Below are 115,343 nucleotides of genomic sequence, written 5' to 3'. Positions count from 1 at the left end.
CGCGCTCTCCACGGTCACCGCGAGCGGCATCCCGCCGGCCGTGCCCGTACGGGCCCACACCGAGAAGTCGTACGACGCTCCCGCGCGGACCGCGATGCCGCTGTTGTAGCCGGCGTTGCGCACGCCGGCGCCGGGGCCGCTCGCCTGGAGCGACAGGTGGTTGAGGTTGTTGTCGTTGAGCGGCTCGGCCCCGGTGACCGCGACCGCGGCGCTCGCCCCGTCACGCTCCACCGTGGACCATCCGGTGAGGGCGGTGTAGCTGGGGTTGTCGACCGTGTTGAACTCGAACGAGCGGTTGCGGACCAGCTCGGCGTACAGGCCGCCGTCGGCCGCCTGGTTGATGTCTTCGTAGAAGATGCCGTAGAGGCGGTCGCTCACCGGCGTTGTCGGGCCGTCGCCGTCGACGGACAGCTTGCCGCCGAGCGAGTACGGCCGGACGACGAACTTGGCGCCGGCCGCCGCGACGCGGAGGTGGTCGTCCAGGTAGCCACCGGCCACCGCGACGCGGACCTTCCCGCCCCCGGCGTCCACGAGCGTGAACGCCGCGGGCGTACCGCCCAGCACCACCCGCCCGTCGCGCAGGCCCAGCGTGCGGCCGCTCACCACGTCGGTGAGCGTCCCGCCATCGCCCGCCCGCAACGCGAGCTGCGTGGCCGAGCGCCGGGACGACGTGACGACGGCGCCGCCGCGCCCCGCGGTCAGGTACGGCCCGTTGTCGGCGCCCTCCAGCGCGAACGGTCCCTCGGGCACGACCGGCTGGCCGTCCGGGGCGACGATGGCGACGTAGTCGAAGTCCGCGGTGATCGGCGTGCCGTTCTGGGCGGACAGCGCGTACACGCCGACCTTCTGGACGTTCAGCGCGGCGGTAACCTGAGCGGCCTGCACCCAGGCCGCACCGTCCCAGTAGGACGTCGTGAAGACGTTGCCGACCCGGGCGACCTTCAGGGTCTCCGATGTGGACCCCGGGCGCGGCGTGAACGTGGACGCGAATCCGGCGTTGACCTCGAGCGCGTTCTCGATGATCACGCCGCCAGCGAAGCCGACGTGGGCCAGCGCCGCGCGTACGTAGTTGTCGGCGTCCTGCCATGCCAGGATGCCGGCGCCCTGGTAGTTGAGCGTGACGGGCGCCTCGAACTTCGCCACGATCTCGAAGTCACCGGCGGGGATGTCCTGGAAGAAGAGGTTCCGCGCGTTGTTCGTGGCCTGGTGGGTGTCGCCGGTCAGCGAGTGCACCCGCAGATACCCGGGCCGCTCGGTCAGCGACCACTGCGCGGGTTCGGAGTTGAGCACCTCCCAGTCCACCCCCAGCGTCGCCCCGTCAAACGAGTCGACGACCGCCCCGCTGGGGATGGGCGCCTCCGCGGCCGAGGCTGGCACCGCAGGGACAACGATGAGTGTTAGCGCTAACACGCCGACGAGGACTCGCTTCACGACGACTCCTAAGAGATCAGCCCTTACGCGGAGAGATGAGGCGTTGCAGCAGGATGAAGACGAAGAGCAGGGCGCCGATGAAGATCTTGGTCCACCAGGAGCTCAGCCGGCCGTCGAAGGAGATCAGCGTCTGGATCAGACCGAGCACCAGCACGCCGAGCACGGTGCCCAGCACGTAGCCTGAGCCGCCGGTCAGTAGCGTGCCGCCGATCACGACCGCGGCGATCGCGTCGAGCTCCATGCCCACCGCGTGCTGGCCGTACCCGGAAAGCATGTAGAAGCTGAGCAGCACGCCGCCGAGGGCGGAGCAGAACCCGCTGATGGTGTAAACCGCGATCTTGGTGCGGGCCACCGGGAGGCCCATCAGCAGCGCCGAGCGGGGGTTGCCGCCGATCGCGTACGTGTTGCGGCCGAGCCGGGTGTACGCCAGCACGAACGCGGCGATGAGCACCACGACAAGCGCGACGACGACGCTCGGCGAGATGCGGTACTCGCCGAAGCGAATCTTCGACTCGGCCATCTTGACCCAGAACGGGTCGGTGATCGGGATCGAGGAGGTGCCGATCGTGTAGCACAGGCCCCGGGCGAGGAACATCCCGGCGAGCGTCACGATGAACGGCTGGATGTCGAAGTAGTGGATGATGCAGCCCATCCCGAAGCCGAGCAACGAGCCCATGAAGAGCACCAGCGGCAGCACCAGGAACGCCGGCCAGTTCTGATTCTGAAGCAGCGAGGCGGACACCATCGTGGTGAGCGCGACGACCGCGCCCACCGAGAGGTCGATGCCGCCGGTCAGAATCACGAACGTCATGCCGACCGCGACGACGAGCAGGAACCCGTTGTCGATGAACACGTTGAGGACGACCTGGGCGTCGCCGAACGCCTCGTACTGGGCGGCGCCGAGGCCGTACATCAGGGCGAAGAGGGCGAGGGTCGCGAGGACCGGCACATACTTGCGCTGGGGTCCCCGGTAGAGCCGGGCCCGTACGTCGCTGAAGGTGGTCATGCCGGCACCTCGATCTTCTGCTGCGGCTCGCTGGACGGGCTGGCGGGCGCGGGTGGTCGGGGCCGCCGGGCGTGGAACACCTTGTCCCGGAACGCGGGCGACTGGACCAGGCAGACGATCGTGACGACGACCGCCTTGAACAGCAGGGTCGTCTCCGGCGGGATGCCGATCGTGTAGATGGAAGTGGTGAGCGTCTGGATGAGCAGCGCGCCGATGACCGTACCGGCGATGGAGAACCGGCCACCGGTCAGCAGCGTGCCGCCGATGACCACGGCGAGAATCGCGTCCAGCTCGTACCAGAGGCCGGCGTAGTTGGCGTCGGCGCTGGTGATGTTGGAGCTGACTATCAGGCCCGCGATGCCGGCGCAGAGGCCGGCGAAGATGTAGACCATCAGGATGATCCGGCGGGACCGGATGCCGGCCAGCCGGCTCGCCTCGGCGTTGCCGCCGACCGACTCGACGAGCAGGCCGAGCGCGGTCCGCCGGGTCAGCACCACGGCCAGGACGGTCACGGCCGCCGCGATAATGACCGGGACCGGGATCGTCAGCGCGTAGCCGGCGCCGATCACCTTGAACTTGGTGCTGCTGTTGACGTTGATGATCTGGCCCTCGGTGATGAGCTGGGCGATGCCCCGCCCGGCCACCATGAGGATCAGCGTGGCGATGATCGGTTGGATGCCGACGACGCCGACCAGGAAGCCGTTCCACAACCCGCAGATCAGTGCCAGCCCGAGCGCGAGCCCGACGGCGCTCAGCACGGTGGCGAGGGCGTTCTGCTGACTCGCCTCGCTGATCCACCAGCAGGCGAGGGCGCCGCTGATGGCCATGACCGAGCCCACCGACAGGTCGATTCCCCCGGTCGCGATGACCAGGGTCAGGCCGACCGCCACCAGCACCAGCGGGGCGCCGAACCGCAGGATGTCGATCAGGCTGCCGTACAGGTGGCCGTCCCGGACCGTGATGGAGAAGAAGTTCGGCGTGAAGATCAGGTTGCTGAGCAGGAGTACGACCAGCATGGCGACCGGCCAGAAGAGCCGGTGTTTGATCACGTTAGTCATGAGGTCGCTCCACTTGCGATGGTCTCCATGATGCGGTCGGCATCCAGCTCGTCGTCGTTGGCTAATTGGCTGATCATGTGGCGGTCGCGCAGCACGGCGATTTTGTGGCTGAGCCGCATCACCTCTTCCAGCTCGGCCGAGACGAAGAGCACGGCCATGCCACCGTCGGAGAGCGTCGCCACGAGCCGCTGGATCTCGGCCTTCGCGCCGACGTCGATGCCCCGGGTGGGCTCGTCCAGGATGAGCAGGCGCGGTTCGGTGATGAGCCAGCGGGCGAGCAGCACCTTCTGCTGGTTGCCGCCGGACAGGTTGCGGATCAGCGCCTCCGGGTTGGCGGGCCGGATGTCCAATGCCTTGATGTACTTGTCGACCAGCTCGTCCTGGCGGCGGCGGGGGATCGGGCGGGTCCACCCGCGTACCGCCTGCATCGCCAGAATGATGTTTTCGCGGACGGTGAGGTCCTCGACGAGCCCTTCGGTGCGCCGGTTCTCCGAGCAGAACGCGATGTCGTGTCCCATCGCGGCGCGCGGCGACCGGAGCGACACCTCCTTACCGTCCACTTTGATCTGTCCGTGGTCGGCCCGGTCGGCCCCGTACAGCAGGCGGGCCACCTCGGTGCGGCCGGAGCCCAGCAGGCCGGCGAGCCCGACCACCTCACCGCGGTGGATGGTGAGGCTGAACGGTGCCACCGACCCCTTTCGGCCCAGCTCGTGCGCCTCGATCAGCGGCTGGCTGCTCTCCAGCGCGGCCAGGGACCGCTTCGGCTGCTCCTCGAGCTGCTCCAGGACCTCCAGCTCCTTGCCGATCATCTTGCCGATCAGGTCGATCTGGGTGAGCTCGCGGGTGGCGTATTCGCCGACCCGGCGGCCGTTGCGAAGCACCGTGACGCGGTCCGAGATCTCGTACACCTGGTCCAGGAAGTGGGTGACGAACAGGATCGCGATGCCCTCGTCCTTGAGCTGGCGGATGACCCGGAAGAGCTGGTCGACCTCGCTGGCGTCGAGGCTGGAGGTGGGCTCGTCGAGGACGAGCACCCGCGCGGAGATGTCGATGGCTCGGGCGATCGCGACCATCTGCTGGACGGCGATGGAGTATGTGCTGAGCATCGCGGACACGTCGATGTCGAGCTGGAGCCGCTCCAGCAGCTCGTCCGCGCGCTTTTCCACTTTGGACCATTGGATCCGGCCGAACTGCCGGGGCTCGCGGCCGATGAAGATGTTTTCGGCCACCGACAGGTTGGGGCAGAGGTTGATCTCCTGGTAGACCGTGCTGATGCCGGCGTGCTGCGCCTGCAACGGTCCGGTGAAGCGCACCGGCGTGCCGTCCAGCACGATGTCGCCCTGGTCGATGTCGTAGACCCCGGTCAACACCTTGATGAGGGTCGACTTGCCGGCGCCGTTCTCGCCCATGAGGGCGTGCACCTCGCCCGGCAGCAGCCGGAAGTCCACCTCGCTGAGCGCCTTGACGCCGGGGAACTCCTTGCTGATCCCCGTCATCGTCAGGATCGCTGCCGGCTCTGCCATCCGCGTGACTCCTTGCTCGTCTTTCATCATGCTGGCCGCGTGCCGATCGGCCAATGCCCATGTTTCGCGCCGTCCGCCGCTCGCCCTCCGCCGTGGGGCGGCGCCGTCCGTTTATCGGGTACGCCGTCCACCTGCTACGCCGTGCGCCGGATCTTTCTCCGCCGGCCCTCGCCGATCAAGGGATTGCCCGCCGATCAAGGGCAAATGGTTGCGGATCGGAGATCCAACCACGACCGTTTGCCCTTGATCGACGGGTGAGGGGGGTGCGGGTTCGTACCGGGAGAGCTAGTACTGGCGGGTCGGGAGGGCGGCCTTGGCCTGCTCCTGGGTGAAGGTGGTCTCGTTGGTCAGGATCCGAGCCTCCACGGCCTCGCCGGCCTTCACCTTCTTGACCAGCTCCATGAGCTGTGGGCCAAGCAGCGGGCTGCACTCGACGATGAAGTTGATCTTGCCGTCGGCGAGCGCCTGCATGCCGTCCTTGACCGCGTCGACAGTGATGATCTTGATGTCGACGCCCGGCTTCTTGCCGGCGCCCTCGATGGCCTCGATCGCGCCCAGGCCCATGTCGTCGTTGTGGGCGTAGAGCACGTCGATGTCGCTGTGCGCCTTCAGGAACGCCTCCATGACCTCCTTGCCCTTGGCCCGGGTGAAGTCACCGGTCTGCGAGGCAATGATCTTGAGGTTCGGCGCGGCGGCGATCTTGTCGGCGAAGCCCTTCTTGCGGTCGTTCGCCGGGGCCGAACCGGTGGTGCCCTGCAGCTCGACGATGTTCACCGGCTCGGTCTTGCCGGCGTACTCCTTGACCAGCCAGTCGCCGGCCCGCTCGCCCTCGACCACGAAGTCCGAACCGATGAACGACTTGTAGAGCGACGTGTCCGGCGAGTCGACCGCGCGGTCGGTCAGGATGACCGGGATGCCCGCGTCCTTGGCCTCCTTGAGGACGGTGTCCCAGCCCGACTCGACGACCGGCGAGAACGCGATGACGTCGACCTTCTGCTGGATGAACGACCGGATCGCCTTGATCTGGTTCTCCTGCTTCTGCTGCGCGTCGGAGAACTTCAGCTCGATGCCGGCCTCCTTCGCCGAGTCCTGAATGGACTTGGTGTTGGCCGTACGCCAGCCGCTCTCCGCGCCGACCTGAGAGAAGCCAAGAACGATCTTGTCGTCGCCGCTGTTGCCTGAACCTGAACTGGCGGAGTCGCCGTCGCCGCCGCACGCCGCCAGTGGGGCGGCCAGCACGCCAGCGATGAGGATCATCGATATCTTCCTGAGCACAGTGCACTCTCCTCGAATCGGGGTGAGAGGGGGGTTACTGGTCGTCACTGTTAGCGCTAACATCCACTCGAAGATATGTCCTCCTCGCCTGGATGGTTTGGGCACCTACACGCACGCGGATTTCGTCGAGCCATGGGCCGAAGCTGCGGGGGTTTTGTGGCCCTGGCTTCGTCTCCGTGACGCCCTGTTTGCGAGAGTGTTAACGCTCACGTAGCCCGTCGTCAAGGACTTCATCCAATTGTGATGTCTGGGTGACCTTTCGATGCGGATCGATTTCGAGAGGGCTCTTGACAGCGTGGGTGTGAGCGTTAACACTGCCACCACATGTCCGTAACCTGCCCGTGAAAGGGGGCTCCGCGCATGTCCGAGACCCCGAGCGGGGCGCGCAAGCTGCGCGGCAAGCCGGTGATGATGGACGTCGCGCGGCTCGCCGGCGTCTCGCACCAGACCGTCTCCCGCGTCCTCAACGAACACCCGAGCGTGCGGAGTGAGACCCGCGAGCGGGTCCTGCGCGCCATGCAGGAGCTCGACTACCGGCGCAACTCGGCCGCCCGGGCGCTCGTCACCAATCGCTCCCACACGCTGGGTCTGGTCACGTTCGACACCACGCTGGTGGGTCCATCCTCGACGGTGTACGCCATCGAGCGGGCCGCCCGCGACGCCGGATACTTCGTCAGCGTGGCGAGCGCGCGCTCGCTCGACGAGGGCTCGGTGTCCAACGCCATCAACCGGCTGCGGGAGCAGGCGGTCGAGGGCATCGTGACCGTCGCGCCCATGGACTCGGCGCTCGCGGCGCTCGCCCGGGTGCCGTCGGACATCCCGCTCGTCGGCATCGGCGTGGGCGACGCGGTCGGCGTGCCCATGGTGAGCGTCGACAACATCGCGGGCGCGGCGCTGGCCACCCAGCACCTGGTCGACCTCGGCCACGCCACCGTCCACCACATCTCCGGCCCGGCCGAGTGGCCGGAGACCCGCGAGCGCGTCACCGGCTGGCGCACCACCCTGCGGCAGGTTGGCGCGCCCGAGGCGCCGGTGCTTTCCGGAGACTGGAGCGTCCGGTCCGGCTACGAGGCGGGCCGGCTGCTCGCCGTGGATCCCGGTGTGACGGCGATTTTCTGCGGCAACGACCAGATGGCGCTGGGCGCGCTGCGCGCGTTGCACCAGGCCGGCCGGTCGGTGCCGGACGAAGTGAGCATTGTCGGGTTCGACGACATCGAGGAGGCCGCCTACCTGCTGCCGCCGTTGACCACGGTGCAGCAGGACTTCGCCGCACTCGGCCGGGCCAGCCTGGAAATGCTGGTCGGGCAGATAGCCGCTGGCGTGCGGACCCAACAGCACATGCGGTTCCCACCGGAACTCGTGGTGCGGGAAAGCTCGTCAGGTCCGCATCGGGTCTAAAATACGGCTATCTATGTGAACGCTAACAGATACGGGGGCCGATCCCACGAAAGGACCTCGCCCATGCCCCGTCCTCGTGCTTGGCTCATCGCCGTGACGGCGCTGCTCACGGTGTTCGTCACCGGCATCGCGCAACCGGCCTCCGCGGCTCCCGGCCGGCCGTACACCAACCCGGTCAAGTCGCAGAAGGGCGCCGATCCCTGGCTCCAGTACTACAGCGGCAACTACTACCTGATCACCACGTCGTTCACGAACACGCTCACCATGCGCAAGTCGGCGACGCTCGCCGGCCTGGCCACCGCGCCCAGCGTCCAGGTCTGGCAGGACACCACGCCGTCGCGCGGGGCCAACTTCTGGGCCCCGGAGCTGCACTTCCTCAATGGACGGTGGTACATCTACTACTCCGGTGCGCAGGTCGGCGCCGCGTGCTGCGACACCCAGCGCACGCACGTGCTGGAGAGCGCGGGCACCGACCCGCTCGGGCCGTACACGTACCGGAACATCCTCACCGGATCCAACCTCACGCCGGGCGGCTGGCTCATCGACGCCAGCGTGCTACCGGTCAACGGCGCGCTCTACCTGCTGGGTAGCGGGTTCATCAACGGCAGCGCGCAGAGCCTCGTCATCGCGCCGATGAGCAACCCGTACACGGTCAGCGGCTCGTTCAGTGTCATCTCCTCGCCGGCGCTCTCCTGGGAGACCCAGGGCGGCACGGTCAACGAGGGCCCGGTCGCCTTGCAGCGCAACGGCCAGACGTTCATCGTGTACTCGGCGAGCGCCTGCTGGGGCCCCGACTACAAGCTGGGCCGGCTCACCCTGACCGGCTCGAACCCGCTCAGCGCCGGGTCCTGGACCAAGGCCGCCAACCCGGTCTTCGCGCGCAGCGACGCCAACAGCGTGTACGGCCCCGGCCACAACGGCTTCTTCACCTCGCCCGACGGCACCGAGAACTGGATCGTCTACCACGCCAACAGTTCCACCAGCGGCGGGTGCGACAACAACCGGACGACCCGGGCGCAGAGGTTCACCTGGAACGCCGACGGCACGCCGAACTTCGGCACCCCGATGCGGCTCGGCACCACGGCCGACGGCCCGGCGGGGGAGACGGCGACCACGCCGACGGCGTACCGGATCGTCAACCGCAACAGCGGCAAGTGCCTGGAGGTGGCGGGTCAGTCCACGGCGGACGGCGCCAACATCCAGCAGTGGACGTGTAACAGCGGCAACAACCAACGGTGGCGGATCGAGGACATGGCCGACGACACCAGCCGGCTGGTCAACGTGGGCAGCGGCAAGGTGGCGGACGTGGCCAACTGCGGCACCGCGGACGGCGTCGACATCCGCCAGTGGTCCTGGCTCAACAACACGTGCCAGCGGTTCCGCCTCGTGCTGTCGGCGGCCGGTGGCTGGGTGCGGCTGGTCAACGCGAGCACCGGCAAGGTAGCCGACGTCGCCAACTGCGGCACCGCCGACGGCGCCGACGTACGCCAGTGGACCTGGCTCAACAACAACTGCCAGCAGTGGCAGCTACAACCCGTCTGAGAGAAGAGGAGAGCATGAATCGGAATTCAGGTCGAGCGCCGTCGTGGCCGGCCCCGGCTCCTGCCACATCCCGAGGGCGGACCATGAGAAGGACCGCGATCGTCGTTTTGGTGGTACTGGCAAGCATGCTCATCGCAAATCCCGCGCCGGCCTCGCCCGGCGTCCTCTACACGAACTCGCTGATCGCTCAGCGGGCCGATCCGCACATCGTCAAGCACACCGACGGCTACTACTACTTCACCGCGACCGCGCCGGAGTACGACCGCATCGTCATGCGCCGGGCCACGAGCCTGCAGGGCCTGGCGACCGCGGCCGAAACCGTCATCTGGCGCAAGCACTCCAGCGGCGAGATGGGCGCGCACATCTGGGCGCCGGAGATCCACTACATCGACGGCAGGTGGTACATCTACTTCGCCGCCGGGCGTACCGACGACGTCTGGGCCATCCGGCCGTACGTCCTGGAAACCACGAGCGCCAACCCCCTCACCGGCACGTGGACGGAGCGGGGCCGCATCGCGCTGCCGCTGAACACCTTCTCCCTGGACGCCACCACGTTCGTCCACAATGGCACCCGCTATCTCGCCTGGGCACAGAACGATCCTGCCGTGGGCAGCGGCACGAACCTCTACCTGGCGCCGATGTCCAACCCGTGGACCATCTCCGGCACCCCGGCCCGGATCAGCGTCCCCACGTACTCCTGGGAGACCATCGGGCACCGGGTGAACGAGGGCCCGGCGGTGATCCAGCGCAACGGGCGGGTCTTCATGGCGTTTTCGGCCAGCGCGACCGACGCCAACTACTGCGTCGGGCTGCTCACCGCCTCGGCGTCGAGCAACCTGATGAACCCGGCCTCCTGGTCCAAGACCTCGACCCCGGTGTTCACCAGCAACGCGAACACCAGCCAGTACGGCCCGGGACACAACTCGTTCACGGTCTCCGAGGATGGCCAGAGCGACATCCTCGTCTACCACGACCGCAGTTACCGGGACATCTCCGGTGACCCGCTGAACGACCCGAACCGGCGTACCCGGATCCAGAAGCTCTACTGGAACGCGGACGGCACGCCGAACTTCGGCATCCCGGTGCCGGACGGCGCCACGCCGTACCGGCTCAAGTCGTACAACTACCCGGACCGGTTCGTCCGGCACTGGGAGTTCCGGGCCCGGCTCGAAGCCAACGTCACCAACCTCGCCGACTCGCAGTTCCGGATCGTCACCGGGCTCGCCGGCAGTGGGACCGTGTCGCTGGAGTCGACCAACTACCCCGGCTACTACCTGCGCCACAAGAACTACGAGATGTGGGTGGAGCGCAGCGACGGCTCCACGCTCTTCCGCAACGACGCCAGCTTCTACCGGCGGGCCGGGCTCGCCGACTCGGCCGCGGCGTCGTTCGAGTCGTACAACTTCGCCGGCCGCTACCTGCGGCACGCCAACAACCTGCTCTACATCCAGCCGGTGAGCACCGCGACGGAGCGCGCGGACGCCACGTACTACCTGGAGTAACGTACAAGATCGTGATCAGCAATCCAGTACTGCCCGGCTTCTACCCCGACCCGTCGATCCTGCGGGTCGGGGTGGACTACTACCTCGCGTCGAGCACCTTCGAGTGGTTTCCGGGCGTGCCGATCCACCACTCCACCGACCTGGCGAACTGGCGGCTGATCGGGCACGCGCTCACCGATCCGTCCGAAGTGGACCTGCGCGGCGTGCCCGACTCGGCCGGCGTGTGGGCGCCTTCGCTGAGCCACCACGACGGGCTCTTCTGGCTGATCTACAGCGTGGTGCACACCCGTACGCCGGCGTTCAAGGACGTCGACAACTACCTCATCACCGCGCCGGACATCACCGGGCCGTGGTCGAAGCCGGTCTTTCTCAACGCGACCGGCTTCGACCCGTCGCTCTTCCACGACGAGGACGGCCGCCGCTGGCTGGTGCAGATGCGCTGGGACCACCGCCCCGCGCACCCGTCGTTCGCCGGGATCATCCTGCAGGAGTACGACCACGACAAGCGCGCGCTCGTGGGTCCGGTCCGCACGATCCTGCGCCAGGAGACGCTGATCGAGGGCCCGAACCTCTACCGCCGCGACGGCTGGTACTACCTGATGCTCGCCGAGGGTGGCACCGGCTGGAACCACGGCGTCCTCATGACCCGGTCCCGGTCCATCGAAGGACCGTACGAAGTGGACCCGCGGGGCTCGCTGCTCACCACCCGGGACGACGAGTCCGTACCGCTGCAGAAGGCCGGCCACGGCGAGCTGGTGGAGTCGCCGGAGGGGGAGTGGTTCCTCGCCCACCTGGCGAGCCGCCCGGTCGTCACGCCGGCCGGCCGGTACTGCGTACTCGGTCGGGAAACCTGCATCCAGCGCGTGGAGTGGGCGTCCGACGGCTGGCTGCGGCTGGCCGGCGGCGGAAACCGTCCCGCGCTGGCGGTGCCCGGCCCGGTCGGGGCTGGGGCCATGGCGGGCGCGGCGGAGCCGGAGCGGGACGACTTCGACGGCCCGGCACTCGATCCGGCGTGGGTCGCGCCGCGCGGGCCGATCGACGAGTCCTGGGCCAGCCTCACCGAACACCCCGGCTGGCTGCGGCTGCGCGGGCGGCAGAGCCCGCACTCGCTCTTCGCGCACAGCCTGGTGGCCCGGCGCCTGCGGGCGCTGCCCATGCAGGCCACGACCTGCCTGCGGTTCGCGCCCACCGACGGCACGCAGGCGGCCGGGCTCATCCTCTGGTACGACGCGAGCACGCACTTCTACCTGCGGGTGACCCGGGACGAGCGGCTCGGCCCGGTGGTCGGCGTCGCGCTGACCGACGACGGGCGGTACGCCGAGCCGGTCGGCGCCCAGCTCGGCGTGGCCGATTGGGACGTCATCCACCTGCGCGCCCGGATCGAGCCCACGGAGGTGCGGTTCGCCGCGTCCCCGGACGGCGTCACCTGGCACGAGGTGGGCCCGCCGCTGGAGACGGTCAAGCTGTCCGACGACTACGGCTCCGGGCTGCGCTTCACCGGCACGCTCGTCGGCCTCTGCGCCCACGACCTGACCGGCACCCGCGTGGCGGCCGACTTCGACTACTTCTCTCTCGCACCATCCACTTCGTGATCAAGGCGTCCTTCAAGTCGCTATAACGACTTGAAGGACGCCTTGATCACTACAGGCCCTGGGCCAGCTTCTGGTACGCGGCGGTCCAGCGCAGTTCCTTCGCCAGCCCGCGCCGCGTCGTGGCGGCGTCGATGACGACCAGGTCGATGCCGAGGTGGTCGGCGATGACGGTGAGCTCGTCCGCGCCCAGCGCAGTCGAGAGGACTGTGTGGTGCGGGCCGCCGGCGGTCAGCCAGCCCTCGGTCGCCGTCGAGAAGTCCGGCCGCGGCTGCCAGATCGCCCGGGCCACGGGCAGGTTCGGCAGCGGCTCGTCCGGCTCCACCAGGTCGATCTCGTTCGCCACCCAGCGGAACCGGTCGCCGAGGTCCGCCCAGCCCACCACGATGCCCGGTCCGGTGGCAGCGGTGAAGACGAGGCGGGCCGGGTCTTCCCGGTCGCCGATGCCCAGCGGGTGCACCTCCACCCGGGGCGCTCCGCCGCGATCGTCGGGCAGACCTCGAGCATGTGCGCACCGAGCACCTTCGGCGTGCCCGGCCCCAGGTGGTACGTGTAGTCCTCCATGAACGACGTGCCGCCCGGACGGCCGGCGCCCACCACCTTGAGGATCCGCAGCAGCGCGGACGTCTTCCAGTCGCCCTCGCCGCCGAAGCCGTACCCGTCGGCCATGAGCCGTTGCACGGCGAGGCCGGGCAGTTGGCGGAGGCCGCCGAGGTCCTGGAAGTTCGTGGTGAACGCCTTGAACGAGCCCTCGTCCAGGAACTGCCGCAGCGCGGCCTCGATGCGGGCCTGGTAGCGGACGGACTCGTGCCGGGCGCCGCCGGGCCGCAGGTCGTCGTCCATGTCGTACGCGCCGACGTACTCGTCGATGAGCTCGTCGACAGTGGACTCCTTGACGTTGTCGACGACCTGGACGAGGTCGTTGATGCCCCAGGTGTTGACCGAGACCCCGACCCGGAGCTCCGCCTCGACCTTGTCGCCCTCGGTGACCGCGACGTCCCGCATGTTGTCGCCGAACCGGGCCAGCCGGAGCGTGCGCGCCTCCGCCACCCCGGTCGCCGCGCGGGCCCAGGAGCCGATGCGGGCCGCCACCGCCGGGTCAGTCGCGTGGCCGGCGACGGTGGTGCGGGGCACCCGCAGCCGGGTCAGGGCGAAGGCGAACTCCCGGTCGCCGTGCGCGGCCTGGTTGAGGTTCATGAAGTCCATGTCGATCGTCGCCCACGGCAGGGCGGCGTCGGCCTGGGTGTGCAGGTGCAGCAGCGGCAGGCGCAGGGCGTCGAGGCCCGAGATCCACATCTTCGCGGGCGAGAACGTGTGCATCCAGGTGATGACGCCGACGCAGGCCGGGTCCTCGTTCGCCTGGCCCATCACCTGCCGGATGGCCTCCGAGCTGGTCAGGACCGGCTTCCACACGACCGGCATGGGGATCTCGCCGGAGTTGTCCAGTGCCGCTGCCACCCGTTGGGACTGCTCCGCCACCTGCCGCAGCGTCGCCTCGCCGTACAAGCCCTGGCTGCCGGTCAGGAACCATATTTCCCTGCCGGTGTATGGGTTCTCTGCCACTGCGGTCCCTTCTGAAAGAACGTTGCCCCGTAGACGGCCGTCAGCGGGTGGCGCCGGCGCGCCGCTTGTTGTAGATGTCGAACGCGACGGCGGCGAGCAGCACGAGGCCCTTCACGACGGACTGGGTCGACTGGTCGACGCCCATGAGCTGCATGCCGTTGCTCATCACCGCCATGATCAGACCGCCGACCACGGCACCCATCACGGTGCCGACGCCGCCGGCCACGGCCGCGCCGCCGATGAACGCCGCGGCGATCGCGTCCAGCTCGAACATGTTGCCGGCGCCGGGCTGCGCGCCGCTCGTCCGCGAGGAGTAGATGACGCCGGCCACGCCCGCCAGGAAGCCCATGTTGACGAAGATCCAGAAGTTCACCTTCTTGACCTTCACGCCGGACAGCGTCGCCGCGGACAGGTTGCCGCCGATCGCGTACACCTGGCGGCCGAACACCGTGCGCCGGGTGATGACGCCGTACACGAGCACGAGCGCCGCCAGGATGATCAGCACGATCGGTAGGCCGCGGGCGTGGGCCAGCTGCCACGCGAAGTACATGACGACGGCGCCGACCACCAGGACCTTGGCGACGAACAGCGGGAACGACTCGACCGGCTGCTGGTAGCGGATGCGCGCCAACCGGGTACGGAAGCCGCTCACCGCGTACCCCCCTACGGCGATGGCAGCGATGACCAGCGTGAACGCGTCGTAGCCCTGCCCGCCGAGCAGTCCGTTGAGGAACCCGGTCGCCACCCGCGTGTACTCCTCCGGGAACGGCGAGAGCGAGATGTTGTTCAGCACCTGGAGCGTGAGCCCGCGGAACAGGAGCATGCCGGCCAGGGTCACGATGAACGCCGGGATACCGACGTAGGCCACCCAGAAGCCTTGCCAGGCGCCGACCGCCATGCCGACCACCACCGCGGCCAGGATGCCGACCCACCACGGGTAGTCCTGCTGGATGACGAGCACCGCGGAGACCGCGCCGGTGAGCGCGACCACCGACCCGACGGACAGGTCGATGTGGCCCGCGATGATCACGATCACCATGCCGATCGCGAGCACCAGGATGTACGAGTACTGCAGGACGATGTTGGTGAGGTTGTCGGGGCTCAGCAGTACGCCGTCCGTCAGGATCGCGAACAGGCCGATGATGAGGACGAAGGCGACGTAGATGCCGCTCTGCCGCAGGTTGCGCGTGATCAGCGTGCGTGGGTCGCTGATGCCGGTGTGCAATGCCGCTGCCTGTGCGCTCTCAGACGACGCGCGGTCCTGCGCCGCGGCGGGCTCGGTGGTGGTCATCCGGCGTGCTCCTTTTCCTTCGTCATGAGCGCCATGAGGCTTTCTTGGGTGGCTTCGGCGACCGGCAGCTCGCCGGTGATGCGACCGGCCGAGAGGGTGTAGATGCGGTCGCAGATGCCGAGCAGCTCGGGCAGCTCGGACGAGATGACGATCACGGCCTTGCCGTCCGCCACCAGCTTGTTGATGATCGTGTAGATCTCGTACTTCGCGCCGACGTCGATGCCCCGGGTGGGCTCGTCCAGGATCAGCACGTCGGGCTCGGTGAGCAGCCACTTCGACAGGACGACCTTTTGCTGGTTGCCACCGGAGAGCTGGCCCACGACCGACATGACGGTCGGCGTCTTGATGTTCAGGTCGCGGCGTTTCTCCTCGGCGACCTTGATCTCCTCGTTGCCGTTCACCCACCCGGCACGGGATAGCTTGTCGAGCGCGGCAGCGGAGATGTTGCGGGCCACGTCCGCGATGAGGTTCAGGCCGTACCGCTTGCGGTCCTCCGTGGCGTACGCGATGCCGTTGCCGATCGCCTCCGCGACGGTGCGCGCCTTGATCTCCTTGCCGTGCATGTAGAGGCGGCCGCTGATGTCCCGGCCGTACGAGCGGCCGAACACGCTCATCGCCAGCTCGGTGCGGCCGGCACCCATGAGCCCGGCGATGCCGACCACCTCGCCGGCCCGCACGTTGAGGTTGGCGCCGTCGACCACCTTGCGGTCCTGCACGGCGTGCCGGACGGTCCAGTTCTCGATCCGGAGCACCTCCGCGCCCGGCGACGAGACCCGGTCGGGGTAGAAGCTTTCGATGTCGCGGCCCACCATGCCGCGGATGATCCGCTCCTGGGTCACCTCACCGGCGCGCATGTCCAGCGTCTCGACCGTGCGTCCATCGCGGATGACCGTGGTGGAGTCGGCGATCGCGGTGATCTCGTTGAGCTTGTGCGAGATCATGATGCAGGTGATGCCGCGCTCCTTCAGCTTGCGCAGCAGGTCGAGCAGGTGCGCCGAGTCGATGTCGTTGAGAGCGGCGGTGGGCTCGTCGAGGATCAGCAGGCGCACGTCCTTGGACAGCGCCTTGGCGATCTCGACCAACTGCTGCTTGCCGACACCGAGCTGGATCACCGGCGTGACCGGGTTTTCGGCCAGCCCGACCGAGGCGAGCAGCTTGGCGGCCTCGGCGTTGGTGCGGTTCCAGTCGATGAGCCGGCTGGCGCCGCGCTGCTCGTTGCCGAGATAGATGTTTTCCGCGATCGACAGGTACGGCACCAGGGCCAGTTCCTGGTGGATGATCACGATGCCGACGTGCTCGCTGTCCCTGATCCCGTTGAAGTGGACAGGCTGGCCGTCGAAGATGATCTCGCCGTCGTAGCTGCCGGTCGGATAGACCCCGGACAGCACCTTCATGAGCGTGGACTTGCCGGCGCCGTTCTCGCCACAGATGGCGTGGATCTCACCCCGCCGGACGGTGATGGAGACGTCTTGCAGTGCCATCACGCCGGGAAACTTCTTGGTGATGCCGCGCATCTCGAGAATGGCGTCATCCATGGCGGTTCTCCTCTTGCATGGAAGGGGATCGGGCCCGGCGGCGGACATCACCACCGAGCCCGATCCCGCGCCTTACTTGGCCTGACCGGCCGCGACTTCCTCGGCCGTCCAGTAGCCGGAGTCGATGAGCTCCTTCTGGATGTTGGCCTTGTAGACCGTCACGACGGGCAGCAGGTACGACGGGACGACCTTGACGCCGTTGTCGTACGTCTTGCTGTCGTTGGCGGTCGGCGTCTTGTCCTGCAGGAACGCCTCGGACGCGATCACGGCCTGCTCGGCCAGCAGACGGGTGTCCTTGAAGATCGTCGAGCTCTGGACACCGTCGTTGATGAGCTTGACGGACGCGATCTCGGCGTCCTGGCCGGTCACCGGCGGCATCGCGGAGCCCTTGCCGTACCCGGCGTTCTGCAGCGCGGTGATGATGCCGCGGGACAGACCGTCGTACGGCGAGAGCACGCCCTGGACCTTGGTGCCGTCGTTGTAGCTCTTGGTCAGCAGGTCTTCCATGCGCTTCTGCGCGGTCTCCTGCTGCCAGCGCAGCGTCGCGACCTGCTCGATCTTCGTCTGGCCCGACTTGACCACGAGCGTCTTGCTGTCCAGGTACGGCTTGAGGGTGTCCATCGCGCCGCTGAAGAAGAAGTGCGCGTTGTTGTCGTCCAGCGACCCGGCGAACAGCTCGACGTTGAACGGCCCGGTGGCCGTGCCCTTCGAGCCGTCCTCCTTCAGCAGGCCGAGGCCGACCAGCAGCGCGTTGGCCTGGGCGACGCCGACCTTGTAGTTGTCGAAGCTGACGTAGAAGTCGACGTTCTTGCTGTCGCGGATCAGCCGGTCGTAGGCGATGACCGGGATCTTCTTGTCGGCCGCTGCCTGCAGCTGGCTGCTCAGCGCCGTACCGTCGATGGCGGCGATGATCAGGACGTCCGCGCCCTGGGTGATCATCTGGTCCACCTGCTGCGACTGGGTCGGGATGTCGTCACCCGCGTACTGCAGGTCGACCTTGTAGCCCTTCGCCTCCAGCTTCTCCTTCACCGACTTGCCGTCGGCGATCCACCGCTCCGACGTCTGCGTCGGCATCGACACGCCAATGGTCAGGTCAGCGGGCTTTTCCCCGCTGCTGCCACTGTCGCCGCTGCCGGCGCCCTCGCCGCCGCACGCTGCCAGGCTCAGCGCCAGCGCGACGCCGCCAAGAGCGACCAAAAACCTCTTGCTCACAGGCTCTCCCCTTCCAGGAACCGGTGCCATTGCCTGACGCCGCAGGTAACACCGAGGCACAGTGTTAGCGCTAACAAATCTCCCGTCAAGACCCTCACTGGACATCGCGGTGTCACGGTCTTGTAACGAGCGGCGCTCCGATCTCTGGCCCGGAATCCCGGCAATAACTTTGGTAACAGACGCGCAACGACGGTGTTCAGCGCGATGTGATCGCTCACATTTAACGCTGTCCGTATACGTTCTGGTACCGGTCGTACAGCTTGTCCACATCGGACTGTTCGATCGGGATGAGCGGGCCCAGCGACCGCGCAATGTGTACGGTGCGCGCCACGTCCTCACACATGACCGCGGCCTTGACCGCGGCGCGGGCGCTCTTGCCGATGGTGAAGACCCCGTGATTGCGCATCAGCACGGCCGGAGAGCGGTGCCCGGAAAGGGTCGCCACGATGCCCTGGCCGATGTCGTCGTTGCCGATCAACGCGAACGGGCCGACCGGGATCTCCCCGCCGAACTCGTCGGCCATCGCGGTGAGCACGCACGGGATCGCCTCGCCCCGCGCCGACCACGCCGTCGCGTACGTCGAGTGGGTGTGCACGACGCCACCCACCTCCGGCATGGCCCGGTAGACGTACGCGTGCGCCGCCGTGTCGCTCGACGGGGACAGGTCGCCCTCGACGAGATTGCCGTCCAGGTCACACACGACCATCGACTCGGGCGTCAGATCGTCGTACGAGACCCCGCTGGGCTTGATCACGAAGAGGTCTTCGCCCGGGACGCGGGCCGAGACATTTCCGGCCGTCCAGACGACCAGGCCCCACCTGATCAGCTGGTCGTGCAGCCCGACCAGGTCTTCCCGCAGTTGCTTCACGCTGATGCTCACTTGGTTGCCTCGTTCCGGATCTTGCGCAGGCGGTGCAGGACGTCGTTCGTCCCGCGCCCGAAGTAGTCGTGCAGGAGGCGGTATTCCTCGTACAGCGCGTCGTACGCCTTGGCCCGTTCGGGATCGGGCTCGTAGACGCGGCGCTGCACGCGGCCCATCGCCGCCGCCGCGGCCGGCACGTCCGGGTACGCCCCGGCGGCCACCGCCGCGTGGATCGCCGAGCCGAGCGCGGGCCCCTGCTCCGAGCCGAGGATCGACAGCGGCCGGCCGGTGACGTCCGCGTACAACTGCATGAGGAAGGCGTTCTTCAGCAGGCCGCCGGCCGCGACCAGCTCGCGGACCGGCAGGCCCGAGCCCTCGAACGCGTCGACGATCGTCCGCGTGCCGAACGCGGTGGCCTCGACCAGTGCCCGGTACGTGTCCTCCGGCTTGGTGGCCAGCGTCTGGCCCACGATGACGCCGGACAGCTCGTGGTCGACCAGCACCGACCGGTTGCCGTTGTGCCAGTCGAGCGCGACGAGCCCGTGCTGCCCGACCCGCTGCGCCGCGGCCAGCCCGCTCAGGTACTCGTGCGGGGAGACGCCGAGCCGCTCGGCCTCGGCACCGTACTCGGCCGGCAGCGACGAGTCGACGAACCAGGCGAAGATGTCACCGACGCCGCTCTGGCCCGCCTCGTAGCCGTACCCGCCGGCGACGATGCCGCCCTCGACCACGCCGCACATGCCGGGGACCTCGGCCAGCGTCTCGCCGTTCATCACGTGGCACGTCGACGTACCCATGATCATGACCATCTGGCCCGGGTCGATGGCCTGCGCCGCGGGCGCGGTGACGTGCGCGTCGACGTTGCCGACGGCCACCGCGATGCCCTCGGTCAGGCCGGTCCAGGCGGCGGCCTCCGCGGTGAGCCCGCCGGCGCGGGCGCCGAGCGGCAGCAGCGGGTGCTCGATCTTCGCCACGAAGCCGGCGAAGTCCGGGTTGAGCGCGGCCAGGTACTCGGCGCTCGGGTACTGCCCGTCCTGGAAGATGCCCTTGTAACCGGCGGTGCAGACGTTGCGGGTCTCGGCGCCGCACAGCTGCCAGATGATCCAGTCGGCCGCCTCGATCCACCGCTCGGCGCGGGCGTAGACCTCCGGGTCCTCCTCCAGCAGCTGCAGGCCCTTGGCGAACTGCCACTCCGAGGAGATCTTGCCGCCGTACCGGTTGATCCAGGGCTCGCCGCGCTCGTGCGCCAGCGCGTTGATCCGGTCCGCCTGGCCCTGGGCCGCGTGATGCTTCCAGAGCTTCGGGTACGCGTGCGGGCGCCCCACCAGGTCGGGCAGCGTGCACAGCGGGGTGCCGTCGGCGAGCGCGGGCAGCACCGTACAGGCGGTGAAGTCGGTGGCGATGCCGATCACGCTGGCCGGGTGGATGCCGGCGGCGGCGATCGCGGCGGGCACCGCGGTACGCAGCACCTCGAGGTAGTCCTCGGGATCCTGCAGGGCCCAGTCCGGCGGGAGCGCCTCGCCGGTCGCGGGCAAGGTGCGGTCGATGACGCCGTGCCGGTACTCGTGCACGGCCGTACCCACCTCGGCACCGTCATCGACGCGGACGACGAGGGCCCGCCCGGACAGGGTCCCGTAGTCCACGCCGATGACGTACCGATCGGTGTTGTTAGCGCTAACAGCTGAGCTCATCAAATGTCCTTCGCGGGGGATCGTCACTCGGGCGCTTGGGTGCTATCGCGGATCACGAACTCGGGCGGGATCACGACGCGGCGGCGGGTGCGGGGTGCCCCGTCGACCTGCTCCATGAGAAGGTCGAGGCTCTGCCTGCCCACCTCGCCGAACTCCTGCCGGAGCGTGGTCAGCGGGGGCGAGAAGAACTCCGCCTCCGGGATGTCGTCGAAGCCCACCACGCTGACCTGGCGGGGCACGTCGACGCCGGCCTCGCCGAACGCCCGGAGCGCGCCGATCGCCATCTGGTCGTTGGCGACAAAGACGGCGGTCAGGTCCGGCCGGTCGAGCAGGCTGCGCGCGGCCACGTACCCGGAACGCGGGCTCCAGTCTCCTCGTACGACGTCAGGCACCTCCCGTTCCTCGGCGAGGAGCACGTCGCGCCAGCCGCGCTCGCGCTCCTGGGCCTCGTGCCAGTCGATGGGTCCGGCGATGTGCGCCACGGTGCGGTGGCCGAGCGACAGCAGATGAGCGGTGGCCAGGCGGGCGCCGTGCTGCTGGTCGACGGCCACCGTCGGCAGCGGGCCTTTGCCACCCTCGACCGCCACGACGGGCACGTCCTTGGGCACGTGCCGCAGGGCCGCCGTGGTCGCCACATGCGGGGTGATCGCGATGATCCCCTCGACCGCCTGCGCCATCAGCGCCTCGAACGCGTCGCCGAACGACCGCCGGTCGACGCTGGGCAGGCTGGCGATGCTGATGGCGTACCCGATGTCGCGGGCGGCGCGCTCGATGGCGAGCAGCATCGACGCGGGCCCGTAGAGCGTGGTGTCAATGGAGATCACGCCGAGCGTGCGGGTCCGGCCGGTCACCAGCGCGCGGGCCGCGATGTTGGGCCGGTAGCCCAGCTCGTTCATCGCGGCGAGCACCCGCTGGCGGGTCACCTGGCTGACGGTCGGTTGATCGTTGATGACCCGGGACACCGTCATGTGAGACACTCCGGCGAGGCGGGCGACATCGACCATCCCGACCGCTCGCCGTACGCCGCGAGACGTGGACGGCTTGCCGTTGTCGGAGCGTCGCTCGGGCATATGTCTAGGGCCTGTTCTGTGGGTGTTCACGTTAACAGGCATGTTCACGGTTACCCACGGGTGTGTCAAGTCCGCTACGGAAACATTTCGGTAAGCCGATCGAAACCCCTGATTGGTCCACTGTGGATCGGCGCAGCGCTGGTGCCATGCGCCCGTGTTCGGGCCCGATCAAAGGCTCTTCCCGCGTCGATCAAGGCCCGTCCCGCGTCGATCAAGGACTTTCCCGTCGATCAAGGGCATATGGCCGCGCTTGGATCTCTTTTCCACGACCATTTGCCCTTGATCGACGCGCAGATCCTTGATCGACGCGAGCCGCGGGGCGCGAGCCGCGAGCCGCGAGGCCCACCCCGCGCGGTGATCATGAAGCTAGCGTCGCGGAGAGCGCTCTCTCCAACGCTAACTTCATGATCACCGCGGCGGGGGAAGGAAGGCGTTAGGCGGAGGTGGCGGTGGCTAGCTTGATGCCGAAGCCGACGAACAAGGCGCCCACCGCGCTGGTGGCACCCGCGGCCAGCCGGCGGCGACGGCGGAACTGGGTGGCCAGGTAGGTGCCCATGAAGATCAGCAGCGTCAGGTAGAGGACGCTCACCACCTGCGCGATCAGGCCCAGTAGCAGGAACGACAGGGCCGGGTACGCGTACTGCGGGTCGACGAACTGGATGAAGAAGGAGATGAAGAACAGGATCGCCTTCGGGTTGAGCAGGCTGATCACGGCGGCCCGCCGGAACGCGTGCGGGACGGGAGGCGGGGCGGGTGCCGCTGCGGCTGGCGAGGGCGGCGCCAGGCGCGCCACAGCATCGACAGGCCCACGTAGCCCAGGTACGCCGCGCCCGCGTACTTGATCACGAGGAAGAGCGGCGGGTACGCCTTCAGGAGCGAGGCGACCCCGCCCGCCGAGAGCACCATGAGCACCGTGTCGCCGAGGAAGACGCCCGCCGCGGCCCGGTAGCCGGACGGCACGCCGCGCCGGGCCGCCGTGGAGAGCACGAAGAGCGAGTTGGGCCCGGGCAGCAGGATGATCGCGATGGTGCCCAGTACGTACGTCCAGATGTCGGTGATCCCCAGCACCACGCCATCCTCACCCCACGACCGCTGGAGCGCGAAGCTTTTTCCGCAGGGTGGCACCGACCTGGGGCCATTCCGTGGCGGTCACCGAGTAGAGGACGGAGTCGCGCCAGGAGCCGTCGCCGCGGCGCCGGTTGGACCGCAGGACGCCCTCGCGGACCGCGCCGAGCCGGGCGATGGCCGCCTGCGAGCGCTCGTTGCGGATGTCGGTCTGCCAGGTGACCCGCACGGCGCCCAGCTCCTCGAACGCCCGGGTGAGCAGCAGCAGCTTGGCCTCGGTGTTGACGCCGGTGCGCCACCACCGCCGGCCGAGGAAGGTGCCGCCGATCTCCAGGGTGCGACCGGCCTCGTCGGGATAGACGTACTGCGTCACGCCGGCAACCTCGAGGGAGCGGGCGTCGCGCTGCACCCAGGCCACCCGCTCGGGAGTCTGGAGCACGCCGGCCACGAACGCCCGCATCTCGGCGAGGTCGCGCGGCTGCGGGCTGGTCAGGTGGGTCCACACCATGGCGTCGCGGGTCGCGGCGAACAGATCGTCCACATGGGACAGATCCAGGGGCTCCAGCAGGACGTGGTCGCCGCGCATGGGGGCCGGAGTGAGCCAGGGGGAGCGGGGCGCGCGCAGGTAGCCCGGGACCGGCACGGTCACGCCGGCGTCGGGCTCGGGCAGGCCGGGGGTGAGGCGCAGCGGCAGCACGCCCGCCCAGTACGGCAGCGCGAGGTCCTCTTCGTCGTCGATCACGCCGCCCACCCGCGCCTTGACCGAGACCTCGCGCAGCGTCAGCGCCAGCACGGCGGTCTCGGCGAGCTCCTTGCGGTTCGGCGGGCGGGTCTGCGCGGCCCGGCCGCGGCCGACCTTTTCGATCAGGGCGGTCATGGCGAGCCGCTTCTCCGCCTCGGTGGTGACGAGCCGGGCGGTGCCGTGCGCGACGACGGAGCGGTAGTTGGCGCTGTGGTGCATCTGGGAGCGGGCGTACACCAGGCCGTCGAGGTGGGTCACGGTCAGGCAGACGCGCAGGCCGTCCTCGCCGCGGGCGGCGAGCAGGGGGCGGCTGCCGGTGGAGCCGTGCAGGTACACCGTCTCGCCCACGCGCACGTGCAGCGTCGGCAGCACCCGCGGCTCACCGTCCACGGTGAATCCCATCGCGCAGTGGTACGCCTCGTCGATGATCGCGTGCGCGGTGGCGCGCTCGTAGGCGACCCGGCCACGGTCGCGGTTGGCGGTCGTGCGGTGCGTCTGCTCGTACACCCGCGCCCCCTTTGTTATAGTACAAAACTGTGACTGTGTCGGTACATTATCAGATCGCCGGGAGCACGTCCGCCGAGATTTCGGCCAGCGTGGAGTCGGGCGTGCGCACCGGCGGGCTGCCGGCCGGGGCCCCGCTGCCGGCCGTCCGGGCGCTCGCCGACCTGCTCGGCGTCAGCCCGGGGACGGTCGCGAAGGCGTACCAGACGCTGCGGCAGCGCGGGGTGATCGAGACCGCGGGCCGCAACGGCACGCGGGTCCGCCCGCGCCCGCCGGTCGTTTCCAGCCGCGGCATGCTCCGCCCGGCGGTCCCGGCCGGCGTGCTCGACCTCTCCTCCGGAGAGCCCGACGCCAGGCTGCTGCCGCCGCTCGGTCCGCACCTCGCGGCCATCGCCACCCAATCGCAGACCCCCATCGGGTACGGCGACGCCGGCGTCCTGCCCGACCTGGCGGAGCTGGTCCGGTCCCGCCTGACGGCTGACGGGGTGGACGCGCCGGCCGTCACGGTCACCAGCGGGGCGCTCGACGGCATCGACCGGCTGCTGGCGGCGCACCTGCGCCCCGGCGACCCGGTCGCGGTCGAGGATCCCGGCTGGGCCAACCTCCTCGACCTGGTCGCCGCGCTCGGGCTGCGCGCCGTACCCGTACCCGTGGATGGGGATGGGCCCACGCCCGCCGGCCTGCGGACCGCGCTCGCCGCGGGCGCCCGGGCCGTCGTGGTCACCACCCGCGCGCAGAACCCGACCGGCGCCGCGGTCACCGTGCCCCGGGCGGCCGCCCTGCGCGAGGTGCTGGGCGGGCACCCGGACGTGCTGCTCATCGAGGACGACCACGCGGCCGAGCTGGCCGACGTACCCCTGTGTCCGCTGGCTGGGGCGACGCGGACCTGGGCGTTCGTGCGGTCGGCCTCGAAGCCTTACGGCCCGGACCTGCGCGTCGCCGCGCTCGCGGGCGACGAGGCCACGGTCGCGCGCGTGGCCGGCCGGATGCGGATCGGCGCCGGCTGGGTCTCCACGCTGCTGCAGCGGCTGGTGATGCGGGTGTGGACCGACCGGTCCGTCGCGGCCGGGGTGGCCGCGGCCGGCGCGAGCTACGACCGGCGGCGGGACGCGCTGCACGCGGCGCTCACCGCCCACGGCCTGGTCGCGCACGCGCGGACCGGCATCAACGTCTGGGTCGAGGTCCCCGACGAGACGCGCGCTGTCACGGCACTGCGCGACAGCGGGTACGCGGTGGCGCCCGGCGCCCTGTACCGGCAGCGCACCGCGCAGGGCATCCGGATCACGGTGAGCCCGCTGTCCGAGGCGGACATCGCGGCGGTGGCCGACGCGGTCGCGGCCGCCGCATCTTCCGCGCCGGAATGGGGTAGAACATTCAGGTGACTGCCCAGGATTTCGTCCCCGACGGCGCGCGGACGCTCGACGAGCTGAAGGCCGCCGCGGCGTCGTGCAAGGGCTGCGAGCTGCACGAGGGCGCCACGCAGACGGTCTTCGGGCGGGGTGACACGCACGCCCGGGTGGTGTTCGTCGGCGAGCAGCCGGGTGACGTGGAGGACCAGAAGGGCCTGCCGTTCGTCGGGCCGGCCGGGCACCTGCTGCGGCGCGCGGTCGACGCCGCCGGCATGGACCCGCGCCAGCTGTACATCACGAACTCTGTCAAGCACTTCCGGTTCGAGCTGCGGGGCAGGCGGCGCATCCACCAGACGCCCGACCGCACCCACATCGAGGCGTGCCGGCCCTGGCTGGTCGCCGAGTTTTCGCTGCTGCGGCCGCAGGTCGTGGTGGTGCTCGGCGCGACCGCGGCCAAGGCGCTGCTCGGGCCGTCGTTCCGGGTCACCCAGTCGCGCGGCCGGGTGCTGCCCTGGCCCGACTCGGCCCAGCGCCCGCAGGACTTCGCTGCGCCGGCCAAGCTGGTCGCCACCATCCACCCGTCGGCGGTGCTGCGCGCCGACAACCAGGAGATCGCGTACAACGGTTTGGTCGCGGACTTGACCGTGGCGGCTCGCGTGCTGAACTGAGAGGCATGGAGCAGCAGCTGTACGACCCGATCCACGAGGAGTTCCGCGCGCTGTGCCGGGAGTTCCTGGCCCGGGAGGCGGTGCCACACCACGCCGCGTGGGAAGACGCCGGCATCGTGGACCGCGAGGTCTGGCGCAAGGCGGGCGCCACCGGGCTGCTCGGCATGGACGTCGCCGAGGAGTACGGCGGCGGCGGTCAGCGCGACTTCCGCTTCAACGCGGTGCTGGTCGAGGAGATCGTCGGCTCGGGCTGCTCCGGGCTCGGGTTCGGGCTGCACAACGACGTCGTGGCGCCGTACCTGACCGACCTGAGCACCGAGGAGCAGCGCAAGCGGTGGCTGCCCGGGTTCTGCTCCGGCGACATCGTCACCGCCATCGCGATGAGCGAGCCGGGCGCGGGTTCCGACCTCGCCGGCGTGCGTACGTCGGCGGTGCGCGACGGCTCCTCGTACGTCCTCAATGGACAGAAGACGTTCATCACCAACGGCGACATGGCCGACCTGGTCGTGATCGTCGCCAAGACCGCGCCCGACGAGGGTGCCCACGGCGTGAGCCTGATCGCGGTCGAGCGCGGCACGCCCGGCTTCAGCCGCGGCCGCCGGCTGGAGAAGGTGGGCCAGAAAGCGAACGACACCGCCGAGCTCTTCTTCGACGACTGCCGGGTGCCCACCGACAACCTCATCGGCACCGAGAACCACGGCTTCTACCACCTGATGGGCAACCTGCCCCGGGAGCGGCTCAGCATCGCGGTGGCCGCCGTCGCCGCCTGCGAGCGGCTGCTGGCCATCACCCTGGAGTACGCGGGGACCCGCGAGGCGTTCGGGCGGCCGATCGGGAGGTTCCAGCACAACCGGTTCCTGCTGGCCGAGCTGGACACCGAGGTGACGATCGCGCGGACGTTCCTCAACCACTGCATCCGGGAGTTCAACGAGGGCCGGCTGACCGTGGTGGACGCCGCGAAGGCCAAGTGGTGGACCACCGAGCTGCAGAACAAGGTGGCCGACCGGTGCGTCCAGCTGCATGGCGGGTACGGCTACATGCTGGAGTACCCGGTGGCCAAGGCGTGGCTGAACAGCCGGGTGCAGACCATCTACGGCGGCACCACCGAGATCATGAAAGAGATCATCGGCCGTAGTCTCGGGCTGTGACCCTGGTTTTGGAGGACGTCCAGCGGCGCACCTTACGGGTGCTCTTCTGCACGCAGATCATCGGCGGGATGGGTGTCGCCATCGGCTTCTCCGTCGGCGCGCTGCTCGCCGCCCGGCTCGGCGGCACCGGTATCTCCGGCCTCGCCGCGAGCGCCGCCGTCGTCGGGGCGGCGTTGCTGGCGGTGCCGGTCACCCGGATCACCAACGCCCGCGGCCGGCGCTGGGGCCTGGCCACCGCGTACACCGTCGGGGCCGTGGGCGGCGCGCTGGTCGTGACCGCCGCGGTGACCCGGTGGGTGCCGCTGCTCTTCGTGGGCATGCTGCTCTTCGGCGGCGGGACCGCGGCCAACCTGCAGGCCCGGTACGCGGCCGTGGACCTGGCGTCGCCGTCCTCGCGGGGCCGGGACCTGTCGCTGGTCGTCTGGGCGACCACCATCGGCGCGGTGGCCGCGCCCAACTTCGCCTCGCTCGCCGATGACGCCGTGCACGGGCTGGCCGTGCCGGCGCTGGCGGGGCCGTTCGTGTTCAGCGCCGTCGCATTCGGTCTGGCGGCCGGCGTACTCGTGCTGCTGTTGCGGCCCGACCCACTGCTGGCCGCGCGGCGCGCCGCGGAGGCCGTGCGGGCACCTGCGCGCGGCTCTTTTGGGCTTGCGCTGCGGGCGGTGGCCGAGCGGCCCGCGGCCCGGCTCGGCGTGGCGGCCGTTGCCGTCGGTCACCTGGTCATGGTCGGGGTCATGACGATGACGCCGGTGCACATCGGGGAGTCGCACGGCGAAGCGGACGTGCTGCGCGTGGTCGGCATCGTGCTGAGCCTGCACATCGCCGGGATGTACGCGCTGTCGCCGGTGGTCGGGCTGCTCACCGACCGGCTCGGCCGCCGGCCGGTCATCCTCTGCGGCGTCGCGGTGCTGCTCGTCGCGTGCGCGGTGGCCGGGACGGCGGGGCACGACACGGTACGGCTTTCGGCCGGTCTCGTCCTCGTTGGACTTGGTTGGTCCTGCACGATGGTGGCCGGCTCGACGCTGCTGTCCGAGTCGGTGCCGATCGAGGTGCGCCCGGCCGCGCAGGGCCTGTCCGACCTGGTGACGGGGCTGGCGGGGGCGTCGGCGGGTGCGCTCAGCGGGCTCGTGGTGGAGCTGAGCGGGTACGCCGCGCTGACCCTGCTCGCGGCGATCGCGACCGTGCCGCTGACCGCCCTCGCGCTGCGGCCCGCGCCGGCCCGCAATTGAACGGGCGCCTCGGGCGTCTATCTGGTTGTGAATGACTTCGAAGCCTTCTACCGGAGCCGGTACGGTCCGCTCGCGGCGCAGCTGTACGCCTACCTCGGCGACGCGGCGGAGGCCGAGGACGTGGTTCAAGAGGCGTTCCTGCGGGCCTGGCAGCGCTGGGACGCGGTGAGCGGGTACGAGGACCCGATCGCCTGGGTGCGCAAGGTCGCCTGGAACCTGGCGGCCAGCCGGTGGCGCCACCTGCTGATGGCGGCGCGCGTGCGGTTGCGCCTGCTCGGGCGGGCCGACGCGGAGCCTGTACGCCCGGATCACGTCGCGCTCGTGGCCGGGCTGCAGCGGATCCCCGACAGACACCGGCGGGCGCTGGTCCTGCACTACATCGCCGACCTGCCCGTGGCCGAGGTCGCCGCACAGCTCGACGTGCCGAAGGGCACGGTCCTGTCGTGGCTGCACCGCGGGCGCCAGGAGTTGGCGGCGCACCTCGGGCCGGCTCATCAATCCTCCGTAGAAAGTGGTGCAGCATGACCGACCGGATCGAGTCGCTGATGACCGAGTTTCGGACGACGGCGCCCGCGGGGTTCACCGCACCGCCCGTCGAGCAGATCACCGGGGCGGCCCGGCACCGCTCGGGCCGGCGCACCGTCGTGGCGGTCGCCGCGCTCGGTGCCGGCGTGATCGCGATCGCGGCCGCACCCGTCGTGTTGTTCGGCGGCGGCGACGGCAAGGAGCGTGCGCCGATGCCCCCGGCGGCCAACCGCCGGCGACCACGCAACCGGGCCTGCCGGGGCGCATCGACCTGGAGACGTTCCGCACCCGGTTGCCGACCATCGCGCAGCCTGGCACGGCCGGGGCGCCCGCGTGTCCGGGCGGCGAGGTGGTCTTCCACAGCGACGGCATGAACCCCGCGACCGCGACCGTGGGCACCACGACGTACCAGATCGGCGGCCACCCCACCATGCCGGACCACAGCCTCTCCGCGGCCATGGGCGACCTCGACGGCGACGGGGTGAACGAGATCATCACCACCATCGCCTGCGCGCCCGAGGGCGGGCGGCGGACCGTCAACCTGTACGTGTTCAAGCGCGTCGACGACGGCTACCAGGTGCTCGACGTGCCCGTCTCGGACAACCGCCGGTTCGACTCGCCGCGGCCGATCCTGGACAGCTTCGGCGTGACCGGCGACACCCTCGCCGTGACGCTCGACGACCTCGACGCGCAGCCCGAGATCCCGCCGTCGGCGATCCCGGACGGGCAGCCGGACAACCCGCGCGAGGTGGTCATGCGCTGGAACGGCGAGACGTTCCAGCCGCGGGTGGGCTCTTATACATGGTGAGCTAGTTTTGCCGGGTGCGGTTGACGGACTTCTGGGCGCGCTTGGAGCAGGCATTCGGGCCCGGGTACGCGGCGAGCCTCGCCTCCGACCAGGTGTTGCCCCAGCTCGACGGCCGCACCATCCGGCAGGCCCTCGACGCCGGCACCCCCACCGTGGTGGTTTGGCGGGCCGTGGTCGCCGCGTACCCCGAGCGGGTGCCCCGCCAGCTGCATTGATGTCTCTTCGGCGGGTCGTTGCTTGCGTCGTACAGGTGTTCGGCTATTGTCCACAGCTGGGGCGCTTGTCCACAGGTCACGGCCCGTCGGCTGTTTTCTGTCAGACCCAGCGCCTAGCGTGTCCGCGTGACGAGAAGCTCTTCGGCGAAGACGCCCGCTAAGACGGCGAATGTAGGGGTGGCGGCAATGGCGGCAATACCTGACCGGGAGAAGGCACTCGACCTCGCTCTTGCGCAGATCGACAAGCAGTTCGGCAAGGGTTCGGTCATGCGGCTGGGGGAGCGCCCGGTCGTGCAGACCGCGATCATCCCGACCGGCTCGATCGCGCTCGACGTGGCGCTCGGCGTCGGCGGCCTGCCGCGCGGCCGGGTGGTGGAGATCTACGGACCGGAGTCGTCGGGTAAGACGACCGTGGCGCTGCACGCGGTGGCCAACGCGCAGCGGGCCGGCGGCATCGCGGCGTTCATCGACGCCGAGCACGCGCTCGACCCGGAGTACGCCAAGGCGCTCGGCGTCGACACCGACCAGCTGCTGGTCTCCCAGCCCGACACGGGTGAGCAGGCCCTGGAGATCGCGGACATGCTGATCCGCTCCGGCTCGCTCGACGTCATCGTGATCGACTCGGTGGCGGCGCTGGTGCCGCGCGCCGAGATCGAGGGCGAGATGGGCGACAGCCACGTGGGTCTGCAGGCGCGGCTGATGAGCCAGGCGCTGCGCAAGATCACCGGCATCCTCAACAACACCGGCACGACGGCGATCTTCATCAACCAGCTCCGCGAGAAGATCGGCGTGATGTTCGGCTCGCCCGAGACGACGACGGGTGGCCGCGCGCTGAAGTTCTACGCGTCGGTCCGCCTCGACGTACGGCGGATCGAGAGCCTCAAGGACGGCACCGACGTGGTCGGCAACCGGACCCGCGTCAAGGTGGTCAAGAACAAGGTGGCCGCCCCGTTCAAGCAGGCCGAGTTCGACATCATGTACGGCAAGGGCATCTCCCGCGAGGGCTCGCTCATCGACGTCGGCGTCGAGCAGAGCATCATCCGCAAGTCCGGCGCCTGGTACACGTACGACGGGGACCAGCTGGGCCAGGGCAAGGAAAAGGCGCGCGAGTTCCTGAAGGAAAACCCTGACGTGGCCGCCGAGATCGAGAAGAAGATCCTGGAAAAGCTCGGCGTCGGGCAGGGTGCGGGCGACGAGGCCGGCGGCCCTGAGCTGCCGCCGGTCGACTTCTGACGACGGTCACGATGGCCGGACGACGGCGGGGAGCGCGCTCGGGGCGGGGTTGGGATGCCGCCCCACCTCGGGCGCGCGCGACCCCGGCCCAGGCGCGTCCAGCGGCCCAGCCCGAGGAGCGAGACGAGGCCGAGCAGGCCCGGGAGATCTGCCTCAAGCAGCTCGCGGTGCGTCCGCGTACCCGGGCCGAGCTGGCCGCCGCGCTCGCCAAGCGGGGGATCTCGGCGGAGGTGGCCGGCGAGGTGCTCGACCGGTACGACGAGGTCGGCCTGATCGACGACGCCGCGTTCGCGCGGGCCTGGGTGTCCAGCCGCCACCACGGGCGCGGGTTGGCGCGCCGGGCGCTGGCCAGCGAGCTGCGCCAGCACGGCGTCGACGCGGAGACCGCCGGAGCCGCCCTGGAGGATCTCGACCCGGACACCGAGGCGGCCACCGCGCGGGCGCTGGTCGACCGCAAGCTGCGTACCGCCACGGGGGCGCCCGACGCGGTCTTCCGGCGGCTGGTGGGCATGCTGGCCCGCAAGGGCTACCCGCCCGGGGTGGCGATCCGGGCGGTCAAGGACGCCATGGCCGACCTCCCCGACGACATCGACGAGGACGCGTTCATCGGGGAGTAGTGGACAGTGTTCATTGTCGCCCTCAACGGGGGAGTGCGGCGCGACGAGCATCCCGCGGTGCCGATCACCCCGGCGGAGCTGGCCGCCGACGCGGTGCGCTGCGAGAGCGTGCTGGCCGGCGCCGTGCACATCCACCCGCGTGACGTGGACGGCCGGGAGTCGCTGGCCGCGGAGGCCACCGGGGCAGCCGTCACGGCGCTGCGGCGAGCGTGTCCGGCGCTCCCGGTCGGGGTGAGCACCGGCGCCTGGATCGAGCCGGATCCCGACGCGCGCGTGGCGGCCGTACTGAGTTGGATGAATGTGCCGGACTTCGCCTCGGTCAACGCCCATGAAGAGGGGGCCGAGCGGGTCGCGGCCGCCCTGCACGCCCGCGGGATCGGCGTCGAGGCGGGGCTGTGGACCCCGGCGGCGGTCGAGGCATACCGGGGCTGGCGCGTCCCGTGCGTCCGGCTCCTGCTGGAGTGCATGGAGCCGGACGAGGACGCGGCCCTGGCGAACGCGGCGGCGATGCTGGCCGCGCTTCCGTCCACCGGGGTGCCGCCGGTGCTGCTGCACGCGGAGGGCCCGGCGGTCTGGGCGGTCATCCGGGAGGCGGTGCGGCTCGGGCTCGACACCCGCACAGGGCTGGAGGACACCCGGACGATGCCGGATGGCACGATGGCAGCCGGCAACATCACTCTGGTGGAAGCGGCGGTAACCTTTGGGGTGACTTAGATCAAGCCCTTCGGGTGGGCCTTGATCGGCCATTTGCTGCTCGGCGTGGGCCGAAAAATGTGCCGCGTTCGTGACTCGTCCCGGATTGCCCGTACCGGTCATGACCTGCGCGTGAGCGGTCCAATGCCGTACGTCCCGGCTTCGGTCGGATCATGGGTCCTTGACCGAACCGCCACTCGCGACCTAGCCTCGCGTTACAGACGAGAAGGCCCGACCAATCGCAGGCTAATCGCACAACATAGATCGCGTAACAGTACGGCATCACTTTAGATCCGTCGTCGACCGGGCCGCGTCGGCGACGGCGTGACATAACTGGCCAGTGGCGAGGCCCCGAGGGGCGTCGCCGGTGGTCCGTATCCGCGGCCCGCTGCCTCGGTCGGGCGTTCGACAGCCGTATGGCGCGTCAACAGGAGGGCACAACTCTCCGGCGTCACGGCGGCGAAGGGAGGCGGCATGGGCGGGGTAGAGGCAGTACTGCTGATCGCGGTGCTGGCGCTGGCCGTACTCGTGCTCGGCGGTCTTGTTTTTGGGGCGCGGGCGTTGCGCGGACTCACCGCGTTCCAGCCGGCGACGGCGCGGGTCGACGACCCGGCGTACACGGCGGAGCTGGACCGGCAGGAGCAGTCCCTGGCCGCGCTGCGCAGCGCGGCGGGCGAGGCGTCGTCGGCGGTGGAGCAGGCCAAGACGGCCGCGACCACCGCCCGCACGGACGCCGCGGAGGCCAAGGCCGAGGCGCGCGCGGCCCGGGCGGAGGCCCGCCGCGTGCTCGACACGGCGCGGGCCGAAGCGGACACCATCCTCGAACGGGCCCACCGGCAGGCCGAAACGGACGCCGAGCAGGTGCGGACGGCGGCGCGGCGCAGCGGCGAGCGGGAGATCGCCATGCTGACCGAGGCCGCCAAGGAGCAGGCCGCCGAGCTGGAACGCCGGACCTCGCGGATCGACGACCGGGAGCGGCTGCACAGAGAGGAGGCCGACCGGCTGGCCGAGCGCGACCGCCGGACCGCGGCGGCGGAGGCCGAGCTCACCGACCGGGAGGCGGCGCTCCTCGCGCGCGAGTCGACGCTGGCCGAGGCCGAGGTGGTACGCCGGCGCGAGCTGGAACGGATCGCCGGGCTGACCGTGGACGCGGCGCGCGCCGAGCTGGTCGAGGCCATCGAGGGCCAGGCCAAGCGGGAGGCGGCGCTGCTCGTCCGGGACATCGAGAGCGACGCCCGCAACACCGCCGAGCAGCGCGCCCGGCACATCGTGGTGGACGCGATCCAGCGGGTGGCCAGCGAGCAGACCGCGGAGAGCGTGGTCAGCGTCCTGCACCTGCCCGGCGACGAGATGAAGGGCCGGATCATCGGGCGCGAGGGGCGCAACATCCGCGCGTTCGAGTCGGTGACCGGCGTGAACCTGATCATCGATGACACGCCCGAGGCGGTGCTGCTGTCCTGCTTCGACCCGGTACGCCGGGAAATCGGCCGGCTCACCCTGGAAAAGCTGGTGCTCGACGGGCGGATCCACCCGCACCGCATCGAGGAGGTCTTCGAGACCGCCAAGCACGAGGTGGAACGGCTATGCGAGCGCGCGGCGGAGGACGCGCTGGTGGAGGTCGGGATCACGGACATGCACCCCGAGCTGATGACGCTGCTGGGGCGGCTGCGCTACCGGACCTCGTACGGGCAGAACGTGCTCAAGCACCTCGTCGAGACCGCCCACATCGCCGGCATCATGGCCGCCGAGCTGCGGCTGGACGCCCAGATCATCAAGCGGTGCGCGTTCCTGCACGACATCGGCAAGGCGCTCACCCACGAGGTGGAGGGCAGCCACGCGCTGATCGGCGCCGACCTGGCCCGCAAGTTCGGCGAGTCCGAAGAGGTGGTCCACGCGATCGAAGCGCACCACAACGAGGTCACGCCGCAAACCATCGAAGCGGTTCTCACGCAGGCGTCCGACGCCTGCTCCGGCGGGCGGCCGGGGGCGCGGCGGGAGAGCCTGGAGGCGTACGTCAACCGGCTGGAGCGGATCGAGGAGATCGCCGGCGGAAAGTCGGGCGTGGAGAAGGTCTTCGCGATGCAGGCCGGGCGCGAGATCCGGGTGATGGTCAAGCCGGACGACGTCGACGACATCGGCGCGGCGGTGCTGGCCCGGGACGTGGCCAAGCAGATCGAGGAGGAACTGACGTACCCCGGCCAGATCCGGGTGACGGTGGTCCGCGAGTCCCGGGTAACCGAGATCGCCCGCTAACACGGCCCACTCCCCGCCCCGCGCACTCTCCCCGCCGTGCACTCTCCCCGCCGTGCACTCTCCCCGCCGTGCACTCTCCCCGCCCCGCGCTGCGCCGGCCCACCGCGTCCATCAAGGCCCGCCGCGTGCTGCGCTGGCCCGCGTCGATCAAGGCCCGCCGCGTCGATCAAGGGCAAACGGCCGTGCTTTGATCTCCGATCCACGACCGTTTGCCCTTGATCGACGGGCTTTTCCTTGATCGACGAAGGTCGCGGAGGGGTGTGCGAGGGCCCTCGGGGTCGCCCGTGGCGGCGTTCGTGCAGCGCATGTGTGGCGTTCGCGGGCGGCGCCCACCCCAGTGGGGTGCCCCGGTTGGGTGTTGTCGCGTGAGAAGGGTGCCCTTGTCGTCGACTTTGATGCCGGTCGTGGGCGAGAGGGGGGCGGCTCGTCGCCCGGCTCTCCATCCGTACGGCGATCAAGGACTTTGACGCCGATCAAGGGCAAACGGCCGTGCTTTGATCTCCGATCCACGGCCGTTTGCCCTTGATCGGCGTCAAAGTCCTTGATCGACGCGGCGGGCCTTGAACGGCGGGGGCTGCGCGGACAGCGGCTAGCCCTGGGGCTCTACCGCCGTGGCGGCCTTGGCGGCCTCCTCGATCGCTCGGGGAGCCTTGCCGCGGCGCTTGGTACGTCGTTCGAGCCATTGGGCCAGGGTGGTCAGCAGCCAGTTGATGATGATGTAGATGATGGCCACCACGATGGCTGCCGGCACGATGTTGACCTTGAGGGCCCCCACCTCGTTGACGCCCTTCTGGAGCAGCTCGGGGTACGCCACGATGTAGCCGAGGGCGGTGTCCTTGAGCAGGACGACGAGCTGGCTCACGATGACCGGGAGCATCGCTCGGGCGGCCTGTGGCACGAGGATGTTCTGCATGACCTGGCTCTTGCGCATGCCGACCGCGTACGCCGCCTCGGATTGCCCGCCCGGCACGGCGCGGATGCCCGCGCGGAACGCCTCGGCCAGCACCGATCCGTTGTAGAGCGTCAGGCCGATCACCACGGCCCAGAACGCCGGCACCGGGCCCTCGATGAGGAACGGCACGCCGTAGAAGATGAAGAAGATCATCAGCAGCAGCGGTACGGCGCGGAAGAACTCCACGACCATGCCGGCCGGGATGCTGATCCACCGGTGCTCGGAGAGCCGGCCGACGGCGAAGATGATGCCGAAGGCGAGCGACAGCACCATGCCCGTGACCGCGGCGGTCAGCGTCGCCTGCAGACCTTTCCAGATGAAGTTGACCCAGATGTTCTGTTCGGTGAAGGGCTTCCAGAGCCGCGACTCGAACTGGCCCTTCTCGTCGAACTTGAGGTAGATCCACCACAACAGCGCGAGGAGGGCCACGCCGAAGACGGCGGTCAGGAGGCGGTTGCGCAGCCGCGCCCGCGGGCCCGGGTGGTCGTAGAGGACCGTGGTGTCGCTCATTTACCGCCTCACCGCGAGTCGATTGGCCAACCAGCCGAAGAAGTAACCCGTCGGCACGAGGAAGAGGACGAACGTTCCGGCGAAGACGAGGAAGATTTCGATGACCGCGTCGCCGTTGGCGTTGATCAGTTCCTTCATCGCGTTGGAGGACTCCATGACGCCGATGGTCCCGGCGATGGTGCTGTTCTTCGCGAGGGCGATGAAGACGCTGCCCAGCGGGCCGATGACCGCACGGCCGGCCTGGGGCAGGATGATGATCCGCAGGATCTGGATGAAGGTCAGCCCGACCGCTCGCGCCGCTTCGGCCTGGCCGGGCGGCACGGTGTTGATGCCGGAGCGAAGCGCCTCGCAGACGAACGCCGCGGTGTACACGGACAGTCCGACGACGGAGAGCCAGTAGTTGTTGAGGTTCAGGTCGTCCGAGAGGCTCAGGCCGAGCGTCGAGAAGAGACCGAAGTAGCAGAAGAAGATGATCAGAGTAAGCGGCGTGTTGCGGAAGATGTTGACCCACGCCGTGCCGAAGCCGCGCAGCACCGGGATCGGCGACACCCGCATCGCCGCAAGCAGTACGCCCAGCACGAGCGCGATCACCGCGGACGCGGCGGTCAGCTTGAGGATCCAGAGGAACCCGGTCAGGTAGAGGTCGAGGTTGGCCTCGTCCTGGAAGACGTGCATGGAGTCACTCCTGTCGCCAGCAAGCGGGTGGGGCCGACGCGCGGCCGGCCCCACCTCGCTCCGTGCTCAGCTGCAGTTGGTCAGCTTGCTGGTGTCCAGCGTGGGAGCGGCCTTACCGCTCTTGCCGAGGGTGGAATCCCAGGCGGCCTTGTACGAGCCGTCCGCGGCGGCCGCGGTGAGGATCTCGTTGATCTTCTTGCAGCCATCGCTGTCGTCCTTCTTCAGGCCGATGCCGTACGGCTCGGTGGAGAAGGTCTTGCCGACGACCTTGAACTTGCCGGCGTACTCAGCCTGCGACGCGTAACCGGCGAGGATGATGTCGTCGGTGGTCACCGCGTCGACCTGGCCACCCGCGAGCGCGGTCACGCACTTCGAGTACGCGTCGAACTGCTGGAGTTGCGCCTTCGGGTACTCGGTCTGGATCCGCTTGGCCGGCGTCGACCCGGACACCGAGCAGACCTTCTTGCCGTCGAGCGACTCCGGGCCGGTGATGGTCGAGTCGGTCGGCACCAGCAGGTCCTGGCCGGCGATGTAGTACGGGCCGCCGAAGTTCACCTTGGTCTTGCGCTCGTCGTTGATCGTGTACGTCGCGACGACCAGGTCGACGGTGCCCTGCTGGATGAACGGCTCCCGGTTGGCCGACACGGTGGTCTTCCACTCGATGCCGGACTCCGGCACGCCGAGCCCCTTGGCAAGGATCTTGCCGATCTCGATGTCGAATCCCTCGTACGTGGTGCCGGTCTGCAGCCCGAGGCCGGGCTGGTCGCCCTTGACGCCGATGACGAGCTTCTTCTGGCCCTGCGCCTTGCCGATGATGCCGCTGGCCGTGGTGCCGCCGGTGCCGGTGTCGTCACCGTCGTCGCCACCGCAAGCCGCGACGCCCAGCGAAAGCACCGCAGCCGCGGCGATCGCCGTCATCCGCGAAATACGCATTGTCATTCTCCTCCTTACGAGGGAGCCCCCGATACGAGGGAGCACCCGATCGGTGCGCTCCACAGTGGACGCTTAGTGCGTCAGGATCTTCGAGAGGAAGTCCTTGGCCCGCTCGCTCTTCGGGCTGCCGAAGAACTCGTCGGGCGGTGCCTGCTCCACGAGCTGGCCGTCGGCCATGAAGACGACCCGGTTGGCGGCGTGCCGCGCGAAGCCCATCTCGTGCGTGACAACCACCATCGTCATGCCCTCGCGGGCCAGCGACGTCATCACGTCGAGCACCTCACCGACCATCTCCGGGTCGAGTGCGCTCGTCGGCTCGTCGAAGAGCATGGCCTTGGGCTGCATCGCCAACGCACGGGCGATGGCGGCCCGCTGCTGCTGGCCGCCGGACAGCTGGGCCGGGTACTTTTCGGCCTGGCTGGCGATGCCCACCCGGTCGAGCAGCGACATGGCGCGCTCGCGCACCACGGCCGCCTTTTCCTTGCGTACCTTGATCGGCCCGAGCGTGACGTTTTGCAGGATCGTCTTGTGCGCGAACAGATTGAACGACTGGAACACCATGCCCACCTCGCTGCGCAGCCGGGCCAGGGCCCGGCCTTCAGCGGGGAGCGGCTTTCCGTCGAACACGATGCTGCCCGAGTTGATCGGTTCCAGGCGGTTGATCGCGCGGCATAGCGTGGACTTGCCCGAGCCCGAGGGCCCGATCACCACGACGACCTCGCCCCGATCCACCGACAGGCTGACGTCCTGCAGCACATGCAACGGACCGAACCATTTGTTGACCGCCTCGAGCACGATGAGCGGTTCGCCCGCTGTCACCTTCGTCCACCGTCCTGTAGGTCTCGATTGCCCTCGGTGCAGTCACTTTAAGCGGGTCGAAGTGTCGGAATGCCACTTAGATGGTCACGGAGGAGTAACAGCGGCCACGCGTGCCGTGCTGGACCGCCACCATCGTCGTATGAACCCCTCGGCCCGTATGTGGAGTTGGTCGGTGGACGCCGAGATACCTCCGGTGACGTTCTGCATGTCGCTGGGGGAGGTATTGGCACGCCCGGTCGTTCCGCTCGGTGCCGCCGATCCGCGCCGGTTGCCGCGTGATGTCATACTTTGCGATGTCTGGCACACTTCAGGCGATTTTCCGACGATGGTGGAGTGCTACGGGGTGCTGGACGACTTCGCCGAGGCGGTGGTCGTGGCGGCCGTGGCCCGGCTCATCGGCCACCGCTGCCTGGTGCCGGACGACACCCTCAACCCGGGCCGCCACCTGCTCGCCCTGCCGGACGGCACGCTGCGCCCGGCGCACGTCGACGTCGCCGACACCGAAGACGGTTCGGCCCACTCCAACGCGCGCCCGTGCACGATCGCGACGCAGCGCTGCCGCGAGTCGGTCGAGTGCCGCCAGTCGCGCTGGCTGCCCGATCAGGTGGTGGCGCTGGCCGACCTGGCCCTGGCCTGACGCTTCGCCTCGGTCCGCTCGGCCGGCGTGAGGGCGGTCGGGCTGGGGCGCACCACGAGGTCGGCGAGCAGCGTCCGCGTGGCGTCGGCCACCGCGGCGACCGCGGCGTGAAACGCCTCGGCGTTATGAGCGGCGGGGGTACGGAATCCCGAGACCTTGCGGATGTACTGCAGCGCGGCCGCCTCGATATCCGCGTCGGTCACATCTTCCGTGTACGGCTCCCGCAGCGTGACGATGCTCCGGCACATGGCAGTCCTCCCTCGCCCGATACTCTGGTCACTGTCATGAGTACCGCAACTGAGGGCAGCCCGCGTACCTACCAGGTGCGGACGTACGGCTGCCAGATGAACGTCCACGACTCCGAGCGGATATCCGGCCTGATGGAACAGGCCGGCTACGTGCGCGCCGCCGAGTCGGACAATCCGGACGTCGTGGTGTTCAACACCTGCGCGGTACGGGAGAACGCCGACAACCGGCTCTACGGCAACCTCGGTCACCTGCGTCCCGTGAAGGACCAGCACCCCGGGATGCAGATCGCGGTCGGCGGCTGCCTCGCGCAGAAGGACCGCGGCGAGATCGTCGCCAAGGCGCCCTGGGTCGACGTGGTCTTCGGCACCCACAACATCGGCTCGCTGCCGGCGCTGCTGGAGCGCGCCCGGCACAACGCCGAGGCCGAGGTGGAGATCCTGGAGTCGCTGGAGGTCTTCCCCTCGACGCTGCCGGCGCGCCGCGAGTCGACGTACGCGGGCTGGGTCTCGATCTCGGTCGGGTGCAACAACACCTGCACCTTCTGCATCGTGCCCGCGCTGCGCGGCAAGGAGAAGGACCGGCGGCCGGGCGAGGTTCTCGCGGAGGTCGAGGCGCTGGTCGCCGAGGGCGTGCTCGAGGTGACGCTGCTCGGCCAGAACGTCAACTCGTACGGCGTGGAGTTCGGCGACCGCCTCGCGTTCGGCAAGCTGCTGCGGGCGTGCGGCGGGGTGGACGGCCTGGAGCGGGTGCGCTTCACCAGCCCGCACCCGAAGGACTTCACCGACGACGTGATCGCGGCCATGGCCGATACGCCGAACGTGTGCCACCAGTTGCACATGCCGCTGCAGTCCGGCTCCGACGCGGTGCTCAAGGCGATGCGCCGCTCGTACCGGGCGGACAAGTACCTCGGCATCATCGAGAACGTCCGCGCCGCCATGCCGGACGCGGCCATCACCACCGACATCATCGTGGGCTTCCCCGGCGAGACCGAAGAGGACTTCCAGCGCACGCTCGACGTGGTGCGGGCGGCCCGCTTCGCCAGCGCGTTCACGTTCCAGTACTCCAAGCGCCCGGGTACGCCGGCCGCGTCGATGCCCGACCAGCTGCCGAAGCAGGTGGTGCAGGAGCGGTACGAGCGGCTGATGGCGGTCGTCGAAGACGTCACCTGGGCGGAAAACAAGGCGCTCGTGGGTGAGACGGTCGAGCTGCTGGTGGCCGTGGGGGAGGGCCGCAAGGACAGCCGCACCGGGCGGATGTCCGGGCGGGCCCGCGACGGCCGGCTCGTTCATTTCGCGACGGCGCCAGCCGGAGCGAACGGCCAGCACGGCGCGACCGGTGGGGCGGCGCAGATCCGGCCCGGCGATGTCGTGTCCACTGTGGTTACGTACGCGGCGCCGCATCACCTCAACGCCGACGGTGCACCGCTGAGTCACCGCCGCACCCGGGCCGGCGACGCGTGGGAGAGCGGGCGGGCACCCCGTACCCCTGGAGTCCTTTTGGGACTGCCGACGGTGGGTGCGCCGCCGGCGCAGGCCGCCGCTCCCGCGACAGCCTGCGCCCACGACTGAGATCGCTAGCTGGTGCAGGCGGCGCCGTTCAGGCGGACGCTCGCCGGTGCGGACGCCGTGCCGTTCGCGGTGAAGCCGATCGTCACCGACGCGCCGGCGGCGAGCGACGGTGCCCACGTCGGCGCGGCGGCCGTCACGGTCGTGCCGCTCTGCGTCACGGTGGCGTTCCAGCCGCTGCCCAGCGTCACGCCGGACGGCCAGGTCCAGGTGACGCTCCACGGGTTGAGCGCGCCGCCGGTGTTGCGCACCGTCAGGTTGCCCTGGAAGCCGCCCTGCCACGCGTTCGTCTGCGTGTACGTCGCGGTGCAGGCACCGGGAGCCGAGGTGGTCGGGTTGGTGGTCGGACCGCTCGACGTCGGGCCGGCGGACGTCGGGCCGGTCGTCGGGTTGCCGCCCACGGGCGCGATCAGGTACGGCTGCAGGATCGCCTGCTTCTCGGTGTTGATGTTGGTCCAGTCGTCCAGCGCGATGCCGCCCGTGTCACCGGAGTTCGGGTTCCACGACCAGTACGTGAACGACATGCCGTTGACCCCGGTGCCGGTGTACTTCATCAGCTCCTGGAGCCAGACCTTGTCCTTCGGGTCGGCCAGGGTGCTGCCGAACTCGCCCATCATGATCGGGGCGACGTTCTGCTTGTAGAGGTAGCCCCAGAAGCCGTCCCACAGCGCCGGCATGTTGGCCGGGTAGTTGGGCTCGTCGAACCAGTCCTGGTGGTACACCGAGATGGCGTACTCGTGGGGTGAGTAGACCAGCCGGTTCGCGACGTTGAGCCGGACCGGGAACGCGCCGGCCTTGGACAGGTTGCCGCCCCACCAGCCGCAGCTCTCGTCGTTGCTCGGGTCGCCGTCCCAGACGTTCGACAGGCCACCGCTCGGGCAGCTCACGCCCTCCACGAAGATCAGCCAGTTGGACTGTACGGCGAGGATCGCGTTGCCCGCCCGCTCGGCGGCGAGGCGCCAGTCGCGGCTCTCCACGCCGCAGCCCCAGCACGCGCCGGTCGCGTTCGGGTTGGTGCCCTCGGCGTGCGGCTCGTTGTGCAGGTCGGCACCGATGACGGTGGTGTTGCCGGCGTACCGCTGGGCGAGCATCCGCCAGTCCGCGATCCAGGTGGCCTCGGAGACGGTCGGCGTGTACCAGAGCGCGGACTGGCCGGCTGCGGTCGGGCGGTGCCGGTCCAGGATGACCCGCATACCCTTGGTGCCGGCGTAGTTGATGACCTTGTCGAGGATCTGCAGCGGGGTGTTGCCGACCAGGTCCGGGTTGACGAAGTCGTTGATGCCCGTGGCGGTGGCGCCCGGCTTGAGGGCGTCGTTCGAGAACGGGATGCGCAGCGTGTTGTAGCCCAGGCTGGCCATCTTGTCGAGCTGGTTGCGCCACGGGTTGTTCGACCAGAGGCCGTGGAAGGTCTTGTTGTCGGTCTCCATGCCGAACCAGTTGATGCCGGTCAGCCGTACCGTCGCGCCGGTGCTGTCGATGATCTTATTGCCGCTGGTGCGCAGGTATCCGGTGCCGGTGCCCGCCGCGAGCGCGGCCGGTGCCATGGCGATGGCGACGAGGAAGCCGGCGGCGGCGGTGGTGGCGACGGCAAGGGCGCTAGCAAGCGCTCTGCGTGACATTGCCAGGGTTCTCCGTTCATAGGAAAGCAGCGTCGAGGAAAGAACGTTGCCCTGGCTCCGCGGATCATTGTGACGCTTGTAAATGTATGAGTCAAACGAAGAGGGGCTCCCCCGCCGGGGAGCCCCTCTTCGTTCTTTGGGTGAGGAACGTCTAATGGGTAGCTGCGGCCACGGGTTCGCGTTCCTCGGCCGGCTCGGCGGTGCCGCTGGGTGCGTCGCCGTGTCCGGGCCACCATGCCTTGCGGCCCAGCAGCGCGGTGAGGCTCGGCACCAGGAACATCGACATCACGAACGCCGAGATGGCGATGCCGATGGCGACCGCGAAGCCCATCTCGGTGAGGAACGCGATGCCGCCCAGCATCATCGAGGCGAACGTGCCGGCCAGGATCAGACCGGCCGCGGCGACGGACGGGCCGCCGTGCTCGACGGCCAGGTCGGCCGCCGTACGCGGGTCGTTGCCGAGCCGCGCCTCCTCGCGGAGCCGGGCGATCATCAGGATGTTGTAGTCGGTGCCGATCGCCACCACGAAGAGGTACAGGATCGTGGGCAGCATGAACGACAGCCCGGCCCGGTCGCCGATGCCCTGGAAGACCAGGACCGTCGTGCCGAGCGTGGTGAAGAAGCCCAGCACCACCGCGAGCATCAGGTAGAGCGGCGCCACGACGGCCCGCAGCAGCAGCGCCAGGATCAACGCGATGAGCGCGCCCGCCACCGGGAAGATGACCCGCAGGTCCCGGCCGTTGGCGTCCCGGATGTCGGCGAAGACCGAGGTCGCGCCGCCCACGTACGCGGTGGTCCCGGACGGGGTGTTGGCGTGCGCCACGTCGCGCAGCTCGTCACCGGCCAGGTCGAGGGCCTCCTGCGAGTACGGGCTGTCGGCCAGCAGCAGGCTGATCTGGGCCGCCGTCCCGTCCTGGCTCAGCGTGGCCAACCCGGCCGGACCGGCCATGACCTGGCCGACGCCGGGCACCTCCTTGAGCTTGTTCGCGTACTGGTCCAGGGCGGCCTGGTCGAGCCGCTGCCCGCTGTCGCTGCGGACGTACACGGTGGTGGGGTTGAGCGCACCAGGCGGGAAGCCGGCCTGCAGGTCGCGGAAGCCCTGCGAGGACTCGGTGTCCTCGGGGAGCTGCGCGGTCTGGTCGTAGTCGGTCTGCATGGCGAGCGAGCCCAGCGCCAGGGCCACCATCAGGCCGCCGGACGCGAGCGCCACCACGGCCGGCCGCCGGCCGACGAACCTGCCGACGGCCTGCATCACGCTCCCGCGCGGGGCGCGCTGCCAGGACTTGGACGGCCAGAAGACCTTCGGGCCGAACAGCGAGACGACCGCGGGGACCAGCGTCACCGCCGCGATCGCCATCAGCGCCACCGCGATCGACAGCGACGGCCCGAGACTGGTGAACGCGCCGAACACGGCCAGCAGCAGCGCCATGAACGCGATCACGATGGCGCCCGCGGCCGAGGCGATGACCTCGCCGACCCGCGCGACGGACTTGACCAGGCCCTCCTTGCGGTCGTCGCCGGCGCGCAGCCGCTCCCGGTACCGGAAGAGCAGGAACAGGATGTAGTCGGTGCCGACGCCGTACAGGACGATGGTCAGGATGATCTGCAGTGACTGGTCGACCTGCAGGTCGGTCGCCTTCGCCACCAGGGCGATCAGGCCGGGCGCGATGGCGCTCACGACGCCGACCGTGACGATCGGCAGCAGAGCCGCGATCGGGCTGCGGTAGATCACCAGCAGCAGGATGATGATCAGCGCGACCGTGGCGATACCGACGATCACGAACGCGTTCTCGAAGGCGTCCTGGTTGTCCAGCTGCATCGCCACGTCGCCGGTGACGGCGAGGGTCAGCGGCGACCCGGTGACCTCGGACTTGGCGATGTCGCGGATCGACTGGACCGCGTCCATCACCTTCTGGTCGTCGGGGAGCCCTTCCAGGCCGGCGCTGACGAGCTGCACCTGCTTGTTGGGCGAGACCGCCTGCGGCCCGGTGACCACGCCGGTGACCCGCTCGATGTTGGCGGACTGGACCTTCTGGGCCAGCGTGCCGACCATCGAGGAGTCCGCGTCGGTCAGCGGCTGGCCGTCGGTACGCCGTACGACGATCGTGGCGGTCGAGTCGCTGGACTCCCCGAACGCGGACTCGGCCAGCTCCTGCGCCTTGACCGACTCGTAGCTGTTGGGCAGGAAGTTCGCCTGGTCCGAGCTGGTGACGTCGGACAGCGTGGGCGCGAAGACGACGATGGCGGCCGCGGCGATCACCCACCCCAGGATGACCTTCCACGGGTTGTAGACGACGAAGCGCCCCAACCGTTCGAACATGACTCCCCCTCAAGTCGACCGTCGGTCCTTACCGTCCGGCAAGTAGATGCCTACCTGCCGCACGGTAGATAGGATCTCAGCGTATGGCAAGTCGATTCACAGGATGATGCCGGAGGTGTGCTGAGAGGGTGCTGAGAGTGCGTGCGGGGGTATAGGTAGATACGATCGGCCCGCTGAGGAGGTGCACGACCGTGGTCGCTGAAGACACCAAGGCCCGGATCCGTGCCGTGGCGATGGAGTTGTTCACCGCGCAGGGGTACGAGCAGACCAGCCTGCGCGAGATCGCCGACCGGGTCGGGATGACCAAGGCATCGCTCTACTACCACTACCCGTCGAAGCAGGCGCTCCTGCTCGCGCTGGTGCAGCCGCTCGTCGACGACTGGCGCTGGGCGGTGGAGTACGCGGAGAGCCAGCCGCACAACCCGGACACGGTCCGCGTGGTGCTCGGCCAGTTCCTCGACGTCATGCTGCGGCACCGCAGCGCGTGCGCCCTCTTCATGCGCGACGTCCCCGCGGTGCTCGCCACGATCCAGCCGATCTGGGCCGAGGTGATCGAGCTGGCCAGCCGGTTGCACACGTGGCTGGCCGGCCCGGACCCGACCGACGTCGAGCGGATCCGTGCGGTGGCGGCCGCCGAGGCGCTCGGCGCCGCCCTCAACCCGCTGCCCATCCTGGCCGACGTGTCGCCCGCCGTGATCCGCGGCACCCTGCTGGACGCCGCCGCGGCGGTGCTCGGCCTGCCGCGCGTCCTTCGTGATCAAGGCGTCCCTCAAGTCGCTATGACGACTTGAAGGACGCCCTGATCACAAAAACTATGACGTCTGCTCGGCCAGCTGGAGGAACTGCCGCTTCGACGCGAGGGCCTGCTCGGCCTCGCGGATCCGCTTGGCGTCGCCCGCCGCGCGCGCCCGGTTGAGCCGCGCCTCGGCCTCGGCCACCTGCTCGCGCATCTGCGCCAGCAGCGGGTTGGCCGACGGCTCGGTGCGCCGCCACGCCGACTCCATCGCCTGACGTACCCGCTCCTCGACCGTGCGGAGCCGGCGGTCCAGACCGGTGGCCGACTCGCGCGGCACCCGGCCGGCGTCGTGCCACTGGCCCTGGATCTCGCGCAGCTTGGCCTGCGCGGCGCGCGGGTCGGCGTCGACGTCGATCGCCTCGGCCTCGGAAAGCAGCGCGTGCTTGCGGTCGAGGTTGCCGCGCTGCTCGGCGTCGCGGGCCGAGAAGACCTCGCTGCGCCGCGTGAAGAACGCGTCCTGGGCCGCCCGGAACCGCTCCCAGAGCCGCTGCTCGGCCTCCTTCGAGGCGCGGGGGGCGGCCTTCCACTGGGCCATGAGGTCCTTGAGCCGGGCGGCCGTGGACGCCCAGTCGGTGGACTCGGTGAGCGTCTCGGCCTCGACCACGAGCGACTCCTTGGCGCCCTGGGCCTGCTTGCGCTGGGCGTCGAGGGTCGCGAAGTGGGCGCCCCGCCGGCGGGTGAACGAGTCACGGGCCGCGGCGAACCGCTTCCACAGCTCGCCGTCGGTCTTCTTGTCGACGCCGCGGATGGTCTTCCACTCGTCGAGGATCTCCTTGAGCCGGTCCCCGGCCGTCTTCCAGCCGGTCGACTCGGCGGCCAGCTTTTCGGCCTCCTCGACCAGGGTGGTCTTGCGGGTCAGCGCCTCGGCACGAGCCGCCTCGCGAGCGGCGCGCGCCTCGCCGGCCTTCTGCTCGGCGAGGCTGGAGAGCTTGTCCAGCCGGGCGCACAGCCCGTCGATGTCACCGACCACGTGCGCCTCGGCGAGCTCGGCCCGCAGGCGCCGCACGCTCGCCAGGGAATGGGCCGCGTCCGCGGCGCCGGAATTCAGGCGGGCCTCGACCAGATTGACCTCGGTGACCTTGTCGGCGAACCGGCGTGCGAAATGGGCCAAACCCTCCTCCGGTGGCCCTGCTTGCCAGGACCCGACCACGCGCTCGCCTTCTGCGGTCTTGACATACACCGTGCCGTCGGCGTCCACTCGACCGAAGGCGGTCCAGTCGCTCATGTGCCCATCCTCGTTCTTCCCGGCACCGTCGGGTGGGGGTTACCCGGCGGCCACCGCCACAGCGCAGTATGTTTGCAGCGGAGTATCTCCCGGCATTGTCACAGGTCCAACCCGGTCCCCGTCGAGCGCTTGCGGTTGACCGTGACCATACGGTGTCCTTGGTCGCCTTGCGCCTGACACAGTTGCCTGACAGCTACCGTATTGACGTGCCCCTGGTCGCCGCTGCGGTCTGTCCCTATCCGCCCATGATCGTCCCAGAGATCGCCAGCGGCGCGGCCCCCGAATTGGCGGGGTTGCGCGCCGCATGCGACGTGGCGATACGCCGGATCGCCTCGTCCGGCGCCCGGTCGCTGCTGGTCCTGGGTAGCGATTCATCGACAATAGACTATGTATCTCCGACCCGGGGGTCCTTTTCGCCGTGGGGGCTGCCCGACGGCGATCCGCGCACTCCGCTGCCCCTCAGCCTTTCGGTTGGTGCCTGGTTGGTCAATCGGGCACTGGGTCAGAACCACACCTACCGGATGGCCACCGTCGCCGCGGACGAACCGGCCGATGGATGCGTGAGGTTCGGCCGCCGCCTCGGGGATGACGGCGATCCATGGGCGCTGCTCGTGATGGGGGACGGGTCGGCGTGCCGGGGCATCCAGGCCCCCGGGTACGACGACCCGCGCGCCAAGCCGTACGACGAAATGGTCGCGCGGGCCTTGGCGACGGCGGACCTGGACGCCCTGCTCGGGCTGGACCCGGTGCTGTCCGCGGAGCTGATGGTCGCCGGGCGGGCGCCATGGCAGGTGCTGGCCGCGGCCGCCGCCGGCGGGCGGTGGCGGGCCACCCTGGAGTACGACGACGCGCCCTACGGCGTGGCGTACTTCGTGGCGACCTGGGAGCGGGTGTGAGCGTCATCGCCGTGGTGGGGCCGACCGCGGCCGGTAAGTCGGCGCTGAGCATCGCGCTCGCCCACGCGCTCGGCGGCGAGGTGGTCAACGCCGACTCGATGCAGCTCTACCGGGGCATGGACATCGGCACCGCCAAGCTCACCCCGGCCGAACGCGAGGACGTGCCGCACCATGTGCTCGACATCTGGGCGGTGACCGAGCCGGCGAGCGTCGCGGCGTACCAGCGGCTGGCCCGCGCGGCGGTGGACGGCATCCGGGCGCGCGGCCGGGTGCCGATCGTGGTCGGCGGCTCCGGGCTGTACGTGCGGGCGGTGCTGGAGGAGTTCGAGTTCCCGGGCACCGACGCGGCGGTTCGCGCGCGCCTCGAAGACGACCTGTCGGCGAACGGTCCGGCGAGTCTGTACGAGCGCCTGCGCGCCGCCGACCCGGCCGCGGCCACCAAGATCCTGCCCAGCAACGGCCGGCGGATCGTCCGGGCGCTGGAGGTGATCGAGCTGACCGGGGCGCCGTTCACCGCGTCGCTGCCCGATCCCAAGCCCTACTACGACGCCATCCAGATCGGCGTCGACCGGCCCGACGTGGCGGTCCGGGTGGAGACGCGGGTGGACCAGATGTTCGCGGACGGGCTGGTCGAGGAGACCGCGGCGCTTGCCGAGCAGGGCCTGCGGGACGGGCGCACCGCCAGCCGGGCGCTCGGCTACCAGCAGGTGCTGGCGTACCTGGACGGCGCCGCCACGCGGGACGAGGCGCGGGACGAGACCGTGCGCGCCACCCGGCGGTTCGTGCGCCGGCAGCGCACCTGGTTCCGCCGCGACCCGCGGATCGGGTGGCTCGACGCGACCCGCCCGGATCTCGTGGCGGCCGCACTCGCGCTTGCGGGATGATGGCGCTGTGCGTTTCCTCAAGGGCCATGGCACCGGCAACGACTTCGTGATCCTGCCGGACGCGCCGGAGCTCACGCCGTCGCTGGTGGCGGCGCTGTGCGACCGGCGGTTCGGCATCGGGGGCGACGGCGTCCTGCGGGTGGCGCGCTCGTCGCTGCCGGGCGTGGACTGGTTCATGGACTACTGGAACTCCGACGGGTCGCTCGCCGAGATGTGCGGCAACGGGGCCCGGGTGTTCGCGCGCTACCTCGAGTCCGCCGGCCTCGCGGCCGGCACGGTGCCGATCGAGACCAGGGCCGGCGTCGTGCGCGCGGTCATCGGCGAGCAGACCATCTCCGTCGACATGGGCCTGCCCAAGGTGTACGGCGAAAGCACCGCCACGGTGACCGGCCGCGTGTACGAGGGGACCGCCGTCGACTGCGGCAACCCGCACCTGGTCTGCCCGTTGCCGGATGGGGTGTCGCTTTCGTCGCTGGACCTCGACCGGCCGCCGGCGTACGACCACGACTTCTACCCGGCCGGGGTGAACGTGGAGTTCTACGAGCCGGTGGCGCCCGCCCACGTACGCATGCGCGTCTACGAGCGCGGCTCCGCCGAGACCCTGTCCTGCGGCACCGGCGCGGTAGCGGTGGCCACGGTGGCCCGCGGCGCGGCCTCCTCCGTCACCGTCGACGTTCCGGGTGGCCGCGTGCAGGTCCACTTCCCTCCCGACACCGTGTGGCTGGAGGGCCCGGCGGTCCTCGTCGCGGCGGGGGAGACCACCATCGCCGGGTGAGCGCGTCGCCGGCGTGGGGGTTGATCGATGCGAGTCGAGGTGTCAGACTGCGTCCTTGGGAACGCTCCCAACGACAATAATCGATACCTCGGAGGTTTTCCCATGCGCTGGACTCGCGGCGTGCTGATCGGCGCGGCTGTGCTGGCTTTCGCCACCGGATGCGGCACAGCGCCCGGCGAAGGACCCACCGCCACCAACCCGATGGTGGCGCAGTCGGCGGTGCCCGGCACCCCCGTGTCGAACGGCCCGAACGTGGCGGAGGCGCTCGACACCGCCAACAGCCAGTTCAAGCTGCTCGCCGACGGTGACTGGGCCGGCGCCTGGGGCCTGTGGACCGACGCGGCCAAGAAAGAAGTACCGCAGAAGGACTTCGAGAAGGTCAACAAGACCTGCCCGGCGGCGCAGAAGGGCGTGAAGATCGACCTGCAGGAAGTGAAGCCGGTGAGCATGGAACTGGTGGAGCTGACCTGGCGCCAGGGCGACAAGGTGGGCCACAGCGCGCTGCGGCTGACCGGCAAGAAGTGGCAGTACGAACCCGCTGGCGAAACGTTGGTCGAGTACGCCTCGGGCGCCGACGCCGCGATCGCCAAGCGCAAGTCCTCCTCGACCTGCTAACCCCCCACGCCGTCGCGCGGCAGGCCCTTGCACCGCCGCGCGTCGGGCCCCTGCCGCGTCGTGCGCCGCGTCGTGCGGCAGGCCCTTGCCGCGTCGTGCGGCAGGCCCTTGCCGCGTCGATCAAGGACTTGCCCGTCGATCAAGGGCATACGGTCGTGCTTTGATCTCCAAACCACGGCCGTATGCCCTTGATCGACGCAGAGGGCCTTGATCGACGCGGACGAGCGGGCGCCGTTCCCCGGTGCCGCCCCGCGCCGCCGGAACGGCGGCGCGGGGCGGCGGGGTTTCTCGCGGCGCGGCGCGGGCGGGTACTGGCGGCGCGGTGCCGCGGCCCTCACCGGGGCAGGGGCGGCGGGCTCTCCCGACGTCGATCAAGGAATTCCGCGTCGATCAAGGGCAAACGGCCGTGGTTTTGAGATCGAAGCACGGCCATATGCCCTTGATCGACGCACAAGTCCTTGATCGACGCACAAGTCCTTGATCGGCGCGCAGGGCCTTGATCGGCGCGACGCGGGCGGCGCAGCGCGAAGCGCAGCAGCGCGAGCAGCGCGGCGTGGGCGGCAGCCAGTGCGGCGTGGGTGGGTTAGCGGCCGGAGGCGGCGCGGACTGCCGCCGCTACCGCGGGAGCCACGCGCGGGTCGAAGACGCTGGGGACGATGACCGTGGGGTTGATCTTTTCCGATCCGACCACGTCCGCGATGGCCCGCGCGGCCGCGAGGGCCATCTCCTCGGTGAACTCCTCCGCGTGGGCGTCCAGCATGCCGCGGAACACGCCGGGGAAGGCCAGCACGTTGTTGATCTGGTTGGGCTGGTCGGAGCGGCCGGTCGCCACGATCGCGGCGTGCTTGCGGGCCTCCCGCGGGTCGACCTCGGGGTCCGGGTTGGCCAGCGCGAACACGATCGAGTCCTTGGCCATCGCGGCCACGTCGTCGCCGGTGAGCAGGTTGGGGGCGCTCACTCCGATGAAGACGTCCGCGCCCCGGACCGCACCGGGCAGGTCGCCGGCGTACCCATCCTTGTTGGTGTGCTCGGCCAGCCACTGCCAGGACGGGTTCATGTCGGCCAGCCCGCGGTGCAGGGCGCCCCGGCGGTCGTACGCGATGATGTCGCCGACCCCTGGCGGAGCAGCAGCTTCATGATCGCCGTACCCGCGGCGCCGGCTCCGGAGACGACCACCCGGACATCCGCGAGGCGCTTGCCCACGACGCGCAGCGCGTTCGTCAGCGCGGCGAGCACGCAGATCGCGGTGCCGTGCTGGTCGTCGTGGAAGACCGGGATGTCGAGCAGCTCGCGCAGCCGCGCCTCGATCTCGAAGCAGCGCGGCGCGGCGATGTCTTCCAGGTTGATCCCGCCGTACGCGGGCGCGATCGCCTGGACGATCCGCACGATCTCGTCGGTGTCCTGGGTGTCCAGCACGACCGGCCACGCGTCGACCCCGCCGAAGCGCTTGAACAGCGCCGCCTTGCCCTCCATCACGGGCAGCGAGGCGGCCGGGCCGATGTTGCCCAGGCCCAGCACGGCGGAGCCGTCCGTGACGACGGCCACCGTGTTGCGCTTGATGGTGAGCCGGCGGGCGTCTTCGGGGTTCTCCGCGATCGCGAGGCACACCCGGGCCACCCCGGGGGTGTACGCCCGGGACAGCTCGTCGCGGTTGCGCAGCGCGACCTTGGGGTGACCTCGATCTTGCCGCCGAGGTGCAGCAGGAACGTGCGGTCGGACACCTTGTGTACGTCCACGCCGGGCAGCACCTCGAGCGCCTTGACCACCTGGTCGGCGTGGGTGGAGTCGGCGGTGTCACAGGTGATGTCCACGGTCACCCGTACGTGGTCGGAGTCGACGACGTCGAGCGCGGTGACGATGGCGCCGGCTTCGCCGACGCAGGTGGTCAGGCGGCCGATCGCGGAGGCGTCGGCGGTGACACTGACCCGGACGGTGATCGAGAATCCGGCACTGGGCAGGCGGGTGGTCGGCACGATGCCATTCTTACCGCGCTCCTTAACCAGGTGCGATACGGGGGACGGCGTGCCACCATTGTCGGGTCGGGATTTATGGGACACGGTGGGAGATCAGCTTGCAGGACCTCGTTCTGTTGGACGACGACGCCACGACGGGTGCGCTGGAGCTGGAGGACCGCCATGCGCTGCGCCGCGTCGCGGGCCTGTCCACCGAGCTCACCGACGTCACCGAGGTCGAGTACCGGCAGCTCCGGCTGGAGCGGGTGGTCCTCGTCGGGGTCTGGACCGAGGGCACCGCCACCGACGCGGAGAACTCGCTCGCCGAGCTGGCCGCCCTCGCCGAGACCGCCGGTTCGCAGGTGCTCGAAGGCGTCATCCAGCGGCGCAACCGCCCGGACCCGGCCACGTACGTCGGCCGCGGCAAGGTCGAGGAGCTGGGCTCGGTGGTCGAGTCCAGCGGTGCCGACACGGTGATCTGCGACGGGGAGCTGTCCCCGTCCCAGCTGCGTAACCTGGAGCAGCGCACCAAGGTCAAGGTCATCGACCGCACCGCGCTGATCCTCGACATCTTCGCCCAGCACGCCAAGAGCAAAGAGGGCAAGGCCCAGGTCGAGCTGGCGCAGCTCGAATACCTGCTGCCGCGGCTGCGCGGCTGGGGTGAGGCGCTGTCCCGGCAGACCGGCGGCAGCGGGCGCGGCGGCGGCGCCGGGGGCGGCGTGGGTCTGCGCGGTCCCGGTGAGACCAAGCTGGAAACGGACCGCCGCCGGATCCGCACCCGCATCGCGCGGCTGCGTCGCGAGATCAAGGGCATGCGCACGGTACGCCAGACGATGCGCGCCAGCCGCACGCGCAACCTGGTGCCCGCGGTCGCCATCGCTGGGTACACCAACGCCGGCAAGTCCAGCCTGCTCAACCGGCTGACCGGCGCCGGCGTACTGGTCGAGGACGCGCTCTTCGCCACGCTCGACCCGACCACCCGCCGCGCGGAGACCGGCGACGGCCGGGTCTACACGCTGTCCGACACGGTCGGGTTCGTCCGGCACCTGCCGCACCAGATCGTGGAGGCGTTCCGCTCCACGCTGGAGGAGGTGGCCGACGCCGACCTGGTCGTCCACGTGGTCGACGGCGCCCACGCCGACCCGGAGGGGCAGGTACGCGCGGTCCGCGAGGTGCTCGCCGAGGTGGGCGCCGACACGCTGCCCGAGCTGCTGGCCGTCAACAAGGTCGACGCCGCCGACGAGGAGACCCTGCTGCGGCTGAAGCGGACCTGGCCGGACGCGGTGTTCGTGTCCGCCCGCACCGGGCGCGGCATCGAGGAGCTGCGCGCCGCCATCGAGGCCCGGCTGCCGCGGCCGGCGGTGGAGGTGCTGGCCACGGTGCCGTACGACCGGGGCGACCTGGTCGCCAGGGTGCACAGCCGGGGCGAGGTGCTCGCCACGACGCACACCGAGCAGGGCACGCGGATCCACGTGCGCGTGGACGAGGCGCTGGCTGCGGAATTGGCACCGTTCGCTGACCCAGCGTGAGACGATCCGGGGTTACCCACGGGTTGCGGACGACATGCGACACTGAACGGATGCGTCGTGTGGTGTCCTCGGTGGTGGTCGCGCTGGGAGTGGTCGGCGCGAGCGTCGCCGTCGGCGCGGTGCCCGCGATGGCGGCGGGAAAGAAGGTCTGCACGATCCAGGACGAGCGGCTCGACGAGCTGTCCGGCCTGATCGCCACCAAGACCGGCTACATCACCATCAACGACAGCACCGACTCGTCCAGTCGCAAGCGTGTCTTCTACCTCACCAGCAAGTGCGGCATCTCGAAGAACGTGCCGTACAGCGGCAACGGTCCGCGCGACACCGAAGACCTGGCGATCTCCCCGGACGCCAAGACGCTCTGGATCGCCGACGTCGGCGACAACCCGGACAGCAACCCGCGCCGCACCAACGTGGCGCTGTGGTCCATGCCGGTCGGCGGGGGCTCGGAGCCGGTCATCCACCGGGTCGCGTACCCCGACGGCAAGGCGCACGACGCGGAGGCGCTGCTCATCGGGGCCAACAACGTCCCGGTGATCATCACCAAGACGGCAGGGAAGGCTGAGCTCTACAGCCCGGCCGCGGCGCTGAAGAAAAACAACGAGACGCCGGTCGCCCTCGCCAAGGTGGGCGAGGTCACGCTGCCCAAGACCGAGACGGAGAACGTCTTCGGCGCCCCCGGCCGGCTGCTGGTCACGGGCGCGGCGCGGTCGCCCGACGGCACCAAGGTCGTGCTGCGCACCTACGCCGACGCCTTCGAGTTCGACGTGACCGGCGGCGACATCGTCAAGGCGATCACGACCGGCAAGCCCCGGATCACCCCGCTGGAGACCGACCAGTTCGGCGAGGCCATCGCGTACAGCGCGGACGGAAAGTCGTTCCTGACCGTGTCGGATCTCGGCACGCTCGACGAGGACATCAAGAACGACCTGCTGCGCTACACGCCGTCCGTGGCCGCGCCCCAGGCGACCAAGGCCGCGTCGATCGGCGGCGGCGCCAACGGCGGCGGGAGCGACCGGTCCTGGCTCGACGACATCACGCTGCAGCAGATCACTTATCTGATCGGCGGGGTCGGCCTCCTCGGCGCGCTGCTGGTCGGCGCGGGCGTCTTCGGCATCCTGCGGGCCCGCCGCCGGCCGCCGGCCGCCCCGGTCGGCGCGAAGGCCGGCCAGGACGACACCCCGAGCCCCACGGTCGGCCGCCAGCCCGTCCCGGGCGCGGCCGTCGCGGCGGTCGCGGTCGAGGATCGCTACGGGGGGTACGACGACGCGAGTTGGGATCGCCGGCCGGGCGGCTTCGACGACGGGTACCGGTCGGAGCAGCCGGCACCCAACGACTACCAGCCGGCGGGGCAGGCGTACGGCGCGCCCGCCCGACCGCCGGCCGGCAACGTCTACGGCGGCGGCGTCAACGGGGGCAACAGTGGCAACGTGTACGGCGGCGGCCAGTATCACCAGCCGCCACCGCCCGAGGCCCCGCCCGCCGGCGGCACGTACTCCGGTGGGGTGTACGGCCGCCCGCAGGCGGGTCCGAGCGGCGTCTACCCGGACGAGTACTAACTACTCACTTGACCCGGCGGAGCACGGCGACCACCCGGCCGAGGATGGTGGCGTCGTCGCCCGGGATCGGGTCGAAGGCCGGGTTCTGCGGCATCAGCCACACGTGCCCGTCCCGCCGCCGGTACGTCTTCACGGTCGCCTCGCCCTCGATCATGGCGGCGACGATCTCACCGGCGTTGGCCGTCGGCTGCTGGCGTACCACGACCCAGTCGCCGTCGCAGATGGCCGCGTCGAGCATCGAGTCGCCCTTGACCTGGAGCATGAAGACCTCGCCCTCGCCGACCAGCTCGCGCGGCAGCGGGAACACGTCTTCGACCGCCTGCTCGGCCAGGATCGGGCCACCGGCGGCGATCCGGCCCAGCATCGGCACGTACGCCGGGGCCGGCCGGGCGGCGCGGGCCGTCTCGTCGTCCATCAGGTCGCTCGGCGGCCGTACGTCGACGGCGCGCGGCCGGTTGGGGTCGCGCCGCAGGAAGCCCTTTCGCTCCAGCTCCTTGAGCTGGTAGGCGACGCTCGACGGGGACACCAGGCCGACCGCCTCGCCGATCTCGCGGACGCTGGGCGGGTAGCCGTAGCGCTCCACCCAGTCCCGGATGAACTCCAGGATGCGCCGCTGTCGGGCGGTGAGGTCGGCGGTGACCAGGTCGGGGAACGAGCTGACCACCGGTGTGACGGCGCGCAGCTGGGGCCCGCCCTCAGCGCGTGACCGGGTCGCCCCGCGCCGCCGGCCGCTCGTCGCCGTGGAGCCGGTGGCCTTGGCGCTCTTGAGCTGAGGCGGCGTCTGGCGGCTGCCTCCGTCGTCGGTCGACACGGGTCTGTCCTCCTGGTCGGCGATGGCGCCGGTGACCCTCGCTTGTGGATGGTGCCGCAGGGTCCCGGATCGGTTGACTCACCGTATCGGCAAGATTAGCCAGTTTCAAACATCTGTACGACCTAACCCCGGCGTGTCGCGCTTTGAGGCTCGACATCCGCACGTGTGTTCTGGTAAACCATCGTACGTCCGTTCGATCGAACTTCTGTTCGACCTGTGAGGGGCCGCGATGAACGCGTTGGAGAGCCTAAGCGGAATTCGGGTCGAGCACCGCCGGGTGCGACCCCGGCTCCTACCGATGTCCGTGGGTGACCGACGGGTCAATGCCAAGCCGAGACTACGCCTGACCCGCCGGGGCGGGTCGTGGTGCTGATCTTCTTTCTGGCGCTCGCCGCCGGTGTCACCGCCCTCGCGGCGACGGCGTCCCGCGCCGCCGATCCGCCCGGCGCGCCGGCCACGACGGTCGTGCAGCGGGGGACACGCTGTGGTCGATCGTCGACCGGCACCGGTTGCGCGGTGACCGGGTCGCGGTGATCGAGGAGATCCGCCGCCTCAACAACCTCGACGGCTACACCGTCCGGGTCGGCCAGGAGTTGGCCCTACCTCGTTAGGGCCTGTGTCGAAGTGGATGACCGGGCTGCGGCGGACCCAGACGACGACCGGCGGCACCGGGCGGAAGGCCGCATACAACACCGGTATGTGACCTTCCGCCCGGCACCACCGGACCGCCGCCTGGGCCTCGCCTCGCTCCGGCCCCCACTTCGACACAGACCCTTACGGTGAGACGCCCGACACCACCGGCAGGATCGGCCGTTTAACTTGCGTTGGGCCGCCGGCTGGCATAACGTCGACCCCTAGATGTAGTAGTTACAAGGCTGTAAGTTGTCCACAGGTTGGGTTTCGCTTCCCACAGCTTTCCCACACGGTATGCACAGCGGTGTCCACAGGCAGTGGCCGTCCGCTGCGTATCGGCGTGCCCGAAAACTGTCGGGGGTGGGCATAGCCTTCAGGTTGCTGAAGGGAGGTGTGTCGATGCGGTGTCCGTATTGTCGGCACGCCGACTCCCGGGTCGTCGACTCGCGAGAGGCCGATGACGGCCAGCTGATCCGCCGTCGCCGGGCCTGTCCCGAGTGCGGCAAGCGGTTCACCACGGTCGAGGAGGCGGTCCTGGCCGTGGTCAAGCGCAGCGGGGTGACCGAGCCGTTCAGCCGGACGAAGATCATCGGGGGCGTGCGCAAGGCGTGCCAAGGCCGGCCGGTCGACGAGGACGCGATCGCGCTCCTCGCGCAAAAGGTCGAGGAGACCGTCCGGGCCAAGGGTGCGGCGGAGATCCCGAGCCACGAGGTGGGGCTGGCCATCCTGGGGCCGCTGCGCGAGCTGGACGAGGTCGCCTACCTGCGGTTCGCGAGCGTCTACCGCTCGTTCGAGTCGTTGGGTGACTTCGAGCGGGAGATCGCGACGCTGCGCGCCGCCGCGGAGGCGCGCGAAAGCGCCGCCGCCGGGCGTACTCCGTAGTTCTTTTTGATTTAGGTTCTCAGGTTCCGTCCGAGGGGCATGTGTGATGTCGGGGGAAGGCGTGACAACAGGTAAGGGGCGTACGGCGCGCGGCACGGTCGGGGGGCTGAAGGTCGAGCGGGTGTGGACCACCGAGGGTGTCCACCCCTACGACGAGGTGGCCTGGGAGCGCCGTGACGTCGTGATGACCAACTGGCGCGATGGCTCGATCAACTTCGAGCAGCGGGGCGTCGAGTTCCCCGACTCCTGGAGCGTCAACGCGGCCAACATCGTGACGACCAAGTACTTCCGGGGTGCGGTCGGCACGCCACAGCGGGAGTGGTCGCTCAAGCAGCTCATCGACCGGGTGGTGAAGACCTACCGGGCGGCGGGGGAGCAGCACGGTTACTTCGCCTCGCCGGCCGACGCCGAGGTCTTCGAGCACGAGCTGACCTGGATGCTGCTGCACCAGGTGTTCAGCTTCAACTCGCCGGTGTGGTTCAACGTGGGCACCGCGTCGCCGCAGCAGGTCAGCGCGTGTTTCATCCTGGCGGTCGACGACTCGATGGACTCGATCCTCGACTGGTACAAGGAGGAGGGCCTGATCTTCAAGGGCGGGTCCGGCTCCGGCGTCAACCTGTCCCGGATCCGGTCGTCCCGGGAGCTGCTATCAAGCGGCGGCACCGCGTCCGGCCCGGTGAGCTTCATGCGTGGCGCCGACGCGAGCGCCGGCACGATCAAGTCCGGCGGCGCCACCCGGCGCGCGGCGAAGATGGTCATCCTGGATGTCGACCACCCTGACATCGAGGAGTTCGTGGTCACCAAGGCGCGCGAGGAAGACAAGATCCGGGCGCTGCGCGACGCGGGCTTCGACATGGACCTGGGCGGTAAGGACATCGTCAGCGTCCAGTACCAGAACGCCAACAACTCCGTGCGGGTGTCCGACGAGTTCATGCGGGCCGTCGAGGAGGGCAAGGGCTTCGACCTGCGGGCGCGGCTCGACGGGTCGGTCATCGAGACGATCGACGCGAAGAAGCTCTTCGCCTCCATCGCCCAGGCGGCCTGGGAGTGCGCCGACCCCGGCCTGCAGTACGACGACACGATCAACGACTGGCACACCTGCCCCGAGACCGGGCGGATCACCGCGTCCAACCCGTGTTCGGAGTACCTGCACCTGGACAACTCCTCGTGCAACCTGGCCTCGCTCAACCTGATGAAGTTCCTGCGGGCCGACGGCGGCTTCGAGGTGGAGCGGTTCGTCAAGTCGGTCGAGTTCGTCATCACCGCGATGGACATCTCGATCTGCTTCGCCGACTTCCCGACGGAGAAGATCGGCGAGACCACGCGGGCCTACCGGCAGCTCGGCATCGGATACGCCAACCTCGGCGCCCTGCTGATGGCGTCCGGCCTGCCGTACGACTCGGAGGGTGGCCGCTCGGTCGCCGCCGCGATCACCTCCCTGATGAACGGCACCGCCTACCGCCGCTCGGCCGAACTGGCCGGCGTCGTCGGGCCGTACGACGGATACGCCCGCAACGCCGAGCCGCACAAGCGGGTCATGCGCAAGCACGCCGCGGCCAACGACGCGATCAAGCCGACCGGCTCGGTGGCCACCGCGATCGTCCGCGAGGCCACCAAGCAGTGGCAGCAGGGCAACAAGCTCGGCGAGAAGAGCGGCTGGCGCAACTCGCAGGCGTCGGTGCTGGCCCCGACCGGCACGATCGGCCTGATGATGGACTGCGACACGACCGGGGTCGAGCCCGACCTGGCGCTGGTCAAGTTCAAGAAGCTGGTCGGCGGCGGCTCGATGCAGATCGTCAACCAGACGGTGCCGCGGGCGCTGCGCTCACTCGGCTACCCGAGGAGCAGGTCGAGGCGATCATCGAGCACATCTCCGAGCACGGCCACGTGGTCGACGCGCCCGGTCTCAAGACCGAGCACTACGCGGTCTTCGACTGCGCCATGGGCGACCGGTCGATCGCGCCGATGGGCCATGTGCGGATGATGGCGGCGGTGCAGCCGTTCATCTCCGGCGCCATCTCCAAGACGGTCAACATGCCCGAGTCCGCCACCGTCGAAGACGTCGAGAAGATCTACTACGAGGGTTGGAAGCTGGGCCTGAAGGCGCTGGCCATCTACCGCGACAACTGCAAGGTGGGCCAGCCGCTGTCGGTCGCCAAGCCGGCCTCGGCTTCGGTGCCGGCCGTGGTGACCCGGAGCCGGTGGTCGAGTACCGGCCGATCCGCAAGCGGCTGCCGAAGAAGCGCCCCTCGGAGACGGTCTCCTTCTCGGTCGCCGGTGCCGAGGGCTACCTCACCGCGTCGTCGTACCCGGACGACGGGCTGGGCGAGGTCTTCCTCAAGATGTCCAAGCAGGGCTCCACGCTGGCCGGTGTGATGGACGCCTTCTCGGTGGCCATCTCCATCGGCCTGCAGTACGGCGTGCCCCTGGAGACGTACGTCAGCAAGTTCACCAACATGCGGTTCGAGCCGGCGGGCATGACCGACGATCCCGACATCCGCATGGCCTCCTCGGTGATGGACTACATCTTCCGGCGGCTGGCCCTGGACTTCCTGTCGTACGAGCGCCGGGCCGAGCTGGGCATCTTCACCGCCAAGGAGCGCGCCGCCCAGGTGGCGGCCGAGGCCGAGGGCCAGATCGACATGGCCGGCATGGCCGCGTCGGCCCCGGTGTCGGCGCCGATCGTCGCGCCGGCCGTGTCCTCGCCGGACGAGCCGGTGGCGGCCAAGCCGGCACCCCACGTCGGCTCCTCGACGGAGCTGCTGGAGGCGGTGATCGGCAAGGCCGCGGACGCGCCGCTGTGCTTCACCTGCGGCACGAAGATGCGCCCGGCCGGCAGTTGCTACGTGTGCGAGGGCTGCGGCTCCACGAGCGGCTGCAGCTGAGGCTGTGAGACGTCGGGCGTCTGGTCGCGACCAGACGCCCGACGCGCTACTCCTTGAGGCGTTCCTGGAGGTGGATGGTTACCTCGTCGCCTTCCTGCTTGCCGATCGCCTTGCGGACGTCCGCCTTGACCGGCAGCTTGTGCGTGCCGTCGCCCAGCGCCATGAACGAGCTCCGGAACGGGTGACCGTCGATCGTCCCCGGATCTTGACGAGCCCCCGCGTGCCGAAGAACTCCGCCGACTCGGGCCAGACGACGTACGTCCAGCCGCCCTTGTTCGGGCTCTTCAGCAGCGTCGCGGTAAACACCTTGTCCATGGAAATCACCCCTCTCACAGGGTACGTAGAGGCGGGCGGGGCGATTTCGACATCGCTCAGGCGACCCGGGTGAAGTCCATGTACCAGTTCGTCTCCCACTCCGGCTCACCAGCGGAGGAGGGGGAGAACGCCTGCTCCCACCGCGCCGACGTCGGCGTGATGCGCGACCAGATGAAGCGCATCCGGACCGGCTGCCCCTCCCACACGTCGTCGCCCTGAAACTCGCCCACCCCGTCGACGAACCGGCCCACCACCGGTGGGTCCAGGTGCCCGGTGAGGCTGCTCGCCCAGTAGATCGACCACAGCTCGGTCGCCGGGTCATAGAGCCGGAACGAGGCGCCGCGCCGGCCCTTGGTCGGGAACTCGATCTCGTCGAAGCTGCCGGCGCCGCCGAAGAAGCTCTGCGCGACGGACCGACCGGGAAATTCCTCCCAGTCGTCGCCGCCGGCCAGGCGCTTGGTCAAATACCGGTTCGCCACGTCCCACGTGCCGACGAAGAAGTCGAAGTCATTCATGCCTCCGATCCTGGCGGCCGTACCTGACATCCAGTGGCAGGTAGGGTGGCATCCGTGCGCTTAGCTCCACCCGCCCGCTAGCGGGCGGCCCCTACTGAACCCAGACCGCGGACCACTTCTGGTCCCGCGGTGGATGGTTGTCGCCCGCTCTCCGCGGCCCCCGTCAATCATCCACAGTGGAGTTCAGCGTGCCCGCACGTGGTTTCCTTTTCATTTCCATCGCAGCGACGGCGTGGGGCAGTGGCGCCGGCGCGGCGACCCTGCTGTACCGCACCAGCGGCCTCGGTCCCATCGCGGTCTCCTGGTGGCGTTTCGTCATCGGCGTCACGATTCTCGCGGCGGTGCTGGCGGTGCGCCGCCGCCGCCGGTTCGCCGTCCGCCCCAACCTGACCCTGATCGCCACCGGCGTCGGCCTCGCCGTCTACCAGTGCGCGTTCTACGCCGCGATCGCGTACGTCGGCCTCGCCGTCGGCACCGTGGTCACGCTGGGCGCCGGGCCGGTGCTCATCGCGTTCGGTGCCCGGTTCGTGCTGGGCGAGCGGCTGGGGCGCGCCGGCACGACCGCCGTCGGGCTCGCCATCGCCGGCCTCGTCCTGCTGACCGGTGGCTCAGGCGCGGCCGGGCCGCGACCGGCCCTGGGCATCGGGCTGGCGCTGCTGTCCGCCGCCGGCTACGCGGCGGTCACCCTCCTGACCAGGGCCACGGGTACGTCCGGCGACCCGTACGACACGGCGCTGGTCGGGTTCGTGATCGGCGGGATGTGCCTGTTGCCGCTGGCGCTCGTGGAGGGACTGATGCCGGCGGGTCAGGGGCTGGCCGGCACGGTCGGCTGGCTGCTGTACCTGGGCGCGGTGCCGACCGCCCTGGCGTACGGCCTGTTCTTCGCCGGCCTGGGGCTGGTACGCGCCACGACCGCCTCGGTGGTGGCGCTGCTGGAACCGGTGGCGGCGACGGCGATCGCGGTCGGCCTCTTCGGCGAGCGGCTCAGCACGGCGGCCCTCGTCGGCACGCTGGTGCTGCTCGGCGCGGTGGCCGCCCTGGCGACCACCGAGCACCGGTAGCCTGACGTGGATGGACGAGCGCGCGCCCCGCCCGCTGCGCGAGCCGCACCCGTCCCGGCTGGCGCCGGACCACCCGTACCGGAAAGAGATCATCGCCGCCCACGACGCCGCCCTGGCCTCCGACGAGCCCGGCTACCTGGACCCGCAGACGGGCCTGTTCGTCCTCACGGCGGCCTTCCTGGCGAACCGCGGCACGTGTTGCGCCCGCGGCTGCCGCCACTGCCCCTACGTCAACACCTGACCACCGCCCACGCGCGCTGCCCAACCAGGGCGCTAGCAGTGGACTTGGTGGGTCAGGGCGGGATCTTGCGTCCGGATGTGTCCGACATAACCGGACCCAAGATCCCGGTGTACCCCACCAAGTCGAGTCGGAGAGCCCATTTGCCCTGAATGATCACCGCACCCGGCCGTGGGGGCGCCCTCAAGGCCGGGTAGTTAAGGATTCCTGGGCGCTGTCAAGCCGCGCGGCTGATCGCTTGCCCAGCGCAGGAGTCGGGTCACCATCCGGGCGAGCGGGGTAGATCTAGACGAGTTATGGCTGACATTGAGCCCTAACTCGTCTAGATCCAATGCCGCTCAGTTAAGGCGTGGTGTGGCGTCGTCAAGGGCTCTGGGGCACGAGGATGTCGATGCTGATCGTGGCCTGGTAGGTCTTCCGGTCGATGTTGGGGCCTTTGGCGTTGTACTTGGAGATCGCTCGTTTGACGATCCGCGGGGCGCGCCTGGTCCGACGCTCGGGCATGAGGTTGGCTAGGACTCGCCGGCCGATCGCGCCGACCAGGTCGATCACCGCGCCGGTGATGGCGTTCGCCGCCTGCACGACCAGGTCACGCGCCGCGCTCAAGGCGGTAGTGAAGCAGGCCCGGTCGGGGTCAAGGTCGGGCTGGGTGTCGGTGGCGTCGGCCATGGCCAGGCGGATGGCCTGGTAGGTCACCAGCAGGGCGTAGACCTCCTGGCGGACCCCGGCCGGGGTCCTGGCTCGTAGTACCCGCCCGCCCAGGATCGTCGATTTCAGTTCCAGGAACGCTGTTTCGACCTCCCACCGTTCGTGGTAGAGCCGGACCAGGTCGAACGCCGGATAGTGGTGGTGCTCAATCAGCGTGGTGACGAGGCGGTACATGGTCGTGGCACGCCCGGCCGTGGTCTGCACGTGGATTTGACACTCCACCACGCGGACCCGCAGTTGGCCGATCACCGATAGGTATGAGCCGTCCGGCAGCCGCTGTATCACCGGCAGTTTCCGGTTGTCCTTGACCCGCACCACCAGGTATGCCCTGGCCTGCGCGATCGCCTCGATCAGGTCCGCCGCCCCAAAGGCCCGGTCCAACAGCACGACCATCGACGGACGCAGGCTGGCCACCAACCGTTTGGCGTAGGGCATCTCCCCCACCCCGGTGGGCCCGAAGATCGCGTCGATGACGGTCCGGGTTCCGCAGCACACCAACACCAGCAGCCGCAGCTTCGGATAGCCCGACCCGCCATGGTTGCAGCGATGCGGGGTGTACTCGGCCAGATTCGCCGCGCTGGCCGGGACAGCCGCGCTGGTCCCGTCTATAGCGCAGACCAGCAGCCCTCGCCACCACCGCCCACGGGTACGCGGCGCCGGACCCGGTCCCCGCACCAGGTCGAACAAGGCCCGCAAAGGAGCCGGTCCCATGCGTTGGCGGGCCTGGGCCAGCACACCCGAGGTCGGGTTCGCCACCGGCACACCGTCCAGGGCCGCTACCAGCTTGTCCCAGACCTGCCGGTAGCCCACCTCGGCGAACAACGCGCCGGCTAACAGCAGGTAGACCACAACCCGGGCTGGTACCTCACGCACACGGGACTTACCCAGACCGGCCTCGGCCAACGCGGCATCGACCATCTCGAACGGCACATGCTGCGTCAACTCCCCAACGTGCCCTGGGGCGAACACACCCGCAGCGACCTTGATCATCCGGCGGGTGACAAAATACGTGGACAGCGAGGCTCCCTACAGATCATGACCGTCTTGTGAGGACAGCCATGTCTACCGGAGCCTCGCTGCCCGTCTACCCCGGCCCCATCAACAACGCCCGGCCAGACCCTTAACTGAGCGGCATTGCGTCTAGATCTACTGCCAGCTTCGACTTGGCTAAGGGGTGGGCCGGGCCTGCACCCGGATGTATCCGACATAACCGGCCGCTGGATCTCGGTCCGCCAACGTCGAGGGCGATGACCGCGTCACATCAGCGCTCGACATGGACCTGATTCCCTTAACTACCGGCCTTGAGGGCGCCCCACTCAGGGTCGGACGGTGCCGTTCGGGCGGATCTTGGAGGCCCCTCGGGTCGGGAATGTGTCGCCGCTGGCGTGGCGGCAGGTCACGACAGGTAGGGTCCCGGCCATGGCGAGGTTTGTGGTGGTCGGGGCTGGGATTGTGGGGCTCGCGACCGCGTACCGGATCACCCAGGACTATCCGGACGCCCAGGTGACCGTGCTGGAGAAGGAGCCCCGGGTCGCGGTGCACCAGACCGGGCACAACTCCGGGGTGATCCACGCGGGCGTCTACTACAAGCCCGGCAGCCTGAAGGCCACCCTGTGCCGGGCCGGCAGCAAGTCCATGGTGGACTTCTGCGCCGAGCATGGCATCCCGGTCCAGGTGTGCGGCAAGCTGATCGTGGCGACCGAGCAGAGCGAGTTGCCCCGGCTGCACGCCCTGCATGAGCGGGCCGTCGCCAACGGCCTGCCGGTACGGCTGATCGGCCCCGCCGAGGCCGCCGAGTACGAGCCGCACCTGAGCTGTGTGGAGGCGCTGCACGTGGCGTCCACCGGCATCGTCGACTTCACCGCGGTGTGTACGACGCTGGCCGCCCTCGCCGAGAAGGCGGGCGCGGAGGTGCGGTTCGGCGCCCGGGTGACCGGGTTCGCCTTGCGGGGTGGTGAGCAGGTCGTCGAGACCACGGCGGGTGACGTGCTCGCCGACGTACTGATCAACTGTGCCGGCCTGCACGCGGACCGGGTGGCCAGGCTTGCCGGCGTGGACCCGCCGGCCCGGATCATCCCCTTCCGTGGCGAGTATTACGAGCTGCGCGAGGACCGGCGGGACCTGGTACGCGGACTGATCTACCCGGTGCCGGACCCGCAGTTCCCGTTCCTGGGCGTCCACCTGACCCGCATGATCGACGGCAGTGTCCACGCTGGACCGAACGCGGTGCTCGCCTTGGCCCGCGAGGGGTACACGTGGGGTCGGGTCAGCCCGCGGGACATCGCCGACTACGCCGTCTACTCCGGACTGTGGCGGCTGGCCCGCAAGCATCTGGGTTACGGCCTGACCGAGGTGCGCCGGTCGCTGTCGCCGAAGCGGTTCGCGCACAGCCTGGCCCGGCTGGTGCCCGAGGTGACCGAGGCGGACCTCGTGCGCACCGCCGCAGGCGTACGCGCGCAGGCGATCGCGCCCGACGGCGCGCTCGTCGATGATTTTCTGATCGTGGCCCGGGATCGGCAGGTGCACGTGCTCAACGCGCCTTCGCCGGCCGCGACAAGCTCGCTGGAGATCGCTAAACACATCGTGTCGCGGGTCGAAGGGGTTTCGCGGGGCCGGTAGACGCCGTAGCCTGTCCGACGGACTTCCCCGGAAGGAATAGGTCGTGCGGACAGATATGCGACGGCTCGGCGCTGCCGCCCTGCTGCTGCTCGTGGCCGGTTGCGGGAAAGAGGCGGCGGCGGACACCCCGCTCCCGCCGCCCGCCCCGGAGACCGTCGCGCTGCCGGCCGCCGCCGCTGGTGGGGCGTGCCAACTGCTCGACTACGACGTGATCGAGCAGCTGCTGGGCACCCGGTTCGACGTGGCGGCCGCGCGGCGGGTCAAGGACACCTACACCTGCGTCGTGCAGAGCGGCGGCGCGGCCCGCCCCGACCTGGTGCTCTCGGTGACCACCACCCAGGCCGACGCCGACATCTTCGAAGACGAGGTCACGCCGGACGGTGCCGACGAGCTCACAGGGCTGGGCAAGGCGGCGTACCGCGAGGTCCGCGCGGCCGGCGGCGGCGTCGGGCCGAGCGTCGAGGTGGCCTGGCTGACCGACGATGCCCGGATGATCATCATGCGCTACACGTTCGCGACCGGCCAGCCCAAGTCCGCGGCGAGCGCGCTGGGGCCCAAACTGGTCAACCTGGCGAAAAAGGTGGACAAAGAAGAGGTCTAGCGGGGCCCCCGCGGAAACGTGGAGCGCAGCGGAGCGTTTTCGTGGGGTGCTTTAGCGGGCGGCCACGAAGACGCGCGATGCCACCTCGCGTGGCAGCCGGACCTTGTCGCCGGAGCGGTCGATGGTCACCCCGTCGCGCTCCTGGGCCACGGTGACGGTCACGCCCGGGTCGACCCCGGCGGCGTGGAGCTGGCGCAGCACGTCGGCGTCGGTCTGCACGCTCTCGCAGATCCGCCGGACCACGACCTGGCCGGCCAGGCCGGGAAACGCCAGGTTGCGCTCGCCGTCTTCGCCGTTGGCGGCCGCGGACCCGCCGTTGCCGAGCGCGTCGAGGCCGGGGATCGGGTTGCCGTACGGCGAGCGGGTGGGCCGGTTGAGCAGCTCGTAGACGCGCTTCTCAACGGTGTCGCTCATCACGTGCTCCCACCGGCAAGCCTCTTCGTGGGCCTCCTCGTAGGGCATCCCGATGACGTTGACGAGGAGCAGCTCGGCGAGGCGGTGCTTGCGCATGACCGACACGGCGTGGGCGCGGCCGGAATCGGTGAGGTGCAGGTGCCGGTCACCTTCGACGGTGAGCAGGCCGTCGCGCTCCATGCGGGCGACGGTCTGGCTGACGGTGGGGCCGCTCTGGTGCAGCCGCTCGGCAATCCGGGCACGCAGCGGCGGCACGCCTTCCTCTTCTAGCTCGAGGATGGTCTTTAGGTACATCTCGGTGGTATCGACCAGGTCGTTCACGGCACAGCCCTCCCGACCCACCATGCTACCCGTCAAGGCGGTGGTTGACTTGACCGCGTGACCCTACCCCAGAACCCTATCGTGGACGCGGCCGCGCTGGCTACGGTGCTGGCGTCCGCCGAGCCTCCCACCGTGCTGGACGTGCGCTGGCGGCTGGCCGGGCCGCCCGGCCGCGAGGACTACGCGGCGGGCCACCTGCCCGGAGCCGCATTCATCGATCTCGATGCCGACCTCTGCGGGGCGCCGGGCCGCGGCGGCCGGCACCCGCTGCCCGATCCAGCCGATCTGGAACGCGCGCTGCGGGCCGCCGGCGTCCGCGACGGGCACCCGGTCGTCGTGTACGACGGTGGCGACGGCCTGGCCGCCGCCCGCGCGTGGTGGACGCTGCGCTGGGCGGGCCACCGGGCGGTCCGCGTGCTCGACGGCGGCTACCCGGCCTGGGTCGCGGCCGGGCAGCCGGTGACCGCCGACGTGCCGGACACCAAGCCGGGCGACATCACCGTCCGCCCCGGTGGCCTGCCGGTCCTGGACGCCACGGCGGCCGGCCGCCTCGCCACCGAGGGCGTGCTCATCGACGTGCGCGCGGCGCCGCGCTACCGCGGCGAGACCGAGCCCATCGACCCGGTCGCCGGGCACATCCCGGGCGCGGTCAACCTGCCGAGCACCGAGCACGTCGAGGCCGACGGCCGGTTGCGCGCCGCCGCGGCGCTGGAGTCGCGGTTCGCCGAGGCCGGTGTCGCCGAGGGGGTACGCGTCGGCGTGTACTGCGGATCCGGGGTGACCGCGGCGCACACCGTACTCGCGTTGCACCTGGCAGGGCGGACGGACGCCGCGCTCTATGTGGGGTCGTGGAGCGAGTGGATCACGGACCCCGACCGCCCGGTGGCCTGAACCCGCTCGCGGTCCTCACCCGGGCCCACCGGCGGCAGGGCGTGCTCGCGCGGCTGCCGGTGCCGGGCGTCTACCTGGTCAGCGATCCGGAGGCGATCCAGGAGGCGCTGACCCGCACCCAGCGCGAGTACGCCAAGGGCGTGGGCCGGCGCGGCCTCGAACCGCTCCGCCGGGTGCTCGGCCACGGCCTGCTGACCAGCCCGCCGGACCTGCACCGGCGGCAGCGCCGGCTGATCCAGCCGCTCTTCCACGGCGAGCGGATCGCCGGGTACGCGGACCAATTCACCGCGCTCGCCGCCGACGCGTGCGGGCGGTGGCGCGACGGTGAGGCCCGCGACGTGCACCGGGACATGACCGACCTGACCCTGGCGATCGTGGCCCGGACAGTCTTCGACGTCGAGGTGGGCGCCGACGTGATCACCACGTTCGGGCGGGCGATCGGCCGCAACCAGCGGGCCCTGCGCCGGGAGGTCCTACCCGGCGGGCGGCTGCTGGACCGGTTGCCGCTGCCGGCCACCCGGCGGTGGCGGGCCGACAGCGCGGCCGTGGACAAGGTCGTGTACGACCTGATCGAGGCCCGCCGAGTTCGTCCGGGGAGCGCCGACCTGCTCAGCCTGCTGCTGGCCACCGGCATGCCGGACCGGCAGATCCGGGACGAGGCGCTCACCCTGCTGCTCGCCGGGCACGAGACCACCGCCAACGCGCTGGCCTGGACGTTCCATCTGCTGTCGGGGGATCCGGCGGCGCAGGACCGGGTGGCCGGCGGCGACCGGGCGTTCGCGACGGCGGTGGTGCGCGAGTCGATGCGGCTGTACCCGCCGGCGTGGGCGATCTGGCGGCGGCTGGTCGACGACCGCGAGGTGTGCGGGCGCCGGCTGCGGGCCGGGTCGACGCTGATCCTGAGCCCGTGGGTGGTGCACCGCGACCCGCGCTGGTGGCCCGAGCCGGACCGGTTCCGCCCCGAGCGCTGGCTCGACGGGCCGCCCCCGCCGAGATATACGTACTTCCCGTTCGGCAGCGGGCCCCGGCAGTGCATCGGCAACGGCTTCGCGGAGTTGGAGGCGGTGCTGGTGACCGAGGCGGTCTGCCGGCGGTGGGCGCTCGCGCCGGCCCCGGGCGCGCCGCCGGTCGTGCCCCGGCCGCTGATCACGCTGCGCCCCCGGTACGGCGTGCACCTCACCGTGCGCGTGCGAGTATGAGGCGCATGGCAGCGGATGGCACGTTGGTGGTGTGGGACGAGGCCCTGCTCGGGTACGACATGGGCGACCACCCGCTCGACCCGGTCCGGGTGGAGCTGACCATCGCCCTGGCCCGCTCGCTGGGCGTCCTGGACCGCTCGGGCGTCGAGCTCGTCGCCCCCAAGCCGGCCGACGCCGCCGCCCTGACCCGGGTGCACCGCCCCGACTACGTGGAGGCCGTACGCGCCGCGCCCGACGACCCGTTCTTCTCCGGGTGGGGGCTGAACACGCCGGACAACCCGGTGTTCGACCGGATGCACGACGCCGGCGCGCTGGTGTGCGGCGCGACGCTCGCCGCCGCCGAGGCGGTCTGGCACGGGCACGCCACCCGGGCGGTCAACGTGGCGGGCGGGCTGCACCACGCGATGCCCGCGCGGGCCGCCGGCTTCTGCGTCTACAACGACCCGGCGGTCGCCATCGCCCGGCTGCTCGACCTGGGCGCGGAGCGCATCGCGTACATCGACATCGACGTGCACCACGGCGACGGCGTGCAGGCGATCTTCTACGACGACCCGCGGGTGCTCACGGTCAGCCTGCACGAGACGCCGCTCGCGCTCTTTCCGGGCACCGGCTTTCCGGAGGAGACCGGGGGCAAGAAGGCCGAGGGGAGCGCGGTCAACATCGCCTTCCCGCCGGGCACCGGCGACGCCGGCTGGCTGCGCGCCTTCCACGCGGTGGTGCCGTCGGTGCTGCGCGCGTTCCGGCCGCAGCTGCTCGTCACCCAGTGCGGCGCCGACAGCCACCGCCTCGACCCGCTCGCCGACCTGCGGCTGTCCGTCGACGGCCAGCGCGCCGCCCACCTGGCCCTGCGGGCGCTCGCCGACGAGCTGTGCGAGGGCAGGTGGGTGGCCACCGGCGGCGGCGGGTACGCGCTCGTCGAGGTCGTCCCGCGTACCTGGACCCACCTGCTGGCCACGGCCACCGGCGAGCCGATCGCCCCGGCGACGCTGACGCCGCTGGACTGGCGGGCGCTGGCCCGCTCCCGCCGGCCGGACCATGAGGTGCCGCTGCGGATGACCGACGACGCGGACGTGTCGTTCGCGCCGTGGCAGCCGGAGGGCGAGCCGGACGCCGTCGACCGCGCCATCATGGCCACCCGCAAGGCGGTCTTTCCGCTCCTCGGCCTCGACCCGCACGACCCGCGGGATTGACCACCTACGGTGTAGTTCGCGGTTGGACGGGGGCGATCCGGCCATCAGCGAAAATCCGGACTCGATTGTGCCTGCCAATGTTTTCCAGGGCGTCCAGGGCGTGCCGGACGAGCTCATCGTCGTTCACGGAGCAGAGCGAAAGCAGCTGAGGCACTACCGTCACATCCTGCGCGATGGCCGCGACCAGTTCGAGGGCGGCATGTCTCTCCTCGTCCGTGAGCAGTTCGGACTCTGCCCGGGCGAGTAGGCGTGGGGCGATCGACGGATGGAGCAGCGTGCGGCGCACGTCGGCGCCTTTGTACAGGAGGTAGCCGCTCAGCGCCGGGAAATGGTCGAGGAATCCGGTAGACCACTCGGCCAGCGGCCCGATATCCGTATGACCGAGCGCCGCCAGGAGCGCGCCGAAAACAGCCGTGTTCGGCGTGGCGGCATCCTGCCACATTGCGTTGATGCGGGTCAGGAGAAGGTCCTGCGCCCACTGGCCGTCCCCAAGCGCGACCAGGCATTCGGTGATCCGAGGGAGGGCGAGGTTGCGAACGGCGATCTCCTCGGTAGAAACCCACTCCTCGCCAGTCAGCGCGGTGAGTGCGTCACGCAGCGGCTGTCGGGCTGCCCCGTACCCATGGCTACCGATCACCGCGGCGCTCGCCCACACCGTCAACTGGTCGGCGTCCTGCCGGACCATCCACTTGGCAACCAGTGGCCAGATCTCGGGCTGGTCGTCCAGCAAAGCAGAGACCGCCCATCGCACGCTGGCATCGCGGTCTGGATCGGTGAGCGCACCGACAAGCTGTACGGCCAACGATGGCGAGGCGTGCTCGTGGAAGGCAGAAACGATGATCGACACGCTCGGGCCCCACGACCCGGGCCGGCTCAGCAGGGCGGTGAGGAGGCGAGGGGCGCCTGCCGCGCCGGTGAGTGCGAGATAGCTGTGCACGATGAACGCGATGCCCACGTCGGAGCTGTCCGGGACTCGTTCGATGAGCCACCTCTCGACGGCCGGATCGCGCGAGTACTGCAGGGCCCACATCAGAACGTTGGCGGTCTGACGGGTGCCGGCCGTGTCGATGAGGTGACGGAGGTGCGCGGCGCCGCTCGCTCCGCCGAGCGCCGCGACTGCTGCCGCGAGTGGGAACGCACCGTTGCTGTCGGCGACCAACTCCCGGTCCAGGCGGGCACGCAGGGCTGGGATGGCCGGCGAATGCCTGAGAGCTCGCAGCGAATCGGCTACGGCCGAGGCTAGCCGGCTATCCAGCGCGCGAGAGCTGAGTATGGCGGTTAGCCGGGCCGCGACATAGGCATCGCCGCCCGTGCCCAGGGCTCTGGCGATCGATGTGCGCGGCCCACTCCCGAGCTGTCGGTTGATTAGATCGTCGATTAGTCGGTCGTGGATCGCGCGACCGCCAGCGGCTACCAGGATCCTCGCGGACGACTCAGACATCGATGGCGATGGTGCTGTGCGGACGAGTTCATAGGTGACCTCGATGATCGCGGAGCGGAGCCAAGGGACTCGCACACGAGGCGCCCCTGCCAGGCATCGAGCCGCGAGGAGAAGGTCGTGGTGCAGAACGTCGTCATCGAGCGCGAGAGGCGCGTCGGGCACAGGTGGATCGGCACTCAGCGGATCCCGTCCGAGGATCCCGAGGAGTAGCGGCGATGCGTCCACGGTCCGACCTGCGAGCAGGAAAAGCACCTCCTCCCACCACGGGTCGTGACGGTGCTGGACGACGAGCGCCACTGCCTGCGCTCCCCGCTCGGTGGCGGCGACGGCGGCGAAGTACTCCTGCAAGGTGAGATGTAGGAAGCCGTACCAGCCGTTGGCCTGGACCTTGAGCAGGCCGTATTGGGCGGCGATCTCGTCCAAGATTGCCTGGGCGTGCACGGGTTCGATGTCTATCGTCGGCAAGAATTCGGCTATCACCCGCAAGAGCTCATCGTGTGGGTAGTACCGCAGCCCTTGCTGATGGAAGTGCCAGCCCACCTCCTCAAGTAGGTCTCGCTTACGGTCGGTGGTAAAGCGGGTAAACCGGCGGATTCCGCGATGCGTATCCCACTCCTTGAGCAGTACCTCGACGCAGCGGTTATAGAGCTGGGCGCGACGTTCCGGCAGTTCGAGGTCGCGGTCATAAACGATGGCCACCAACGACAAGATCAGTGGGTTGGCGGCCAGCGTCTGGACCCGCAGGTTGGTCTGTAGCGCGGTGACTAGCGCATCGGCGCGAGCAGGTTCGTTGCCGAACCAGTTGCGGACGAATGTCTCGATCTGCGGCCAACCGAAGTCGAGCACCTCCACCGTGTGGAATGCCCGCAGGCCGCCCTGCCAGCCGGCCCGGCGGCAGGTTACCGCGATGGTGGCCCTGGGATAGCGGGTGGAGAGCCGGTCCACTTCGTCAACGACCCGCCGGTATGCCCGCGCCGCGTCCTCGGCTGCGGCACCACCGAGGACCTCGTCCAACCCGTCGAGCAGGAGCGCCGCCAAGCCGGCATCCAACCGCTCGGCGAAGTGCTCGACCGCGTTGACGAAGCCGTACCGTCGCCGGCACGTGTCGGCAGCGAACTCGAGGATGTCCGATACGCCGCTGTCAACGAACTCGCGCAACTCGACGTAGATCGGCAGGGTCAAGTCCTCCGTGATCTCGCCGCGCGCCAGACGCAGCGCCAGGTGACGCAGCATCGTCGTCTTGCCCGCGCCGGGGTCACCGAGCGCCACGAACCGTCCGAATCGGCGTAGCGCGTCCTCGGGTCGCATGGCCGATGACTCTGCTTCGCGGGACTGCTTGGCCGAGAGTTGCAGGAGATGTTCGGGCGTGCCGTAGGACAGCGGCTCCATCTCTTCCGGGCTGGCGAAACGTGCTGGGCGGTCCTCGCGCACTCGAAGCTGGACGTACAGCGCCTCTAGATCGAGCGGCTTGGTCATATCGAGGATCTTGAGCTGGGCCAACTCGTTGGCGAGCAGGGTTCGGTATCTTTCCACCGCGTCGCGGATCTTTTCGGCTTGCGCGACTTGCCGGGCCGACTCCTGTTCCGCCGTCCGTTCCTCCTCCCAAGCCTCCTCCCAGATCTTCTGCTCCCGGATGAGGGCCTGCTCGAGGCGGAGTCGCTCACGGTCCAGCCCTTGTCCTCGTCGCCACTGGTAGAAGCCGAAGCCGACGCCCACGAGCGTGGCTACGGCACCGATGATGGCGACAATCAGCTCGACCGGCACAGGGACACGTTTTAGTGACCGTCGAGGGGCGGTCAAGGCGATGATGGAAATGTGACACCACCTGTGCGCGACCGAGCTGCGGACGTACTGCTGAGTGACGGCTCCACCGTCCACCTGCGACAGATCGGGCCGGAGGACGCGCCAGCCATTGTGGCGATGCACTCGCGGTTCTCCGAGCGCACCCGCTACCTGCGCTACTTCTCGCCGTACCCGCGGATCCCCGAACGCGACCTGCACCGTTTCGTCAACGTCGACCACGACGCGCGCGAGGCCCTGATCATCGAGTCCGGCGGCCGGATCCTGGCGGTCGGGCGCTACGAGCGGCTGGGGCCGGACGCGCCGGACGCCGAGGTGGCGTTCGTGGTGGAGGACGCGCACCAGGGGCGGGGGATCGGGTCGGTGCTGCTGGAGCACCTGGCGGCGGCTGCGCGCGACGCGGGCATCAGCCGGTTCGTGGCCGAGGTGCTGCCGGCGAACTCGACCATGCTGCGGGTCTTCGCGGACGCCGGCTACCAGATCCAACGCGAGTACGCCGACGGCGTCGTCCACCTCACGTTCCCGATCGCCCTGACTGAGCAGTCACTTGAAGTGCAGTGGAGCCGCGAGCAGCGCGCCGAGGCCCGGTCGATCGCCCGGCTGCTGCGCCCGCGCGGCGTCGCCGTCTACGGCGCCAGTTCCAGCGGGCACGGCATCGGCGCGGCCATCCTGGGGCACCTGCGCGACGGCGGGTTCAGCGGCGCGATCCACCCGGTGCATCCCACCGCCGCCACCGTGGCCGGGCTGCCGGCGCTGCGGTCGGCCGGCGACGCCACCGACGTGGATCTCGCGGTGGTCGCGGTGCCACCGGACCGGGTGCCCGGCGTCGTCGCCGACGCGGCCGCCGCCGGCGTCCACGGCCTCGTCGTGGTGTCGGCCGGCTTCGCCGAGACGGGTACGCCTTCCGGCGCGGCGGCGCAGGAGGAGCTGACCCGCGCGGCGCACGCCGCGGGCATGCGCGTCGTCGGCCCCAACTGTCTGGGCGTGGCCAACACCAACGACCGGGTACGCCTCAACGCCACCCTCGCCCCGAAGCTGCCGTTGCCGGGGCGGGCCGGCTTCTTCAGCCAGTCCGGCGCGTTGGGCGTCGCGCTGCTGGCCGAGGCGGATCGGCGCGGGCTGGGCCTGTCCAGCTTCGTGTCGGCGGGCAACCGGGCCGACGTGTCCGGCAACGACCTGCTGCAGTACTGGGAGGACGACCCCGGCACCGACGTGATCCTGCTGTACCTGGAGACGTTCGGGAACCCGCGCAAGTTCGCCCGGCTGGCACGCCGGATCGGGCGTACCAAGCCGATCGTCGTGGTCGCCTCGCCGGCCCGCCCGCCGGGCGAGGTGGGCCCGGACCGGGGCGCCGTGACCGCGCTGTTCGCCCACTCAGGCGTCATCCGCGTCGACACCGTGGCCGAGCTCTTCGACGCCGGCGTGCTGCTGGCCAACCAACCGCTGCCGGCCGGGCGGCGGGTCGGCATCGTGGGCAACTCGTCGGCGCTGACCCGGCTGGCCGCCGCCGCGTGCCGGGACGGCGGGCTGGTGGTCGTTTCCCGGTACCCGCTGGATGTGCCGCCCCAGGCGGGGGCGCACGAGTTCGGCGACGCGCTCGCCGACGCGGCCACCGATGGCGACGTCGATGCGCTCGTCGCGGTGCTCGCGCCGCCGCTGCCCGGCCAACTGTCCGATGAGGACGCCGACTTCGCGACGGCGATCGCGAGCGTGGCGCTGGCCGGAGACAAGCCGACCGTGGCGGTGTCCCTTGTGGAAAAGCTGCCCGCGGGCGTGGCGGCGTACCCGTCGGTGGAGGAGGCGGTGCGCGCGCTGAGCCGGGTCAGCGGGTACGCCGACTGGCTGCGCCAACCGCTGGGCACCGTCCCACCCGTGTCCACCGTGGAGTCGTACGACGTGCTGGCCGCGTACGGGATCGAGGTGGTCCCGTCGTTGCCGGCGGAGTCGGCCGAGGAGGCCGTCGCGGCGGCGGAACGGCTGGGCTACCCGGTGGCCCTCAAGGCGGCCGGCGAGGCGCTGCGGCACCGGCTCGACCTCGGCGCGGTACGCCTCGACCTGGCGGGCCCCGCCGCGGTCGCCCAGGCGTACGCGGAGATGGCCGAAGCGTTCGGCGCCGGGATGCTGGTGCAGTCGATGGTCCCGCCGGGCGTGGCGTGCGTGGTGGAGATGGTGGAGGACCCGGCGTTCGGCCCGGTGGTGGGCTTCGGGCTGGGCGGCGTCGCCACCGACCTGCTCGGCGACCGGGCCTGGCGGGCCGCCCCGCTGACCGACCGGGACGCCGCCGCGCTGGTGGACGAGCCGCGCGCGGCGCCGCTGCTGCGCGGCTACCGGGGCTCCGCCACGGTGGACCGGGACGCCCTGGCCGACCTGCTGATCCGCGTCGGCCGCCTGGCCGACGAGCAACCCCAGGTCCGCGAGCTGCGCCTCAACCCCGTCCTGGCCCGCCCCGACGGCCTGTCCGTCCTGCACGCCGAGCTCCGCCTAGGCCCGCCCGCCCCCGCCCCAACGAAGCCCCCCGCCGCCTCTAACCCCGCCCCCGCCCCGCTGCGCGCCGCGCGCGCCGCGCGCCGCGCGCCGCCTTCCCCGTCGATCAAGGGCATATGGTCGTGCTTTGATCTCCAAACCACGGCCGTTTGCCCTTGATCGACGCGCAAATCCTTGATCGCCGCGCATGTGGCGGGACCAACATGCGGGAAAGAGTGACCACATCGTGGACAGCTAGCGGTAGCGTGACAGGCATGGCGACGTACACGCATGGGCATCACGAGTCGGTGCTGCGCTCGCACCGGTGGCGTACGGCGGAGAACTCGGCCGCGTACCTGCTCGACCGCCTCGGGCCCGGCCTGTCCGTGCTCGACGTGGGGTGCGGTCCCGGCACGATCACCCTCGACCTCGCCGAGCGCGTCGCGCCCGGTCGGGTCACCGCGGTGGACACCTCCGAGGACGCGCTGGCCGCGGCGCGCCAGGCGGCCGCCGAGCGGGGCACGGACAACGTCGACTTCGCGGTCGCCGACGTGCACGACCTGCGGTACGCCGACGGGGCGTTCGACGTCGTGCACGCGCACCAGGTGTTGCAGCACGTCGGCGATCCGGTGCGGGCGCTGCGGGAGATGCGGCGGGTGTGCCGGCCGGGTGGCGTGGTCGCGGCGCGGGACTCCGACTACGCGGCGATGACCTGGTTTCCGGAGGCGCCCGTCCTGGACGAATGGCTCGCCCTCTACCGCCGTGTGGCCCGGCGCAACGGCGGCGAGCCGGACGCCGGGCGGCGGCTGCTGGCGTGGGCCCGCGCGGCCGGCTTCACCGAGGTGACCGGGTCGGCGTCGGTCTGGTGCTTCGCGTCGCCGGAGGATCGGGGCTGGTGGAGCGGCATGTGGGCGGACCGCATCGTGGGCTCGGCGATCGCGGGCCAGGCGCTCGACGCCGGGTACGGCGCGGCCGATCTGGAACGGATCTCGGCGGCCTGGCGGGAGTGGGGCGCTGACGAGGACGGCTGGTTCGCGGTCCTCCACGGCGAGGTGCTCTGCCGCCCCTGAGATGCAAGGAAGGGCACCTTGTTATGCAAAAAGCGATAACAAGGTGCCCTTCCTTGCAGCTAGCTGGCGTATGCCTCTAGGCGCTTGGCGCGGGACGGGTGGCGGAGCTTTAGAAGGGTGACCTTTTCGATCTGGCGGATCCGCTCCCGGGACAGGCCGAACTCGCGGCCCACCTCGTCGAGCGTGCGCTGGCGGCCGTCGTCGAGGCCGAAGCGCAGCCGGATCACCGCCTGCTCCCGCTGGGACAGCGTCGACAGGACGATCTCGACCTCGCTGCGCAGCTCGCCCTGGGCGACGTTGTCGGCTGGCTCCTGCCGCGGGTCGACGCCCGCCACGAAGTCGCCGAGCGCGCTCTCCCCGTCTTCGCCCACGGCCTGGTCGAGGCTGACCGGCTCGCGGTCGTACGAGATCAGCTCGATCACCTGGAACTCCTGCACGCCCATCGCGACGGCCACCTCGGCGATGGTCGGCTCGCGGCCGAGCGTGGTGCTGAGGTCGCGCCGGGCGCGCACCATGCGGTTGACCTGCTCGACCATGTGGACCGGGATGCGGATGGTGCGGGCTTGGTCGGCCATGGCGCGGGTGATGGCTTGGCGGATCCACCAGGTGGCGTAGGTGGAGAATTTGTAGCCCTTGGTGTAGTCGAATTTTTCGACGGCGCGGATGAGGCCGAGGTTGCCTTCCTGGATGAGGTCGAGGAAGGCCATGCCGCGGCCGGTGTACCGCTTGGCGATGCTGACCACCAGGCGGAGGTTGGCCTCCAGCAGGTGATCCTTGGCCGCGCGGCCCTCTAGCGCCACGATCGCCAGATCGCCCCGCAGTTGCGGTGCGAGCGCGTCCCCGTCCGCGAGCTTCTCCTCGGCGAAGAGCCCGGCCTCGATCTTCTTGGCCAGCTCGACCTCCTGAACGGCGGTGAGCAGCTTGGTGCGGCCGATACCGTTCAGGTACGCCCGGACCAGGTCGGCCGAGACTCCACGCTCATCGGTAGCGTCAAGGTCGGCGTCGATGCTGAGCTCGTTGTCGTTCATGTGCAAGACCACTTTCAGTCGCCTCCCCGCGTCGACAAGTGGCACGCGTCCCAGCAGCCGGGTGGCGCTGGTGAGAAAAGCTTGGCGGTTGGGGCGTGAAGCGGGAGTGAGGCGGACGACTGGTGGCATGAATCCGGTAGATGATTTGTCCGCTTTCGAACGAATGTCAGTGCTTGCCGTCAAGCGCTACTGTGCGAACGTTGGCTCTAAGTGACGGAGGACGTCGTGGTCTTCAAGCGGATGTTGCAGGCAATGGGCGTGGGGGGCCCGTCGGTTGAAACGGTGCTCAGCAACCCGAACTGCCGGCCAGGGGGATACCTGGATGGGCAGGTGCACGTTGTCGGCGGTGATCACGCGGTCGCCATCGACTACGTCTCTGTCGGATTGGTGACCAAGGTCGAGGTCGAGAGTGGTGACAGCGAGTACAACACCATCCAGGAGTTCCACACCAAGCGGCTGACCGGCGCGTTCCAGCTCGCCCCGGGCGGGCGGCACGACATCCCGTTCCGCTTCGAGGTGCCGTGGGAGACCCCGATCACCGAGCTGTACGGCCAGCACCTGCACGGCATGACCATGGGCCTGCGTACGGAGCTGGAGGTGGCCCGCGCCGTCGACAAGGGTGACCTGGACGCGGTGGCGGTGCACCCGCTGCCCGCGCAGGAGCGCATCCTCGACGCGCTGCTGCGGCTCGGCTTCCGCTTCAGCAAGGCCGACGTGGAGCGCGGCCGGATCCACGGGGTGCAGCAGACGCTCCCGTTCTACCAGGAGATCGAGTTCTACCCCGCGCCGCAGTACGCCCGCGCGTTCAACCAGCTCGAGGTGACCTTCATCCCCACGCCGCACCAGCTCCAGGTGGTGCTGGAGGTGGACAAGCGGGGTGGCGTGTTCACCGAGGGGCGCGACGCGTTCGGGCGGTTCACGGTCGACTACGCGAGCGCGGAGCAGGCCGACTGGGCCGGCCAGCTCGACGGCTGGCTCCGCCAGTCCTCCCAGCGCCGAGGTCTCTTCTTCTAGCTAGAGGTCGAGTTCTAACTAGAGGTCGAGGAGGACCGTCCGCGGGCCCACGTTGACGGAGGAGACCTCCATGTGGGCCCGGAAGCGGCCCTCCTCGACCACGGCGCCACGGGTCCGCAGGGCCGCCACGAAGGCCGCCACCATCGGTTCGGCCGCCTCGGCTCGGGCAGCCGCCGTCCAGGACGGGCGGCGGCCCTTGCGCGTGTCGCCGTACAAGGTGAACTGGCTGACGACCAGGACCGGGGCGCCCACGTCGGAGGCGGACCGCTCGTCGTCGAGGATGCGCAGCTCCCACACCTTGCGCGCCATCGTGTCGGCGGTCGCCGCCGTGTCCGAGTGGGTCACCCCGAGCAGCACCAGCAGGCCGTCCTCGATCGCGCCGACCACCTCGCCGCCGACCGTCACGCTCGCCCGGCTGACCGTCTGCACCACCGCCCGCACCCGCTACTCCCCGTCCGCGGGAACGATGACTCCGCGCTCCACCAGGTGCGCGATGATCGGCACGGCCGCTTCCGCCAGGTCGGCCTCCGCGACATCGTGCGCCACCGCGAGTACGGCGATCTGGTCCCGCAGCGGCACCTGCCCTTCGCAGCCGCCCACCAGCGCGAGTACGAGCGGATCGATCTCCTCCGTCCAGCGCAGCCCCTGCGGCATGGCGAGCACCTGCCGGTCGACCGCCCAGCCCTCGTCGCCCATGGTCGCCTCCTGGCGCAGTTGCAGCCCTTCGGCGGCTCGGTAGCGCGCGGCGAGGAGCGCGTCCGCATCGCGTACCCGGAGAAAGTCCTGGCGGTCGAACCAGGCCGCGACCTGCGCGCCGAGCGGCCCCGCGACCTGCTGGCGGAGGTCTTCGACCCGGACCACCGGGTCGTCCGCGCCGGCCCGGCGGAGGGTGACCAGGCCGAAGCCGACGGCCTCGACCTTGTGCGCGTCGAACCAGTCCAGCCACGCCGCCTTGCGGGCCGGGTCGTGCGGCTCGCCCGCGTCGCTCAGCCAAAGGTCCACATAGGACACTGGGTCGGCGACCTCGCGCTGGATGACCCAGGCGTCCAGCCCGGTGCCGGCGACCCAGCCGGCCACCCGGTCGGCCCAGTCCTCGCCGGCGATATGTACCCAATTCGCGAGGTACTGCATGACGCCGCCCTCGGTCAGCAGGCCGGGCGCGGCGGCGGCTAGTTCGGCGCTGATGCCGTCGCTGGCCCGGCCGGAGTCGCGGTACGCGTGGGTGGCCGTGCCCGGCCCGACCACGAACGGCGGGTTGCTGACGACCAGGTCGAACCGGCGGCCGGCCACCGGAGCGGTCATGTCCCCGCGCAGCAGCTCCCACTCCAGGCCGTTGAGGGCGGCGGTGGTGGCGGCGAAGGCCAGCGCCCGCTCGCTCAGGTCGGTCGCGGTCACGCTGGTGGCGTGCTGGGACAGGTGCAGGGCCTGCACGCCGCAGCCGGTGCCCAGGTCGAGCGCGGTGCCGACGGGCCGCCGCACGGTGGCGCCGGCGAGCGTCGTGGACGCGCCGCCGACGCCGAGCACATGGTCGGGCGCGAGGGGTACGCCGGGGCGGGCCGCGACGGGCAGGTCGGCGAGCACCCACCACGCGTCGCCGTACGCCTCCAGATCCAGGCCCTGCCGCAGGCCGTCCCCGTCGGGCACGACGAGTCCGGCGGCGAGCGCGGCGGCGAGCGGGAGCGGGGCGAGCGCGGCCTCGACCGCGGCGGCCGGCTCGGTCTGCGCGCAGACGAAGAGCCGGATCAGCGTGGCGAGCCGGTCCCGGTCGGCGGTGGCGCGCAGGGCGGCCCGGAAGTCGTTGCGCGCGACCGCGGCGGTGGCCGCCGGGCCGAGCCGCTCGGCGATGCCGCTGGCTGTGTAGTCAGTCAGCGCCGCGCGGAGCTGTTCTGTCTGGGCGGTCGAAAGCAGCATCACGCCATCCTGAAGTCGGCGAAGTCGAACCCGGGCGCCACCACGCAACTCACCAGCACCGGCTCGGCGCCGGCCGGCGCGGCGGACTGCCACACACCACCGGGCACCAGCACCTGCGGGCGCTGCCCGGCGGCTACGTCGTTGCCGAGAATGGTCGGCTCCCGATCGCGCATTCGCAGGGTCAGCGGCCCGCCCGCGTGCCACAGCCACAGCTCGTCCGAGCGCACCACGTGCCAGCGGGACTCCTCACCCAGGTTGAGCAGGAAGTAGATCGCGGTCGCGGCCTGGCGCGGCCCGCCGTACCCCGCGGGGTCGAACGTGTGGCCGCTGCGCCAGGTCTCCCGGAACCAGCCGCCCTCCGGATGCGGTGCCAGGTCGAGCTGCTCGGCAAGTGCGGGTCGCGGTGTCGTCACCCGTTCATTCTTGCGCCGGGTGGCGGAGGATCCGGTCATCACCCGCACGGACGTCGCCGCGCCCGTCGCGGTTCGACGTCGCCAGCCACAGCGCGCCGTCCGGGGCCACCGCGACGGTACGCAGGCGGCCGTACCGGTTGACGAAGAAGGCACGCGGCTCACCGGCCCGGCCGGCGGTCAGCGGCACGGCCCAGAGGCGTTCCCCGCGCAGGGCGGCGACGTAGAGCGTGTTGCCGGCGATGGCCGCGCCGGACGGAGATGCCTCATCCGTGGACCAGGTTACGATCGGGTTGGTGTATCGGCCGCCGTCGGTGTCGCCCTCGCCCTCCACCTCCGGCCACCCGTAGTTGCGGCCCGGCTGGATCAGATTGACCTCGTCGAGCCGGTTCTGGCCGAACTCGGTGGCGAAGAGCCGGCCGTCCGCGTCCCACGCCAGTCCTTGCACGTTGCGGTGGCCGAGGCTGTAGATGGGGGAGTTGGGTCGCGGGTTTCCCGGTGCCGGGTCGCCGTCCGGGGTGAGCCGGAGGATTTTCCCGTTGGGGTCGTCCGGATCCTGCGACGAGTCGCGCTCGGCGGCGTCGCCCGTGCCGGCGTACAGCATCCCGTCCGGCCCGAACGCGATCCGCCCTCCATTGTGGTTGGACGCCTTGCTGATGCCGTCGAAAATCACCTCCGGCCGGCTCTGGTCGTCGAGCTTGAACCGGACGACGCGGTTGTCGGATTCGGCGGTGAAGTACGCGTAGACGTACTGATCGGTGGCGTAGTTCGGGGAGACGGCGAGCCCGAGCAGGCCGCCCTCGCCACCCGGGTCCACGCCCGGCACCTCGTACACCTGGCGCGCCCGGCCGCCGCCCGGCGACACCCGCAGGATTCGGGCGGTCTCCCGCTCGGCCACCAGCGCGTCGCCGTCGGGCAGGAACGCCAGGCCCCACGGTACGTCGAGGCCGCTGGCGACCTGCTGCGGAGCGTTCAGGTCAGGGGCGGCACCGGGCGTGCTGGTGGCGCCGCGCGACTCGGTCGGCGTGGGCACCGTGGGTGCCGGCTGCGCCACGGATTCTTCGGGCTCCTCGGAGCAGGCGACGAGCGCCGCCGCCGCGAGGGCCAGTGTCGCAACGTACTTCGCCGTACGCACGATGTTCGCTGTCCTCTCGTCGGCGGCGCTGTTACGCCATCGGATCAAATGCGACCGAAAGGCCGGGGAAAGCCCTACTGGCGGCCGATGGCGTATCCGAGGCCGCGCAGGCGGCGGGCCCAGCCGGCGACGGTGTGCCGCGGCACGTCGAAGTGTTCGGCCACGGCGGTGATCGAGCCGGTACGCCGGTAGGCGTCCATGACCTCTTCGGGCTCGGGCATCCGCCGGTACGCCCGGGTGCCGGTGGCCTTTTGTGCCGTCGCCTTCTTCGCGGCCGTCTTCTTGGCGGCGGTCGCCTTCCGTGCCCGCGTCGCGGCCTTGCGGGCCCGGCGGCGAGGAGCGGGCGCGGCCGGTGCGACCACGGTGGCTTCCTCCGCCGCCTCCGGTTCCGCCGCCGCCGCGGTGGGCGGCAGTGCCTGCGCCGGCATGGGGCCGGTCAGGGCGCGGACCAGCAGGTCCAGGTCCACCGGGGGCAGATCGGCGGGTGCCAGCCCGCCGCCGCTGGCGGCCCGGACGGTCAGTTCGGTGATGCGGGTCTGCCCGGTCGACGTGTCCACGCGCACGGTGGTGTGTGCGGTGTCGGCGCCGGTCCCCCCGCCGTTGTCCGGGGTGATGGTGATGACGTATCTGCTCACGGGAAGCCTCCTGGTGCCAGTGGGTCCTTCCCACGCCTGAACCGCCGCGCCCCCCGCGCGATCGACGGCGCCCCGCAAGTCACGGTGGGACGACCTGTCACAAATGTCGACTGCGTGAGATTACCTCTTCCAAAGTGGACCCGGCTTGCGGTCTCATCTGTCGCTTCACCGGAGGCACTGATCGGGCAGGATGGGGTGTATGACACTGTTACTGCCTATTGACGCCGAGGCCAACAAGCTGCTTCAGCGCAGCCCGCTAGCGCTGTTCATCGGCATGATCCTCGACCAGCAGATCCCACTGGAACGCGCGTTCAGTTCCCCGTACGACCTGGTGCGGCGCCTCGGACACGAGCCGACGGCGCGGGAACTCGCCGAGTACGACCCGGAAGCGCTGACCGCCATCTTCGCCACGCCACCGGCGCTGCACCGCTTCCCCAAGGCGATGGCCGCCCGGGTGCAGGACGCCTGCCGCCTCCTCGTCGAGAAGTACGACGGCGACGCGGCCGCGCTGTGGTCAGACGCGGGCACGGGCAAGGAGTTGCTGAAGCGGGTCAGTGAGGTGCCCGGGTTCGGCAAGCAAAAAGCACAGATTTTCGTCGCTCTGCTCGGCAAGCAATACGGCGTACGCCCCGAGGGCTGGCAGCAGGCCGCCGGCGACTACGGGCCGGACGGCACGTACAAGTCGGTCGCCGACATCGTCGACGCCGACTCGCTCGTCAAGGTGCGCGAGTACAAGCAGCAGATGAAGGCCGCCGCCAAGAAGTAAACGCGCTTCAGGCGGCGGTCGGGTGAGCCAGTGCCGCGATCGCCCGGCGCACGTCGGCGAGCGACACGGTCGCCGAGTCGTCGAGGTCGGCGAGGCCGGCTTCGATCCACTGCCGCATCAGCGTGGTCACCCCGATGCCGCGTGCCTCGGCCGCGGCGCGCACCCGCTCGTACGTCTCAACCGGCAACCGCACCGAGCGGCTGACCATCGGCACGTCCGTGTCCGGGGCGGGCAGCTCGACCGGCTGTCCCTCGCCGATCAGCTCCGCGAGCCGCTCCCCACCCTCGTGGAACTGCTTGATCGCGTCGTTTCTGTTCATGGTCGCCACCCCTGTAGAGCCTCGTCGTACCGCTTGGACTCGACATCGGTCAGGTCGCGTGCGGACAGGACGTCCCAGTCGTTGTCGGTGCGGTCGGCCTCGGCGAGAAGGATCGCCAGCCGCCGGCCGCGCCGCGTCGCCGCGTACACGACCATCACGTCGTCGCCCAGGTGCCGGATGACCCGGCGGGAACTGTGCAGCGCCTCCCAGACGTCGCCGGGAGTCACCTCGTAGAGCCGCAGGTTGCTCAGGCCCTCGTCGGTGAAGCTGAACCTGTTGCCCACGGACGCGAGCGTACCACGCACGTAACACGCGCCGCCTGGCTGTTCGGCGCCGTGAAGTCAGTGGAAGGATGGGACGTGTGAAGCGAAAGGCCCAGCGGCCGATCCTGATCACCGACGCTGACCGCAGCCAGGCCGACCAGTTGCGCAGCCGCCAGGTGCGGTACGTCCTGATGATGTCCATCCGGGCCGGCTGCCTGGTCGTGGCGGCGCTCCTGGTCGGCGCCAAGGCGCCCATGCTCTGGCTGTGGCTTCCGCTGTGCCTGCTGGGCATGGTGCTGATCCCCTGGCTCGCCGTGATCCTCGCCAACGACCGCCCACCGAAGGACCGGCACCGGCTCAGCCACAAGCGCCACCACCACGAGGAGCCGTCACCGTCCGCGCTCCCCGACGCACCCCCACCCCGCACAATCGACGCCGACCAGCCCTAGCCACCCCCACCCGCCCGCCCGCGCCGCGCCCCGGCCGGCGCCGCGCCCCGCCGCGTCGATCAAGGGCATATGGTCGTGGTTCGATCTCTAAACCACGGCCATATGCCCTTGATCGACGGGAAAGTCCTTGATCGACGGGGCGGGCGGGCGGGCTGGCGCGGGCCGGGGAGCGGGCGTGGGGGCCGCTCCGGGGCCGTGCGGCCCGGTCGGCGCGGCGCTTCGCCGATCAAGGGAAAGTGCGTCGATCAAGGGCATACGGTCGCGGATTGGAGATCGAACCACGGCCATACGCCCTTGATCGACGGCCAGGTCCTTGATCGCCGCGGGGAGGGCGCCGCGGGGAGGGCGCCGCGGGGTGGACTAGGTCGGGCGGGCGCCTAGGGTGGTTACGGCGCGGGCGCCGGTGGCTACGGCGGCGGCCAGGGATTCCGCCGGGGGCGCGCCGGCCAGCCAGCTTGCCAGCAGGGCCGCCGCGAAGGCGTCGCCGGCGCCCGTCGGGTCCACCACCGCCGCCGGGCGGCCGGGTGCCGACACGACCTGCCCGGCCGCGGCCCACACCGCGCCGTCCGCGCCGCGCTTCACGACGGCGTTCGCGGCCACCTCGGCCAGCGCGCGCGCCTGCGTGGCCGCGTCTCCCACGCCGGCCAGCACCGCCGCCTCGTCCGCGTTGGCCAGGAGCAGGTCGGCACCCCGTACCCAATCCAGGAAGGCGGCGCCGGCGCGCCGCAACGGGGCCGCGGACGCCGCGTCGACGCTCGTCGTCAGCCCGCGTTCGCGCGCCGCGGCCAGCGCGCGCAGCCCGGCCTCGCGGGACCCGCCATCCAGCAAGGTGTACGCGGAGACGTGCACATGCCGAGCGTCGAGGGAAGCGGTCAGGGCGGTGTCGACGTGGTCGGCGGAGAGCAGGAGGTTCGCGCCGCGGTCGGTGACCATGGTGCGCTCGCCGTCGTGGGTCAGCACGATCACGCTGCCGGTCGCCGCGCCGGCGTGCTCGTGTATCGCGCACCGGACGCCGAGGGCGGTCAGTTCGGCCACCCGGGCCCGGCCGGCGTCGTCGGCGCCGACCGCCGCGACGAGGGTGACCGGCGCGCCCAGCTCGGCGAGCCACGCGGCGGTGTTGGCGGCCTGGCCGCCGCCCGTGAAGCGGATCCGCGCCCGGGTGTCCGAGCCGGTGGCGAGCGCGGATTCGACGGCCGCGACCACGTCGGTGGCCAGGTCGCCAACGACGAGGATCATGCGGCGGCTACGGCGATCCGGCCGGCCAACTCGGCGTTGCGCAGGATGATCCGGGTGTTGACGGCGAGGCTGCGCCCCTCGGTGGCGGCGTGGAAGTGGGCCAGCAGGAACGGGGTGACCGCCTTGCCGGTGATGCCCTCGCTCTCCAGCTTGGCGAGGCCGTCGGCGAGCGTGCGGTCGTGCAGGTCCGGGTCGAGTTGCTCGTCGGTGGGCAGCGGGTTGGCGACGAGTACGCCGCCGTGGTGGACGCCCTGCCCGCGCCGGGCCGCCATGATCGCGGCGACGTCCTCGGGCGACTCGACCGACCAGTCGAGGTCGAAGCCGGCGTCGGTGATGAAGAAGCCGGGGAACCGCCGGGTGCGGTAGCCGACCACGGTGACGCCGAGGGTTTCCAGGCGTTCGAGGGTGGCGCCGACGTCCAGGATGGACTTGACGCCCGCGCACACCACCACGATCGGGGTACGCGCCAGCGTGATGAGGTCGTTCGACTCGTCGAAGGCTTCGCGGTGCACGCCGCCGAGCCCGCCGGTGGCGAAGACCTTGAGGCCGGCGGCGACCGCCACGGCGCTGGTCGCGGCGACCGTGGTGGCCCCGTCCGCGCGGGCGGCGGCGGCCACGGCCAGGTCGCGTACGGAGAGCTTGGTCACGTCGTCCGCGGTGGCCAGGTGGGTGAGCTGCGCGTCGTCGAGGCCCACCACGAGGCGGCCGCCGACCATGCCGATGGTGGCGGGGACGGCACCGGTGGCGCGTACGGTCTGCTCGATCTCGCGGGCCACCCGAAGGTTGTCCGGGCGGGGCAGGCCGTGCGAGACGATGGTGCTCTCCAGGGCCACGACGGGCCGGCCGGCCTGGACCGCCTGGGCCACCTCGGCGCCGTACTCGATGTGAAAGTCCGTCACGATCATTACCGTATGCGTTCCGATGGACCGAGCGGCGCGGAGGTGGGAAACTAGAGGGCTGGAGGTGTTACTCGACGTGAGCACTGAGGTTCTCGAGCATCCGGATCTGAAGGACGCCGATACTGGTCCTGAGATGTTCCACTATGTCCGCAAGGAGAAGATCGCCGAGAGTGCGGTCATGGGGACGTTCGTGATCGCTCTGTGCGGCGAGACCTTCCCGGTGACCAAGGTGCCCAAGCCGGGCTCGCCGGTCTGCCCGCAGTGCAAGGAGATCTACGAGTCGATGGCCGAGTGATCGGCTGAGCTGTCATACCCGCCCGCTATGCTGAAGGCCGCCTTCGCGCTTCTGCGCGGGGGCGCTTTCATGTGTGGAGGGAGCTGGGGTGCGGCTGGCGTTGGCGGAGTTTCCACCACTGCGGGCATGGCAGCGCAAGGCGATGGTGGAGTATCTGCGCCGCCGTTCCGACGACTTCATGGCGGTGGCCACGCCCGGCGCCGGCAAGACGACCTTCGCGCTGCGTATCGCGGCTGAGCTGCTCGCCGACGGCACGGTCGAGGCGGTCACCGTGGTGGCGCCGACCGAGCACCTGAAGACGCAGTGGGCGGCCGCGGCGGCCCGGGTCGGCATCCAGCTCGACGCGTCCTTCCGCAACGCCGACATCCACTCCGCGGCCGACTTCCACGGCGCCGTCGTGACGTACGCCCAGGTGGGGGTCGCGCCGCAGGTGCACCGGCGGCGCACGATGACCCGGCGCACGATGGTGATCCTCGACGAGATCCACCACGCCGGCGACTCCCGGTCGTGGGGCGACGGCGTCCGCGCCGCCTTCGAGCCCGCCGTACGGCGCCTGATGCTCACCGGCACGCCGTTCCGGTCGGATGACAACCCCATCCCCTTCGTGACGTACGAGCGGGGCTCTGACGGCCTGCAGCGGTCCCGCTCCGACTCGGTGTACGGGTACTCCGACGCCCTGCGGGAAGGGGTCGTGCGGCCGGTCATCTTCCTGGCGTACTCGGGGGAGACCCGGTGGCGCACCAGCGCGGGCGACGAGCTGGCGGCGCGGCTCGGCGAGCCGATGACGCAGGACCTGGTCGCCCAGGCGTGGCGCACAGCCCTGGACCCGGCCGGCGACTGGATGCCGCAGGTGCTGCGGGCCGCCGACGCCCGGCTGCAGGTGCTGCGGGTCGGCGGCATGTCCGACGCCGGCGGGCTGGTCATCGCGAGCGACCAGCAGACCGCGCGGGCGTACGCCAAGCTGATCGAGCGGGTCACCGGCGAAAAGGCGGTGGTCGTGCTCTCCGACGACGCGGGGGCGTCGGCGCGGATCGCCGCGTTCGCCGCGTCGGACCAGCGCTGGATGGTCGCGGTGCGGATGGTCTCCGAGGGCGTCGACATCCCCCGCCTGGCCGTCGGGGTGTACGCGACGAGCGCCTCCACGCCGCTCTACTTCGCCCAGGCGATCGGGCGGTTCGTCCGGGCCCGCAAGCCCGGCGAGACGGCGTCGGTGTTCCTGCCCAGCGTGCCGCACCTGCTGGGGCTGGCCAGCGAGATGGAGGCCGAGCGCGACCACGTGCTGGGCGAGCCCAAGCGCGCCGAGGAGGACCTGCTCCTGGAGCGCGCCCAGCGCGCCGAGGACGCCAGCGGCGAGCTGGAGAAGCGGTTCGAGGCGCTGTCCGCCACCGCCGAGCTGGACCAGGTCATCTTCGACGGCGCGTCGTTCGGGACGGGCGCGCAGGCGGGTACGCCGGAGGAGGAGGAGTATCTGGGGCTGCCCGGCCTGCTCACGGCCGACCAGGTGTCCCTGCTGCTCAACAAGCGCCAGGCGGAGCAGATGGCCGCTCAGCGGCGTGCTCAGGCCACCGCGCCCACCACGACGGCGCCGCCCCAGCCGGCCGGCCCGCGTACGGCGGGGGAGCGCCGGATCGCGCTGCGCCGCCAGCTCAACTCGCTGGTCAACGCGCACCACCACCGCAGCGGGCTGCCCCACGGAAAGATCCACGCCGAGCTGCGCCGGCTCTGCGGCGGCCCGCCGAGCGCCCAGGCCACGATCGAGCAGCTCGAGGAGCGCATCGCGACGGTGCAGACGCTGTGAAGTGAAGACGAACCGGCCGGAGGCACACCTCCTCCGGCCGGTCTCAGGCCTTCGCTGACGTCTTCGTCAGTTGGGGTTGGACATCAGCTCCGCGCCGCGCCAGCTGAACTCCGGGTCGGAGACGAACTGCACGGTGATCTTCACGAGATCCTCGGCGTACTTGTTCGCGTGGTGTCCACAGAACACCAGCTCACTCCCGCCCGCCAGGGTGATGCGGAGCTTGCCGGCAGCGTTGCAGCGGTCGCACCGTTCATCAGCGGCCGGGGCGCCGCCGTTTCGGGCGGCGGCGTGAGAGTCGGGGTCATCGCCTTCCTCCTCTGGTCGTCACCGATGAACATGTTCCTCGGTCGTTGCTCACCTATCGTGCAACACCCTTGGGGGGTGCCGCCTTCCCGGAGTGCCCTCGGGGGACCGAGGTCACACGTGGGTACCGAACAGTGTGCCGTGCGACAAGGGTGCCACGTCAACGATCACAACTTGGCAACGAGAAGATGATCACACCTCGATATACGGCTGGTGATCAAAGCGACACGCTCTGTTGACGAAACGCCCTTAATCGAGGTAATCCCGCAGCACCTGCGAGCGCGACGGGTGTCGCAACTTTGACATTGTCTTCGACTCGATCTGGCGAATACGCTCACGGGTCACGCCGTACACCTGCCCGATCTCGTCGAGCGTCCGCGGCTGCCCGTCGGTCAGGCCGAACCGCAGCCGTACGACGCCGGCCTCGCGCTCGGAGAGCGTCTGCAGCACCTGCTGGAGCTGGTCCTGCAGTAGCGAGAAGCTGACCGCGTCGACCGCGACGACCGCCTCGGAGTCCTCGATGAAGTCGCCGAGCTGGCTGTCGCCCTCGTCGCCGATGGTCTGGTCGAGCGAGATGGGCTCCCGGGCGTACTGCTGGATCTCCAGCACCTTTTCCGGTGTGATGTCCATCTCCTTGGCCAGCTCCTCCGGGGTGGGCTCGCGGCCCAGATCCTGGAGCAGCTCGCGCTGGATGCGACCGAGCTTGTTGATCACTTCGACCATGTGGACCGGGATGCGGATGGTGCGGGCTTGGTCGGCCATGGCGCGGGTGATGGCTTGGCGGATCCACCAGGTGGCGTAGGTGGAGAATTTGTAGCCCTTGGTGTAGTCGAATTTTTCGACGGCGCGGATGAGGCCGAGGTTGCCTTCCTGGATGAGGTCGAGGAAGGCCATGCCGCGGCCGGTGTACCGCTTGGCCAGCGACACCACGAGCCGCAGGTTGGCCTCCAGCAGGTGGTTCTTGGCCCGCTCGCCGTCGCGCCCGATCCAGCTCAGGTCGCGGTTCATCTGGGTGGGGAGCTTCTCCTCGCCCTCCTCGGCGGCGCGCAGCCGCTCCGCCGCGTACAGCCCGGCCTCGATCCGCTTGGCGAGCTCGACCTCCTGCTCGGCGTTGAGCAGCGGGACCTTGCCGATCTGCTTGAGGTAGGCGCGGACCGAGTCGGCGGACGCCGTCAGCTCGGCGTCGCGGCGGGCCTGCTTGAGGGCCTCGGACTCCTCGTCGTCCCACTCGAAGTCGTTGCTGTCCGCCGTCGCGTCGGCCTGCGCCGCCTCGGCGAGCTCGGCCGGCTCCTCGACCACCACGTCCTCGATCTCGGCGGCCAGCGCCTCCGGATCGATGTCCTCGCCCTCGACGACGCCCTCTGCCGGCGTACCCTCGGCGGGCTGGCCATCGACGGCCTTGGCCGCCTTCTTGGCCGGGCCGTTCTTGGGCGCGGCGTCCGGGGCGGCCTTCTTGGCGGGGGCCTTGGCCGGGACGGCCGGGGCCTTGGCCGCCTGAGCGGTCTCCGCCGCGGGCGCGGTCTTCTTCAGCGGAGTCACGGTGGCCTCCTCGGCTGGCGCCTGCTGCGGGGGAGCGGGCGCTCTACTGGCCGCCGTCTTGGTCGCCTTGGCGGTGGTCGCCTTCGACGCGGGTGTCGCGGACCGCGCGGCGGAGACGCGGCGGCGGGTGCTTACCGATCCGTCCCACACCACGGTCACGCCAGCGTCGGCGAGCGCACGCAAGATCTTCTTGGCCTGGGCCGGGGTCACCTCGGCGGACTCGACCGTGCGCGTCACCTCAGCCGACGTCAACTGGCCGCCGGCGCTCTGGGCGTGGGCGATCAACGAATCGGTGATCGAGCGAACGTCGGCGCCGTTGTGGCGAGGCTCTGTCACGAATGACCTTCCGGAGATAGCACAGCACGAAGCAATGACTGGCCGGTTGTTTGTGTGGGAGCCCCCGTGTCGTGGACCATCCGGGCGGTGATGGTTCGCGTCGCGGTGGGCAGGCGTGAATTGTAACGCTGTCTGCGGCGATCATCCCGCGGTGCACGCCGGGGGAGCGGCTCCGGGGGCCGCCGCAAACGAGCATGTCAGGTCTCTGGGAGGATGATACGGGCCTTGGGCGGGTCGTAGGGGGTACTGGATGCAGGACGCGACAGAGCTGCTCGCGATCGCGGTGGAGATCGTCCGGGAGGCGGGCAAGACCGCCCGCCGCATGCGCGAAGAGGGCGTTTCCGGCGTCGCCACCAAGAGCACCGACACCGATGTCGTGACCGCCGCCGACCGCGCCGTCGAGCGCCAGGTCGTGGAGACGCTCCGGGTACGCCGACCGCGCGACGTCGTGCTCGGCGAGGAGTACGGGGCGAGCGGGGCGACCGGCGAGGTGCGCTGGATCCTGGACCCGATCGACGGGACCGTGAACTACCTCTACGACCTGCCCCAGTACGCCGTCTCGCTGGCCGCCGAGGTGGACGGCCAGGTCGTCGCCGGCGTCGTACACAACCCGGCGACCGGAGCGGAGTGGACGGCCACGCTGGGCGGCGGCGCCCACCGCGACGGCCGCCGCCTGCGCGGATCCCCCGCGACCGACCTGGGCCAGGCGCTCGTCGGCACCGGCTTCGGGTACGACCCGGCGCGGCGGGTGCACCAGGCGGGCGTCCTGCACGGGCTGCTGGCCCACATACGCGACATCCGGCGGTTCGGCTCGGCGTCGGTGGATCTGTGCATGGCCGCCGAGGGCCAACTGGACGCGTACTACGAAAAGGGCCTAAACCCCTGGGACCACGCGGCCGGCGGGCTGGTCGCCACCGAGGCGGGCCTACTGGTCGGCGGCCTGTCCGGCGCACCACCCGGGCTCGACATGGTCGTCGCGGCCCCGCCAGCGCTCTTCAAACCCCTCCACGACCGCCTGGTCGAGCTGGACGCCGCCGGCGGCCCCTAGCCCCCTCCCGCCCCGCCCGCCGTCGCACGACGGCCCTGTCGCGCGCCGTCGTGCGTCGCGCCGTCGTGCGTCGCGCCGTCGTGCGTCGCGCCGTCGTGCGTCGCGCCGTCGTGCGTCGCGCCGTCGTGCGTCGGCCCGCCGATCAAGGACTTGCCCGTCGATCAAGGGCAAATGGTCGTGGTTTTGAGATCAAAGCACGGCCGTATGCCCTTGATCGACGGGCAAGTCCTTGATCGGCGCGCCCGCGCGGCGCGGCGCCGCACGGCGCGTCCGGGAGGGCGGCGTGGGTTACAGGGCGCAGCTCTGCTTGGGGAGCTGGGGGCTGCCGAGGTCGACCAGGGACTGGTTTTTCTCGGTCGGGGTGGCCAGCTGCTGGAACGCGTCCCCGATCACCACGTCGACGATGTCGTCCGTACGGTTGGGGTCGTACTCGTTCTCCGCCTTGGCGAGGAAGTACGCCTGGATCACGTGCGCCGAGCCGACCGCCTTGGGGCCGTACCGGAGCACCGCCACGTCGGCGACGCCCTTTTTCTTCGGGTCGTTGCCCTTCTTCTTGACCTGGAACTTCCGGTTCGCGAAGTCATCCGCGACCGAATTGGCCAGCCCGGGCGTGTCTGTCGCGTTGTAGACGTTGATCTTGATGTCTTTTTCTTCGCGGAGCGTCAGGTCGGCCCGTACCCAGCCCTCCGGGCAGCTCGCGACCGGGACGGCTCCACCTTGGGTGTCACGCGCCAGGGCGACCACGACGAAGACCAACGCTGCCGCGACGAGTACGCCAACGACGACGAGCGCTCGCACTCGGGCAAAGGTCATGGGTGTGCTCCCCGTACGTACGTCGTGGCTGGATGGCTACCGAGTATGCCGCAGGGGCGCGAGGGACACGTGAAAAGGGCCGGAAACAGGTCGCCGTGCCGGCGCGTTGACGTTGATCCAGAGAGTCTGACCCCTATCTTCGTGTCGCCTGAGTCACATTGGGAACAACTTCGCGCGCGCGGGCGTACATGCATCCCACAGGGGCGGTATACATGCCTCGCCCAGGGGGCGGTAAGGTACCCGGCTCGCAGGGGGAGTTTCCTCCGGGAGGCTGCGACCCGGCTGGCACGGTGATGTGCCAAGTCGGACCAGGCGGGTTACCCGGCGCCTAGCTGGGAACCGAAACATCGTCGTCCGGCGTTACACCCGGAAGCGACACATCGAACGGGAGAGTGACAACCGATGGCCACCGACTACGACGCCCCGCGTCGCGACGAGGTCGACCTCGGCGAGGACAGCCTGGAGGAGCTCAAGGCCCGGCGGGTCGACTCACAGTCGGGCGCCGTGGACGTGGACGAGGCCGAGGTCGCCGAGAGCTTCGAGCTACCCGGAGCGGACCTTGCCGACGAGGAGCTGACCGTCAAGGTGCTGCCGATGCAGCAGGACGAGTTCCGCTGCGCCCGCTGTTTCCTGGTGCATCACCGGAGCCAGCTGGCCTTCGAGCGGAACGGCGAACTGATCTGTACCGAGTGCGCCTGACCAGAGGCTGATCCTGTGCCGGAGACGGGCGGGGGAGCAATGACGGACGGAATTCCCGAGCCGGGGGCGGACTCTGCCCTCGGCAAGTCGCCGGCGGTCGACCCTGCCCTCGGCAAGACGGTGGCGGAGCTGGCCGGCGCGGACGTACCCGCGGCAGAGCGCAAGCAGCTCCTGCGCCGGCTGGCCGGTCAGGTGCGCGGGCGTGGGCTCGGTGCCATGTTCCGGCCGAAGTCCGTCATCCGCTGGATGACGGACACGGTCGGCGACCTGGCGCCGCACATCCCGGTCCGCGACCTGGAGACGCTCCGCCAGCACCACGATGGACTGGACGGCGAGGCGCTCGCCGACCGGCTCGTCCGCAACGCCGCGCGGGCGACCGCGGGCGTCGGCGCCGCCGGGGTGGCATCGCCGCGATCGAATGGGCGGCGACGCCGACCCTGCTGACGGCTCCCGTGCTACTCGCCGCCGAGACGGTCGCGGTGGTCTCCATCGAGATCAAGCTCATCGGCGAGCTGCACGAGGTGTACGGGATGCCGGTGCCCGGCACCGGCGCTCAGCGCGCCGTCAACCTGATCCAGGCGTGGTCCAGCCAGCGCGGCGTCAATCCGCTCGTGCCGGGTGTCGGGGTCGGCGCCATCCTGAGTACGGCGGCCCGCAAGGACCTGCGGGACCGGTTGCTGCGCCGGTTCGGGCGCAACCTGACCACGCTCGGCCCCATGCTGACCGGCGCGGCGGTGGCCGGGTATCTCAACCGCCGGGCGACCCAGGGCCTCGCCGAGCGCATCCGTGACGACCTGCGCAGGCAGGTCCGCAAGGCGATCGAGGGCGAGGTCGTCAGCGACTAGTCGCGGGCGGCCAGGACGGCGGCCGCCAGCTTGGCCGGGCGCCGGGAGCTGACCACCCAGTACGGCGTGGGGTCGGCCGGGTCGTCGAGGATCACCTGGACCGCCCCGCCCACCCACGGTCGCTGCACGACGAACGCCAGCGGGTCGGCGCCCACGCCGAGCACCTCGCGCTTGCCGGACGCGTCGAGCGGCACCACGTCGGAGATGAAGCGCACCGGCAGGTGGGCGTCGTCGACGTGCAACTCGCCGTCGGTGACCCGGACGTGGATGCGGCCCACCCACCACAGACCGGCGGCCGCCAGCGGCACGAGCAGCGCGAACGGGAGCCACGCGCGCAGCCCGCCGGAGCCCATCCAGATCTCGGCCGCGAGGAGGCCGGCGGCGCCGAGGCCGGGCACCCACAGCCACCACGGCACGGTGAGGCGTTCGGCATACTCCACGAGGGTGAGGGTACGTCTCGGCGGCCGGACCACACACGGCAGGATGGAGGGACCACCCCGAGCCCGAAGTCCACGCGAACGAAAGAGACTGACGTGACCGACGCTGTGCCCGTACCGGTGCGCCGGCTCGACCCGGACCTGCCGCTGCCCGCGTACGCCCATCCGGGCGACGCGGGCGCCGACCTCGTCGCGGCCGAAGACGTGGAGATAGCGCCGGGGACGCGGGCGCTGGTCCGCACCGGCGTGGCGATCGCGCTGCCACACGGGTACGTCGGACTGGTGCACCCGCGGTCCGGGCTGGCCGCCCGGCTGGGCGTGACGGTGCTCAACGCGCCGGGCACGGTCGACGCGGGCTACCGCGGGGAGATCCTCGTCAACCTGGTCAACCACGACCCGGACACGACCGCGAAGATCTCCCGGGGCGACCGGATCGCGCAGCTCCTCGTCCAGCGGGTGGAGCGGGCGCACTTCCAGGTGGTCGACGAGCTGCCCGACTCCAGCCGGGGTGCGGGCGGGCACGGGTCGACGGGTGGGCACGCGGGACTTGGTCGGGTTGAGGAGGGTCAGTGATGTTCTCGCGGCGTCGAGAGAGCTCCGGACGGCACGCGCGCGGCAACGACAACCGCCGGGCGCGCCCCAGTGACTTCGTGGAGACCCCGGAGCCGGAGTCGGTCCCGACCGTAGGGCCGTACGACGTGTCCGAGGCGCCGGGCGGGGTGCAGCGGCTCGACCTGGGCAGCCTGCAGATCCCGGCGATCGAGGGCGTAGAGGTCCGGGTGCAGGCGAACCCCGATGGCGCGGTCCAGCAGGTGGTGCTGGTGCACGGCGACAACGCCCTCCAACTCGGCGTGTTCGCGGCTCCGCGTACCGAGGGCATCTGGGAAGAGGTCCGTGCGGAGATCCGCAAGTCGCTCTTCGACGACGGTGTCGCGGCCGAGGAGATCAACGGCGAGTACGGCATCGAGCTGCGCGCCCGCGTCCGTACCCCCGAGGGCCTGACCGACCTGCGCTTCGTCGGCGTCGACGGGCCGCGCTGGATGGTGCGCGGCGTGTACCAGGGTCCCGCGGCGGCCGATCCGGTGAACGCCGGCCCGCTGGTCGCGTGCCTGCACGGCCTCGTCGTCGACCGGGGACACGAGGCGAAGCCGGTGCGTGAGCCGCTGCCGCTGCGGCTGCCGCGGGAGCTCGCCGAGCAGGCCCACGCGGAAGGCGCGGCGCAGTCCGCGGAGCCACAGCCGGCCGCCGCGCCTACGGTCAACGGCGCCGGCCCCAGCCAGCCCTCACGCCGCAAGCCCTCCCCCGCCCCCGCCCGTAACCCCTTTCGCCACCCGCCGGCACCACGCTCGTCCGTCCGCGCCATGCGCGGCGGCCCCGCGCTGCCCGTGCCGATCAAGGACTTTCCCGTCGATCAAGGGCAAACGGTCGTGGATCGGAGATCGAACCACGGCCATATGCCCTTGATCGACGGGAAAGTCCTTGATCGGCGGGGAGACCCCTTGAGGGGCGAGAAAGCCTTGATCGGCGGGGTGAGCGGCGGGGACGGGGCGACGTACGCTGGACGGGTCGGCGTATGCGGGCGCCGGCTCTCTAGGAGGCGACAACCAAGGTCATGGCGACCGACCAAAACCAATCTTCGGTCCGCCGGTTCTTCCAGCGCCTCACGGCGAGCGAGGCCGAGCTCGACGCGGAGGAGCTGCAACGGGAAAGCGCCGAGTCCGGATCTACGCTGGCGGGCCTGTGCCGGCGGGGGCAGCTCGTCTCGGTGTCCGGCCGGTTGCGTACGGTGGTCTACACTCCACGCACCAACCTCCCGACCCTGGAGGCGGACCTGTACGACGGCAGCGACGTGGTCACGCTCGTCTGGCTCGGTCGGCGGCACATCGCCGGCATCGAGCCCGGCCGGCAGTTGACCGCGCGTGGTCGCGTCGCGGTGCGCGACGACCGTAAAGTCATCTACAACCCGTACTACGAGCTGGAAGCGCCTCGATAAATATGACGCAGCCGGACGACGACGAAGAACGCTTGCCCAGCTTCGCCGAGCAGATGGCCGACCAGTTGGGCGGCTGGCGGGGACTTGTCGAGTCCAGCGTGCCGGTCATGGTGTTCGTGGTCGTCAACATCGTCGCCGACCTCAACCCCGCGCTGATCGCCTCGGTCGGGATCGCGCTGGCGATCGCCGCGCTGCGCCTGATCCAGCGCCGCCCGATCCGCCACGCGGTGAACGGCCTCTTCGGGGTGGGCATCGGCGCGTTCATCGCCTGGCGCACCGGCGACGAAAAGGACTTCTACCTGCCCGGCATCCTGTACGGCATCGGGTACGGCCTGGCGCTGCTCGCGTCCGTGGCGATCCGGCAGCCGCTGGTGGGCTGGATCTGGTCGGTGATCGTGGCGGGTGGCAAGGCCGAATGGCGCACCGATGCCCGGCTCATCCGCCTCTTCAGCCGGCTGACCGTGCTCTGGGGCGTGGTGTGGCTGGCCAAGGTGGGCGTCCAGGCCGGCCTCTACGTCGCCGACCAGGACACCGCGCTCGGCATCGCCCGGCTGGTGCTGGGCTACCCGCCGTACCTCCTGCTGCTGGCCTTTACGGTCTGGGCCGTGCGGCGGGTGACCCGCACCCGGAGGCCGCGCCGGCATAAAGGCCGCGCGGCGCGTGACCCGCAGCCCTGTGACCGGGAGGCCGCGCCGGCATAAAGGCCGCGCGGCGCGTGACCCGCAGCCCTGTGACCGGGAGGCCGCGCCGGCATAGAGGCCGGGCTATCCCCCGCCGCGCGTGCGTTCGACGCTGTCGGCGCCCAGGATGACCGCGCGGACGGTGTCCTCGACCTCGGCGGTGCACACGAAGATCAGCTCGTCGCCGGCCTCGATCGGGTCGTCCGGCGTGGGCACCAGCACCCGCTTGCCGCGCAGGATCGCCACGAGGGCGGCGTCCCGGGGAGCGGCACGGCGTGCACCGGGTGGCCGACGTAGGGCGCGGTCGGCGGCAGCGTGATCTCCACCAGGTTGGCCTCGCCCTGGCGGAACGTCATGAGCCGCACCAGGTCGCCGACCGTGACCGCCTCCTCCACGAGCGCGGCCATCACGCGCGGCTTGCTGACCGCGACGTCGACGCCCCACTGCTCGGTGAAGAGCCATTCGTTCTCGGCCCGGTTGACCCGGGCGACCACGCGCGCCACGGCGAACTCGGTCTTCGCCAGCAGCGAGACGACCAGGTTGACCTTGTCGTCGCCGGTGGCCGCGACCACCACGTCGCAACCGGCCACATCGGCCTCTTCGAGGCTGGCCAGCTCGCACGCGTCCGCGAGGATCCACTCCGCGCTCGGCACCCGCTCGGGGCGCAGCATGCCCGGTGAACGCTCGATGAGCATCACCTGGTGGCCGTTCTCGATGAGCTCCTGCGCGATGGAACGGCCGACGTTGCCGGCTCCGGCGATGGCGACCCGCACGGCTACCGCCCCCTTCCGGCGCGGTGCTGACCGCCGCGCTGACGGCTTCCGCGATGTCGTCAGTGACGATCATGAAGACCTGGTCGCCCTCTTGGAGGATGGTGGTGGGGGTCGGGAGGGTGCCGATGCCGAACCGGGTCAGGTACGCCACCCGCGCGCCGCCGACCTTCTCCAGGTCGTGCAGGGGCCGGCCGAACCAGTCCTTGTGCACCGGCACCTCGATGATCGAGACCGTGCTGGTCGGGTCGCGGAAGATCTCCACGGTGCCCTCGGGGACCAGTTGCCGCAGGATCCGGTCGGCGGTCCAGCGCACGGTCGCCACCGTCGGGATGCCCAGCCGTTCGTACACCTCCGCGCGCTTCTGGTCGTAGATCCGGGCCACCACGCGGGACACGCCGAACGTCTCCCGGGCCAGCCGGGCGGAGATGATGTTGGAGTTGTCGCCGCTGGACACGGCCGCGAACGCGTCGGCGCGTTCGATGCCGGCCTGGCGCAGCACGTCGCCGTCGAACCCGATGCCGGTGACCGTGATCCCGCCGAATTCGGGGCCCAGCCGGCGGAACGCGTCCGCGTTCTGGTCGATCACCGCGATCGTGTGGTCGCGCGCCTCCAGATTGTGGGCCAGCGTGGAGCCGACCCGCCCGCAGCCCATGATCACGACGTGCACCCGTGACTCCCCTCATCCGTCCACGAGTAGCGTGCCATGTGATCGCCTCCGGTGCGGCGCCGGCCGGCCGTCGCCCGTACGATCGGCGCTTGTGGCCAGTCCCACCTCCCTGCTGAAACGCCTGCTCGTCGGCCGGCCGTTCAAATCCGATCGCCTCCAGCACACACTGCTGCCGAAGCGGATCGCGCTGCCGGTGTTCGCCTCCGACGCGCTTTCGAGCGTGGCGTACGCGCCGGACGAGATCCTGCTGACGCTCTCGATCGCGGGCGCCGGCGCCTACCTGTACTCGCCGTGGGTGGCGCTGGCCGTCGTGGTGGTCATGCTGACCGTGGTCGCCAGCTACCGCCAGAACGTCCACGCGTACCCGTCGGGCGGCGGCGACTACGAGGTGGCGACCGTCAACCTCGGCCCGAAGGCGGGCGTGGGGGTGGCCAGCGCGCTGCTGGTCGACTACGTGCTCACGGTGGCCGTGTCGACCTCGTCGGGCGTCGCCAACCTCGGCTCGGTCATCCCGTGGGTCGCCGAGCACAAGGTGGGCGTCGCGGTGACCGCGGTGGCGATCCTCACCGCGATGAACCTGCGCGGGCTGCGCGAGTCCGGCACCGCGTTCGCGATCCCGACGTACGGCTTCATGATCGTCATCATCGGCATGCTGCTCACCGGCCTGGTCCGCATCTTCGTGCTCGGCGACGACCTGCGTGCGCCCAGCGCCGGGCTGGTGATCGCCGCCGAGGAGGAGCACCTGACCGGGTTCGCGATGGCGTTCCTGCTGTTACGGACGTTCTCGTCGGGCTGCGCGGCGCTCACCGGCGTGGAGGCGATCTCCAACGGCGTACCCGCGTTTAAGCCGCCGAAGAGCCGCAACGCGGCGACGACGCTGTTGCTGCTCGGGGTTGTCGCGGTGACCATGCTGGTCGGCATCGTCTGGATGTCCCGCCTGACCCACCTGCAGTTCATGGAGGACCCGGCGCAGCAGATCGTGCAAGGCCCGCCCGGGTACGAGCAGAAGACGGTCACCACCCAGATCGGCACGGCGATCTTCGGGGACGGCTCGGTACTGCTCTACGTGGTGGCCGGCGCCACCGCGCTGATCCTCTTCCTGGCGGCGAACACGGCGTTCAACGGCTTCCCGGTGCTCGGCTCGATCCTCGCCCAGGACCGCTACCTGCCCCGCCAGTTGCACACCCGGGGCGACCGGCTGGCGTTCTCCAACGGCATCATCATGCTGGCGCTCTTCGCGATCGTGCTGGTCGTGGCGTTCCAGGCCGAGGTCACCCGGCTCATCCAGCTCTACATCGTGGGTGTGTTCGTGTCGTTCACGCTGTCGCAGATCGGGATGATCCGGCACTGGAACAAGCTGCTGCCCCGCACCCGCGACCCCGACCACCGCCGCCGCATGATCCGTTCGCGGGCCATCAACGCGTTCGGCGCCGTGATGACCGGGGCCGTGCTGATCGTCGTACTGGTGACGAAGTTCCTGCTCGGCGCCTGGATCGCGATCGCCGCGATGGCGGTGATCTACCTGACGATGCTGGCCATCCGCCGGCACTACGACACGGTCGCCCGCGAGCTGGCCCCGGCCGAGGACCGGCCCGTGCTGCCCGCCCGCAACCACGCGGTCGTGCTGGTCAGCAACGTGCACATGCCGACCCTGCGGGCCGTCGCCTACGCCCAGGCCACCCGGCCGGACAGCCTCACCGCGCTCACCGTCAACGTCGACGACAAGGACACCCGCCGCATCCAGCAGGAGTGGGAACGCCGGGAGATCCCGGTGCCGCTCACCGTCGTCGACTCGCCGTACCGGGAGATCACCCGCCCGATCATCGACTTCGTCAAGTCGGTCCGCCGGGACGCACCCCGCGACGTGGTCACGGTCTTCATTCCCGAGTACGTCGTGGGCAAGTGGTGGGAGCACCTCCTGCACAACCAGAGCGCACTGCGGATCAAGGGCCGGTTGCTCTTCGAGCCGGGCGTGATGGTGACCAGCGTGCCCTGGCAGCTCGCCTCCAGCGCCGCCAAGGACCTCGACCGCTACGACCGCGACCTCGCCCGTGGCCCGGCGCGCGGCCCCCGCGAACGATGAACTTTTTTCAACCTGAACGGCGCGAAGGCCGCGGATTCGACGGGCCGCAGGTGGAGGTTGAAAAAGGTTCACTGATCCTTGACCGCATTGAGGTGACGGTGGGTGCGGTGGCCCACGGTGGGCACTGTGTTGCCCGCTACGGTGAGCCGCCCGGCCAGGTGGTCTTCGTCCGGCACGCGCTGCCCGGCGAGCGGGTGATCGCCGAGGTCACCGAGGAGCACCCGGGCTATCTGCGCGCGGACGCGGTCTCGATCCTCGAACCGTCGCCGGACCGCGTCCCGCCGCCGTGCCCCTTCGCGCACGCCGGCGGGTGCGGCGGCTGCGACCTGCAGCACGTCGCGCCGCCCGCGCAACTGGAATGGAAGGCCGCCGTCGTGCGCGAGCAACTCGCCCGGCTCGCCGGCCTGCCCGATTTCCCGGTACGCGTCGAGCCGCTCCCCGGCGGGCCGCTGGGCTGGCGCACCCGCATCCGGTACGCCGTGGACGCCGCCGGCCGGCCCGGGCTGCTCAAGCACCGGTCGCACGAGGTCGTACCGGTCGACCGGTGCCGGATCGCGCACCCGTCCATCCAGTCACTGCCGGTGTTGTCGCAAACCTGGTCCGTCGACGCCGTGGAGGTGGTGGCCCGCGCCGGTGTCGTCGCACCGGGTGTTTCCGTGGTCGAGCGCGCCGTCGGGCGGGAGTGGACCCTGCCGGCGGGCGCGTTCTGGCAGGTGCACCCCTCGGCGGCGGACACCCTGGCCGGCGCGGTCCTCGACCTGCTGGACCCGAGTCCGGGAGAGTCGGCCTGGGACCTGTACGGCGGGGCCGGCCTGTTCGCCGCCGCGCTCGCCACCCGGCTCGGCCCCTCCGCGCCGATCACGCTCGTCGAATCGGCGCCGCCCGCCGTCGCCGCCGCCCGCGCCAACCTGGGCGACCTGACCGGGCTGCGGATCGTACCGGCCAAGGTGGAGGTCGCACTGCGGCGACGGCTACGCGGTCCGGTGGACCTGGTCGTGCTCGACCCGCCGCGTACCGGGGCGAAGGCGGCGGTGTCCCGGGCGGTGATGGCAGCGCGGCCGCGCGCGGTCGCGTACGTGGCGTGCGACCCGGCCGCGTTCGCCCGAGACGTGCGAACCTTCCGCGAGGGCGGCTGGCAATTGGCCGCGCTACGCGCCTACGACCTCTTCCCCATGACCCACCACGTAGAGTGCGTAGCCCTCCTCCTCCCATAGCCCTCCGCTTCTTCCGCGCCTGCCTCTCCGCGCTCGCCTCTCCCCGCGCGCCTCTCGCGCCGGCCTCTTCCCGTCGATCAAGGGCGAACGGTCGTGCTTTGATCTCTGATCCACGACCGTTTGCCCTTGATCGACGCACTTTCCCTTGATCGGCGCCGGGCGCGGGCGGCGGGCGCGCGGGGCCGGGGGCGCGGTGGCGGGGGGTGGCGCGGCGGCGCGGCGCGGTGGCGGGGGCGCAGGTGGCGGGGTGGCGCGGCGGCGCGGCGGCGCGGCGCGGTGCGGGGGGCGCGGGCGGCGGGGCGAGCGGGTGGCGGGCGCGCGGAGAGGCGGGCGCGGGTGGGCGCGGGTGGGCGCGGGTGGCGGGCGCGCGGGGCTGGAGGCGGAGGTGAGGGCGGGAGTGATCCAGGCCGGCTCTCGCGAGGGCCTGGACCGGCCCCAATAGGGCTGCCCTCTTGGGGCTCGCGCGTGATAGCGCACCCACACGGCCGGGCGGCTAAGGATTCTCGGGTGTCGCCGAAGCGACCGGCGCCGATCTAGGACTTATCGTGGGTATCGAGTCCGATTTATACCCACGATAACTCCTAGATCGGCGCCAGCCTGCGGTGATCATGGAGTTGTCGTCGGGGGAAAGCGCTCTCGGGGGCGCTAACTTCATGATCGACGCCGTGGTCGGGGCGGAGGCCGGCGCCGGGGTGGCAACTGGGTCAGGCCACGTGTTTGTGGCCCGGATCGGCGGGGAAGGCGGGCGCGCCGTGGAACGGGCGAGCGGGAGCGGCGCGTACGGAGCGGCGGGCCGTGATGCTGTCGCGTACGCGGATGACGGCTACGACTACCAGGATCAGCGGCAAAAGCGGCAGGCAGAGCAGCAGGATGACGACCATCGCGAGCGCCTGGCCGACGGCTGACCCATCGGGACGGCGCGCTCGATGTCCCGGGGGAGCAGCGGACATGTCACTGAGCGTACAGGACTAATGGTAGGTTCTGTCCGATTTGTCAGTCGGATGGGTGAGGCACGTTTTTGTATCAGCGATGTAGGTCGATCCCCCCATGCTGGGGATTCGTCGCATTCCTGGGGAGGAGATTGGTCTTGTCGCGGCGCACCCGGCGCCGGCCGCGGCGGTGGCGGGCGGCGCGTGGGATCTGATGCTGTACACAGTGGACGGTGATGATGCCAACGTTGTCTGGTCCACCGCAGGTCTGACGCTCGCCGGCGGGCGAGCCGGTCCGGCGAGCGCGGGGACCGGGCAGGTGGGCGGCTACCTGGTCGGGCGCGTGCACGCCACGGCGCAACCGGTCAACCTGGTACGCGCCAACGTTGTCGCAGCCACCCCGGCCGGTATGGCGGTGAGTGTCGAGGTGCGTGCCCTGCTCGGCGCGCAGCGGTGGTCGGAGTGGACGGAGGCGCCGGCGACGCTGCCCGACACGACGGCTGTGCAGGTGCGGGTCGGCCTGTTCGGGGCGGCCGGCGCGACGCCATCGGTGCGCGGCGTCCGGCTGACCGCCGGGCGGGCCGAGTCGGCGGTGGCTCCGCTCGCGCTCGGCAACACCTACCGCGTCTACGCGACGCGCGAAGGGCTCGTCGGCGGCACCACCGCCAACGGCCACGTGATCACCAGCCGGGACCACTTCGTGGCGCTGCCGTCGCGCCGGGGCCTGGCACCGCGCGACACGGGCGACTACACGGTACGGGTGTGCGCCGCGTCCGGCCGCTGCGAGTGGGCGCCGGTCTGGGACGTCGGCCCGTGGAACACCACCGACGACTACTGGAACCCGCCCTCGGTGCGCCCGTCGTGGACGGACCTGCCGCAGGGCAGGCCGGAGGCGCAGGCGGCGTACGAGGTTGGGTACAACGGCGGCAAGGACCAGTTTGGGCGGACGGTGGCCAACCCGGCCGGCATCGACCTGGCCGACGGCACCTTCTGGGACGGGCTGCTGCTGACGACAACGCGTGGGTCACCGTGACGTACCTGTGGACGGGCACGGGTGTACGCGGAACGGTGCGCACGGCGGGCGGGCCGGTGAACGTCCGCAGTGGACCCCGGGTGAGCAACGCGGTGGTGGGGCTGGCCGCCAACTACGCCCGGCCGATCATCGAGTGCCAGGTGCGCGGCGACACGGTCACCGGGACGTACGGCACGACGAACCTCTGGGACCGGCTGGCTCCGGGGTACTTCGTCTCGGACGCCTACATGTACACCGGCTCGGACGGGCAAGTCGCACCGACCTGCTGAGCGAGGCGGCGCCAATCCTGACCGGCCAGTCAGGCTTGGTGCCCCGCTGACCTTGTCGAATCATCCCCAGAGCCTTCACGTCTTCGACACAGAGTCCGGCGCGGCGCGGTGCTGGCCTCGATAGACTCGGCGGTCATGAGCGCTGAGTTTGGTCTTCTGAGCACGATCCGTAGTCCTCAGGACGTCAAGCGGATGTCGGCCGATGAGCTGACGCTGCTCGCTGCGGAGATCCGCGACTTCCTCGTGGCCAAGGTGTCGCGCACCGGCGGCCACCTGGGGCCCAACCTCGGCGTGGTGGAGCTGACGCTGGCCATGCACCGGGTCTTCGACTCGCCCATGGATCGCTTCCTGTTCGATACCGGACATCAGGCATATGTCCACAAAATGCTGACGGGGCGGCAGGCCGGCTTCGACCAGCTCCGCCAGCGCGGCGGCCTCTCCGGCTATCCCAACCAGGCCGAGAGCGACCACGACATCATCGAGAACTCACACGCCTCGACCGCGCTGTCGTACGCGGATGGGCTGGCCAAGGCGTACGCGCTGCGGGGTGAGGCGCGGCAGGTCGTCGCCGTCGTCGGCGACGGCGCCCTGACCGGCGGCATGTGCTGGGAAGCGCTCAACAACATCGCCGCGGCGCGCAATCCGCTAGTCATCGTTGTCAACGACAACGGCCGCTCGTACGCGCCGACCATCGGTGGCCTCGCCGACCACCTGTCCCGGCTGCGGCTCAACCCCGGCTACGAAAGGGTCCTCGACGTGGTCAAGGACACACTCGGCGCGACGCCGGTGGTCGGCCGCCCGATGTACGAGGTTTTGCACGCGGTCAAGACCGGCATCAAGGACGCGGTCGCGCCGCAGGCCATGTTCGAGGACCTCGGCATCAAGTACGTCGGCCCGATCGACGGCCACGACGTGGCCGCCGTCGAGTCGGCCTTCCGCCGTGCGAAGGGTTTCGGGGGCCCGGTCATCGTCCACGCGGTCACTCGCAAGGGGTACGGCTACCGCCCGGCCGAAGAGGACGAGGCCGACTGCCTGCACGGTCCCAGCGCGTTCGACGTGGAGACCGGCAAGCTGCTCGCCGCGCCCTCGGTGAAGTGGACGCACGTCTTCGCCGACGAACTGGTGGCGATCGCCGACGAGCGGCTTGACATCGTCGGCATCACCGCCGCGATGGCCGAGCCGACCGGCATCGCCACGCTGGCCCGCAAGTACCCCGAGCGGGTGTACGACGTGGGCATCGCCGAGCAGCACGCCGCCACCTCGGCGGCCGGCCTGGCGCTCGGCGGCCTGCACCCGGTGGTGGCCGTGTACGCGACATTCCTGAACCGGGCCTTCGACCAGGTCCTGCTCGACGTGGCCATGCACAAGCTGCCCGTCACCTTCGTGCTCGACCGCGCCGGCATCACCGGCCCCGACGGGCCCAGCCACTACGGCATCTGGGACATGTCGGTCTTCGGGGTGGTGCCCGGCCTGCGCATCGCCGCGCCGCGCGACGCCGCCACCCTGCGCGAGGAGCTGCGCGAGGCGGTCGCGGTCGACGACGGCCCGACCGTGCTGCGCTTCCCGACCGGCTCGGTGGCTGTTGACCTCCCCGCGGTCCGGCGCGTGGGCACCGTCGACGTGCTGGTGGAGTCGCCCCGCAAGGACGTGCTGCTGGTCGCGGTCGGCGCGTTCGGCCAGCTCGGCGTCGACGTGGCCACCCGGGTCGCCGAGCACGGGTACGGCGTGACCGTCGTCGACCCGCGCTGGGTGCGCCCGGTGCCGGCGGAACTGGTGACCCTCGCGCGCGACCACCGGCTCGTCGTGACAGTGGAAGACGGCGTACGCACCGGCGGCGTCGGCGACGCGGTGGCCAAGGCGCTACGCGACGCCGACGTGGACGTACCGCTGCGCGACATCGGCGTACCGCAGGACTGGCACCCGCACGGCAGCCGCGCCCAGATCCTGGCCGACCTGGGCCTGACCGCCCAGGACGTGGCCCGCGAGGTCACCGGTTGGCTCTCTCGCCTGGAAGAGCCCGCCACCCACCCCGACCTAGCCACCCGCGCCTAACCCCTTCCCTCGCCGCTCCCACCTCTCGGCGTCGCGCCGTCGGCGGTTTTGGCGTCGATCAAGGGCGTATGGTCGTGCTTTGATCTCCGATCCACGACCGTTTGCCCTTGATCGACGCGAAAGTCCTTGATCGACGGACGGCCAGCGGTGGGGAGCGGACGACCGGCGGGTGCGGGCGCCACACGGGCGACTGCGCCCTACTCAGGGGTAGCGGGGTCGGGTCGGTCGCGGCGCACGCGTTACGGGCGGGCCTGCTGCGGGATAGGCACACCGGCGTCCCGCTGCCACGTCTGTACGTACGTGGCGGCGCTGATCCGCTCGACGTCGTCGAGTTGGAGTACGTCGGTGACCAGGTCGACGAGCTGGGTGCTGTCGCCCCGTCCGTCCACGGGTGCGTGCCGGTCGAGCGCGGCGTGGACACGGCTGCGCAGCGACCGGTCCCGCCGGGCGGTACGGGACACCGGCTCCGGCTCTTCGTCGGCCAGCGGGGTGGACGGCGCCGGAGCGGGCGGCTCGGGCGTTCGGGGGCGCCGCCGGGGTGAGCTGGGTCCCTGGCTGCGGCCGGGTGCCTGCAACTCTTCCAGTTCGCGCCGTACCGCGGCGAGCACCCGGAACTGGTCGGTCGTCTCGGTCAGCGCCGCCGACGGGGGCTCAACCTGCTCGGATGCGGAGGTGTCGGCAGGCGACGGCGCGGGCTCAGAAGTCGCCAACGACGACGGGGACGGGGCGAGCCGAGCGGGTGCCAGGTCGGCGGCGATCAGTGCGGTCAGTCCGTCGTAGTCCGCCTGGCTCGCCAGCCGTCCGGCGATCTCCTCTAGGTCGTACACGGCAAGGGCGATGTCGGCGGTCGTCGGGTCCACGGCCGCGCGGATCTTGCGGTGCAGCACCTTGGCGATGGCGCGGCGGCGCCGGTTGCGCCTGATCTCGTCCTGCGCGGCCGCGATCGAGCCGTACAGGCCCAGGTCGGGGTTGGCCTTGGCGAGCGACTTCGCGCGGTTGGTCAGCCACGGGTGGCGCAGCCAGTGGCCGACGACCTCGTACGCCGGCGTGGTGGGCGGCAGGTCGCCGGTGGCGCGTAGCCGGTCGCGGCGCTGGTTTTCCGTGTGCGTCAGCCACACCAGGTAGCCGAGCGCGGACATTCCGGCGAAGAAGCCGCCGAGCAGGTGGTCGTCGTGCGCCAGCCAGTTGAAGGCGACCGCGCCCACCGCGATCGCCGCCGACAGCAGCCGGGAGCCGATGGCCCGCTCGCCGAGCCGGCGGCGCACGTCGGCGTTGGCCAGCACGACGATGCCGCCCAACTCCAGCGCGGCGACCGCCGGAATCGCGGCGGCCAGCGGGATGCCCAGCGCCTCCACCGCGCCGGACACCTGGCCGGCGAGTGCCACGAGCAGGACGACCACGTAGAAGCCCTGCCGCATCACCGAGGCACGGCGCACCGCCCGCTCCAGCGCCGCGTCGAGGGTCGCCACCGTGGGACTCCGCCCGTTCACGCTCGTCTGGCCGTACGCCACCGCGTCTCCCCTCGCCGTCTGCCAGCCACGGACGTTACCCATCCACGGATCGGCCTTGGTTACGGGACACGATCAGGATGTGCCAACATCCAACCCGCCCAGCCCGACCTCGATCAAGGACTTTTGCGTCGATCAAGGGCAAACGGTCGCGGATTAGAGATCAAACCACGGCCGTATGCCCTTGATCGACGCGCAGAGGGGGGCGCGCGCAGCGCGCCGGGCCCGCGGAGAAGGGCGCGCGGAGGGGGGCGCGCGGAGCGCGCCGGGGCCGCGGAGAAGGGCGCGCGGAGCGCGCCGCGGGCCGCGCGGGGAGGGCCGCGATGCGCGCGGGAGGGGGAGTGGGGGAGGGCGTGGCACGCTTTATTGCGTGGTTATCGATCTCGGGTACGAGCGGGAGGCGCCGGCTACGCGACTGCGCGACTGGTGGCGGCCGTCCCGGGTGTTGCGCCCGTTGACGTACGCCGTCTGCGCCGGCCTGCTGCTCGCCGTTGCCGCGTCGGCGCCCGCTCCGGGACCGGTCCTCGTGCCCACGGCCAGTTACGCGCTGGAGCCGCGTACCGACTTTGTCGTGCTCGGTGACCGGCTGTACGTGTCGGCGGCCACGACGGAGAGCACCGGCCAGCCGGCGGAGCATCGGTGGTTGCTGTCGGCGTACGAGCTGCCCAGTGGGCGTCCACTGTGGACGGCGCCGTACGAGTCGAGCGTCGAGCAGGTGGTCGACCTCCAGGCGGCGGACGGTCTCGTGCTGATCACCGGGTTGGTGGCCGGCGAGGGCATCTCGACGCCCACCACCGCGATGGACGCCGAGACCGGGCGGGTGCTGTGGTCCCTGCCGGTACGGGTGGTCGTGGCGGACGGGCGTACCGGGCTGGTGGGCGGCTGGTCGCCCCGGCTGCCGGCGCCGGCCGGTTCGACGGTGCGGGCGGTCGACCTGCGTACCGGGCAGGAGCTGTGGGAAGCCGCGTACCCGGTGTCGGCGACGATCCGGCCGGTCGGCGACGGGCGGGCCATGGTGCTGACCGGCGACGGCCGGGTCGAGTTGCGCGACGCCCACAGTGGCGCGCTGCGGGCGTCCCGGGTGGTGCCGCCGCCGGGAGCCGGGCCGAGCTTCGCCGTGACGGCCGGCGACACGGTCGTGCTGGGGTACCAGGACACGTCCGGTTCGGTGGGCATCGCCGCCTATGACCGGAACACGCTCGAACCCCGCTGGACCCGGGCCGTCGCCGAGGAGGAGGGGCGCCGGATCAGCGCCTGTGGCCGGTGGATCTGTACCGGCACGTCCGGCGGCATCGAGGCCATCGACCCGGCGACCGGCGCCCTCGGCTGGGCGGTGGCGGGCGCCGACGCGGTCTTCGAAGCGGGCGGGGTGCTGGTGGCGTCGGCGCCGGGCGCCGGGTTGGCCGCCGTCGAGCCGGACAGCGGGCGCACCCTCTTCGACCTGGCCGGCTGGGAGACGTCGGTGGCGGTGAGCGAGGGCACCGGGCTGGTCGCGGTGGCCCGGGGCAGGGGCGAGCAGACCTGGCTGTCGATCGCCGCACCACACACCGAGGCCCCCGGATGCTGGGCGTCCTGCCGTACCGTGTGTGGGACTGCGTGCCCGGCACGGAGAGCGTGGTGTGCCGCGCGCCGACAGACCAGTTGCGCATCTGGACGTACCACTAAGAAGCGGAACCGGCGGGTGGAGCGGGGGATCGCATCCGTATGGTGATCGACCTGGGGGAGGCGCGGGACGCGCCGGTCGTCGATCCGCCGCGCTGGTCGCGGCGGCGGCGCCGCACGGCCGCCGCCGTGGTCGCGGTGATCGCGCTCCTCGCCGCCGTGGGTGCCGCTTCGCCGGTACGCGGTGGGCTGGTCGACGTCACGATCCCGGTGCCCACCGGTACGGGCTTCACCGTGGACGGCGACGCGCTCTTCCTGACGACGCCGGACGCCGCCGTGGTGGACCCCGGCGAGCGGACGATCGCGATGTACCGGCTGCCCGAGGCCCGGCTCGCCTGGAAGGTGTCGCTGAACCCGGGCGGACCGCTGCGCTGGATGTCCGTTGTGGACGGAATGCTCCTCGTGCTGATGGAGACCGCGGCGATCGAGACCGTCGCCATCCGGACGGACACCGGCCAGGTGCTGTGGCGGCGCCCGGGGTGGTTCGAGCCGCGCGCCGCGGGGACGGTGCTGATGGGGGACTACCGCCCCGGAGAGAGGGCGAATCGGATCGAGAGCGTCGCGGTGCGGGACGGCGCGCCGCGGTGGTCGCTGACGATCCCGGCGGACGACACGGTGACGTCCACCCGTGGCCGGCTCGTGCGGTGGGCCACGTCCGGCCAGGCGTGGGTGTACGACGACAACACCGGGACCGAGCTGGCCTCGGCCAAGCTGCCGGCCGCCGATCCCCAGTCGGCCGTGCAGGTGGTCGGCGACGTGCTGCTGATCGCCGGATGGGATGGTGAGCGGCCGATCGTCACGGCGTACGACCTGGACCGGCTCGAACGCCGGTGGCAGGCGGACGTCAACCTGGAGCTGGAGTTCGTCAGCGGCGAGTGCGGCCAGGGAAACCTGTGCGTGAGCCGGTCGCCGAACGGGGTCCGGGTGCTCGACGCCGCCACCGGCCGGACCCGGTGGGGGGTGGACGGCTGGGGCTCCATGGAGCCGCTCGGGCCGTACCTGATCGCGTACGGTCTGGAGGATCCGCCGCGGGTGGGGGTGCTCGACCCGGCGAACGGTCATGAGGTGGCCGATTTCGGGCAGTGGCAGACGCCGCGGTTGGCCGGCCCGCGGGTGCTGGGCGTGCGCCCCGAGCCCAGCACCAACCGGGCCTGGGTCGGGTGGCTCGACGCGGACGCGCGCCGGACCGTGGTCCTGGGCGTGGCCACCGACGTCTTCGGCTGCGCTGTCGCGCCGAGCGCGGTGGTCTGCCGGCGCGGCGACGGATCTGTCGGAGTGTGGGCTCCGCGGCGCAAACTGTAACCGTGGCAGTGATCGGCGTCATCGATCTTGGCGAGGTGGGGCACGGTTCGCCGCCCGTCGAGCCGGAGCCGGCGCGGCCCCGGTTCGGCTGGGCGCTGGCCGGCCTGGCGGCGCTCGCCGTGCTCCTGGGGCCGGCCACCCCACTGCCGGTGCCGCTGACCGAGGCCACCATCCCGGCCCGGCTCGGCGACACCTCGTTCGCGGTGGGCGACCGGTTTTACGTCGTCACGAACGACCGCGCCGTGCCCGCCGACACGCGGACCATCTCGGCGTACGGGCTGCCGGACGCGCGCCTGCTGTGGGAGGCGCCGCTGCCGCTGAAGGGGGCGTTGCGGGGCGTCGGTTTGGCGTCCGGGCAGATGCTGATCAGCACCCAGCCGGAGCTGCTGGAGCAGGTGGAGAGCGTGTCGATCCGGGAGGACACCGGCACCGTGTCGTGGCGCCGCCGGGCGCTCTTCGAGGGCGTCACGCCGCGCGGGCACGTGCTGCTCTGGACGTCGCCGGACGGCGCCCCCACCGCCGGTACGGGCACCGAGGTGCTGGAGGCCGTCGACCCGGTGACCGGGGTGGTGCGCTGGTCGTACCGGGTGCCGACCGGGGCCTGGCTCTCCTACCGGTACGTGGACGACGCGCCCACCCACGTGGTGACGCTGCTGCCGTCCGGGCTCGTCGAGGTGCGCGACGCCGAGGACGGGCGGGTGCTGGTGAGCGCCGACCTGCTGCCCGCGCGCCTGCCGAACGAGCCGGCCAGCTACGTGCAGTTCGCCGGCGACCTGATGCTGGTGCGCGAGGGCGGGCCGGTGGTGTCGGCGTACGGGCTGACCCGGCTGGAGCTGCGCTGGAGGTCCCCGATCGACCTGGCCACCGAGTACATCTCGCCGAACTGCGGCGAAACGGTGTGCGTGGTCTCCCACATCGGCGGGGTGCGGGTGCTCGACCCGGCCACCGGCCGGATCCTGTGGTCCGACCCGGACTGGTCGTTCGTCGTGCGGGCCGGCGCTTACCTGATCTCCGGGGCGCGCGGCCGGGAGTCCGAGGTGCCGCTGGTCGTCCTCGACCCGGCCACCGGCGCCCAGGTGGGCGAGCTGGGCATCTGGAGCGTGATCGGCCCGCCGGACAGCGCCGGGCAGTTGATCGGCATGCGCTCCGATCTGGCCACGGCGCGGGCCTGGTTCGCCCGGCTCGATCCGGCCACCGGCGCGGCCCGCGTCTTCGGCGTGGTCGGCGACGTCACCGGCGACTGCGAGGTGTGGGCGGACGCCGTACTCTGCCGGCGACTCAACGCGACGGTCGGCGTGTGGCGTCCGATCATGGGGGCGTGACCGGTCGGGTTACGTTGGCTCACATGGGCTTAACGCCCCCTGACGGAGGCTGTCCTGGCACAACGAACGGAGGTGGCTGCCGTGCGGGTCCTGGTGGTCGAGGACGAGCGCAATCTGGCCGACGCGATCGCGCGCGGCCTGCGCCGGCAGGGCATGGCCGTGGATCTGGCGTACGACGGGTCCACCGGCCACGAGATGGCGTTCGTGACCCGGTACGACGTTGTCGTACTCGATCGTGACCTGCCCGGGATCCACGGCGATCAGATCTGCGCGGACCTGGTGTCGTCGGGCGCCTTGACCCGGGTCTTGATGCTGACCGCGAGCGGCACCGTCGCCGACCGCGTGGAGGGGCTCCAACTGGGCGCGGACGACTACCTGCCGAAGCCGTTCGCGTTCGACGAGCTGGTGGCCCGGGTGCAGGCGCTGGGCCGGCGGGCCACGCCAGCGGCGCCGCCGGTGCTGGCGGTCGCCGACCTGGTGCTCGACCCGGCCAAGCGGGTCGTCACCCGGGCCGGCGCGGCCGTCGACCTGACCCGCAAGGAGTTCGGCGTGCTGGAGGAGCTGCTCAAGGCCCGCGGCGCTGTGGTCTCCAGCGAGGAGCTGCTGGAACGGGTCTGGGACGCGAACACGGACCCGTTCACCACGACCGTGCGGGTGACGGTCATGACGCTGCGGAAGAAGATCGGCGACCCGCCGTTGATCGAGACGGTCGTCGGCGCCGGCTACCGGGTGACGGCATGACGGTGTACTCGGGCCGGCCCGGCCGGCATCGGCTGCGGCCGACGCTGCGGCTGCGGCTGACCGTGCTCAACGGCGTGCTGCTGGTCGGTGCCGGCGCGATCCTGGTGGTGCTGGCCTGGTTGCTCGTCGGCGACGCGCTGCACCCCGCCGACGAGCTCAGCGCGGGCACCACGGTGACCCTCGCGAACGGGCAGGAACTGGACGCCCGGGACTGGCAGGACCAGGTGGTCGACGCGGCCTCGCGGGAGCTGCTGGCCAAGGGCCTGGTCGCGCTGCTGGCGATCAGCGTGGTCGGGGTGGCCGGGGCGTACGCGGTGGCCGGCCGCGCGCTGCGCCCGCTGCACCAGGTGACGTCGACCGCGCAGCGGCTCGGCGGGGAGACCCTCGACCAGCGCATCCGCTACTCCGGCGCGGACGACGAGGTGGCCGAGCTGGCGGGCACGTTCGATGCGATGCTGGACCGGCTGGGCGAGGCGTTCGAGGCGCAGAAGCGGTTCGTGGCCAACGCCTCGCACGAGCTGCGTACGCCGCTGGCCGTCATGCGTACCGAGATCGACGTGACGCTGGCCGACGACGAGGCCGACGTGGCCGAGTACCGCCGGATGGCCACGGTCGTCCGGGACGCCTCGGAGCGCGCCAACGGCCTGGTCGACGCGCTGCTGGTGCTGGCGCGCAGCGAGGCCCAGTCCGGGCGGCGGCTGGCCCGCAAGGTGCCCGCCGACCTCGCCACCGCGGCCACGAACGCGCTCTCCGCGGTGCGCGGCGAGGCCGACCGGCTGAAGCTGACCGTGACCACCTCGCTGGAGCCGGCGCCCGTCGTGGGCGACCCCAGCCTGCTCGACCGGCTCGCCGGCAACCTGATCGAGAACGCGATCCGCTACAACCACCTGCACGGCAAGGTGTGGGCGCGTACCGGCTCGGACGCGGCCGCGGCGTGGCTGGTCGTGGGCAACACCGGCTTCGAGGTCGACCAGGTCGACGTGCCCGGGCTCTTCGAGCCCTTCCGGCGCGGCGGTCGCGAACGCACCGGCGCGCGGGGCTCGGGCTTGGGGCTGTCCATCGTACGGGCGGTGTGCGACGCCCACGGCGGGACGGTGACCGCCGCGGCCCAGGAGGGCGGCGGGCTGGAGGTCACGGTCACGCTCCCGGCGGCGGACACCACCCCGGTGGTCGCGGCTAAGGCGGCGGTACCACAGGCGTCGTAGTCGGCCCGGCGGCGTACAGGTCGGCCAGCACCGCGCGCAGGTTGCCGTGCGCGGTCTCGCAGAACACCACCTCGGCGCAGCGGGTGAGGTACAGGCCGTCGCCGCCCCGGCGCAGCGCCAGCCGGCCCGCGGCGTTCGGCGGGCTGAGCAGGCGGCGGACGTTGGCGGCGGTGGCCATGGCCGGGTCGACCCCGCCGAGCAGCAGGTCGATCGACAGCACCGGAACGCTCCGGCCGGCGTCCAGCCGGACGAGCAGCGGCCCGGACGCGACGTGCGCGATGCCGGGCCCCCACTGGTACCGGTCGACCGGCACGTCGAGCGCCTCCAGCGAGGCCACGACGCGCTGGAAGTCGCGCTCCTTGGTCGGGTCCAGCAACGGGTCGCCGGTGTCCCGCCGTACCGGTGGCAGGGCTGCCGGCGGTCCGTCCCGCGCGGGGCGCCCGCCGAGGGCCGGTGCCGCCATGGCGCGGGCCACGGTGGTCTTGACCGCGTGATCGAGGTCCACCAGGTGCAGCGGCTCCGCCGGTACGACGGTGGTGGCCACCAGGTTCCACCCCGCGACGGCCGG

Annotated in this window: 98 protein-coding genes and 11 pseudogenes (2 of these 109 only partly in view); 62 read left to right on the top strand and 47 right to left on the bottom strand. The window is 70.8% G+C overall.

The annotated features are described in order from the left end of the window. From Prum_RS11850 to Prum_RS11830, 5 genes and pseudogenes are all read right to left on the bottom strand, one after another. A pseudogene (locus Prum_RS11850) lies at positions 1-1,377 on the bottom strand (beta-xylosidase family glycoside hydrolase) (its annotated part extends 60 nt beyond the left edge of the window); the annotation flags it as partial. Positions 1,378-1,447: 70 nt separating this feature from the next. Further along, a complete protein-coding gene (gene yjfF, locus Prum_RS11845; RefSeq protein WP_173076415.1) occupies positions 1,448-2,437 on the bottom strand; it encodes a galactofuranose ABC transporter, permease protein YjfF in 990 nt (329 codons plus the stop codon). Then, entirely contained in the window at positions 2,434-3,495 is a 1,062-nt protein-coding gene (locus tag Prum_RS11840; RefSeq protein ID WP_173076413.1) for an ABC transporter permease, read from the bottom strand. Before Prum_RS11840 ends, yjfF begins: the two co-directional genes overlap by 4 nt. Next, the gene (locus Prum_RS11835) at positions 3,492-5,018 is read right to left on the bottom strand and encodes a sugar ABC transporter ATP-binding protein (protein ID WP_173076411.1); all 1,527 of its coding nucleotides are present in this window, start codon (positions 5,016-5,018) and stop codon (positions 3,492-3,494) included. The genes Prum_RS11840 and Prum_RS11835 overlap by 4 nt, the downstream gene beginning before the upstream one ends. A gap of 285 nt (positions 5,019-5,303) precedes the next feature. After that, on the bottom strand, positions 5,304-6,275 hold the full coding sequence (locus Prum_RS11830) for an ABC transporter substrate-binding protein (protein WP_173076409.1): 972 nt from the start codon (positions 6,273-6,275) through the stop codon (positions 5,304-5,306). Between the two features lie 378 nt (positions 6,276-6,653). Here Prum_RS11830 and Prum_RS11825 point away from each other — a divergent pair, with 378 nt between their 5' ends. From Prum_RS11825 to Prum_RS11810, 4 genes are all read left to right on the top strand, one after another. Beyond that, complete coding sequence (locus tag Prum_RS11825) at positions 6,654-7,691, top strand: LacI family DNA-binding transcriptional regulator (RefSeq protein ID WP_246277828.1); 1,038 nt, start codon at positions 6,654-6,656, stop codon at positions 7,689-7,691. Between the two features lie 63 nt (positions 7,692-7,754). Then, entirely contained in the window at positions 7,755-9,233 is a 1,479-nt protein-coding gene (locus Prum_RS11820; protein WP_173076407.1) for a family 43 glycosylhydrolase, read from the top strand. Between the two features lie 110 nt (positions 9,234-9,343). Beyond that, complete coding sequence (locus Prum_RS11815) at positions 9,344-10,735, top strand: family 43 glycosylhydrolase (RefSeq protein WP_246277827.1); 1,392 nt, start codon at positions 9,344-9,346, stop codon at positions 10,733-10,735. Positions 10,736-10,746: 11 nt separating this feature from the next. After that, positions 10,747-12,327 (top strand): glycoside hydrolase family 43 protein, encoded by a 1,581-nt coding sequence (locus Prum_RS11810; RefSeq protein WP_173076403.1) that lies wholly within the window; start codon positions 10,747-10,749, stop codon positions 12,325-12,327. Between the two features lie 49 nt (positions 12,328-12,376). Here the strand turns inward: Prum_RS11810 and araA are convergent. The 9 genes and pseudogenes from araA to Prum_RS11765 form a co-directional block, all read right to left on the bottom strand. Then, positions 12,377-13,887, bottom strand: a pseudogene (araA, locus tag Prum_RS11805) (L-arabinose isomerase). 40 nt (positions 13,888-13,927) lie between these two features. Then, on the bottom strand, positions 13,928-15,178 hold the full coding sequence (gene mmsB, locus Prum_RS11800; RefSeq protein WP_173076402.1) for a multiple monosaccharide ABC transporter permease: 1,251 nt from the start codon (positions 15,176-15,178) through the stop codon (positions 13,928-13,930). Continuing rightward, on the bottom strand, positions 15,175-16,713 hold the full coding sequence (gene mmsA / locus Prum_RS11795) for a multiple monosaccharide ABC transporter ATP-binding protein (RefSeq protein WP_173076400.1): 1,539 nt from the start codon (positions 16,711-16,713) through the stop codon (positions 15,175-15,177). Before mmsA ends, mmsB begins: the two co-directional genes overlap by 4 nt. A 72-nt stretch (positions 16,714-16,785) precedes the next feature. Next, a complete protein-coding gene (chvE, locus tag Prum_RS11790) occupies positions 16,786-17,925 on the bottom strand; it encodes a multiple monosaccharide ABC transporter substrate-binding protein (RefSeq protein WP_173076398.1) in 1,140 nt (379 codons plus the stop codon). A gap of 220 nt (positions 17,926-18,145) precedes the next feature. Then, on the bottom strand, positions 18,146-18,805 hold the full coding sequence (locus Prum_RS11785; protein ID WP_218577212.1) for an L-ribulose-5-phosphate 4-epimerase: 660 nt from the start codon (positions 18,803-18,805) through the stop codon (positions 18,146-18,148). After that, entirely contained in the window at positions 18,802-20,478 is a 1,677-nt protein-coding gene (araB, locus tag Prum_RS11780) for a ribulokinase (RefSeq protein ID WP_173076396.1), read from the bottom strand. The genes Prum_RS11785 and araB overlap by 4 nt, the downstream gene beginning before the upstream one ends. A gap of 23 nt (positions 20,479-20,501) precedes the next feature. Then, positions 20,502-21,548, bottom strand: a complete 1,047-nt coding sequence (locus Prum_RS11775) for a LacI family DNA-binding transcriptional regulator (RefSeq protein ID WP_246277826.1) — start codon at positions 21,546-21,548, stop codon at positions 20,502-20,504. Positions 21,549-21,981: 433 nt separating this feature from the next. Further along, positions 21,982-22,616 (bottom strand): annotated as a pseudogene (gene leuE / locus Prum_RS54470) (leucine efflux protein LeuE). A 10-nt stretch (positions 22,617-22,626) separates the two neighbouring features. Next, positions 22,627-23,862, bottom strand: a complete 1,236-nt coding sequence (locus tag Prum_RS11765; RefSeq protein WP_173076394.1) for a bifunctional pyridoxamine 5'-phosphate oxidase family protein/GNAT family N-acetyltransferase — start codon at positions 23,860-23,862, stop codon at positions 22,627-22,629. A gap of 35 nt (positions 23,863-23,897) precedes the next feature. Between Prum_RS11765 and Prum_RS11760 the strand changes: the two genes are divergently transcribed. From Prum_RS11760 to Prum_RS53715, 13 genes are all read left to right on the top strand, one after another. Then, positions 23,898-25,241 carry an aminotransferase class I/II-fold pyridoxal phosphate-dependent enzyme gene (locus Prum_RS11760; protein ID WP_173083665.1) on the top strand — a complete coding sequence of 448 codons (1,344 nt, stop codon included), beginning with the start codon at positions 23,898-23,900 and terminating at the stop codon, positions 25,239-25,241. Further along, positions 25,238-25,876 (top strand): UdgX family uracil-DNA binding protein, encoded by a 639-nt coding sequence (locus Prum_RS11755; protein ID WP_246277825.1) that lies wholly within the window; start codon positions 25,238-25,240, stop codon positions 25,874-25,876. The genes Prum_RS11760 and Prum_RS11755 overlap by 4 nt, the downstream gene beginning before the upstream one ends. Positions 25,877-25,881: 5 nt before the next feature. Continuing rightward, on the top strand, positions 25,882-27,024 hold the full coding sequence (locus Prum_RS11750; protein ID WP_173076392.1) for an acyl-CoA dehydrogenase family protein: 1,143 nt from the start codon (positions 25,882-25,884) through the stop codon (positions 27,022-27,024). Next, on the top strand, positions 27,021-28,253 hold the full coding sequence (locus tag Prum_RS11745; RefSeq protein WP_246277824.1) for an MFS transporter: 1,233 nt from the start codon (positions 27,021-27,023) through the stop codon (positions 28,251-28,253). The genes Prum_RS11750 and Prum_RS11745 overlap by 4 nt, the downstream gene beginning before the upstream one ends. A gap of 27 nt (positions 28,254-28,280) precedes the next feature. Continuing rightward, positions 28,281-28,778 (top strand): RNA polymerase sigma factor, encoded by a 498-nt coding sequence (locus Prum_RS11740; RefSeq protein ID WP_246277823.1) that lies wholly within the window; start codon positions 28,281-28,283, stop codon positions 28,776-28,778. Beyond that, on the top strand, positions 28,775-29,152 hold the full coding sequence (locus Prum_RS11735; RefSeq protein ID WP_173076390.1) for a hypothetical protein: 378 nt from the start codon (positions 28,775-28,777) through the stop codon (positions 29,150-29,152). Before Prum_RS11740 ends, Prum_RS11735 begins: the two co-directional genes overlap by 4 nt. Continuing rightward, complete coding sequence (locus Prum_RS11730; protein WP_173076388.1) at positions 29,149-29,586, top strand: hypothetical protein; 438 nt, start codon at positions 29,149-29,151, stop codon at positions 29,584-29,586. Before Prum_RS11735 ends, Prum_RS11730 begins: the two co-directional genes overlap by 4 nt. Positions 29,587-29,600: 14 nt before the next feature. Beyond that, positions 29,601-29,801 (top strand): DUF3046 domain-containing protein, encoded by a 201-nt coding sequence (locus tag Prum_RS11725; RefSeq protein WP_173076386.1) that lies wholly within the window; start codon positions 29,601-29,603, stop codon positions 29,799-29,801. Positions 29,802-29,987: 186 nt separating this feature from the next. After that, positions 29,988-31,034 (top strand): recombinase RecA, encoded by a 1,047-nt coding sequence (gene recA / locus Prum_RS11720; protein WP_173076384.1) that lies wholly within the window; start codon positions 29,988-29,990, stop codon positions 31,032-31,034. A gap of 11 nt (positions 31,035-31,045) precedes the next feature. After that, entirely contained in the window at positions 31,046-31,651 is a 606-nt protein-coding gene (locus Prum_RS11715; protein ID WP_173076382.1) for a regulatory protein RecX, read from the top strand. A 6-nt stretch (positions 31,652-31,657) separates the two neighbouring features. After that, positions 31,658-32,365: a 3-keto-5-aminohexanoate cleavage protein gene (locus Prum_RS11710; RefSeq protein WP_173076379.1), complete on the top strand. Its 708-nt coding sequence runs from the start codon at positions 31,658-31,660 to the stop codon at positions 32,363-32,365. A gap of 453 nt (positions 32,366-32,818) precedes the next feature. Further along, positions 32,819-34,597 carry a ribonuclease Y gene (gene rny, locus Prum_RS11705; RefSeq protein WP_173076377.1) on the top strand — a complete coding sequence of 593 codons (1,779 nt, stop codon included), beginning with the start codon at positions 32,819-32,821 and terminating at the stop codon, positions 34,595-34,597. A gap of 68 nt (positions 34,598-34,665) precedes the next feature. Next, positions 34,666-34,788: a hypothetical protein gene (locus tag Prum_RS53715; protein WP_281368891.1), complete on the top strand. Its 123-nt coding sequence runs from the start codon at positions 34,666-34,668 to the stop codon at positions 34,786-34,788. Between the two features lie 398 nt (positions 34,789-35,186). On the opposite strand, the gene Prum_RS11700 is transcribed toward Prum_RS53715, so the two are convergent. From Prum_RS11700 to Prum_RS11685, 4 genes are all read right to left on the bottom strand, one after another. Beyond that, positions 35,187-36,059 (bottom strand): amino acid ABC transporter permease, encoded by an 873-nt coding sequence (locus Prum_RS11700; protein ID WP_173076376.1) that lies wholly within the window; start codon positions 36,057-36,059, stop codon positions 35,187-35,189. After that, positions 36,060-36,734 carry an amino acid ABC transporter permease gene (locus tag Prum_RS11695; RefSeq protein WP_173076374.1) on the bottom strand — a complete coding sequence of 225 codons (675 nt, stop codon included), beginning with the start codon at positions 36,732-36,734 and terminating at the stop codon, positions 36,060-36,062. A 66-nt stretch (positions 36,735-36,800) separates the two neighbouring features. Next, positions 36,801-37,667, bottom strand: coding sequence for a glutamate ABC transporter substrate-binding protein (locus Prum_RS11690; RefSeq protein ID WP_173076372.1), 867 nt, complete (start codon positions 37,665-37,667; stop codon positions 36,801-36,803). Positions 37,668-37,739: 72 nt separating this feature from the next. Next, positions 37,740-38,486 (bottom strand): amino acid ABC transporter ATP-binding protein, encoded by a 747-nt coding sequence (locus Prum_RS11685; protein ID WP_173076370.1) that lies wholly within the window; start codon positions 38,484-38,486, stop codon positions 37,740-37,742. Between the two features lie 325 nt (positions 38,487-38,811). On the opposite strand from Prum_RS11685, the gene Prum_RS11680 reads away from it, so the two are divergent. Beyond that, entirely contained in the window at positions 38,812-39,123 is a 312-nt protein-coding gene (locus Prum_RS11680) for a hypothetical protein (RefSeq protein WP_246277822.1), read from the top strand. Here Prum_RS11680 and Prum_RS11675 read toward each other — a convergent pair. Beyond that, complete coding sequence (locus tag Prum_RS11675; RefSeq protein ID WP_173076368.1) at positions 39,087-39,371, bottom strand: DUF2277 family protein; 285 nt, start codon at positions 39,369-39,371, stop codon at positions 39,087-39,089. The genes Prum_RS11680 and Prum_RS11675 overlap by 37 nt on opposite strands. A 36-nt stretch (positions 39,372-39,407) precedes the next feature. Between Prum_RS11675 and miaB the strand changes: the two genes are divergently transcribed. Then, positions 39,408-40,940, top strand: coding sequence for a tRNA (N6-isopentenyl adenosine(37)-C2)-methylthiotransferase MiaB (gene miaB / locus Prum_RS11670; RefSeq protein WP_173076366.1), 1,533 nt, complete (start codon positions 39,408-39,410; stop codon positions 40,938-40,940). 5 nt (positions 40,941-40,945) lie between these two features. Here the strand turns inward: miaB and Prum_RS11665 are convergent, their stop codons facing one another. Next, complete coding sequence (locus Prum_RS11665; RefSeq protein WP_173076364.1) at positions 40,946-42,556, bottom strand: cellulase family glycosylhydrolase; 1,611 nt, start codon at positions 42,554-42,556, stop codon at positions 40,946-40,948. 151 nt (positions 42,557-42,707) lie between these two features. Then, entirely contained in the window at positions 42,708-44,876 is a 2,169-nt protein-coding gene (locus Prum_RS11660) for an MMPL family transporter (protein ID WP_173076362.1), read from the bottom strand. Positions 44,877-45,067: 191 nt separating this feature from the next. On the opposite strand from Prum_RS11660, the gene Prum_RS11655 reads away from it, so the two are divergent. Further along, on the top strand, positions 45,068-45,667 hold the full coding sequence (locus Prum_RS11655) for a TetR/AcrR family transcriptional regulator (RefSeq protein ID WP_218577211.1): 600 nt from the start codon (positions 45,068-45,070) through the stop codon (positions 45,665-45,667). A 21-nt stretch (positions 45,668-45,688) separates the two neighbouring features. Here the strand turns inward: Prum_RS11655 and Prum_RS11650 are convergent, their stop codons facing one another. Then, complete coding sequence (locus Prum_RS11650; protein WP_173076360.1) at positions 45,689-46,897, bottom strand: DUF349 domain-containing protein; 1,209 nt, start codon at positions 46,895-46,897, stop codon at positions 45,689-45,691. A gap of 245 nt (positions 46,898-47,142) precedes the next feature. Between Prum_RS11650 and Prum_RS11645 the strand changes: the two genes are divergently transcribed. The 4 genes from Prum_RS11645 to Prum_RS11630 all read left to right on the top strand — a co-directional run bounded on the left by Prum_RS11645 (position 47,143) and on the right by Prum_RS11630 (position 50,067). Beyond that, positions 47,143-47,793, top strand: coding sequence for a class III extradiol dioxygenase subunit B-like domain-containing protein (locus tag Prum_RS11645; RefSeq protein ID WP_173076358.1), 651 nt, complete (start codon positions 47,143-47,145; stop codon positions 47,791-47,793). Continuing rightward, on the top strand, positions 47,682-48,677 hold the full coding sequence (gene miaA / locus Prum_RS11640) for a tRNA (adenosine(37)-N6)-dimethylallyltransferase MiaA (protein ID WP_173076356.1): 996 nt from the start codon (positions 47,682-47,684) through the stop codon (positions 48,675-48,677). The genes Prum_RS11645 and miaA overlap by 112 nt, the downstream gene beginning before the upstream one ends. Before the next feature lie 7 nt (positions 48,678-48,684). After that, complete coding sequence (gene dapF, locus Prum_RS11635; protein ID WP_173076354.1) at positions 48,685-49,452, top strand: diaminopimelate epimerase; 768 nt, start codon at positions 48,685-48,687, stop codon at positions 49,450-49,452. 120 nt (positions 49,453-49,572) lie between these two features. Then, positions 49,573-50,067, top strand: a complete 495-nt coding sequence (locus tag Prum_RS11630; RefSeq protein ID WP_173076352.1) for a hypothetical protein — start codon at positions 49,573-49,575, stop codon at positions 50,065-50,067. A 583-nt stretch (positions 50,068-50,650) separates the two neighbouring features. Here Prum_RS11630 and Prum_RS11625 read toward each other — a convergent pair. Continuing rightward, a pseudogene (locus Prum_RS11625) lies at positions 50,651-52,040 on the bottom strand (NAD-dependent malic enzyme). 98 nt (positions 52,041-52,138) lie between these two features. Between Prum_RS11625 and hflX the strand changes: the two are divergent. Next, a complete protein-coding gene (hflX, locus tag Prum_RS11620) occupies positions 52,139-53,548 on the top strand; it encodes a GTPase HflX (RefSeq protein WP_246277821.1) in 1,410 nt (469 codons plus the stop codon). 50 nt (positions 53,549-53,598) lie between these two features. Next, positions 53,599-55,107, top strand: a complete 1,509-nt coding sequence (locus Prum_RS11615; RefSeq protein ID WP_173076350.1) for a hypothetical protein — start codon at positions 53,599-53,601, stop codon at positions 55,105-55,107. A 4-nt stretch (positions 55,108-55,111) separates the two neighbouring features. Here Prum_RS11615 and lexA read toward each other — a convergent pair whose 3' ends face one another. Beyond that, a complete protein-coding gene (gene lexA / locus Prum_RS11610; RefSeq protein ID WP_218577210.1) occupies positions 55,112-55,918 on the bottom strand; it encodes a transcriptional repressor LexA in 807 nt (268 codons plus the stop codon). Positions 55,919-56,427: 509 nt separating this feature from the next. On the opposite strand from lexA, the gene Prum_RS11605 reads away from it, so the two are divergent. From Prum_RS11605 to Prum_RS55025, 4 genes and pseudogenes are all read left to right on the top strand, one after another. Beyond that, positions 56,428-56,529, top strand: coding sequence for a LysM peptidoglycan-binding domain-containing protein (locus tag Prum_RS11605; protein WP_173076348.1), 102 nt, complete (start codon positions 56,428-56,430; stop codon positions 56,527-56,529). Between the two features lie 421 nt (positions 56,530-56,950). Further along, complete coding sequence (gene nrdR, locus Prum_RS11600) at positions 56,951-57,433, top strand: transcriptional regulator NrdR (RefSeq protein ID WP_173076347.1); 483 nt, start codon at positions 56,951-56,953, stop codon at positions 57,431-57,433. Positions 57,434-57,479: 46 nt separating this feature from the next. Further along, positions 57,480-59,491: pseudogene (locus Prum_RS11595) on the top strand (vitamin B12-dependent ribonucleotide reductase); the annotation flags it as partial. Positions 59,492-59,634: 143 nt separating this feature from the next. Beyond that, a complete protein-coding gene (locus tag Prum_RS55025) occupies positions 59,635-60,318 on the top strand; it encodes a TSCPD domain-containing protein (protein WP_371871421.1) in 684 nt (227 codons plus the stop codon). A gap of 46 nt (positions 60,319-60,364) precedes the next feature. Here the strand turns inward: Prum_RS55025 and Prum_RS51285 are convergent, their stop codons facing one another. After that, complete coding sequence (locus Prum_RS51285; protein ID WP_246277820.1) at positions 60,365-60,481, bottom strand: DUF1905 domain-containing protein; 117 nt, start codon at positions 60,479-60,481, stop codon at positions 60,365-60,367. A 208-nt stretch (positions 60,482-60,689) separates the two neighbouring features. Continuing rightward, positions 60,690-61,148 (bottom strand): hypothetical protein, encoded by a 459-nt coding sequence (locus tag Prum_RS11585; protein WP_173076345.1) that lies wholly within the window; start codon positions 61,146-61,148, stop codon positions 60,690-60,692. Between the two features lie 188 nt (positions 61,149-61,336). Here Prum_RS11585 and Prum_RS11580 point away from each other — a divergent pair, with 188 nt between their 5' ends. Beyond that, positions 61,337-62,209, top strand: coding sequence for a DMT family transporter (locus Prum_RS11580; RefSeq protein ID WP_218577208.1), 873 nt, complete (start codon positions 61,337-61,339; stop codon positions 62,207-62,209). Between the two features lie 10 nt (positions 62,210-62,219). Next, on the top strand, positions 62,220-62,450 hold the full coding sequence (locus Prum_RS11575; protein ID WP_173076341.1) for a C1orf53 family protein: 231 nt from the start codon (positions 62,220-62,222) through the stop codon (positions 62,448-62,450). Positions 62,451-62,810: 360 nt separating this feature from the next. Here the strand turns inward: Prum_RS11575 and Prum_RS11570 are convergent, their stop codons facing one another. Further along, positions 62,811-64,145, bottom strand: a complete 1,335-nt coding sequence (locus tag Prum_RS11570) for an IS4 family transposase (RefSeq protein WP_173073357.1) — start codon at positions 64,143-64,145, stop codon at positions 62,811-62,813. A gap of 429 nt (positions 64,146-64,574) precedes the next feature. Here Prum_RS11570 and lhgD point away from each other — a divergent pair, with 429 nt between their 5' ends. Both lhgD and Prum_RS11560 read left to right on the top strand, forming a co-directional pair. Continuing rightward, on the top strand, positions 64,575-65,774 hold the full coding sequence (gene lhgD / locus Prum_RS11565) for an L-2-hydroxyglutarate dehydrogenase (RefSeq protein WP_173076339.1): 1,200 nt from the start codon (positions 64,575-64,577) through the stop codon (positions 65,772-65,774). Between the two features lie 43 nt (positions 65,775-65,817). Then, entirely contained in the window at positions 65,818-66,375 is a 558-nt protein-coding gene (locus Prum_RS11560; RefSeq protein WP_173076337.1) for a hypothetical protein, read from the top strand. A 51-nt stretch (positions 66,376-66,426) separates the two neighbouring features. Here Prum_RS11560 and Prum_RS11555 read toward each other — a convergent pair whose 3' ends face one another. After that, the gene (locus Prum_RS11555; RefSeq protein ID WP_173076335.1) at positions 66,427-67,134 is read right to left on the bottom strand and encodes an iron-dependent transcriptional repressor DtxR; all 708 of its coding nucleotides are present in this window, start codon (positions 67,132-67,134) and stop codon (positions 66,427-66,429) included. Positions 67,135-67,167: 33 nt separating this feature from the next. Here Prum_RS11555 and Prum_RS11550 point away from each other — a divergent pair, with 33 nt between their 5' ends. Genes Prum_RS11550 through Prum_RS11540 form a run of 3 tightly spaced genes read left to right on the top strand, consistent with a single transcriptional unit; the run spans position 67,168 to position 70,390 of the window. Next, the gene (locus Prum_RS11550; protein WP_173076333.1) at positions 67,168-68,001 is read left to right on the top strand and encodes a sulfurtransferase; all 834 of its coding nucleotides are present in this window, start codon (positions 67,168-67,170) and stop codon (positions 67,999-68,001) included. Next, positions 67,968-69,200, top strand: coding sequence for a cytochrome P450 (locus Prum_RS11545; RefSeq protein ID WP_218577207.1), 1,233 nt, complete (start codon positions 67,968-67,970; stop codon positions 69,198-69,200). Before Prum_RS11550 ends, Prum_RS11545 begins: the two co-directional genes overlap by 34 nt. A gap of 5 nt (positions 69,201-69,205) precedes the next feature. Then, entirely contained in the window at positions 69,206-70,390 is a 1,185-nt protein-coding gene (locus Prum_RS11540) for an acetoin utilization protein AcuC (RefSeq protein WP_173076330.1), read from the top strand. Positions 70,391-70,394: 4 nt separating this feature from the next. Here the strand turns inward: Prum_RS11540 and Prum_RS11535 are convergent, their stop codons facing one another. Beyond that, a complete protein-coding gene (locus Prum_RS11535) occupies positions 70,395-73,595 on the bottom strand; it encodes an NACHT domain-containing protein (RefSeq protein WP_173076328.1) in 3,201 nt (1,066 codons plus the stop codon). Between the two features lie 51 nt (positions 73,596-73,646). Between Prum_RS11535 and Prum_RS11530 the strand changes: the two are divergent. Beyond that, positions 73,647-76,159 (top strand): annotated as a pseudogene (locus Prum_RS11530) (bifunctional acetate--CoA ligase family protein/GNAT family N-acetyltransferase). Positions 76,160-76,369: 210 nt separating this feature from the next. Further along, positions 76,370-77,164 (top strand): class I SAM-dependent methyltransferase, encoded by a 795-nt coding sequence (locus Prum_RS11525; RefSeq protein WP_173076326.1) that lies wholly within the window; start codon positions 76,370-76,372, stop codon positions 77,162-77,164. 59 nt (positions 77,165-77,223) lie between these two features. Here the strand turns inward: Prum_RS11525 and sigB are convergent, their stop codons facing one another. Then, on the bottom strand, positions 77,224-78,192 hold the full coding sequence (gene sigB / locus Prum_RS11520) for an RNA polymerase sigma factor SigB (RefSeq protein WP_173076324.1): 969 nt from the start codon (positions 78,190-78,192) through the stop codon (positions 77,224-77,226). Between the two features lie 225 nt (positions 78,193-78,417). Here sigB and Prum_RS11515 point away from each other — a divergent pair, with 225 nt between their 5' ends. After that, positions 78,418-79,206 (top strand): sporulation protein, encoded by a 789-nt coding sequence (locus Prum_RS11515; RefSeq protein ID WP_173083646.1) that lies wholly within the window; start codon positions 78,418-78,420, stop codon positions 79,204-79,206. 18 nt (positions 79,207-79,224) lie between these two features. On the opposite strand, the gene dtd is transcribed toward Prum_RS11515, so the two are convergent. The 5 genes from dtd to Prum_RS11490 form a co-directional block, all read right to left on the bottom strand. Then, positions 79,225-79,647 (bottom strand): D-aminoacyl-tRNA deacylase, encoded by a 423-nt coding sequence (gene dtd / locus Prum_RS11510; protein WP_173076322.1) that lies wholly within the window; start codon positions 79,645-79,647, stop codon positions 79,225-79,227. Positions 79,648-79,650: 3 nt separating this feature from the next. Then, the gene (locus Prum_RS11505; RefSeq protein WP_173076320.1) at positions 79,651-81,117 is read right to left on the bottom strand and encodes a DUF7782 domain-containing protein; all 1,467 of its coding nucleotides are present in this window, start codon (positions 81,115-81,117) and stop codon (positions 79,651-79,653) included. Further along, the gene (locus Prum_RS11500) at positions 81,117-81,530 is read right to left on the bottom strand and encodes a cupin domain-containing protein (protein ID WP_246277819.1); all 414 of its coding nucleotides are present in this window, start codon (positions 81,528-81,530) and stop codon (positions 81,117-81,119) included. Before Prum_RS11500 ends, Prum_RS11505 begins: the two co-directional genes overlap by 1 nt. 4 nt (positions 81,531-81,534) lie before the next feature. Continuing rightward, positions 81,535-82,662 (bottom strand): PQQ-dependent sugar dehydrogenase, encoded by a 1,128-nt coding sequence (locus Prum_RS11495; RefSeq protein ID WP_218577206.1) that lies wholly within the window; start codon positions 82,660-82,662, stop codon positions 81,535-81,537. Between the two features lie 74 nt (positions 82,663-82,736). Then, positions 82,737-83,297, bottom strand: a complete 561-nt coding sequence (locus Prum_RS11490) for a helix-turn-helix domain-containing protein (RefSeq protein WP_173076317.1) — start codon at positions 83,295-83,297, stop codon at positions 82,737-82,739. A 199-nt stretch (positions 83,298-83,496) separates the two neighbouring features. Between Prum_RS11490 and Prum_RS11485 the strand changes: the two genes are divergently transcribed. Further along, a complete protein-coding gene (locus Prum_RS11485) occupies positions 83,497-84,063 on the top strand; it encodes an HhH-GPD-type base excision DNA repair protein (protein WP_173076315.1) in 567 nt (188 codons plus the stop codon). Between the two features lie 7 nt (positions 84,064-84,070). Here the strand turns inward: Prum_RS11485 and Prum_RS11480 are convergent, their stop codons facing one another. Continuing rightward, entirely contained in the window at positions 84,071-84,382 is a 312-nt protein-coding gene (locus tag Prum_RS11480) for a YlcI/YnfO family protein (RefSeq protein ID WP_173076313.1), read from the bottom strand. Then, entirely contained in the window at positions 84,379-84,666 is a 288-nt protein-coding gene (locus Prum_RS11475) for a hypothetical protein (RefSeq protein ID WP_173076311.1), read from the bottom strand. The genes Prum_RS11480 and Prum_RS11475 overlap by 4 nt, the downstream gene beginning before the upstream one ends. 68 nt (positions 84,667-84,734) lie before the next feature. Here Prum_RS11475 and Prum_RS11470 point away from each other — a divergent pair, with 68 nt between their 5' ends. After that, positions 84,735-85,094, top strand: coding sequence for a DUF3099 domain-containing protein (locus Prum_RS11470; RefSeq protein ID WP_371871219.1), 360 nt, complete (start codon positions 84,735-84,737; stop codon positions 85,092-85,094). A gap of 360 nt (positions 85,095-85,454) precedes the next feature. Here the strand turns inward: Prum_RS11470 and Prum_RS11465 are convergent, their stop codons facing one another. Together Prum_RS11465 and Prum_RS11460 are read right to left on the bottom strand one after the other, a co-directional pair. Next, positions 85,455-86,330, bottom strand: a complete 876-nt coding sequence (locus tag Prum_RS11465; protein ID WP_173076307.1) for a carbohydrate kinase family protein — start codon at positions 86,328-86,330, stop codon at positions 85,455-85,457. Beyond that, positions 86,327-87,229: a pseudouridine-5'-phosphate glycosidase gene (locus Prum_RS11460; protein WP_246277818.1), complete on the bottom strand. Its 903-nt coding sequence runs from the start codon at positions 87,227-87,229 to the stop codon at positions 86,327-86,329. Before Prum_RS11460 ends, Prum_RS11465 begins: the two co-directional genes overlap by 4 nt. 22 nt (positions 87,230-87,251) lie before the next feature. On the opposite strand from Prum_RS11460, the gene Prum_RS11455 reads away from it, so the two are divergent. Next, positions 87,252-87,524, top strand: a complete 273-nt coding sequence (locus Prum_RS11455; protein ID WP_173076303.1) for a DUF3039 domain-containing protein — start codon at positions 87,252-87,254, stop codon at positions 87,522-87,524. An 88-nt stretch (positions 87,525-87,612) separates the two neighbouring features. After that, positions 87,613-89,322 (top strand): DEAD/DEAH box helicase, encoded by a 1,710-nt coding sequence (locus Prum_RS11450; RefSeq protein WP_281368890.1) that lies wholly within the window; start codon positions 87,613-87,615, stop codon positions 89,320-89,322. 66 nt (positions 89,323-89,388) lie between these two features. On the opposite strand, the pseudogene Prum_RS11445 reads toward Prum_RS11450, so the two are convergent. After that, a pseudogene (locus tag Prum_RS11445) lies at positions 89,389-89,627 on the bottom strand (DUF7455 domain-containing protein). A 247-nt stretch (positions 89,628-89,874) separates the two neighbouring features. Beyond that, positions 89,875-91,500 carry an RNA polymerase sigma factor gene (locus Prum_RS11440; RefSeq protein ID WP_173076301.1) on the bottom strand — a complete coding sequence of 542 codons (1,626 nt, stop codon included), beginning with the start codon at positions 91,498-91,500 and terminating at the stop codon, positions 89,875-89,877. 250 nt (positions 91,501-91,750) lie between these two features. On the opposite strand from Prum_RS11440, the gene Prum_RS11435 reads away from it, so the two are divergent. After that, a complete protein-coding gene (locus tag Prum_RS11435) occupies positions 91,751-92,548 on the top strand; it encodes an inositol monophosphatase family protein (protein WP_173076300.1) in 798 nt (265 codons plus the stop codon). A 288-nt stretch (positions 92,549-92,836) separates the two neighbouring features. Here Prum_RS11435 and Prum_RS11430 read toward each other — a convergent pair whose 3' ends face one another. Further along, positions 92,837-93,346, bottom strand: coding sequence for a LytR C-terminal domain-containing protein (locus tag Prum_RS11430; RefSeq protein ID WP_173083641.1), 510 nt, complete (start codon positions 93,344-93,346; stop codon positions 92,837-92,839). A 417-nt stretch (positions 93,347-93,763) separates the two neighbouring features. Between Prum_RS11430 and Prum_RS11425 the strand changes: the two genes are divergently transcribed. After that, positions 93,764-94,060, top strand: a complete 297-nt coding sequence (locus Prum_RS11425) for a DUF4193 domain-containing protein (protein ID WP_173076298.1) — start codon at positions 93,764-93,766, stop codon at positions 94,058-94,060. A 39-nt stretch (positions 94,061-94,099) separates the two neighbouring features. Further along, a pseudogene (locus Prum_RS11420) lies at positions 94,100-94,905 on the top strand (hypothetical protein). Here the strand turns inward: Prum_RS11420 and Prum_RS11415 are convergent. Next, positions 94,902-95,345 (bottom strand): DUF3093 domain-containing protein, encoded by a 444-nt coding sequence (locus tag Prum_RS11415; RefSeq protein ID WP_246277817.1) that lies wholly within the window; start codon positions 95,343-95,345, stop codon positions 94,902-94,904. The pseudogene Prum_RS11420 and the gene Prum_RS11415 sit on opposite strands and share 4 nt — an antisense overlap. 93 nt (positions 95,346-95,438) lie before the next feature. Here Prum_RS11415 and dut point away from each other — a divergent pair, with 93 nt between their 5' ends. The 4 genes and pseudogenes from dut (at position 95,439) to Prum_RS11395 (ending at position 98,036) form a co-directional block, all read left to right on the top strand. Further along, positions 95,439-95,915, top strand: a complete 477-nt coding sequence (gene dut, locus Prum_RS11410; RefSeq protein WP_173076294.1) for a dUTP diphosphatase — start codon at positions 95,439-95,441, stop codon at positions 95,913-95,915. Further along, a pseudogene (locus tag Prum_RS11405) lies at positions 95,912-96,589 on the top strand (DUF3710 domain-containing protein); the annotation flags it as partial. The gene dut and the pseudogene Prum_RS11405, both read left to right, overlap by 4 nt. 365 nt (positions 96,590-96,954) lie before the next feature. Further along, positions 96,955-97,335, top strand: a complete 381-nt coding sequence (locus Prum_RS11400; RefSeq protein WP_173076292.1) for an OB-fold nucleic acid binding domain-containing protein — start codon at positions 96,955-96,957, stop codon at positions 97,333-97,335. A 2-nt stretch (positions 97,336-97,337) separates the two neighbouring features. Beyond that, on the top strand, positions 97,338-98,036 hold the full coding sequence (locus Prum_RS11395; protein ID WP_173076290.1) for a DUF3159 domain-containing protein: 699 nt from the start codon (positions 97,338-97,340) through the stop codon (positions 98,034-98,036). 63 nt (positions 98,037-98,099) lie between these two features. Here the strand turns inward: Prum_RS11395 and Prum_RS11390 are convergent. After that, positions 98,100-98,788: pseudogene (locus Prum_RS11390) on the bottom strand (potassium channel family protein). A 7-nt stretch (positions 98,789-98,795) separates the two neighbouring features. Further along, positions 98,796-99,455: pseudogene (locus Prum_RS11385) on the bottom strand (potassium channel family protein); the annotation flags it as partial. Positions 99,456-99,546: 91 nt separating this feature from the next. On the opposite strand from Prum_RS11385, the gene Prum_RS11380 reads away from it, so the two are divergent. From Prum_RS11380 to dxs, 6 genes are all read left to right on the top strand, one after another. Further along, the gene (locus tag Prum_RS11380; RefSeq protein ID WP_173076288.1) at positions 99,547-101,538 is read left to right on the top strand and encodes an APC family permease; all 1,992 of its coding nucleotides are present in this window, start codon (positions 99,547-99,549) and stop codon (positions 101,536-101,538) included. Beyond that, a complete protein-coding gene (locus Prum_RS11375) occupies positions 101,535-102,752 on the top strand; it encodes a class I SAM-dependent RNA methyltransferase (protein WP_173076286.1) in 1,218 nt (405 codons plus the stop codon). Before Prum_RS11380 ends, Prum_RS11375 begins: the two co-directional genes overlap by 4 nt. A 653-nt stretch (positions 102,753-103,405) precedes the next feature. Beyond that, a complete protein-coding gene (locus tag Prum_RS11370) occupies positions 103,406-103,657 on the top strand; it encodes a hypothetical protein (RefSeq protein ID WP_173076284.1) in 252 nt (83 codons plus the stop codon). Positions 103,658-103,799: 142 nt separating this feature from the next. After that, positions 103,800-104,714, top strand: a complete 915-nt coding sequence (locus Prum_RS48795) for a DUF8814 domain-containing protein (RefSeq protein ID WP_178132646.1) — start codon at positions 103,800-103,802, stop codon at positions 104,712-104,714. Next, a complete protein-coding gene (locus tag Prum_RS48790; protein ID WP_178132645.1) occupies positions 104,711-104,983 on the top strand; it encodes a hypothetical protein in 273 nt (90 codons plus the stop codon). The genes Prum_RS48795 and Prum_RS48790 overlap by 4 nt, the downstream gene beginning before the upstream one ends. Before the next feature lie 135 nt (positions 104,984-105,118). After that, on the top strand, positions 105,119-107,035 hold the full coding sequence (gene dxs, locus Prum_RS11360; protein WP_173076282.1) for a 1-deoxy-D-xylulose-5-phosphate synthase: 1,917 nt from the start codon (positions 105,119-105,121) through the stop codon (positions 107,033-107,035). A 239-nt stretch (positions 107,036-107,274) separates the two neighbouring features. Here dxs and Prum_RS11355 read toward each other — a convergent pair whose 3' ends face one another. Beyond that, positions 107,275-108,588, bottom strand: coding sequence for a hypothetical protein (locus tag Prum_RS11355; protein ID WP_173076280.1), 1,314 nt, complete (start codon positions 108,586-108,588; stop codon positions 107,275-107,277). Positions 108,589-108,913: 325 nt separating this feature from the next. Between Prum_RS11355 and Prum_RS11350 the strand changes: the two genes are divergently transcribed. The 5 genes from Prum_RS11350 to Prum_RS11330 all read left to right on the top strand — a co-directional run bounded on the left by Prum_RS11350 (position 108,914) and on the right by Prum_RS11330 (position 114,775). Beyond that, positions 108,914-110,254: an outer membrane protein assembly factor BamB family protein gene (locus Prum_RS11350; protein ID WP_173076278.1), complete on the top strand. Its 1,341-nt coding sequence runs from the start codon at positions 108,914-108,916 to the stop codon at positions 110,252-110,254. Continuing rightward, positions 110,248-111,507: an outer membrane protein assembly factor BamB family protein gene (locus Prum_RS11345; RefSeq protein ID WP_218577205.1), complete on the top strand. Its 1,260-nt coding sequence runs from the start codon at positions 110,248-110,250 to the stop codon at positions 111,505-111,507. The genes Prum_RS11350 and Prum_RS11345 overlap by 7 nt, the downstream gene beginning before the upstream one ends. A 2-nt stretch (positions 111,508-111,509) precedes the next feature. Then, positions 111,510-112,829: an outer membrane protein assembly factor BamB family protein gene (locus Prum_RS11340; protein WP_173076274.1), complete on the top strand. Its 1,320-nt coding sequence runs from the start codon at positions 111,510-111,512 to the stop codon at positions 112,827-112,829. 81 nt (positions 112,830-112,910) lie between these two features. Continuing rightward, complete coding sequence (locus Prum_RS11335; RefSeq protein WP_173076272.1) at positions 112,911-113,570, top strand: response regulator transcription factor; 660 nt, start codon at positions 112,911-112,913, stop codon at positions 113,568-113,570. Continuing rightward, positions 113,567-114,775: a sensor histidine kinase gene (locus Prum_RS11330; RefSeq protein ID WP_173076270.1), complete on the top strand. Its 1,209-nt coding sequence runs from the start codon at positions 113,567-113,569 to the stop codon at positions 114,773-114,775. The genes Prum_RS11335 and Prum_RS11330 overlap by 4 nt, the downstream gene beginning before the upstream one ends. Here Prum_RS11330 and Prum_RS11325 read toward each other — a convergent pair. Next, a protein-coding gene (locus Prum_RS11325; RefSeq protein ID WP_173076268.1) for a hypothetical protein crosses the window boundary here: on the bottom strand, positions 114,747-115,343 show its 3' portion. It continues 132 nt past the right edge of the window; 597 of the gene's 729 nt are visible here — the last part of the coding sequence; its start codon lies off the right edge, out of view; the stop codon is at positions 114,747-114,749. The genes Prum_RS11330 and Prum_RS11325 overlap by 29 nt on opposite strands.

Origin of the sequence: Phytohabitans rumicis (genome assembly GCF_011764445.1) — a bacterium.
GTDB lineage: Bacteria > Actinomycetota > Actinomycetes > Mycobacteriales > Micromonosporaceae > Phytohabitans > Phytohabitans rumicis.
This window is presented reverse-complemented; position numbering and strand designations above follow the sequence as displayed.

Excerpts from the sequence above, each read along its gene's own strand:
- yjfF (WP_173076415.1), bottom strand. The coding sequence starts at position 2,437 with ATGACCACCTTCAGCGACGTACGGGCCCGGCTCTACCGGGGACCCCAG.
- Prum_RS11840 (WP_173076413.1), bottom strand. The coding sequence starts at position 3,495 with ATGACTAACGTGATCAAACACCGGCTCTTCTGGCCGGTCGCCATGCTG.
- Prum_RS11835 (WP_173076411.1), bottom strand. The coding sequence starts at position 5,018 with ATGGCAGAGCCGGCAGCGATCCTGACGATGACGGGGATCAGCAAGGAG.
- Prum_RS11830 (WP_173076409.1), bottom strand. The coding sequence starts at position 6,275 with ATGATCCTCATCGCTGGCGTGCTGGCCGCCCCACTGGCGGCGTGCGGC.
- Prum_RS11825 (WP_246277828.1), top strand. The coding sequence starts at position 6,654 with ATGTCCGAGACCCCGAGCGGGGCGCGCAAGCTGCGCGGCAAGCCGGTG.
- Prum_RS11820 (WP_173076407.1), top strand. The coding sequence starts at position 7,755 with ATGCCCCGTCCTCGTGCTTGGCTCATCGCCGTGACGGCGCTGCTCACG.
- mmsB (WP_173076402.1), bottom strand. The coding sequence starts at position 15,178 with ATGACCACCACCGAGCCCGCCGCGGCGCAGGACCGCGCGTCGTCTGAG.
- mmsA (WP_173076400.1), bottom strand. The coding sequence starts at position 16,713 with ATGGATGACGCCATTCTCGAGATGCGCGGCATCACCAAGAAGTTTCCC.
- araB (WP_173076396.1), bottom strand. The coding sequence starts at position 20,478 with ATGAGCTCAGCTGTTAGCGCTAACAACACCGATCGGTACGTCATCGGC.
- Prum_RS11775 (WP_246277826.1), bottom strand. The coding sequence starts at position 21,548 with ATGCCCGAGCGACGCTCCGACAACGGCAAGCCGTCCACGTCTCGCGGC.
- Prum_RS11750 (WP_173076392.1), top strand. The coding sequence starts at position 25,882 with ATGGAGCAGCAGCTGTACGACCCGATCCACGAGGAGTTCCGCGCGCTG.
- Prum_RS11735 (WP_173076390.1), top strand. The coding sequence starts at position 28,775 with ATGACCGACCGGATCGAGTCGCTGATGACCGAGTTTCGGACGACGGCG.
- Prum_RS11730 (WP_173076388.1), top strand. The coding sequence starts at position 29,149 with ATGAACCCCGCGACCGCGACCGTGGGCACCACGACGTACCAGATCGGC.
- recA (WP_173076384.1), top strand. The coding sequence starts at position 29,988 with ATGGCGGCAATACCTGACCGGGAGAAGGCACTCGACCTCGCTCTTGCG.
- Prum_RS11715 (WP_173076382.1), top strand. The coding sequence starts at position 31,046 with ATGGCCGGACGACGGCGGGGAGCGCGCTCGGGGCGGGGTTGGGATGCC.
- rny (WP_173076377.1), top strand. The coding sequence starts at position 32,819 with ATGGGCGGGGTAGAGGCAGTACTGCTGATCGCGGTGCTGGCGCTGGCC.
- Prum_RS11700 (WP_173076376.1), bottom strand. The coding sequence starts at position 36,059 with ATGAGCGACACCACGGTCCTCTACGACCACCCGGGCCCGCGGGCGCGG.
- Prum_RS11695 (WP_173076374.1), bottom strand. The coding sequence starts at position 36,734 with ATGCACGTCTTCCAGGACGAGGCCAACCTCGACCTCTACCTGACCGGG.
- Prum_RS11690 (WP_173076372.1), bottom strand. The coding sequence starts at position 37,667 with ATGCGTATTTCGCGGATGACGGCGATCGCCGCGGCTGCGGTGCTTTCG.
- Prum_RS11680 (WP_246277822.1), top strand. The coding sequence starts at position 38,812 with ATGGTGGAGTGCTACGGGGTGCTGGACGACTTCGCCGAGGCGGTGGTC.
- Prum_RS11675 (WP_173076368.1), bottom strand. The coding sequence starts at position 39,371 with ATGTGCCGGAGCATCGTCACGCTGCGGGAGCCGTACACGGAAGATGTG.
- miaB (WP_173076366.1), top strand. The coding sequence starts at position 39,408 with ATGAGTACCGCAACTGAGGGCAGCCCGCGTACCTACCAGGTGCGGACG.
- Prum_RS11665 (WP_173076364.1), bottom strand. The coding sequence starts at position 42,556 with ATGTCACGCAGAGCGCTTGCTAGCGCCCTTGCCGTCGCCACCACCGCC.
- Prum_RS11660 (WP_173076362.1), bottom strand. The coding sequence starts at position 44,876 with ATGTTCGAACGGTTGGGGCGCTTCGTCGTCTACAACCCGTGGAAGGTC.
- Prum_RS11650 (WP_173076360.1), bottom strand. The coding sequence starts at position 46,897 with ATGAGCGACTGGACCGCCTTCGGTCGAGTGGACGCCGACGGCACGGTG.
- Prum_RS11645 (WP_173076358.1), top strand. The coding sequence starts at position 47,143 with ATGATCGTCCCAGAGATCGCCAGCGGCGCGGCCCCCGAATTGGCGGGG.
- miaA (WP_173076356.1), top strand. The coding sequence starts at position 47,682 with ATGGCAGGTGCTGGCCGCGGCCGCCGCCGGCGGGCGGTGGCGGGCCAC.
- Prum_RS11615 (WP_173076350.1), top strand. The coding sequence starts at position 53,599 with ATGCGTCGTGTGGTGTCCTCGGTGGTGGTCGCGCTGGGAGTGGTCGGC.
- nrdR (WP_173076347.1), top strand. The coding sequence starts at position 56,951 with ATGCGGTGTCCGTATTGTCGGCACGCCGACTCCCGGGTCGTCGACTCG.
- Prum_RS51285 (WP_246277820.1), bottom strand. The coding sequence starts at position 60,481 with ATGGCGCTGGGCGACGGCACGCACAAGCTGCCGGTCAAGGCGGACGTC.
- Prum_RS11585 (WP_173076345.1), bottom strand. The coding sequence starts at position 61,148 with ATGAATGACTTCGACTTCTTCGTCGGCACGTGGGACGTGGCGAACCGG.
- Prum_RS11575 (WP_173076341.1), top strand. The coding sequence starts at position 62,220 with ATGGACGAGCGCGCGCCCCGCCCGCTGCGCGAGCCGCACCCGTCCCGG.
- Prum_RS11570 (WP_173073357.1), bottom strand. The coding sequence starts at position 64,145 with ATGATCAAGGTCGCTGCGGGTGTGTTCGCCCCAGGGCACGTTGGGGAG.
- lhgD (WP_173076339.1), top strand. The coding sequence starts at position 64,575 with ATGGCGAGGTTTGTGGTGGTCGGGGCTGGGATTGTGGGGCTCGCGACC.
- Prum_RS11555 (WP_173076335.1), bottom strand. The coding sequence starts at position 67,134 with ATGGTGGGTCGGGAGGGCTGTGCCGTGAACGACCTGGTCGATACCACC.
- Prum_RS11540 (WP_173076330.1), top strand. The coding sequence starts at position 69,206 with ATGGCAGCGGATGGCACGTTGGTGGTGTGGGACGAGGCCCTGCTCGGG.
- Prum_RS11525 (WP_173076326.1), top strand. The coding sequence starts at position 76,370 with ATGGCGACGTACACGCATGGGCATCACGAGTCGGTGCTGCGCTCGCAC.
- sigB (WP_173076324.1), bottom strand. The coding sequence starts at position 78,192 with ATGAACGACAACGAGCTCAGCATCGACGCCGACCTTGACGCTACCGAT.
- Prum_RS11505 (WP_173076320.1), bottom strand. The coding sequence starts at position 81,117 with ATGCTGCTTTCGACCGCCCAGACAGAACAGCTCCGCGCGGCGCTGACT.
- Prum_RS11485 (WP_173076315.1), top strand. The coding sequence starts at position 83,497 with ATGACACTGTTACTGCCTATTGACGCCGAGGCCAACAAGCTGCTTCAG.
- Prum_RS11480 (WP_173076313.1), bottom strand. The coding sequence starts at position 84,382 with ATGAACAGAAACGACGCGATCAAGCAGTTCCACGAGGGTGGGGAGCGG.
- Prum_RS11470 (WP_371871219.1), top strand. The coding sequence starts at position 84,735 with ATGGGACGTGTGAAGCGAAAGGCCCAGCGGCCGATCCTGATCACCGAC.
- Prum_RS11465 (WP_173076307.1), bottom strand. The coding sequence starts at position 86,330 with ATGATCCTCGTCGTTGGCGACCTGGCCACCGACGTGGTCGCGGCCGTC.
- Prum_RS11455 (WP_173076303.1), top strand. The coding sequence starts at position 87,252 with ATGGACCGAGCGGCGCGGAGGTGGGAAACTAGAGGGCTGGAGGTGTTA.
- Prum_RS11435 (WP_173076300.1), top strand. The coding sequence starts at position 91,751 with ATGCAGGACGCGACAGAGCTGCTCGCGATCGCGGTGGAGATCGTCCGG.
- Prum_RS11425 (WP_173076298.1), top strand. The coding sequence starts at position 93,764 with ATGGCCACCGACTACGACGCCCCGCGTCGCGACGAGGTCGACCTCGGC.
- Prum_RS11400 (WP_173076292.1), top strand. The coding sequence starts at position 96,955 with ATGGCGACCGACCAAAACCAATCTTCGGTCCGCCGGTTCTTCCAGCGC.
- Prum_RS11395 (WP_173076290.1), top strand. The coding sequence starts at position 97,338 with ATGACGCAGCCGGACGACGACGAAGAACGCTTGCCCAGCTTCGCCGAG.
- Prum_RS11375 (WP_173076286.1), top strand. The coding sequence starts at position 101,535 with ATGAACTTTTTTCAACCTGAACGGCGCGAAGGCCGCGGATTCGACGGG.
- Prum_RS11370 (WP_173076284.1), top strand. The coding sequence starts at position 103,406 with ATGATCGACGCCGTGGTCGGGGCGGAGGCCGGCGCCGGGGTGGCAACT.
- Prum_RS48795 (WP_178132646.1), top strand. The coding sequence starts at position 103,800 with ATGCTGGGGATTCGTCGCATTCCTGGGGAGGAGATTGGTCTTGTCGCG.
- dxs (WP_173076282.1), top strand. The coding sequence starts at position 105,119 with ATGAGCGCTGAGTTTGGTCTTCTGAGCACGATCCGTAGTCCTCAGGAC.
- Prum_RS11355 (WP_173076280.1), bottom strand. The coding sequence starts at position 108,588 with ATGGGTAACGTCCGTGGCTGGCAGACGGCGAGGGGAGACGCGGTGGCG.
- Prum_RS11345 (WP_218577205.1), top strand. The coding sequence starts at position 110,248 with ATGGTGATCGACCTGGGGGAGGCGCGGGACGCGCCGGTCGTCGATCCG.
- Prum_RS11330 (WP_173076270.1), top strand. The coding sequence starts at position 113,567 with ATGACGGTGTACTCGGGCCGGCCCGGCCGGCATCGGCTGCGGCCGACG.